The 111,843-nt window shown below is 63.7% G+C and carries 110 protein-coding genes and 1 pseudogene (2 of these 111 only partly in view); 55 read left to right on the top strand and 56 right to left on the bottom strand.

Features of this window, described 5'->3' with window-relative positions:
• Positions 1 to 1,821, top strand: partial view of a helicase-related protein gene (locus LHJ54_RS03850; protein WP_228242616.1) — the 3' portion only. 1,326 nt of this gene lie to the left of the window's left edge; 1,821 of the gene's 3,147 nt are visible here — the last part of the coding sequence; its start codon lies beyond the left edge, outside the window; its stop codon occupies positions 1,819 to 1,821.
• On the opposite strand, the gene LHJ54_RS03845 is transcribed toward LHJ54_RS03850, so the two are convergent.
• The 17 genes from LHJ54_RS03845 to gluQRS form a co-directional block, all read right to left on the bottom strand.
• The gene (locus LHJ54_RS03845) at positions 1,818 to 2,555 is read right to left on the bottom strand and encodes a PIG-L deacetylase family protein (protein WP_228242615.1); all 738 of its coding nucleotides are present in this window, start codon (positions 2,553 to 2,555) and stop codon (positions 1,818 to 1,820) included. The two genes, LHJ54_RS03850 and LHJ54_RS03845, sit on opposite strands and share 4 nt — an antisense overlap.
• The gene (locus LHJ54_RS03840) at positions 2,552 to 3,766 is read right to left on the bottom strand and encodes a glycosyltransferase family 4 protein (RefSeq protein ID WP_228242614.1); all 1,215 of its coding nucleotides are present in this window, start codon (positions 3,764 to 3,766) and stop codon (positions 2,552 to 2,554) included. Before LHJ54_RS03840 ends, LHJ54_RS03845 begins: the two co-directional genes overlap by 4 nt.
• Complete coding sequence (locus LHJ54_RS03835; RefSeq protein WP_228242613.1) at positions 3,763 to 4,596, bottom strand: sugar phosphate isomerase/epimerase; 834 nt, start codon at positions 4,594 to 4,596, stop codon at positions 3,763 to 3,765. The genes LHJ54_RS03840 and LHJ54_RS03835 overlap by 4 nt, the downstream gene beginning before the upstream one ends.
• A complete protein-coding gene (locus LHJ54_RS03830; RefSeq protein ID WP_228242612.1) occupies positions 4,593 to 6,095 on the bottom strand; it encodes a YcaO-like family protein in 1,503 nt (500 codons plus the stop codon). The genes LHJ54_RS03835 and LHJ54_RS03830 overlap by 4 nt, the downstream gene beginning before the upstream one ends.
• Positions 6,092 to 6,907, bottom strand: coding sequence for a hypothetical protein (locus tag LHJ54_RS03825; protein WP_228242611.1), 816 nt, complete (start codon positions 6,905 to 6,907; stop codon positions 6,092 to 6,094). The genes LHJ54_RS03830 and LHJ54_RS03825 overlap by 4 nt, the downstream gene beginning before the upstream one ends.
• Entirely contained in the window at positions 6,898 to 7,890 is a 993-nt protein-coding gene (locus tag LHJ54_RS03820) for a Gfo/Idh/MocA family protein (protein ID WP_228242610.1), read from the bottom strand. The genes LHJ54_RS03825 and LHJ54_RS03820 overlap by 10 nt, the downstream gene beginning before the upstream one ends.
• Positions 7,891 to 7,892: 2 nt before the next feature.
• Positions 7,893 to 8,990: a bifunctional 2-polyprenyl-6-hydroxyphenol methylase/3-demethylubiquinol 3-O-methyltransferase UbiG gene (locus tag LHJ54_RS03815; RefSeq protein ID WP_228242609.1), complete on the bottom strand. Its 1,098-nt coding sequence runs from the start codon at positions 8,988 to 8,990 to the stop codon at positions 7,893 to 7,895.
• A 23-nt stretch (positions 8,991 to 9,013) separates the two neighbouring features.
• Complete coding sequence (locus LHJ54_RS03810) at positions 9,014 to 9,907, bottom strand: HD domain-containing protein (RefSeq protein ID WP_228242608.1); 894 nt, start codon at positions 9,905 to 9,907, stop codon at positions 9,014 to 9,016.
• A complete protein-coding gene (locus LHJ54_RS03805; protein ID WP_228242607.1) occupies positions 9,907 to 11,088 on the bottom strand; it encodes an inositol-3-phosphate synthase in 1,182 nt (393 codons plus the stop codon). Before LHJ54_RS03805 ends, LHJ54_RS03810 begins: the two co-directional genes overlap by 1 nt.
• 171 nt (positions 11,089 to 11,259) lie before the next feature.
• A complete protein-coding gene (locus LHJ54_RS03800) occupies positions 11,260 to 12,042 on the bottom strand; it encodes a Crp/Fnr family transcriptional regulator (protein ID WP_228242606.1) in 783 nt (260 codons plus the stop codon).
• 252 nt (positions 12,043 to 12,294) lie between these two features.
• On the bottom strand, positions 12,295 to 12,948 hold the full coding sequence (locus LHJ54_RS03795; RefSeq protein ID WP_228242605.1) for a hypothetical protein: 654 nt from the start codon (positions 12,946 to 12,948) through the stop codon (positions 12,295 to 12,297).
• A gap of 84 nt (positions 12,949 to 13,032) precedes the next feature.
• Positions 13,033 to 15,315, bottom strand: a complete 2,283-nt coding sequence (locus LHJ54_RS03790; RefSeq protein ID WP_228242604.1) for an NADP-dependent malic enzyme — start codon at positions 15,313 to 15,315, stop codon at positions 13,033 to 13,035.
• Positions 15,316 to 15,466: 151 nt separating this feature from the next.
• Entirely contained in the window at positions 15,467 to 15,859 is a 393-nt protein-coding gene (locus LHJ54_RS03785) for a hypothetical protein (protein WP_228242603.1), read from the bottom strand.
• 58 nt (positions 15,860 to 15,917) lie between these two features.
• Entirely contained in the window at positions 15,918 to 16,787 is an 870-nt protein-coding gene (locus LHJ54_RS03780; protein ID WP_228242602.1) for a 3-hydroxyacyl-CoA dehydrogenase family protein, read from the bottom strand.
• An 81-nt stretch (positions 16,788 to 16,868) separates the two neighbouring features.
• Positions 16,869 to 17,444: a cob(I)yrinic acid a,c-diamide adenosyltransferase gene (locus LHJ54_RS03775; RefSeq protein ID WP_228242601.1), complete on the bottom strand. Its 576-nt coding sequence runs from the start codon at positions 17,442 to 17,444 to the stop codon at positions 16,869 to 16,871.
• 22 nt (positions 17,445 to 17,466) lie between these two features.
• Positions 17,467 to 17,697: an HIG1 domain-containing protein gene (locus LHJ54_RS03770; protein ID WP_228242600.1), complete on the bottom strand. Its 231-nt coding sequence runs from the start codon at positions 17,695 to 17,697 to the stop codon at positions 17,467 to 17,469.
• A 10-nt stretch (positions 17,698 to 17,707) separates the two neighbouring features.
• Positions 17,708 to 18,586 (bottom strand): tRNA glutamyl-Q(34) synthetase GluQRS, encoded by an 879-nt coding sequence (gene gluQRS / locus LHJ54_RS03765; protein WP_228242599.1) that lies wholly within the window; start codon positions 18,584 to 18,586, stop codon positions 17,708 to 17,710.
• 61 nt (positions 18,587 to 18,647) lie between these two features.
• Here gluQRS and LHJ54_RS03760 point away from each other — a divergent pair, with 61 nt between their 5' ends.
• The 6 genes from LHJ54_RS03760 (at position 18,648) to LHJ54_RS03735 (ending at position 25,236) form a co-directional block, all read left to right on the top strand.
• Positions 18,648 to 19,256: an HNH endonuclease gene (locus LHJ54_RS03760; protein WP_228242598.1), complete on the top strand. Its 609-nt coding sequence runs from the start codon at positions 18,648 to 18,650 to the stop codon at positions 19,254 to 19,256.
• A gap of 135 nt (positions 19,257 to 19,391) precedes the next feature.
• Complete coding sequence (locus tag LHJ54_RS03755) at positions 19,392 to 20,672, top strand: hypothetical protein (protein ID WP_228242597.1); 1,281 nt, start codon at positions 19,392 to 19,394, stop codon at positions 20,670 to 20,672.
• 21 nt (positions 20,673 to 20,693) lie between these two features.
• Complete coding sequence (locus LHJ54_RS03750; protein WP_306437040.1) at positions 20,694 to 21,278, top strand: flagellar basal body-associated FliL family protein; 585 nt, start codon at positions 20,694 to 20,696, stop codon at positions 21,276 to 21,278.
• A 502-nt stretch (positions 21,279 to 21,780) separates the two neighbouring features.
• Entirely contained in the window at positions 21,781 to 22,251 is a 471-nt protein-coding gene (locus LHJ54_RS03745; RefSeq protein ID WP_228242595.1) for a PEP-CTERM sorting domain-containing protein, read from the top strand.
• Between the two features lie 16 nt (positions 22,252 to 22,267).
• Entirely contained in the window at positions 22,268 to 24,127 is a 1,860-nt protein-coding gene (locus tag LHJ54_RS03740; protein ID WP_228242594.1) for a toll/interleukin-1 receptor domain-containing protein, read from the top strand.
• Between the two features lie 44 nt (positions 24,128 to 24,171).
• A complete protein-coding gene (locus tag LHJ54_RS03735) occupies positions 24,172 to 25,236 on the top strand; it encodes a PEPxxWA-CTERM sorting domain-containing protein (RefSeq protein ID WP_228242593.1) in 1,065 nt (354 codons plus the stop codon).
• A gap of 126 nt (positions 25,237 to 25,362) precedes the next feature.
• Here LHJ54_RS03735 and LHJ54_RS03730 read toward each other — a convergent pair whose 3' ends face one another.
• Together LHJ54_RS03730 and LHJ54_RS03725 are read right to left on the bottom strand one after the other, a co-directional pair.
• The gene (locus tag LHJ54_RS03730) at positions 25,363 to 27,171 is read right to left on the bottom strand and encodes a hypothetical protein (RefSeq protein WP_228242592.1); all 1,809 of its coding nucleotides are present in this window, start codon (positions 27,169 to 27,171) and stop codon (positions 25,363 to 25,365) included.
• Between the two features lie 172 nt (positions 27,172 to 27,343).
• Positions 27,344 to 27,739, bottom strand: coding sequence for a hypothetical protein (locus LHJ54_RS03725; RefSeq protein ID WP_228242591.1), 396 nt, complete (start codon positions 27,737 to 27,739; stop codon positions 27,344 to 27,346).
• Between the two features lie 291 nt (positions 27,740 to 28,030).
• Here LHJ54_RS03725 and LHJ54_RS03720 point away from each other — a divergent pair, with 291 nt between their 5' ends.
• Positions 28,031 to 29,605 (top strand): hypothetical protein, encoded by a 1,575-nt coding sequence (locus LHJ54_RS03720; RefSeq protein ID WP_228242590.1) that lies wholly within the window; start codon positions 28,031 to 28,033, stop codon positions 29,603 to 29,605.
• A gap of 93 nt (positions 29,606 to 29,698) precedes the next feature.
• Entirely contained in the window at positions 29,699 to 32,446 is a 2,748-nt protein-coding gene (locus tag LHJ54_RS03715) for a TonB-dependent receptor domain-containing protein (protein ID WP_228242589.1), read from the top strand.
• A 134-nt stretch (positions 32,447 to 32,580) separates the two neighbouring features.
• Here the strand turns inward: LHJ54_RS03715 and LHJ54_RS03710 are convergent, their stop codons facing one another.
• Genes LHJ54_RS03710 through LHJ54_RS03700 form a run of 3 tightly spaced genes read right to left on the bottom strand, consistent with a single transcriptional unit; the run spans position 32,581 to position 34,602 of the window.
• Positions 32,581 to 33,441 carry a metallophosphoesterase gene (locus tag LHJ54_RS03710; protein ID WP_228242588.1) on the bottom strand — a complete coding sequence of 287 codons (861 nt, stop codon included), beginning with the start codon at positions 33,439 to 33,441 and terminating at the stop codon, positions 32,581 to 32,583.
• The gene (locus LHJ54_RS03705) at positions 33,431 to 34,288 is read right to left on the bottom strand and encodes an acylglycerol kinase family protein (RefSeq protein WP_228242587.1); all 858 of its coding nucleotides are present in this window, start codon (positions 34,286 to 34,288) and stop codon (positions 33,431 to 33,433) included. Before LHJ54_RS03705 ends, LHJ54_RS03710 begins: the two co-directional genes overlap by 11 nt.
• Before the next feature lie 47 nt (positions 34,289 to 34,335).
• On the bottom strand, positions 34,336 to 34,602 hold the full coding sequence (locus LHJ54_RS03700; protein ID WP_228242586.1) for a hypothetical protein: 267 nt from the start codon (positions 34,600 to 34,602) through the stop codon (positions 34,336 to 34,338).
• A 178-nt stretch (positions 34,603 to 34,780) separates the two neighbouring features.
• Between LHJ54_RS03700 and LHJ54_RS03695 the strand changes: the two genes are divergently transcribed.
• On the top strand, positions 34,781 to 35,089 hold the full coding sequence (locus LHJ54_RS03695; protein ID WP_228242585.1) for a UrcA family protein: 309 nt from the start codon (positions 34,781 to 34,783) through the stop codon (positions 35,087 to 35,089).
• A gap of 72 nt (positions 35,090 to 35,161) precedes the next feature.
• Here LHJ54_RS03695 and LHJ54_RS03690 read toward each other — a convergent pair whose 3' ends face one another.
• Together LHJ54_RS03690 and LHJ54_RS03685 are read right to left on the bottom strand one after the other, a co-directional pair.
• Positions 35,162 to 35,905, bottom strand: a complete 744-nt coding sequence (locus LHJ54_RS03690) for a LytTR family DNA-binding domain-containing protein (protein ID WP_228242584.1) — start codon at positions 35,903 to 35,905, stop codon at positions 35,162 to 35,164.
• Positions 35,902 to 37,116 (bottom strand): sensor histidine kinase, encoded by a 1,215-nt coding sequence (locus tag LHJ54_RS03685; protein WP_228242583.1) that lies wholly within the window; start codon positions 37,114 to 37,116, stop codon positions 35,902 to 35,904. The genes LHJ54_RS03690 and LHJ54_RS03685 overlap by 4 nt, the downstream gene beginning before the upstream one ends.
• A gap of 218 nt (positions 37,117 to 37,334) precedes the next feature.
• On the opposite strand from LHJ54_RS03685, the gene LHJ54_RS03680 reads away from it, so the two are divergent.
• The 5 genes from LHJ54_RS03680 to LHJ54_RS03660 all read left to right on the top strand — a co-directional run bounded on the left by LHJ54_RS03680 (position 37,335) and on the right by LHJ54_RS03660 (position 42,663).
• On the top strand, positions 37,335 to 37,928 hold the full coding sequence (locus tag LHJ54_RS03680; protein WP_241721422.1) for a protein-L-isoaspartate O-methyltransferase: 594 nt from the start codon (positions 37,335 to 37,337) through the stop codon (positions 37,926 to 37,928).
• Positions 37,928 to 39,445, top strand: coding sequence for a TolC family outer membrane protein (locus LHJ54_RS03675; RefSeq protein ID WP_228242581.1), 1,518 nt, complete (start codon positions 37,928 to 37,930; stop codon positions 39,443 to 39,445). The genes LHJ54_RS03680 and LHJ54_RS03675 overlap by 1 nt, the downstream gene beginning before the upstream one ends.
• A gap of 62 nt (positions 39,446 to 39,507) precedes the next feature.
• Positions 39,508 to 40,113 carry a DUF2497 domain-containing protein gene (locus LHJ54_RS03670; protein ID WP_241721421.1) on the top strand — a complete coding sequence of 202 codons (606 nt, stop codon included), beginning with the start codon at positions 39,508 to 39,510 and terminating at the stop codon, positions 40,111 to 40,113.
• Between the two features lie 40 nt (positions 40,114 to 40,153).
• Positions 40,154 to 42,262, top strand: a complete 2,109-nt coding sequence (locus LHJ54_RS03665) for a S9 family peptidase (protein WP_228242579.1) — start codon at positions 40,154 to 40,156, stop codon at positions 42,260 to 42,262.
• Positions 42,262 to 42,663 carry a ferredoxin gene (locus LHJ54_RS03660; RefSeq protein WP_228244287.1) on the top strand — a complete coding sequence of 134 codons (402 nt, stop codon included), beginning with the start codon at positions 42,262 to 42,264 and terminating at the stop codon, positions 42,661 to 42,663. The genes LHJ54_RS03665 and LHJ54_RS03660 overlap by 1 nt, the downstream gene beginning before the upstream one ends.
• Here the strand turns inward: LHJ54_RS03660 and LHJ54_RS03655 are convergent.
• Entirely contained in the window at positions 42,644 to 42,961 is a 318-nt protein-coding gene (locus tag LHJ54_RS03655) for a hypothetical protein (protein WP_228242578.1), read from the bottom strand. The genes LHJ54_RS03660 and LHJ54_RS03655 overlap by 20 nt on opposite strands.
• Positions 42,962 to 43,085: 124 nt before the next feature.
• On the opposite strand from LHJ54_RS03655, the gene LHJ54_RS03650 reads away from it, so the two are divergent.
• From LHJ54_RS03650 to xth, 3 genes are read left to right on the top strand one after another with little or no spacing between them, the layout of a single operon-like run.
• Positions 43,086 to 43,517 carry a CBS domain-containing protein gene (locus LHJ54_RS03650; RefSeq protein WP_228242577.1) on the top strand — a complete coding sequence of 144 codons (432 nt, stop codon included), beginning with the start codon at positions 43,086 to 43,088 and terminating at the stop codon, positions 43,515 to 43,517.
• A gap of 31 nt (positions 43,518 to 43,548) precedes the next feature.
• Positions 43,549 to 43,878 carry an iron-sulfur cluster assembly accessory protein gene (locus LHJ54_RS03645; protein WP_228242576.1) on the top strand — a complete coding sequence of 110 codons (330 nt, stop codon included), beginning with the start codon at positions 43,549 to 43,551 and terminating at the stop codon, positions 43,876 to 43,878.
• A 37-nt stretch (positions 43,879 to 43,915) separates the two neighbouring features.
• On the top strand, positions 43,916 to 44,707 hold the full coding sequence (xth, locus tag LHJ54_RS03640) for an exodeoxyribonuclease III (protein WP_228242575.1): 792 nt from the start codon (positions 43,916 to 43,918) through the stop codon (positions 44,705 to 44,707).
• Between the two features lie 11 nt (positions 44,708 to 44,718).
• Here the strand turns inward: xth and LHJ54_RS03635 are convergent, their stop codons facing one another.
• The 9 genes from LHJ54_RS03635 to LHJ54_RS03595 form a co-directional block, all read right to left on the bottom strand.
• Entirely contained in the window at positions 44,719 to 45,333 is a 615-nt protein-coding gene (locus LHJ54_RS03635; protein WP_228242574.1) for a cell wall hydrolase, read from the bottom strand.
• Between the two features lie 267 nt (positions 45,334 to 45,600).
• Positions 45,601 to 45,936 (bottom strand): DUF1491 family protein, encoded by a 336-nt coding sequence (locus tag LHJ54_RS03630; RefSeq protein WP_228242573.1) that lies wholly within the window; start codon positions 45,934 to 45,936, stop codon positions 45,601 to 45,603.
• A complete protein-coding gene (locus LHJ54_RS03625; RefSeq protein ID WP_373457049.1) occupies positions 45,933 to 46,409 on the bottom strand; it encodes a PaaI family thioesterase in 477 nt (158 codons plus the stop codon). Before LHJ54_RS03625 ends, LHJ54_RS03630 begins: the two co-directional genes overlap by 4 nt.
• 5 nt (positions 46,410 to 46,414) lie before the next feature.
• Entirely contained in the window at positions 46,415 to 46,978 is a 564-nt protein-coding gene (gene hpf, locus LHJ54_RS03620) for a ribosome hibernation-promoting factor, HPF/YfiA family (RefSeq protein WP_228242572.1), read from the bottom strand.
• Positions 46,979 to 47,072: 94 nt separating this feature from the next.
• The gene (gene dnaQ / locus LHJ54_RS03615; protein ID WP_228242571.1) at positions 47,073 to 47,756 is read right to left on the bottom strand and encodes a DNA polymerase III subunit epsilon; all 684 of its coding nucleotides are present in this window, start codon (positions 47,754 to 47,756) and stop codon (positions 47,073 to 47,075) included.
• A 10-nt stretch (positions 47,757 to 47,766) separates the two neighbouring features.
• The gene (gene coaE, locus LHJ54_RS03610; RefSeq protein ID WP_228242570.1) at positions 47,767 to 48,396 is read right to left on the bottom strand and encodes a dephospho-CoA kinase; all 630 of its coding nucleotides are present in this window, start codon (positions 48,394 to 48,396) and stop codon (positions 47,767 to 47,769) included.
• On the bottom strand, positions 48,393 to 49,247 hold the full coding sequence (locus LHJ54_RS03605) for a shikimate dehydrogenase (protein WP_228242569.1): 855 nt from the start codon (positions 49,245 to 49,247) through the stop codon (positions 48,393 to 48,395). The genes coaE and LHJ54_RS03605 overlap by 4 nt, the downstream gene beginning before the upstream one ends.
• Positions 49,244 to 49,825, bottom strand: a complete 582-nt coding sequence (locus tag LHJ54_RS03600; RefSeq protein WP_228242568.1) for a nucleoside triphosphate pyrophosphatase — start codon at positions 49,823 to 49,825, stop codon at positions 49,244 to 49,246. The genes LHJ54_RS03605 and LHJ54_RS03600 overlap by 4 nt, the downstream gene beginning before the upstream one ends.
• Positions 49,822 to 50,667 (bottom strand): pyruvate, water dikinase regulatory protein, encoded by an 846-nt coding sequence (locus LHJ54_RS03595; protein WP_228242567.1) that lies wholly within the window; start codon positions 50,665 to 50,667, stop codon positions 49,822 to 49,824. Before LHJ54_RS03595 ends, LHJ54_RS03600 begins: the two co-directional genes overlap by 4 nt.
• 325 nt (positions 50,668 to 50,992) lie before the next feature.
• Here LHJ54_RS03595 and hemE point away from each other — a divergent pair, with 325 nt between their 5' ends.
• From hemE to LHJ54_RS03575, 4 genes are all read left to right on the top strand, one after another.
• Positions 50,993 to 52,021 (top strand): uroporphyrinogen decarboxylase, encoded by a 1,029-nt coding sequence (hemE, locus tag LHJ54_RS03590; protein ID WP_228242566.1) that lies wholly within the window; start codon positions 50,993 to 50,995, stop codon positions 52,019 to 52,021.
• A gap of 31 nt (positions 52,022 to 52,052) precedes the next feature.
• The gene (locus LHJ54_RS03585; protein WP_228244285.1) at positions 52,053 to 52,496 is read left to right on the top strand and encodes a CopD family protein; all 444 of its coding nucleotides are present in this window, start codon (positions 52,053 to 52,055) and stop codon (positions 52,494 to 52,496) included.
• 151 nt (positions 52,497 to 52,647) lie between these two features.
• Entirely contained in the window at positions 52,648 to 53,913 is a 1,266-nt protein-coding gene (rho, locus tag LHJ54_RS03580) for a transcription termination factor Rho (protein WP_228242565.1), read from the top strand.
• A gap of 59 nt (positions 53,914 to 53,972) precedes the next feature.
• A complete protein-coding gene (locus LHJ54_RS03575; RefSeq protein WP_228242564.1) occupies positions 53,973 to 54,383 on the top strand; it encodes a BLUF domain-containing protein in 411 nt (136 codons plus the stop codon).
• 163 nt (positions 54,384 to 54,546) lie between these two features.
• Here the strand turns inward: LHJ54_RS03575 and LHJ54_RS03570 are convergent, their stop codons facing one another.
• From LHJ54_RS03570 to LHJ54_RS03545, 6 genes are all read right to left on the bottom strand, one after another.
• Complete coding sequence (locus tag LHJ54_RS03570) at positions 54,547 to 57,345, bottom strand: carboxypeptidase-like regulatory domain-containing protein (RefSeq protein ID WP_228242563.1); 2,799 nt, start codon at positions 57,343 to 57,345, stop codon at positions 54,547 to 54,549.
• Positions 57,342 to 58,274 (bottom strand): hypothetical protein, encoded by a 933-nt coding sequence (locus LHJ54_RS03565; RefSeq protein WP_228242562.1) that lies wholly within the window; start codon positions 58,272 to 58,274, stop codon positions 57,342 to 57,344. Before LHJ54_RS03565 ends, LHJ54_RS03570 begins: the two co-directional genes overlap by 4 nt.
• Positions 58,275 to 58,336: 62 nt before the next feature.
• Positions 58,337 to 58,867 carry a DUF4402 domain-containing protein gene (locus tag LHJ54_RS03560; protein WP_228242561.1) on the bottom strand — a complete coding sequence of 177 codons (531 nt, stop codon included), beginning with the start codon at positions 58,865 to 58,867 and terminating at the stop codon, positions 58,337 to 58,339.
• A 64-nt stretch (positions 58,868 to 58,931) separates the two neighbouring features.
• A complete protein-coding gene (locus LHJ54_RS03555; RefSeq protein WP_228242560.1) occupies positions 58,932 to 59,423 on the bottom strand; it encodes a DUF4402 domain-containing protein in 492 nt (163 codons plus the stop codon).
• Between the two features lie 656 nt (positions 59,424 to 60,079).
• Positions 60,080 to 60,742 carry a DUF4402 domain-containing protein gene (locus tag LHJ54_RS03550; protein WP_228242559.1) on the bottom strand — a complete coding sequence of 221 codons (663 nt, stop codon included), beginning with the start codon at positions 60,740 to 60,742 and terminating at the stop codon, positions 60,080 to 60,082.
• A 109-nt stretch (positions 60,743 to 60,851) separates the two neighbouring features.
• A complete protein-coding gene (locus LHJ54_RS03545) occupies positions 60,852 to 61,562 on the bottom strand; it encodes a dienelactone hydrolase family protein (protein WP_228242558.1) in 711 nt (236 codons plus the stop codon).
• Between the two features lie 94 nt (positions 61,563 to 61,656).
• Here LHJ54_RS03545 and LHJ54_RS03540 point away from each other — a divergent pair, with 94 nt between their 5' ends.
• Genes LHJ54_RS03540 through LHJ54_RS03515 form a run of 6 tightly spaced genes read left to right on the top strand, consistent with a single transcriptional unit; the run spans position 61,657 to position 67,458 of the window.
• Complete coding sequence (locus LHJ54_RS03540; RefSeq protein ID WP_228242557.1) at positions 61,657 to 61,923, top strand: DUF6489 family protein; 267 nt, start codon at positions 61,657 to 61,659, stop codon at positions 61,921 to 61,923.
• Positions 61,924 to 61,933: 10 nt separating this feature from the next.
• Complete coding sequence (gene mnmE, locus LHJ54_RS03535) at positions 61,934 to 63,211, top strand: tRNA uridine-5-carboxymethylaminomethyl(34) synthesis GTPase MnmE (RefSeq protein ID WP_228242556.1); 1,278 nt, start codon at positions 61,934 to 61,936, stop codon at positions 63,209 to 63,211.
• 32 nt (positions 63,212 to 63,243) lie between these two features.
• On the top strand, positions 63,244 to 65,082 hold the full coding sequence (gene mnmG / locus LHJ54_RS03530) for a tRNA uridine-5-carboxymethylaminomethyl(34) synthesis enzyme MnmG (protein ID WP_228242555.1): 1,839 nt from the start codon (positions 63,244 to 63,246) through the stop codon (positions 65,080 to 65,082).
• Positions 65,079 to 65,708 (top strand): 16S rRNA (guanine(527)-N(7))-methyltransferase RsmG, encoded by a 630-nt coding sequence (rsmG, locus tag LHJ54_RS03525; protein WP_228242554.1) that lies wholly within the window; start codon positions 65,079 to 65,081, stop codon positions 65,706 to 65,708. Before mnmG ends, rsmG begins: the two co-directional genes overlap by 4 nt.
• A gap of 2 nt (positions 65,709 to 65,710) precedes the next feature.
• The gene (locus tag LHJ54_RS03520; protein ID WP_277754020.1) at positions 65,711 to 66,490 is read left to right on the top strand and encodes a ParA family protein; all 780 of its coding nucleotides are present in this window, start codon (positions 65,711 to 65,713) and stop codon (positions 66,488 to 66,490) included.
• Complete coding sequence (locus LHJ54_RS03515; RefSeq protein ID WP_228242553.1) at positions 66,487 to 67,458, top strand: ParB/RepB/Spo0J family partition protein; 972 nt, start codon at positions 66,487 to 66,489, stop codon at positions 67,456 to 67,458. The genes LHJ54_RS03520 and LHJ54_RS03515 overlap by 4 nt, the downstream gene beginning before the upstream one ends.
• 16 nt (positions 67,459 to 67,474) lie before the next feature.
• Here the strand turns inward: LHJ54_RS03515 and LHJ54_RS03510 are convergent, their stop codons facing one another.
• Positions 67,475 to 67,957, bottom strand: coding sequence for a GAF domain-containing protein (locus LHJ54_RS03510; protein ID WP_228242552.1), 483 nt, complete (start codon positions 67,955 to 67,957; stop codon positions 67,475 to 67,477).
• An 86-nt stretch (positions 67,958 to 68,043) separates the two neighbouring features.
• On the opposite strand from LHJ54_RS03510, the gene LHJ54_RS03505 reads away from it, so the two are divergent.
• Complete coding sequence (locus LHJ54_RS03505; protein WP_228242551.1) at positions 68,044 to 69,522, top strand: sorbosone dehydrogenase family protein; 1,479 nt, start codon at positions 68,044 to 68,046, stop codon at positions 69,520 to 69,522.
• Positions 69,523 to 69,540: 18 nt separating this feature from the next.
• Here the strand turns inward: LHJ54_RS03505 and LHJ54_RS03500 are convergent, their stop codons facing one another.
• On the bottom strand, positions 69,541 to 71,283 hold the full coding sequence (locus LHJ54_RS03500; protein ID WP_228242550.1) for an acyl-CoA dehydrogenase: 1,743 nt from the start codon (positions 71,281 to 71,283) through the stop codon (positions 69,541 to 69,543).
• A 61-nt stretch (positions 71,284 to 71,344) separates the two neighbouring features.
• Here LHJ54_RS03500 and LHJ54_RS03495 point away from each other — a divergent pair, with 61 nt between their 5' ends.
• Positions 71,345 to 72,298: an L-threonylcarbamoyladenylate synthase gene (locus LHJ54_RS03495; protein WP_228242549.1), complete on the top strand. Its 954-nt coding sequence runs from the start codon at positions 71,345 to 71,347 to the stop codon at positions 72,296 to 72,298.
• On the opposite strand, the gene LHJ54_RS03490 is transcribed toward LHJ54_RS03495, so the two are convergent.
• The 5 genes from LHJ54_RS03490 to LHJ54_RS03470 form a co-directional block, all read right to left on the bottom strand.
• Positions 72,295 to 72,618: a hypothetical protein gene (locus LHJ54_RS03490; protein ID WP_228242548.1), complete on the bottom strand. Its 324-nt coding sequence runs from the start codon at positions 72,616 to 72,618 to the stop codon at positions 72,295 to 72,297. The two genes, LHJ54_RS03495 and LHJ54_RS03490, sit on opposite strands and share 4 nt — an antisense overlap.
• 196 nt (positions 72,619 to 72,814) lie before the next feature.
• Positions 72,815 to 73,348: a CarD family transcriptional regulator gene (locus LHJ54_RS03485; RefSeq protein WP_228242547.1), complete on the bottom strand. Its 534-nt coding sequence runs from the start codon at positions 73,346 to 73,348 to the stop codon at positions 72,815 to 72,817.
• A 249-nt stretch (positions 73,349 to 73,597) separates the two neighbouring features.
• Positions 73,598 to 73,936, bottom strand: a complete 339-nt coding sequence (gene fdxA, locus LHJ54_RS03480) for a ferredoxin FdxA (protein WP_228242546.1) — start codon at positions 73,934 to 73,936, stop codon at positions 73,598 to 73,600.
• The gene (locus LHJ54_RS03475) at positions 73,933 to 74,265 is read right to left on the bottom strand and encodes an RNA-binding S4 domain-containing protein (protein WP_228242545.1); all 333 of its coding nucleotides are present in this window, start codon (positions 74,263 to 74,265) and stop codon (positions 73,933 to 73,935) included. The genes fdxA and LHJ54_RS03475 overlap by 4 nt, the downstream gene beginning before the upstream one ends.
• Positions 74,255 to 76,771: a helicase-related protein gene (locus LHJ54_RS03470; RefSeq protein ID WP_228242544.1), complete on the bottom strand. Its 2,517-nt coding sequence runs from the start codon at positions 76,769 to 76,771 to the stop codon at positions 74,255 to 74,257. The genes LHJ54_RS03475 and LHJ54_RS03470 overlap by 11 nt, the downstream gene beginning before the upstream one ends.
• Positions 76,772 to 76,974: 203 nt before the next feature.
• On the opposite strand from LHJ54_RS03470, the gene LHJ54_RS03465 reads away from it, so the two are divergent.
• The 5 genes from LHJ54_RS03465 to LHJ54_RS03445 are packed head-to-tail and all read left to right on the top strand — an operon-like array spanning position 76,975 to position 81,182.
• Positions 76,975 to 78,453, top strand: coding sequence for a M23 family metallopeptidase (locus tag LHJ54_RS03465; RefSeq protein ID WP_228242543.1), 1,479 nt, complete (start codon positions 76,975 to 76,977; stop codon positions 78,451 to 78,453).
• A gap of 55 nt (positions 78,454 to 78,508) precedes the next feature.
• Entirely contained in the window at positions 78,509 to 79,513 is a 1,005-nt protein-coding gene (gene hemB / locus LHJ54_RS03460) for a porphobilinogen synthase (protein WP_228242542.1), read from the top strand.
• Positions 79,506 to 80,066, top strand: coding sequence for a GNAT family N-acetyltransferase (locus tag LHJ54_RS03455; protein ID WP_228242541.1), 561 nt, complete (start codon positions 79,506 to 79,508; stop codon positions 80,064 to 80,066). The genes hemB and LHJ54_RS03455 overlap by 8 nt, the downstream gene beginning before the upstream one ends.
• Complete coding sequence (locus LHJ54_RS03450; protein ID WP_228242540.1) at positions 80,059 to 80,616, top strand: GNAT family N-acetyltransferase; 558 nt, start codon at positions 80,059 to 80,061, stop codon at positions 80,614 to 80,616. The genes LHJ54_RS03455 and LHJ54_RS03450 overlap by 8 nt, the downstream gene beginning before the upstream one ends.
• Positions 80,613 to 81,182 (top strand): gamma carbonic anhydrase family protein, encoded by a 570-nt coding sequence (locus LHJ54_RS03445; RefSeq protein ID WP_228242539.1) that lies wholly within the window; start codon positions 80,613 to 80,615, stop codon positions 81,180 to 81,182. The genes LHJ54_RS03450 and LHJ54_RS03445 overlap by 4 nt, the downstream gene beginning before the upstream one ends.
• 35 nt (positions 81,183 to 81,217) lie before the next feature.
• Here LHJ54_RS03445 and LHJ54_RS03440 read toward each other — a convergent pair whose 3' ends face one another.
• The 4 genes from LHJ54_RS03440 to LHJ54_RS03425 form a co-directional block, all read right to left on the bottom strand.
• Positions 81,218 to 82,825, bottom strand: a complete 1,608-nt coding sequence (locus tag LHJ54_RS03440) for a cisplatin damage response ATP-dependent DNA ligase (protein ID WP_228242538.1) — start codon at positions 82,823 to 82,825, stop codon at positions 81,218 to 81,220.
• A 2-nt stretch (positions 82,826 to 82,827) separates the two neighbouring features.
• Positions 82,828 to 83,835, bottom strand: coding sequence for a ligase-associated DNA damage response exonuclease (locus tag LHJ54_RS03435; RefSeq protein ID WP_228242537.1), 1,008 nt, complete (start codon positions 83,833 to 83,835; stop codon positions 82,828 to 82,830).
• Positions 83,836 to 83,908: 73 nt separating this feature from the next.
• Positions 83,909 to 86,299, bottom strand: a complete 2,391-nt coding sequence (clpA, locus tag LHJ54_RS03430) for an ATP-dependent Clp protease ATP-binding subunit ClpA (RefSeq protein ID WP_228242536.1) — start codon at positions 86,297 to 86,299, stop codon at positions 83,909 to 83,911.
• Between the two features lie 151 nt (positions 86,300 to 86,450).
• Positions 86,451 to 86,651, bottom strand: coding sequence for a DUF1192 domain-containing protein (locus LHJ54_RS03425; protein WP_228242535.1), 201 nt, complete (start codon positions 86,649 to 86,651; stop codon positions 86,451 to 86,453).
• Positions 86,652 to 86,759: 108 nt separating this feature from the next.
• On the opposite strand from LHJ54_RS03425, the gene LHJ54_RS03420 reads away from it, so the two are divergent.
• The 12 genes from LHJ54_RS03420 to wecB (LHJ54_RS03365) all read left to right on the top strand — a co-directional run bounded on the left by LHJ54_RS03420 (position 86,760) and on the right by wecB (LHJ54_RS03365) (position 97,577).
• On the top strand, positions 86,760 to 87,773 hold the full coding sequence (locus LHJ54_RS03420) for an NAD(P)H-quinone oxidoreductase (protein WP_228242534.1): 1,014 nt from the start codon (positions 86,760 to 86,762) through the stop codon (positions 87,771 to 87,773).
• Between the two features lie 105 nt (positions 87,774 to 87,878).
• Entirely contained in the window at positions 87,879 to 88,580 is a 702-nt protein-coding gene (locus LHJ54_RS03415) for a DUF1013 domain-containing protein (protein WP_228242533.1), read from the top strand.
• Between the two features lie 66 nt (positions 88,581 to 88,646).
• A complete protein-coding gene (locus LHJ54_RS03410) occupies positions 88,647 to 90,353 on the top strand; it encodes a long-chain fatty acid--CoA ligase (RefSeq protein ID WP_228242532.1) in 1,707 nt (568 codons plus the stop codon).
• Positions 90,354 to 90,364: 11 nt separating this feature from the next.
• Positions 90,365 to 91,012 carry a nicotinate-nucleotide adenylyltransferase gene (locus tag LHJ54_RS03405; RefSeq protein WP_228242531.1) on the top strand — a complete coding sequence of 216 codons (648 nt, stop codon included), beginning with the start codon at positions 90,365 to 90,367 and terminating at the stop codon, positions 91,010 to 91,012.
• A 69-nt stretch (positions 91,013 to 91,081) separates the two neighbouring features.
• Positions 91,082 to 91,501, top strand: a complete 420-nt coding sequence (rsfS, locus tag LHJ54_RS03400; RefSeq protein ID WP_228242530.1) for a ribosome silencing factor — start codon at positions 91,082 to 91,084, stop codon at positions 91,499 to 91,501.
• A 65-nt stretch (positions 91,502 to 91,566) separates the two neighbouring features.
• Complete coding sequence (locus LHJ54_RS03395) at positions 91,567 to 91,992, top strand: 23S rRNA (pseudouridine(1915)-N(3))-methyltransferase RlmH (protein WP_228242529.1); 426 nt, start codon at positions 91,567 to 91,569, stop codon at positions 91,990 to 91,992.
• Positions 91,993 to 92,040: 48 nt separating this feature from the next.
• Positions 92,041 to 93,273 (top strand): murein hydrolase activator EnvC, encoded by a 1,233-nt coding sequence (locus tag LHJ54_RS03390; RefSeq protein ID WP_228242528.1) that lies wholly within the window; start codon positions 92,041 to 92,043, stop codon positions 93,271 to 93,273.
• 74 nt (positions 93,274 to 93,347) lie between these two features.
• Positions 93,348 to 94,685 (top strand): S41 family peptidase, encoded by a 1,338-nt coding sequence (locus LHJ54_RS03385; protein ID WP_228242527.1) that lies wholly within the window; start codon positions 93,348 to 93,350, stop codon positions 94,683 to 94,685.
• 40 nt (positions 94,686 to 94,725) lie between these two features.
• Positions 94,726 to 95,187: a disulfide bond formation protein B gene (locus LHJ54_RS03380; protein WP_228244283.1), complete on the top strand. Its 462-nt coding sequence runs from the start codon at positions 94,726 to 94,728 to the stop codon at positions 95,185 to 95,187.
• A 25-nt stretch (positions 95,188 to 95,212) separates the two neighbouring features.
• Complete coding sequence (locus tag LHJ54_RS03375; RefSeq protein ID WP_228244282.1) at positions 95,213 to 95,710, top strand: demethoxyubiquinone hydroxylase family protein; 498 nt, start codon at positions 95,213 to 95,215, stop codon at positions 95,708 to 95,710.
• A 67-nt stretch (positions 95,711 to 95,777) separates the two neighbouring features.
• Positions 95,778 to 96,344, top strand: a complete 567-nt coding sequence (locus LHJ54_RS03370; RefSeq protein ID WP_228242526.1) for a hypothetical protein — start codon at positions 95,778 to 95,780, stop codon at positions 96,342 to 96,344.
• 69 nt (positions 96,345 to 96,413) lie between these two features.
• A complete protein-coding gene (wecB, locus tag LHJ54_RS03365; protein WP_228242525.1) occupies positions 96,414 to 97,577 on the top strand; it encodes a non-hydrolyzing UDP-N-acetylglucosamine 2-epimerase in 1,164 nt (387 codons plus the stop codon).
• A 33-nt stretch (positions 97,578 to 97,610) separates the two neighbouring features.
• Here wecB (LHJ54_RS03365) and LHJ54_RS03360 read toward each other — a convergent pair whose 3' ends face one another.
• Positions 97,611 to 98,573 carry a UDP-glucuronic acid decarboxylase family protein gene (locus LHJ54_RS03360; protein WP_373457048.1) on the bottom strand — a complete coding sequence of 321 codons (963 nt, stop codon included), beginning with the start codon at positions 98,571 to 98,573 and terminating at the stop codon, positions 97,611 to 97,613.
• 715 nt (positions 98,574 to 99,288) lie between these two features.
• On the opposite strand from LHJ54_RS03360, the gene LHJ54_RS03355 reads away from it, so the two are divergent.
• Complete coding sequence (locus LHJ54_RS03355) at positions 99,289 to 100,467, top strand: DegT/DnrJ/EryC1/StrS aminotransferase family protein (protein ID WP_228242523.1); 1,179 nt, start codon at positions 99,289 to 99,291, stop codon at positions 100,465 to 100,467.
• A 190-nt stretch (positions 100,468 to 100,657) separates the two neighbouring features.
• On the opposite strand, the gene LHJ54_RS03350 is transcribed toward LHJ54_RS03355, so the two are convergent.
• Entirely contained in the window at positions 100,658 to 100,855 is a 198-nt protein-coding gene (locus tag LHJ54_RS03350; protein ID WP_228242522.1) for a hypothetical protein, read from the bottom strand.
• Positions 100,856 to 101,195: 340 nt separating this feature from the next.
• Between LHJ54_RS03350 and LHJ54_RS03345 the strand changes: the two genes are divergently transcribed.
• Positions 101,196 to 102,338, top strand: a complete 1,143-nt coding sequence (locus tag LHJ54_RS03345; RefSeq protein WP_228242521.1) for a glycosyltransferase family 4 protein — start codon at positions 101,196 to 101,198, stop codon at positions 102,336 to 102,338.
• Positions 102,335 to 103,198 (top strand): glycosyltransferase, encoded by an 864-nt coding sequence (locus LHJ54_RS03340; RefSeq protein ID WP_228242520.1) that lies wholly within the window; start codon positions 102,335 to 102,337, stop codon positions 103,196 to 103,198. Before LHJ54_RS03345 ends, LHJ54_RS03340 begins: the two co-directional genes overlap by 4 nt.
• A gap of 9 nt (positions 103,199 to 103,207) precedes the next feature.
• Here LHJ54_RS03340 and LHJ54_RS03335 read toward each other — a convergent pair whose 3' ends face one another.
• Complete coding sequence (locus tag LHJ54_RS03335) at positions 103,208 to 104,500, bottom strand: EpsG family protein (RefSeq protein WP_228242519.1); 1,293 nt, start codon at positions 104,498 to 104,500, stop codon at positions 103,208 to 103,210.
• A gap of 178 nt (positions 104,501 to 104,678) precedes the next feature.
• Here LHJ54_RS03335 and wecB (LHJ54_RS03330) point away from each other — a divergent pair, with 178 nt between their 5' ends.
• From wecB (LHJ54_RS03330) to LHJ54_RS03315, 4 genes are read left to right on the top strand one after another with little or no spacing between them, the layout of a single operon-like run.
• The gene (gene wecB / locus LHJ54_RS03330) at positions 104,679 to 105,794 is read left to right on the top strand and encodes a non-hydrolyzing UDP-N-acetylglucosamine 2-epimerase (protein WP_228242518.1); all 1,116 of its coding nucleotides are present in this window, start codon (positions 104,679 to 104,681) and stop codon (positions 105,792 to 105,794) included.
• Positions 105,795 to 105,813: 19 nt separating this feature from the next.
• Positions 105,814 to 107,139 (top strand): hypothetical protein, encoded by a 1,326-nt coding sequence (locus tag LHJ54_RS03325; protein ID WP_228242517.1) that lies wholly within the window; start codon positions 105,814 to 105,816, stop codon positions 107,137 to 107,139.
• On the top strand, positions 107,136 to 108,215 hold the full coding sequence (locus LHJ54_RS03320) for a glycosyltransferase (protein ID WP_228242516.1): 1,080 nt from the start codon (positions 107,136 to 107,138) through the stop codon (positions 108,213 to 108,215). Before LHJ54_RS03325 ends, LHJ54_RS03320 begins: the two co-directional genes overlap by 4 nt.
• Entirely contained in the window at positions 108,202 to 108,561 is a 360-nt protein-coding gene (locus LHJ54_RS03315) for a hypothetical protein (RefSeq protein WP_228242515.1), read from the top strand. Before LHJ54_RS03320 ends, LHJ54_RS03315 begins: the two co-directional genes overlap by 14 nt.
• Positions 108,562 to 108,626: 65 nt before the next feature.
• Here the strand turns inward: LHJ54_RS03315 and LHJ54_RS12755 are convergent.
• Positions 108,627 to 109,239, bottom strand: a pseudogene (locus tag LHJ54_RS12755) (integrase core domain-containing protein); the annotation flags it as partial.
• Positions 109,240 to 109,472: 233 nt separating this feature from the next.
• On the opposite strand from LHJ54_RS12755, the gene LHJ54_RS03310 reads away from it, so the two are divergent.
• Positions 109,473 to 111,410 carry a nucleoside-diphosphate sugar epimerase/dehydratase gene (locus tag LHJ54_RS03310; RefSeq protein WP_228242514.1) on the top strand — a complete coding sequence of 646 codons (1,938 nt, stop codon included), beginning with the start codon at positions 109,473 to 109,475 and terminating at the stop codon, positions 111,408 to 111,410.
• A 209-nt stretch (positions 111,411 to 111,619) separates the two neighbouring features.
• Here LHJ54_RS03310 and LHJ54_RS03305 read toward each other — a convergent pair whose 3' ends face one another.
• A protein-coding gene (locus tag LHJ54_RS03305; RefSeq protein WP_228242513.1) for a hypothetical protein crosses the window boundary here: on the bottom strand, positions 111,620 to 111,843 show its 3' portion. Its footprint extends 154 nt past the window's final position; only the last 224 of its 378 coding nucleotides appear in the window; its start codon lies off the right edge, out of view; the stop codon is at positions 111,620 to 111,622.

The following is a 111,843-nucleotide window of genomic DNA, read 5'->3' as shown; positions in this document are numbered from 1 at the left end:
CTTGTGCCGGTCAGCGATGCCGGTCTGCTGTGGCGCTATGGCGGCGATGCCGAAAGCGTGAAGCGCGACAAGCTCGACGGTACCGGATGGGACAACCGCCGCGCGAAGATCGACCAGGCCATCGCGGAAACTGCAACCTCGCTCATCGCGCTGGCGGAAGAACGGGCCAAGCTGTCTGCACCTGCGATGAACCCCGATGCCGCCGCATACGAGCGCTTTGTCTCGGGCTTTCCCCACAACGAAACCTCCGATCAGGCGCGTGCCATTGCGGAGGTGCGCGATGATCTTGCTTCGGGCAAGCCGATGGAACGGCTGGTCATCGGGGATGTCGGCTATGGCAAGACGGAAGTGGCGCTTCGCGCCGCGGCAATCGCGGCTTTGTCGGGGTATCAGGTGATCGTGGCCGCACCGACTACCGTGCTGGCGCGTCAGCATCTCGAAGAATTCACCCGCCGCTTCGCGGACACCGGCATTGCGGTCGCCGGACTTTCCCGGCTGACGAGCGCAGCGGAAAAGAAGGCGGTGATGGCCGGGCTGGCAGACGGATCGGTCGGCATCGTGGTCGGCACTGCGGCGGTTGTCGGCAAATCGGTTCGCTATGCCAGGCTGGGTCTTGTCATCATCGACGAGGAGCAGCGCTTTGGCGCGGCGGACAAGGCCAGGTTGCGCCAGGCGGCCGACGTCCATCTCCTGGTGATGAGCGCGACACCGATCCCGCGCACCCTGCACCGGGCGATGATCGGCCTGCAACAGGTTTCCGTCATCGCCACGCCGCCCGCCCGCCGGCAACCGATCCGCACCATCATCAGCGACATCGACGATCCGGCGATCAGTCTTGCGCTGCGGCGGGAAAAGATGCGCAAGGGGCAAAGCTTCGTCGTTGTGCCGCGGATCGCCGATCTCGCCGAGATGCGCGAACGCCTGGAACGGCTTGCACCCGATCTCTCGCTGGTCGAAGTGCATGGCAAGATGCCGGCTGCCGAACTGGACGAGGCGATGGTCCGCTTCGCCGGCGGAACGGGCGACATTCTGCTCGCCACGAACATCATCGAAACCGGGCTTGATGTGCCGCGGGCAAACACGATGGTCATCTGGCGATCGGATCGGTTTGGCTTGGCGCAGCTTCATCAACTGCGCGGCCGGGTGGGGCGCGGGCGGCGGCGCGGGCAGGTGATTCTGACCACTGCGGACGAGACGGTGTCGCTCGCCACGCAGAAGCGCCTGCGCACGCTGGAGACCTTCGATCAGCTCGGCTCCGGCTTTTCCATCGCTGGCGCCGATCTGGACCAGCGGGGAGGCGGGGACATCCTGAGCGATGCGCAGGCAGGGCACATGAAATTGATCGGTGCCGAGCTCTACCAGCACCTGCTTGCCGGCGCGTTGCGCCGCGCGCGCGGCGAAGCGCAGCAGGAATGGCATCCTGAAATCCGCACCGGTACGACCGGAGCATTCCCGTCCGACTGGATCCCCGAAGATGAGGTGCGACTAAATCTCTACATCCGCCTCGCCCGCCTTCGCGAGCGGGCCGAACTCGAGGCTTTCGAGGCGGAACTGGTCGACCGGTTCGGGCCGCTACCGGACCCTGCACAGTCGCTGATCGACCGGGCTGTGCTGACGATACTCGCCTTGGAGACAGGTATCCGCAGCGTGAATGCCGGGCCCAAGGCTATCGCGCTTACTCCGGCAACAGCGGACGGGGAGGCCTTGCAGGCGGCCGGGCTCGTCGCGAGTGACGACCGGTGGCTGATGAGCCCGGAAGAACCTTTTGCCGAGCCGGCCCGCGCGGCGATAGCGGTTCTCGAGACCTTGGCGGATGGCTAGGCGGGCAGCGGGTCCGGCCTAGCGGGATGGGTGCCGCTGCCTTGAAACGCCGAGGTGAAACCCTCGCAGTTCCACCGGGATAGTTTCTGCGCGGCCTCTTCGGTGGAACCGAACTGAAAATCGAGTTGGCTCTTGTAGCAAAGAACGCCGCGAAGCTTGGCCTGTGCAGCCGCGTCGTCGAGTTGGCGCCGTTCAATGTCGGATGGCGCCGTCTCACGGTTCATCGCGTAGGGAAAATCTTCCCACCAGATCAGATGAGCGGCGAGACGAAGGCTTGTGATCGCCTTTCTCACCACTTCGTGATCGACGTGGTTTCCAACGCCATAAGGCGCGTAGATGATTGTTGGAGCGAGCCGTTCGATCTCGCGCGCGAGAGCCTGGGCGAGAGGGTCGCCAACCTGGTCCTCTACAGGATTGTGTCCGGCGAAAAGTGCGTCTTTATTGTCATAGCCCCGGTGCGGCGCTTCCAGAAACGGAAGATGAACGGGATTGGCTCCGATCGCCTCGCAGGCCGCCTCGTCCTCCTTCCTGCGTACCAGCATGTAGTCGACGTCGGGCGACAATCCCTTGTCCAGCTGACAGGCGAGCGCAAAGCCGGTAGGCCGTGCGACGTTGCCGGTGAAGCAGGTCAGCACGGTGACGCCATCACCCATCCTTGCGTGCTGCGAAAGCGTGCCGCCTGCCGAAAATACCGCATCATCCAGATGCGGAGAGATCGCCAGAACGCGGGTCACAACAGATGCGGCTCGGCGCGGAACCGGCAGCCGCGATCAATGGGCAGGTCGGGATCGAACCGGCGCGGCGGCCCGCTCGCCGCGACATGGCGATAGATGTCGACGATCATTTTGCCGACCACGTCCCAGCTGTACGTGGTCCGGCATTCGGATAGTGCGGCAGCCGCCAGTCGCGCACGTTCCGCGCGGTCGTCGACCAGACGTTGCAGCGCCGCCGCCTGCGCCGAAACATCTGCGGGCTCGACGAGCAGGCCGTTCTCCCGGTCGCGCAAGCAGTCCGTTACGCCCACGGCGCGGCAGGAAACGATCGCCAGACCGCTCGCCATGGCCTCGAGGATGGTGTTCGAAAACCCTTCGCCATAGGTCGGCGAGGCGAAGATGTGATGGTCGCGATAGATCCCGGGCACATCGGCATAGTCGGCATAGCCGGAAAAGCTGATCCGGCCGCCAAGCCCGGCTGCGTCGACGCTGTCCTGCGCCGCCTGGAGATCCGGCCCGATGCCGGAGATCGTTGCCCGCCATCTGCCCGTCAGCAGACTGCACGCCGCCACGAAATCGAGCACGCCTTTGCGGCGATCCACTCTCCCGTGATAGAGGATGCGTGCTGGTTGGTTAAGCGCCTGCGGTTCCCCAGGTCCGAAGCGGTCGGTGTCTACCGCGCCAGGCACAAAGGTGAAGCGTGTCAGCCTGGTGCCAAGCCGCTCGTGGACTTCCCGCGCGAAGCTGTCTCCGCCGATCAGGACGGCATTGGCGTTGTCGAGCACGCGGACCATGGCTAGCCGATGGGTTTCGCAGCATGAGCCCACCCAATGTCCGTCACCGCCCTGAATGGAAACGACCACCGGCAGGCCGAGCCGTTGGCCGGCAATCAGCGCCGCCCAACCGGTAGGATAGCCATATTGCGCATGGAGAATATCGAACGGCTGCTCGGTATGCAGGCGCGCGATGGTGTCAGCCATGGTCGCCACGTCACGCTCGAACGCGCCGCCATCCTGCTCGCCCACCTGTTCGAGGCCGATCACGGTCACGCCGGGTACGTCCGGCGGGGGACCTCCGCCATAGACGCCGCGGCCGAAGGCATCACCGCGATACTGGCTGATCATCGTCACGTCGTGGCCGCGTTCGACCAGCTGGCGAAGCAGATTGATGGCATAGATCGACATGCCGCTGATCGCGGGAAAGAACCGGCGGCTGACGAAGCAGATCCTCATACCGGGGCGTGCTGCTCGAGATAGGCGATGCTGTCCGGGATGGCCCGGTGCGCCTGGGGACTCTCGCGCGACAGCTCGACAGAAACCAGCCTGTCGAACCCCGTTTCGTGCAGCGCCGCCAGCACACTTGGAACGTCCATGTCGCCCTCGCCGAAGGGCAGGTGGACGTGAACACCGATTTTCATGTCCTCAATGGCGACCGTCCCGAGGTGGTCGGCGTATCGGCGCACGGCAAAGGCTGGATCGATATCCTGGCTGACGAGACAATGGCCGGTGTCGAGCGCAAGCTTGAGGCGCGGATGGCGGTCATGCAGCGCTTCCCATTCGCCGCATGTTTCGATGAGCATGCCCGGTTCTGGCTCAAAGGCGGCATCTATCCCGGCAAGTTGGGCATGGTCGAGCACGCGCTCCAGCCCCTCGTGCAGCCAGTGCATCGCCTCTTCGTGGCCGACGCCCGGTTGCGGCACTCCGGCCCAGAAGCTGACCGCGTCGGCCTGCCAGATTGCACCGATGTCGAGCGCGCGGCAGAGGAATTGGATCCTGCGGGCGCGTCCATCCGCTTCGGGCGATATCAGGGTCGGCTCGTGCTTGGCGCGCGGATCGAGCAGGAAGCGCGCACCGGTCTCGACAATTGCGCCAAGACCCAGATCGCCCAGCAAGCGGCCGATCCGCTCCGCCTCCTGGCGCCAATCGGGAGCGAGCGGATCGCAGTGATGGTGGTCGAGCGTAATTGCCGCCCCCTGATATCCGCTGTCCGCGATCAGACGCAGGGCGTCGTCGAGCCGGTGATTGGCCGCGCCGTTGGTGTTGTAGGCGTATCGCAGCGTCATGCCGCGTGTGTCCGCGCAGCGGCGGCGGCATGATGCGCTTCGGGTTCGCGATACAGCGGGTAGAGCGGGCCAACGATGGCATCCGCGCGGGCCGTGTCAAAAAACGGCTGGCCACCCAGCCGCTCGATCGCTTCGGGTGTCAGTCGCACTGGTTCGCGGCCGGGTCCGGGTTCAAAGCCGATCAGGTCGCTGTCCATGGCCAGCAATTTTGCCGCGCCGCGTTCTCCGATCCGGTAATAGCTCATCGTCTCAACCTCCATCCCCGGCACGATCAGCTTGACGGTTGTTACCGGGCAGTTGTCCGGGGTCATATCGACGTACAGCGGGTCAAATCCCGCCTCCGTCACCCGCGCCAGCGCAATCCGTCCCCGATCGCGCGGGTCGGGACATGGCGTGTGCGGCAGATCCGAAAAGCGCTTCAAGCTGTTTTCAGCGAGCATGTTGGGCTCAAGCCAGCTGCGCAGATCAGCCGCGCTCCGGGCCTGCCAGCCTATCATCGCGTCGAGAGCACGCCGGTCCGAGCTTTTGGCCGCCCCGCCGCTTTGCGCCAGGAAGCGGTCCACGTAACCCGCGGGGCTGAGCCTGCGGGTCTGCCGGTCGTCTCCATGAGCATAGGCCTTGCGTGCACGGCTTGCGGCATATTCGGTGAGCGCCTTTTCCACGGCGGCACAGGCGTCGGGATGTGCGGCCTCTCCGCAGCTTGACACCATGATCGGTTCGGCGGGATCGCCTTGCTCGTCCACCCCGACGCAATAGATGTTGGGGATGCCGAACTCGTCGGTCGCGAATTTGAGGATCGGCCGAATGCCCGCTTGGTGGTAGCGATGGAGCAGGGTTTCGATGGCGGGGGACGCGTGTTCCGGCAGGTCGAGCGCGATGCCACGGTCGAGCGCGCGGAATAGCAGGCCATTCCCGTCCCGCTGGAGGATTTCGCACAATCCGTGGCCGACCGCCCAGTCGTGATCCGGTCCTGCTCCCATGCCGTTGGAGATGATGGTGGTGAAGGGCTGGTAGTCGTGTGAAAGCTCGGCCGAATTGTAGGCGGCAAGATCGATCGGGACCAGGACAGAGGAGCCATCGGCGTGGCGGATAGCCTCCACCCACTCAAGCGGCGTTTCGCGATCAACGGGCGATCCCGCCGGCAGGCACAGGGTCAGGGGGTCGGCAACGCTGCGCTCGCCCAGACCAGCGACCAGCTCCGTATAGGAGCCGCGGGTTTTCGTGCGCTGAGAAAGTGAAAGGGCGGGAAAGCACATCTCGGCGATCTCACCCATGGCGCCCAGTATCGCCTGTCCTTCGTCCGCACCGTAGCCGACGCCATAGGGCATGACACCTTCGAGCCGCGGCTCGTCTTGAGGAAACAGCGCCACTATCCACACCGGAATACCCACGCGATCAATCGGGTCGATGGGAAAGGCAACGATGTCGCCCTTCGGAAAAGCATCGAGATAGCGGAGCGCGGCGTCGGGCAGATCAGATGGCAGGCCGGTGCGGTTCACAAGGGATATCTCCTGACCTCTGGAGGATGCGACAGGGCCTGATCCAGAACGGCGAGCGCTCTGTCGCGGCCGATCTCAGGGGCGTATTCGAACGGGGTAAGCACGGCGTCGAAGCCGAGCGGCGCGATCACGTCGCGATACCGGGCAAGTTCACCATGGGTCAGCGGAATGTTCTTGTGGAACGCCTTGTGGCTGGAGACGTGGGTAGATCGCCCGTCCGTGTTCTGATCGATTTTGAACATGTCGCCGCAGAACAGCCGGCCTCCTTGCGCATCGTGCAGCGCGGCTTGTCCGGCATAATGTCCACCGACGTGATGCAAGGTGTAGCCGGGCGCAAGTTCCAGGGTGTCGTCGAACGGCGCCGTGACTCGGAACGCTTTCGTATAGGCGAGATCGTCCTTGTGGATGGCCACGACGGGGGGCGCAAATTCGCGCTGCAGCTGGAACAGCGCGCCATAGCCATGCGGATGGCTTGCGGCCAGCCACGCAATCCCGCCGAGATCGGCGATCTTGTCGAGCATGTCGGGCGAGTAATGAGGCGCAGCCTCGAAAGCGATATTTCCCGCTTGCGTCACGATCAGCCAACCGGTGCCGCCCAGGCCCAGATGAGGGGTGGTGGTAAAAGCCCACAGATTATCGGCCACCTCGCGAAAGCTTCCCCAATGCGTTGCAGCCACGTCGCGCTCGGGCAGGAAGCGCCACCCATCTTCGGGCAAGTCGTTGCGCACGTCGCTGCATACGGGGCAGTCGGGCGGCGAGAAATGCTGCTGCCAGAAGCCGCAATTGGCGCAGGCGAAATGGTTCAAAGGCATGCTTGCGCCTCCCGGTATGCAGCAAAGAAACGCCGCGCGGCGTGAACGTCGCGGTCGATGGAAAAGCTTCCGCTGCCCGCGCGCACCTGCGCCGTGAAGGCCGCCGCCTGTGCGGCGAATGGACTGAGGCTGGTGTCAAAAAGGAGCAATTCGTGCCGGCCGTCCCGCGCATCGATACGGGTGGCGTGGCCACCAGCCTCCTGCCCCATCGTATCGCTCGCGACGATCAACCCTCTGGTCCCGGCGATTTCGAGACGCCGGCGAGGCAATGGCTCCGGCCAGTTGTAGGACGTGTGGCTGGAGAACAGCACCCCCGAAGCGGTCCGCCCGTGGACCATTCCGCCATCTTCGACCGGATAATCGTGCACGCGGCGCTGGAGGGTAATTGCAATGTCCTCTATAGGCTCGCCAAGCAGGAAATGCGCGAGGTCCAGACCGTGCGGGGCGAGGTCGAGCACCGCACCGCCGCCCGCACAGCCGGCATCCGCGCGCCAGTTCGCGCCGGTGCCGCGGTTCCAGTCGGGATCGACCCAGCAGCAATAAACGATGCGCACCGCCGTCACCATGCCAAGGTCTCCCGCCGCAATCCGGTCGCGCACCGCCACATGGGCAGGATGGTGGCGTTGATCGAAGGCGACGCCGAGCGGTGCGCGGTAGCCCGCAACCCGATCTGCAATCCGCTCCACGGCTGCGCCATCCTGCGCCAGAGGCTTCTCGCACAATATCGGCAGGCCGGAAGCGAGCGCACCATCAAGGGCTTCTTCGTGGCGATTGTTGGGCGCGGCGATGTAAAGCGCGTCGAGACCGCCCGCCTCGAGCATGGAGCTGACCTCGCCATAGGCCCGCGCCCCATCGCGCTCGGCGATTTCACGGGCCGCGGCGGACGGATCGCAGACGGCGGCGACGGTTCCGCCGGCCGCACAGATGCCCGGCGCCATGTAATCGCGCGCGACCCAGCCATAGCCAATGATGCCCCAGCGCATCGTCACCATCTTTCCGGCAGATCGACCAGCCGCCGATCACGTTGCGGTGGGGTGGTTGCCGCAGGATTGGTCCACGTCGCCTCTCTCCCGTATTCAAGCTCGTAACGCGGTGACGGCCAGACCGGGCCACTGCGTGTAAGCAGCGGGTTTTCCCGCCACCCGGCGCCGGAACCGGGAACTGCGAGAGGACCATCGACGGCACGCGGTGTCCGCGCCGGTTCGACAATGCCCCACGCCTCGATGGCGGGATTGTCGCTCCATTCGACAGGAACCGGGGCACGTGCGTCCAGCAAGGCGGCGCGAAGGTCACGCTCGTCGTACACGGCCGCTTCGGCAAACAGGGCGGCCCATTCGCGGGCCCCGCGCGCGGGGCCAAGCGGGCCATCCTCGACAGCTGCATTGTGGAGATGGCCGATCGCCAGCAGGCCCCCAGGCTTGCGCGCGCCGCGCAGGCGGTCGGCGACGCGTTGCTGCCCGGGAAGGAAGTAGAAGGCATCCTGACAATGGACGAGGTCGAATCGCCGATCGCCAAGCGGCCAGTCATCCTTGGCATCGAACACTACATATTCCGCATCGGGCGCAACGAAGGTCTTGGCCAGCCAGCACTTGGAGAATACGATATCGCTGCTTGTGCAGGCCACACCCATCCGGCCCAGAGCACGCGCGAAGTGTCCGATGCCGCCCGCCAGTTCAAATGCGGTCGCAGGTTGTGTCCAGTGAGCGGCAAGCAACGCCAGCCCGGCCAGGTAGGTCGGGTCGGACCAGCGATGGGCGAAATAATCCGCGACCGGTCCGAACCTGAGCAGTGCCATTGCCTCTCGCAGGCTCACTTCATCGCGGCGCCTCACCAGTTCGCGCAACTCGTCGAGATCGGTTGCCGGGCCGGTCCACCAGGGATCCTGATCGGTCAGCAGCGCGACCAGCGCCGCCTCTTCATCTCCTGCATCGAGGCAGTCGAGAGCCAGAGCCACCAGCCCTTCGCTTTCGGTGCGAAGATAGGGTATGGCATCGACAACCGGCCAGCGTTCAGTCTGTCCATCGCTGAGCGAATGGGGCGTGTCGAAATCCAGCGCGCGTCCTGTTCGGGGTGATCGCCACATAGACGGCTGCTTCCCGGACCAGGTCATGGCAAACCTATTTCACGCAGCACGATGTCGTGAAACGGCTTGACCGGGCCGTCGTGCACAAGGCCGTATTGGTCGAGCACGACAGTCATCGTGACTGCAGAACGCTTGAGATGCTGCTCGATCTCGATCACGCGGTCGATGACGTCGCCGGCATGGAACGCACGGGCCGCGGCGGTGCTGTCCGCCGCGATCTCCGCCAGATGTTCGCGGCAGATGTCGGCGCGGCCTTCGTCCAGTTGCGCGAGCGCCAAGGCACGCGCGCGTTCGATCACCTGGTCGAGCCTGTCCTGCAGCAGTACCTCGCCGGCATAACCTGCATCGGGCATGGCACTGCTGTGCAGGTGGTGGATCATCCCGTGCCAGAAGGCATGTGCGGGATCGGCGGCATAGAAAGGCGCCAGCAGGCCGGCGTAGAGAGCGACGACGAAACTGTGTTCGGCGTGATTTTCTTCCGGTTGCAGCATGATCCGCGGCCTGCCGGGCCCGGTCACTCCGGCTCGCGGCTGATCGCGCAAGGCGGCGATGGGGTGGGGAAGCGCGCCTGCCGCATCAAGCGGTTCAGCCAACGCATCTTTAAGCGTGAGGACGAGGTCTGCATCCAGCGGTCCGGCGATCGCGTCGATCGCCCGTTGGAGCACAGCGATCCGATCTCCGCCCGCCAGCCCCAACTCGCCCAGCTTTACATAATCGAGATCGCCCAGCCGCGCCGCAGCCAGACCCTGCGCCAGCGCACGCGCGGCGATCGAGTCCAACGACCCTCCTGCCAACCAGGCGCTCCAGCCTGCTTCGAACAGGCGTGTCGCCACTGTTCCGTCACGTCCGGCCGAGCGGATCCGTTTCAGGTCGCCAAGTTCGCGAAGCAAGGGGAGCAGTTCGGGCGCGAGCGTCATTAGCCCGCTCCATTCTCCAGCCAGTGATGCAGCATCGCCTGCTGCTGCGCGAAACCGTGGACCGGCGCTGCCCCGTCAGCGGTCTGCGGGAGCTTGAAAAACAGGCTCAGTTCCTCGCGAACACCGCCTTGGCCGCGTTGCGCCGCCAAGTCGAGGCAGCGGGCAATCTCGATCGCGAGGGGCGCGGCCAGGATCGAGTCCTTGCACAGGAAATTGAGCTTGAGCTGCATCTTCTGCCCTAGAAAGCCGGTCAGGTCGATGTTGTCCCACGCTTCCTTGTCGTCGCCACGAGGCCGGTAGTAATGGATCATGATGATATGATCTTCGACCTTGTAGCCAAGAATATCGTCCAGCACGCTTCCCTTGGTGCCAAGCTTGGAGGCGAGCGATGCGGGATCGTCGAGGGCAAGACCATCCGAGTTGCCCAGTATGTTGGTTGAAAACCAGCCGTCGACATGCAGCGCCCGGTCTTTCAGCGCGGGAGCGATCACTGTCTTGAGGAATGTCTGTCCGGTCTTTCCGTCCTTGCCCGCCACGGGTACACCGCGTTCCTGCGCCAACTGGGCCAGCGGCGCGACATCGGCGGCCATTGACGGCGTGAAATTAGCATAAGGCGTACCCGCGTCTATCGCGGCATAGGCGTACAGCATCGCCGGGCTGATCGCGGGATCGTCAGCGTCAAGCCCGCGCTCGAAAGCGTCGCGCGAGCCAAGGCTTTCGGCCCCCACCTCAGGCATCTTCTCGGTCGAAGCCAGGTTGACAACGACCATCCGGTCGAGCCCGCGATCGCGCTTGAAACTTGCAAGATCGTTCTGGATCTGGCGCACCGCTCCCCGATGGCCGTCGGCTATGCGATTGTCCCCGTCGATATTGGCGCAGTGCGCCCTGCTGCCCACCGCCGGCCATGCGCGCATGTCGCGCAGCGCGCCCGCGCCATTGTCCAGATCGCGTTCCGACAGCACTCCGTGTTTCAAGGCGCAGGCGCCAAGATCACTCTCCGCCAGGTCCCAGCCGGCGAATTCCAGATCGCGATAAGCCGCCATGCCGGCGACATCGCGGTCGGCAAGAGGAAGTCCTGCATAGCTGTTCGAGCCCGACTTGATCATCTCGATCCCGGCCACCGCAGTGGTCGCCACCGCCCCGCCAAGGCCCACCACCGCAACCCCAATCCTGTCCGACATGTACGCCCCCTCCGTTCAGCCGGGCATGAAAGCGCATCGGCATGCACGCATGACGGTCCGATCGGATGATGGTGCCGGAATCTCACCAGATAACGCAAAAAGATTCAGCAAAAAGTAACCTATGTCCCCTCACCTTGAAGAGAGAGTAACCTATGTCACTTTGCAGCAAGGTTATCTGTCGGGAAGCCAGTCGGTTGCAACGTGGGATTCGCGGTCTTTGTACCCCACCTTGGTGGTCAGCGCGGCGACATCGACGATCCGGATCACCTTGCCCTCGCGCTCGATCAGGCCATCCCCTTCCAGCGCGCGCAGCGTACGCCCGACATGAGTTTTGGTGAGCCCGATGGCATCGCCAAGATCCTGCAGTGTCAGGGGCAACTCAAAGCTTGAGCCGGAAGGACCGTCCACAATTGCCAGTTGCGTGCGAATTTGCAGCAGAAGCGTTCCGATGCGCGTGATTGCGTCCGTTCGCCCTACCGATGTCAAGCGATCCGACAGCGCGACCTGCTCTGCCGCGCTGACTGCAAACAACAAGGCGCCGAGACGAGGATGTTCGCGGAACAGCCGGCCCAAGGCTTCGCGGGGTACTTCATACAGGGTGCAATCACTGACTGCGGTCAGTGTCGCAGCGGTGAACCCCCAGGCGATCGAGAACGTGGCGGTGAGATCCCCTACAAAATAGAAGCGCAGGATCTGGCGCCCGTTATCGGGTAAACGCACGGATCCGTGAAGCCATCCCGACGCAACGACATGCAGGCAATCGCTGGCCTGCCCTTCCTCAACCACGACCGATCCGGCACGATAGTGTTTCTCGCGCCGTTCGAGCCAGCGCAGGGCGTCGCGTTCTGCGTAGGTGAGCGGAAGGTGGTACCCCAGCTTGTGTTCGAGCGCACCTCGCGCAGTGGAGTCCCGCGCGAGTAGAGGCCTGCTGGCCGAGGACGTCACAGGTGGCATGTTGGAACCTGCATCTTCTTCACCAAGGGGCAAATGCACGGCTCAGAAGAAAGCTCCTGATCGAGGCTTGGACGAAGTGACCAGCCAGCTCTTGCAATCTGGTATCCAAAGGGGGACGCTCCGCGGATTTGCCAGAGCGCGGCGGCCTCAAGGATACGGTGCCGCTAGGTTGCGAAGCTGGGCGCGACCGCCTCGCTTGACGCCGCCGACCTCAGCGAGCGATCCAGCGACCCAGCCGCGGAGCCGATGCTGTCAATCCCAACCCCACGGAGCGGGCGGCGGCGCCACGGGAGCGGCAAGATCGAACTCCACTCGGAACAGCCGGTTGGCCCGGCTTAGCTGGTAGGCGAATTGCGGGTTCGGGTTTCCTGCAGGGTCGACCTCTACGCGCCACACATTCGTCACCGATGCTGCAAGTCCGTTGGCTTCGAACATGGCGATACTGTAGGCATCGACAGGAAAATCCTGAGCTCGGTCCGTGCCTTGGCTGGCGGTATCGCCGCCATACATGGTCACTGCATCCGGTGAGCCATCCTCGTGCCGGTGGTCGTGCTTGAGACGCAAGCCCGACCCTGACAGGGCAGCGGTGCGCGTGATCAGCCAGGTGCGCGAGCGGTCCCAGCTGCCATCAGCGTTCTGGATGTGGAAGGGAACCGCAATACGCGTGTCACTGCAATCGCGCACGTGCATCACCATCGGCCTTCCCTGCATGTCAGAATCTGCGGGATCGTTCGAAACCAGCTTGCCCGCGTAGGCTTTGCCGCAGTGGCTGGAGAGGGCCGCGAAGAAGTTGTCTTGCGGACCGCTGCGCGGCCCGGTCGGCTGCGGCGCAGTGACACATGCTGCCAACAGAAGGCAGGCTGAGGTCGCGGCGAAGCGCGCGACAGGTTTGAGTGACTTGATCATACCCAAGTTTGCAGGAAATACGCAGCGGGCGCCAGCAAAAGCGCGGGCCGGTGGAAACCCGGTTTCGCTAGAAGCTGCTGGCATTCATCCCACAACCCCCGCGCTGGCCAGGACGGCAAGGGTCAGCACTTCCGGCGCGGTCGCAGTCATCGGCGCAATCTGCACCGGCTTCGCCATCCCGACCAGCATGGGCCCGATGGTCGCGTTGCCCGCCAGCTCGCGCAGCAGCTTGGCTGACAGATTGGCCGATTGCAGCCCCGGCATCACCAGAACATTGGCGGGAGCTGACAGGCGGCTGAAGGGATAAAGCGCCATGACCTTGGGGTTCAGCGCGGCGTCGGGCGCCATTTCGCCTTCGTATTCGAATTCGACCCCTGCCCGGTCGAGCAGCGCGACCGCTTCGCGGATGTTCTCCAGCCACTTGCCCGGAGGGTTGCCAAAGGTGGAGTAAGACAGAAAGGCGACCCGCGGCTCGTGGCCCAGACGCCGTGCGACCGCGGCAGTTTCGACCGCGATGTGCGCCAGTTCCGCGGCGCTGGGCCGCTCGTTGATAGTGGTGTCCGCGAGGAAAGTTGTATGGCTCTTGCCGATCAGGAGGTGGATGCCGAAAGGAACTTCGCCGTCCTTGCGATCGATCACATGGCCGATTTCCCTAGCGGTCTGGGCAAATGGACGGGTCAGGCCGGTGATCAAGGCGTCCCCATGCCCCAGGGCGACCAGCAGCGCGGCAAACACGTTGCGTTCCTGGTTGACCATGCGCCGCACGTCGCGTTCGGTGAAGCCGCGCCGCTGCAGTCGGCGGTAGAGGTAATCCGCCATTTCCGGCACATGCACGCTGTCGGCGGAGTTCTGGATTTCGAAGGCGTGTGGATCGTTCACCGCCAGTTCCCTCAGCTTGTCCAAAACCGCTTGGGTGCGGCCGACCAGCACGGGCGTGCCGTAGCCGTAATCGCGAAACTGGATTGCCGCGCGCAGGACGACATCCTCTTCCGCTTCGGCAAAGACGACCCGCTTGGGACTGGCCTTCGCCTGTTCATACACGCCGGCAAGAATGGCGGTGGTGGGGTTGAGCCGGCTGCGCAGGGACAGACGGTATTCGTCGAAATCGGCAATGCTATCTTGCGCCACGCCGCTGTCCATCGCCGCCCTGGCGACGGCTGCGGAGACACGTTCCATCAGCCGCGGATCGAACGGAGCGGGGATGATGTAGTCGCGGCCGAACTGATGCTGCTGCCCATAGGCGGCGGCGACCTCTTCCGGCACCGGTTCCCGCGCCAGTTCCGCAAGCGCGTGGGCAGCGGCAATCTTCATTTCCTCGTTGATGGCGGTCGCCCGCACGTCCAGCGCGCCGCGGAAGATGAACGGAAACCCGAGGACGTTGTTCACCTGATTGGGGTAATCGGACCGGCCGGTCGCGATGATCGCGTCGGGTCGCACTCTTTTCGCCTCATCCGGCATGATTTCCGGGACGGGATTCGCCATGGCGAAGATGATCGGCTGATCCGCCATGCGCGCCACCCATTCAGGACGCAGCGCGCCTGCTGCCGACAGGCCAAGGAAGATGTCGGCACCCACCAGCGCCTCTTCCAGCGATCTTGCAGTGGTTGGCACCGCATGGGCGCTCTTCCACTGATCCACATCCGGCCTTCCGGGATAAATTGGCCCCTGCCGGTCGCACACGGTGACGTTTTCGTGCGGAACGCCCAATGCCTTGATGAGCGCTGTGCAGGCGAGCGCGCTGGCCCCCGCTCCGTTCACGACCATGCGCACCCTTTTCAGGTCACGTCCGGTAAGGTGGCATGCGTTGATGAGTCCTGCCGCCGCGATGATCGCCGTGCCGTGCTGATCGTCGTGCATGACCGGAATGTTCATCCGTTCGCGCAAGGCCTGTTCGATGATGAAGCATTCGGGCGCGGCGATGTCTTCCAGATTGATGCCGCCAAAGCTCGGCTCCATCAGTGCCACCGCTTCGATGAAGCGGTCCGGGTCTTCGGTGGCAAGTTCGATGTCGATCGAGTCCACGTCGGCGAACCGCTTGAACAGCACCGCCTTGCCTTCCATCACCGGCTTCGACGCGAGAGCCCCCAGATTGCCCAGCCCCAGGATCGCGGTGCCATTGGAAATGACCGCGACAAGGTTCGAGCGGGCGGTGTATCGCGCGGCCAGCGCCGGATCGGCCGCAATCGCTTCCACCGGTGCGGCGACGCCGGGGGAGTAAGCCAGGCTGAGATCGCGCTGCGTGGCGACCGGCTTGGAAGGCACGATCTCGATCTTACCGGGCCGGCCCGCCTCGTGATACAACAGCGCCTCGCGGGCGGTGAAGCTGTCGGGGCGGTCTTCGGAGCTGCTGTGTTCGCTATCTGGCATAGGCAGCCCTTACCCAACAGCAGCCACAAACGGTAGGGGCCGCGCCACGATCAGGCAGCCAAACCAGACGCCCCCCCCGTTAAGACCCGTCATGTTTCAGCTATCGGCCAGCTATCGGTGTCCGGTTCACGCCCCTTAATCCAAGGGTCGCTTAAAGCGGCCGGTAGTCAGACTCCGGCACTTCTTCCCCGTCACCGGTCAGGTCAGGGTCGATCTTGTTCGCGCTCCCGTACTTGTCTTCATCGTCGTCCATGTTCGGCTCGCCGGCGTAGGCACCCATGTCGATCCGGCCGGAACTTTCCATGTCGCGCATATGGTCGACCAGATCCTGCGTCGAATCGTCCATCAAACCGGAACTGTTGCGGCTTTTGGTGCTGTCGAGCGGGCTGTGCGTATCAGGAGTGCGCTGCAGAGCCTCCTGCGCAACGTACTGCGCTTGAGACCGGTGATCGTCCTGCTCGTCATTGTGGGTTTCCGGTGCGAGGTCCGCCAGTCGCTGTTCCTGACTGTCGCCGGTATTGCTCGCCCGCCTGTCGTCCGTCATCGCAAATCTCCTTTGCTGCGAACAACGGGCCGCCTGGCTCGCCCGTTCCCGCGCCCGTTCAGCGCGTGGGCACTTTCCCGCCATCGGCATAATCGTAGAAGCCGCGCCCGGTCTTGCGACCCAGCCAGCCGGCTTCGACATACTTCACCAGCAAGGGCGCCGGCCGGTACTTTGCATCACCCGTCGTGTCCTGCAGCACCCGCACGATGTCGAGCACGGTGTCCAGCCCCACAAAATCGGCAAGTTCGAGCGGACCCATCGGGTGGTTGAGGCCGATCCGGCAGCCGGTGTCGATATCCGCAATGCTGGCGGTACCCTGCCCCAGTACGAAGATAGCTTCATTCAGCATGGGGATGAGGATGCGGTTGACCACGAAACCAGGTTCGTCCTGCACCTCCACCACCTGCTTGCCGAGCGCTTCGGCAAACGCGCGGGTACGGGCAGTTGTCTCGGCGCTGGTGGCCAGCCCCGGGATGACTTCGATCAGTCCCATGACCGGCACCGGATTGAAGAAATGCAGACCGATGAACCGCGCCGGATCGGGCGACCAGTTGGCCATCCGGGTGATCGGAATGGAGCTGGTATTGCTGGCCATGATCGCATCGGTGTGCAGCACTTCGCCGGCGCGTCGGAAAATGGCCCGCTTCACTTCCTCCTTCTCCGTCGCCGCCTCGATGACGAGGCCCGCATCCGCCATCGGCGCGTAATCGCCGATGGGTGTGATGCGGGCGATCGCGGCGTCGGCTGCCTCGGCTTCAAGCTTGCCGCGGTCGACCAGCTTGCCGAAAGCCGCTGCGATGCCGTCACGCGAGCGCTGTGCCGTGGCAAGATCAACATCGGCCAGCAGAACGTTCATGCCGTGCTGGGCAACGGTCTGCGCAATTCCCGACCCCATCTGTCCGGCACCGATGATTGCGACAGTTTCCATGGTTCATCCCCTTCGCATGTGCAGCATGTGGCGGCGGTAGCGAAGAGCGGAGCGTCTGGCCAGTGCGGCAGCCGGAGCGGCCTAGCGATTGCCTCCCGGCACCCAGGTCACGTCATCGGCGCCGTTACCGTTCACTGATCTTGCCGCAGTAAACAGCCAGTCGGACAGCCGGTTGATATAAGCCAGCGCGGCGGGATTTACCTGCTCCTGCCGGGAGAGCGCCACCATTGCCCTTTCTGCGGCCCGTACGCTGGCGCGGGCGACATGCAGGCGGGCAGCGGTCTCCGAACCTCCGGGCAGAACGAAGGAGGTCAGCGGGCGCAAGCGGTCATTGAAGGTGTCGATCCCCTCTTCCAGCCAGTCTGTCTGCGCGGGGACGATGCGGAGCACCATGTCCGAAGGACTAAAGTCGTCTTCCTGCGCCGCGGGCGTGGCAAGGTCCGCGCCCAGGTCGAACATGTCGTTCTGTATGCGGGCGAGTTGTTGCCGGAGTTCCTCCGGCGCAGCCACCGCGGCCATGCCAATGGCGCTGTTCGCCTCGTCAACCCGGCCGATGGCAGAAACCCGGTTGCCGTCCTTGCTGACGCGGGATCCGTCGACCAGCCCTGTTGAACCATCATCGCCCGTGCGCGTGTATATCTTGTTGAGCTTGACCATGTCAGGCGCGCTCCTGCGGGCGCTACTGCGCGACGGCGAGGATGATCGCGACCACCACGATGGCGAGCGCCTGATACTTGATGCGGTTGAACATCATCTTGTTCTGAAGAAGCTGCATATCGGTCGCATTCTCCCCCTTCCCGGTCTGCAGATCAATTTTGGTGCTCTTCATGAACGCCACGATCCCGCGGACGAGAGATATGACCACCAGCACGAGGAGGATGACGAGCACCGGGACAAGGATGTAGTTCATGTCAGGATATCTAGGATGATTGCAGCGATATACCAGCAGGAAACGCGTGCCTGCGCAGCGCCTCAGCGAGGCTGGCACCATCCTCGCCTGCTTCGCGCCGGTCGGCCAGCGCGGGAGAGCCCCGGCGCTTGGCAAGCTTGTCTCCGCACTCGTCCACCAGCAGCGGATGATGGTGCCAGCGCGGCACCGGCAATTCGAGCAGCGCCTGAAGCAGGCGGTGAACATGCATCGCGGCAAACAGATCGCGCCCCCGCGTTACCAGCGTGACTCCGTCGGTGGCATCGTCCAGAGTCACTGCCAGGTGATAGGACGCAGGCGCATCCTTGCGCATCAGCACCACGTCGCCAAGAAGATCCGGCCGCGCCTGCTGAACCCCGGCGATGGCGTCTTCCCACAACAGCGGCCCTGTACGGGCCAGTGCCTCTCCGGTGTCCAGCCGCCATTGCACCCCTGCCCCCGACGCGTAGCCTGGCGGCGACCGGCGGCAGGTGCCGGGGTAAATGGAACCCATCGGCCCCTTGTGCTGTTCGGCGGCGGAAAGCTGGGCGCGGGTGCACGTGCACGGATACAGCAGGCCCATTGCCCGCAACCGGTCCGCCGCCGCGTCGTAACTGGCGAGCCGGGCGGATTGCGGCGCCACCTCTTTCCAGGCCAGGCCCAGCCATCCCAGATCGGCCCTGAACTCATCGACCAGCTCCGGGCGGGATCGCGCCCCGTCGATGTCCTCCACCCGCAGCAGAAAGCGGCCGCCAGACTGAACGGCCAGATCATGCGCGACGATGGCGGAATAGGCATGCCCCAGATGCAGCATCCCGTTGGGACTTGGCGCAAACCGGGTCACGACGCCCGGACGCGCGCCGAACTGGGGTGTGGATGACGGGACTGTCACAGGCTTGACGCTCTTTGCTGCAAATGCTTGGTTCACCTTACTTCGAGGAGAACGGCAGGCAATGTACCAAGCCGAACTGATCGAGCGGGCGGCGCGCTTTCGCAGCGCGGGCGACGATCCCACGCGCAACCTGTCTGCCTGCCCCACGCTTGTGCTGAACGCGGACTACACCCCCCTCTCTTACTACCCGCTCAGCGTATGGCCCTGGCAGACCGCGATCAAGGCGGTGTTCCTCGACCGGGTGGACATCATCGAAAGCTATGACCGGGCGGTGCATTCACCTTCACTGGACATGAAGGTGCCGAGCGTCATCGCCCTGAAGCAATATGTAAGGCCGTCGCAATTTCCCGCGTTCACCCGCTTCAACGTGTTCCTGCGCGACCGCTTCACCTGCCAGTATTGCGGCAGCGGCCATAATCTCACCTTCGACCATGTCGTGCCGCGCCGGCTGGGTGGCCGGACAACCTGGGAAAACATCGTCGCTGCCTGCGCCCCCTGCAACATGAGGAAGGGTGGACGCACACCGCAACAGGCCAAGATGATCCCCGCGCTGCAACCCATCCGTCCCACCAGCTGGCAGCTGCAGCAGCACGGGCGATGCTATCCACCAAACTTCCTGCACGAAACGTGGCGCGACTGGCTTTACTGGGACATCGAGCTGGAAGAGTAGGCGCCGGCATGTAGCGCAGCGGCAAACCGTTGCGGGTGGCGGCAGATTTTTGCCGCCTTCAGTTGCCCGTGACACCGCAGTTTTTCTCCAGTTGCCGCCCGGCGCGTTGGTCGAAGCGCCGGTTCCGCCGACCAGATGGCACAACCGTTGCTGACGGTTTCGCAGATGCATCCGGTCACGCTCTTGAACACGCCTCCGATCACCGATCGCCCCCCTGCGATTGCAGGCGGTCTGTCAGCTCGGGTGCTCGCAGGAGAGATAGCAACCGGCGGGGTTGCCGACTTCGGCGCACTCCTGGAAGGAGAGCAGGCGGACCCGGTCGGTGAGCCACTTGCAGATTTGGCGGTGATGCCGTTCGACCTGGCCCTTCCCGACGGCCCGGTGCAAGCTGAACTACCGGTGGCGAAGCAGGGCATCGCCCCTGCTGCATCGTCGATTACGATCAGCCTGTCATCATCGGCGGGCAGGGCAGCACCGGTAAGCGCGCGGGCAGCCGGATTGGCGACAGGCCAACCCGTGACCCCGCCTGCCCGCTTGCCCGAACCTGCGCCGCCCGTCCGCGAGTTGGCGGCCGCCGCGCGCGCCGACGCGGTCACGCTAGCCCTGCCAGCACAAGCCCCGCCACCCGGTCCGGTCCCATCGCAGACACCGGGCGCTCCTGCCGAAGCCTCTCCACCCCCTGTTGGAACAGGTTTTCACGCGCAGGCCGTCGGCGGGCCAGCGGTCTTCGCCCTGCCCGCGGAGGGTGCCCGGCCGTCTTCAGGTGCTGGCGGGCGATCTGTCACTCTGGCCCTGCCATCTGGTGAGGCGCAGCTGGCGGGCGAGCCTGATGCGGAAAGTGAACCCGTCCTGCAGCAGGGCAGTCCGGCTGCATCGATGGTCAGGGCAGCGAGCGCGGGCGACACCGCAGCCGCCCTTCCGGTGCCCGCCTCCCCGGTCAGGCAGATCGACCTCGCCAGCGCTGTCGCGGTTGCCACTGCCTTGTCACCCACCGCCGCCACGCAGCCGGAACATGTTCGCGTCACCATTACGCACCAGCAATTCGGCGCGGTGAACCTGCGGCTGGAGGCTGCGACGGATGCTGGTGTCGCCGTGACCCTGAGCGCGAGTGATCCCGACTTCCTGCCGGCGGTGCACGCCGCGCTGATCGAACGAGCGGAAGGGGGCCGGACCTCCGCCGACCGGCAGTCGGCTCACGACCAGCAGGCCGGCAAGAACCCGGGCGCCGGGCCGCCGGCGCAAGGCGATGGATTGCTCCAGAAGGACGCCTCCCACAGCGGGGCTGGCGCGCCTCCGTCGCAGCGGCGGACACTGCGGCATCATGACCCGGATGTGCCGGAACGGTGGCACCCGGCTCCCACCGCCGCCGGCCGGGCCCTGGAACCTGGCACCAGACACGGACAGCGCTTCGCCTGACGCAAGCCGAAGGAGATGGCAATGAACCAAGCAAACGACCAGAAGCCCGCGCCCGCCCGCGGCAAGCTGAAGCTGATCCTGGGTGCGCTCCTGCTCCTGGGAGCGGGCGCGGGGGGCGCGTATGCCGCACTCGCCGCTGGCTGGCTTGGCTCGGCCGCCCGCTCCTCTGACCTGCCTGACCATCCCGGTCTGATCCGCAAGGGCGAAACGGATCCGTTCGCGCATCTTCTGCCGGCAGCCAAAGACGCGGGTGCGGCAGAACTGGTGGATGGCGAAGGTGGCAGTCCCTACCGGACCAGCTACTTTCGCTTCGACGACAGCTTCACTTCCAATCTGCGCGGGTCGCCGGCGCTGATACAGGTCAACCTTGCCGCGTCCACGCGGCGCGACGCGCGCGTGCTGCAATGGCTGGCCAAGCACCAGCTGGCGCTGCGTTCTGCCGTGCTGGTCGAGCTGGCCGATACGACCGAGACGCAGGCGACCAGCATGAACGGCAAGGCTGCACTTCAGAAAAGGCTCACTGCCGCGATCAACGCGGTGCTGACCGAGGCGGAGGGTTTCGGCGGGGTCGATCAGGTTTTCTTCGAAGGGTACCTGGTGCAATAACGTGCCACCACCAGGCTGCGAACCTGGTTGGTCGAGAAGGGCTGGCCGCTGAGACGCCCGGGGCGGCCTTATCGGCGCAGATGGGCCTACATACGCCAACCTTCCTCTGAGCAAAGCGCGGCGGTGCGCCGGCAGCCTGTCGGCAACGGCTGTCGCACTCAAACCGGGAAATAACAGCATGATGCGCGCCACCGCTTCCGCCGGATGACGTATGTTCGCATCATGATGGCACATAAGTCTTGCCGATAGCCGAAACACAATTTCACTAATCGACAATGATGCCACAAAGCTGATGATGGTCTGTCATATATCATCATGTGAAAGGCGAGGGTGCGTTGAAAGCAACAAGAATGTCGCTTTTCATTCATCTTGATATAGTGTATGCAATTAACATAATTTTAAGCATTTATTGGTCGCCCTCTATCTAACTCGATATGCTCTGATGAGCAGGGGGATCTCTATGTCTCTGAAAAACCATCTGTTTTCTTTAGCTTTGCTCAGCGTGGCAGCCTTTCCGGTTCCGGCCAGTGCAGCACAGCTCCTGTTCGCTCTCGATGGCGATCAGACCATCCGCTTCACCGTCGATGCGAGCCCTGTGCCCGACAGCGTAGAGGTGGATGGGTTTATCGTTGCGAACCTTGTCGTCAGCATCGACGGGCTGGACGCCCTGCGGGATGTGGGTTTCGTGCGGCAATTGAATGGCGGTGGCCTGATTATCCTCGGCACGACAATCGACCTTACCGGCCCGCAGCTGTTCAGCGGTACTCTGGCCCAGCCGACGCTGCTCGCGGGGAATTACCAGCTGGCCGCGCTGCGCGATCCGAATGTCACTTACCGGCTGAGCGTCACACCCGCTGGCGCCGTTCCCGAACCCGGAACGTGGATACTGCTTCTGACCGGCTTCGGTCTGGCCGCGGCAGGGCTGCGGGCACGGCGGCGCCAAATCGCCTCGCCGATCCCCGCTCCTACCTAGACGCACGGGATTTCCCGTGGCCGAGGGTTACAGCGCCTTTATCAGCTACAGCCACGCCGATACCGATGTCGCGCGGTGGCTGCATCGCGCTATCGAAGGCTACCGCTTTCCATCGGCACTGCTGGGCGCGGACAGCCGTTTCGGGGCGGTGCCCAGACGCCTGCCCCCGGTGTTTCGCGACCGCGAGGAGCTTCCGGCAAGCGGTGATCTTGGCGCGGAATTGCGGGCGGCGCTGTCGGCCTCGCGCTTCCAGATCGTGATCTGCAGCCCCCACGCGGCGCGCTCCCGCTGGGTGAACGAGGAAATTCGTTCGTTTAAGCAGGAACATGGGGAACACCGCACTCTGGCGCTGATCGCCGCGGGCGAGCCGTATTCGGGTGGTGAGACGGAGTGCTTTCCCGACGCGCTGCGCTATCGGCTTCTGCCCGGCGGGGCGTTGTCTGACATTCCGGCAGAGCCGATTGCGGCCGACATCCGGCCCGGCAAGGATGGCCGCCGCCTTGCCCTGCTCAAGCTGCTCGCAGGGCTGTCGGGACTGCCTCTGGATGCGCTGGCCCGGAGGGATCATGCCCGGCGACAACGGCGGATGATGGCCGTCACTGCGGCGTCCAGCACGATCGCGCTCGTCACAATAGGTCTGGCGATTTATGCGGAAGGGCAGCGCCGCGTCGCCGTTGAACAACGCGATCTGGCGGAAAGCAGCCTGGATTTCCTGGTCAGAACCTTTGAAATCGCCAATCCGGCGACCGAAAACCCCCGCACCATCACCGCCCTCACCATTCTCGACCGGGCGAGCAGCACGGCCGGCGCAGAATTTACCGACAGGCCCGCCGTTGCAGCCCGGCTGTTGCGCGCGACCGGCGACATCTATTTCAATCTTGGCCTGCTGGAGGAGGCCGAACGCGATCTAGGCCATGCATTGCGGCTCGAGCCGGGTGAGGGCCAAGGCCGCGCCGAAACCCTGCTGAAGATGGCGTCCGTGGCCATGCAGCACGGCGACGCCGGGCGGATGGCAGCGCTGGTGGCGGCCGCGCAGCGCGCGGGCGGCAGCGATCCCGCGCCTGCAATTCTGGCGGACATCGCTCAGCAGCGGGCTGCCCTCGCCGCGCTGCAGGCCGACTACCAAACGGCCGCAAGCGGCTTTGCCGAGGCTGCGCGCGCATTCCAGCACTTGCCGGGGGACAGGACCGCCGAAGTCGCGACGAACCTGATGCGAACGGCCTTTGCCCTTGTGCAACTGCGGCAATATGGCCGTGCCGACGCCTTGTTCACCGAGGCTGCGGAACTGCTCAAGTCGCGCTATGGTCTCAACCACGTCAAGACCGCGCAGGCACTGCAGAACCAGGCATTCGCCAGCCTCACCGCCGGCTCGCCCGACGCCGCCGCGGCAAAGATCGCTGCGGCGCTGCGCATCTATCAGCGTGTACTGGAACCCGGACATCCCACGATTGCGCAGGCAGAGCTGCTGATGGGGCGCATCCTTGCGGCGCAGAACAATCATGCGGCGGCGCGCCAACGCCTCGCCGCGGCCCGGCAGCTCTATGCCGCGCTGTACGGGCAGGACAATCCTGCCGTCGCCGATGTGGATTTCTACGCTGCCGAGATGGAGGCGGGCGCCGGACGCACCGCAGAGGCACTGCGCCTCGCCGGCAATGTGAAGCGGATCTACGACGCCGCATATGGTGCCGACGATCCCGATCAGGCGGAACTGCTTCTGCTGAGAGCGCGCATTTACCGGCAGGCTGGGGCCGACACGAATGCGGCCGCCACTTGCCGCGACGCTCTGGCGCTGCAGCGCCGGATCGCCCTTGCCGACGACGTGCTGCGCGAAACCGACGTGTTCTGCCAGCAACTGGAACAGCGCCGCCGGGCATGAACTGCGCCGAGCGGGTGTGGTTGAAACAAGAGAAAGGATCGAACATGCGTCCTCTAGATCTTTCCGCAGCTCTTCTGCCGATCGTGCTCGCCACGGCCCTGTCCGCTCCCGCCGCTGCGCAGGTGACGGAGAGCTCGACGATCCAGAACAGCTGGAGCTTCTCGGTTGGCGGTCAGTCCGGATCGGGATCGAACGCGGGCGGCGTGCAGGACATCTTTCGCAGCGTGAATAGCGGCACGGGCGTCTCCGAAATGGGCCTGTCGCTCACCGGGACGCTCAGCAACGGCAACTTTTTCTTTCTGCACAACGGGACGTGCGTGGGCGATTGCACCCTGACGCTGACCACCAACATCACTTTCACGCTGGAAAATCTGGGCACGTCGCCGGTCAATCTGCGGTTCGATTCGCAGATCACCCCCGGCCATCTGGCCAATTCATTTCTGCAGCCCCTGAACAATGCGAGGGCGCTGTTCAATTTCGAGGTGGCGCAGGACCCCGGTCTGCGCCAAGGGATCCTGTACACTGCAGCGGGGACGGCCACCACTGCGCCGCCAATAGTGGCGACCAGCGACGGGCAGGCGTTCAACGGCTTCAACGTCCAGAACAACGCGCCCGACTGGACAGTGGCGGACTGGAGCGCCACCAATCTCAGCGTATTGCTGGCACCGCTGGGCGCGGGCGAACGGACCAACCTTTATTACCGCTCGACCCTGACGATCACTACCACCCAGACCGATTGCGCCGATCCGACCCTGTGCCAGAGCTTCCAGGTGGCGTTCGGCGACCCGCGCAATCAGGGTGCCATCCTGAGCGCCCGGTCCGCTTTCGCGCCTTCCTCGCTGATGGCCTTCGCAGTTGATGATCTGAACCCGGCGGTCGGAGCGATCTACGATCCCTTCCGCGTGTCTTATCGGTTTGTGCCGGTCGGCAGCCCGCCGCAAGCGCCTCCGCAGACTTTCGGGCCGATCAGCTATGACGTCAATTATCGGGGACAGACCGGGGCAGTGCCTGAACCGGCGACCTGGGCGCTGATGCTGCTCGGCTTTGGCGCCGTGGCTGCCTTCATGCGCCGCAGAGGCAGTATCGCCAGCGTGCCGCCAGCTCTCTGAGCGCCTCCGCCATCGGTGGCAGCCTGGCGCCAGGCTGTGCGGGGCAGCCTGTGCAACGAGGCGCGGCATTGACCGGCGAGCGGCGCCTCCCTCAGCGACACGGTCGCGCGGCAATCCGGGCGACGATCAACCGGGCAGGCTGAGCGGCCGGGTTTCGTAATGCAGGCGCCACTGGTCCGACTCCGCCAGCATGATTTCGCTCAGGCGGCGGGAGCGGTCGGTCAGCCGCTCGAATGACAAGGGATCCCGCACGATCGCGAACTTGAGCTGCACGAGCTGCCGGGCAATGATGCTCGACCGCTCGCTGGTGGCGGCAAAGTCGCCCTGCATCCTGATCCCGTACAGGGCGGCGGCCAGGGCGGGGAACAGCGCTGTGACAAAGGTAACGATGGCCGGCAGGTTCCATTCGGCAAGCGCGACCTGATCGGTAGCAAACAGGCTGATGCCCAAAAACAGCAGGCAGGCGATGATCGTGCCGAAAAACAGGTTGTCGCCGACGAGGTGGAGCCGGTGATTGGCCTTGCTCATGGCACGGGCATTCCTCCGGTGATAGGCTGCCTGTTCGTCGATCAGCCGCAGCATCGCGGTTTGCACCTTGGCGAGGTAAGCCTTGTCGAACTCCGCCCGCACCAGACCCAGTTCGCGCGCGGTGGCCCGGACAAGCCAGCTAACCCAGCCGGGCCGCCGCGTCCCGTTCTCCACATCCCGCAAGGACAGCCGGCCCAGCGCCGACGACAGGGCGAGCAGCCGCAGCCGTTCGGCCATGTGCCGGTGATCAAGCCACTGTCGGTGGTAATCGCCACGCTGGGTCCGGCGCGTGTTCACCACGATCATGATGATCACGATCAGCTCCGCCGCGATGAGCCACAGCTTTATTTCCGGGAGCAACAGTCCGGACAGGGCGAGCAGGACCGCCAGTCCGGCCAACATGAAGTTGGCGACGAAGCTCGAGCGGAACCGGACGGCAAAGGAATTGGCCCGGTAATCGGCGCGGCTGTAGCGCGGCAACAGCAGCGTCTCGAGTTTCTGTCCGAACGCGCCGTGGATGCGAAACTCCTCCAGGTGACGCCACTCGTCCTGCGCCGACTGCTCCAGCGTTGGCGTTCTGTTCAGCAGCGAACGCCACGGCCGCGCGCCGCTCGCGGCAAGCAGCACCGGCCATCCCAGAAATCGCCGGGATCTAAGAGTGTCGTGCGCGTAGAAACGGTTCAGCGTGCGCTGCCGATCGGAGGGCGGGGCACACAGGGCGGCCACCACCTGCGGCAGAACCTCAGCCGCGTTCGCGCGCTCCACTCCGTCAAGCGAGGGCCGGTCGGGAACCGCCTCGTGCAGACCGCTCCACAGCAGTTGCGGCGGCTGCTTTCCCGCAGCATCGATGTGGATCACGGGCTGATGCAGGGCGACGGCCTCGCCAATGATGTGGGTGGTGCCGCCGCGCCCCCGCGCCCCTTCCCCATCCCAGATCGCCAGCAGAATATCGGATTGCGACAGCACCATCCGGCCGGCCAGTTCATAGCCGGCTTCGTCTCCGGCCCGGTACTCGGCCAGTGAGGCGATCGATCGCGCCCTGCTCAGCAAGGCGGCTGACCGCGCCCACTGCCCCGGGGCGAAGTCGCGGCGGTACTGTTCGGCTGCGAATGGCAGACACACCGCAAGGTTTGCGCCGCATTCGAGCGCCGATTCAGCGGCCCAGACGTCGGCCCCTTCCGCAAGGGACGACACCAGCTGCATTTCAGGCACGTCGTCGGAAAAAGCGGCGCCACCCGCTTCGCGCACTGCGTGGAGGCTTTCCTGCGCGAGGCGGAAGATTTCGCAGCACTGCTGCTTGACCCGTTCCTGCAGCGCCACATCGAGGCGCGGCGGACGATGGCCGGTGACGCCGAAGCGCAGCACCAGCCGCGGCTGAAATCCCGTTTCGCGTTCCGTGTGTTCCAAACGCCCCCGGCCCACAAACTACCTTGCGCCAGGCTGACACGGATTGGACGCAGCGCAAAGGGAAAACAATAGGACAGACGACCGGCGCGGCTGTCGCACAAGGAGCGGACGGTCAGACTTGGCGGTATCGCTGCCGCCGGGTCAAACGGCAGGCAGGCATCGCTGCGCGGTTCTACCGCAGAGAGGCGAAGGATCCTGCGGCTGTAAATTCGCCCGCCGCCAGCTTGCGCAGCCCCTGTCGCGCGAGTTCGCGCGAATCGACCCATTCGCCGGTAATCGTCTCCAGGCTCGCGCGCTCCTCGCTCCTGAGGGCAGCACGAAAATAGGCTTCGGCTCGCCGGCGATCGCCTTCGCGGGCATGGGCGATGCCGAGATTGATCAGCCGGGCCGGATCACGCAGCGAGAGGCTGTCGGCCGCCATGATCTCCGCAATGGCGCCCGCGTTATTTCCCGCGGCCAGTTCGTCCGACCCGACCGGCAACGCTTCGGTCACAGCAGGCCCGGATGCAGAAGCAGCGGTGGCGACGCAGCCAAACAGCAAGGCCGGGAACACGGAACGCTTGAGCATCTCGACTCTCCGAAAATTGTTTCAACGCAAAGTAACACCGCTGAAACAAAGCTGCAAACGAAACGTCACAATTGTAACAGAAACGTCACACATCAGACGGTGCGTGGCTGCCGAAGCGGCATAAGATTCTTTTGTTTTCAGAGCTTTAACCAATCCTGTTCAATTTGCCGCATAAATCATCCGGCTGACAAAATTCTGTCACGCAGCGGAGCTACACGTCGACACGACGCGGATCGCAGCGTTGCGTGCCGCTCGATTGATCACCGGTCCGGTTTTGAGGGGACAAATCTCGTGACACATTCCATTAGGTTGCTCGCGCTCGGCTGCAGCGCACTTGCTCTGGCTGCGTGCGGCCCCGATGATATCGCTTCGCCCGGAACTGGCGGCAATATTACCATCAACAACCCGCCCGCGCCGGCCCCGACGCCGACGACGCCCCCGACCGCTGGCAACGTCACACCCGCAGCGGACTGCCCAACCATCGCGGGCGGAGCACTGCGCAACGGCGGGACAATTGCGGGCCCAACCGGAACCTACCGGGTGTGCACCCTGCCCAGCCGCTTCACCGCGTCAACCACCCTGCCCTACGTCCGCGGCCTGCTTTACGAAATCGGCGGCCGCGTCGACGTGGGGACCGACAATGGTCCTGCGGCAACTCCCGGGGAAACGAGCGTAACCCTTTCTATCGAACCAGGTGCGATTCTGTATGGCAGCGGGGCCTCGTTCCTGATGGTGAACCGCGGCAACCGCCTCAACGCGGTCGGCACGGTGCAGCGCCCGATCGTGTTCACCAGCCGCGACAACGTGACGGGTCTCAACGCAGGGCGCGAAGCAGCCTCCGGCCAGTGGGGCGGGGTCATCCTCGCCGGGCGTGCGCCGATCACGGACTGCGCTGCCCCCGCCGCGACACCGGGCACGGTCGGCTGCGAACGGCAGGTCGAAGGCGAGGCACAACCGGCCCGCTACGGCGGTGCGACCAGCAACGACAACTCGGGCGCCCTGCGCTATGTGCAGATCCGCTATTCCGGCTTCGTCCTGTCCGGCGACAACGAGCTTCAGTCGCTGACCACCGGCGGCACCGGCACCGGCACTCAGTTCAGCCACATCCAGAGCCACAACAGTTCTGACGACGGGGTGGAATTCTTCGGCGGTTTCGTGAACCTTAAATATCTGGTGGTTGTCGGGGCCGAGGACGACAGCATCGACACCGACACCGGCGTCCAGGCCAACCTGCAGTATGTCATCGCCGTGCAGAGGCAGGGAGCGGGCGACTCGATCATCGAGGCCGACTCGACCAACGCCCTGGCGGACAGTCTGCCGCGGCAGAACACGCAGATTTCGAACGCGACCTTTATCGCCCGCAATGCCGGTGCCGCGCCACTGCTGCGGTTCCGGGGCGGGACCGACTATGCCCTTGTCAATTCTGTCGTGGTGTCGGCTGCGGGCACCGGTTGCCTGCGGATCGACGACGCGGAAACCGTCCGCGCAGCCGACCCGGCGTTGCAGGATCGTGGCCCGCTGGTGTTCCGCTCGGTTGCGCTCGACTGCGCAACACCGTTCGTCAACGGCTCCAACTCGGGAGCTACGGCTGCGCAGGCGCAGGCGCTGTTCACCAGCGGAGCGAACAACCGCACCCCGTTCACCAACACGCTGACCATGACCTTCGTGAACGGAGCGAATGAAGCCGCCGTCCCTGCGTTCAACCCGACGCAGCTGTCGAGCTTCTTCGACAACGTCGATTACATCGGCGCCGTGCGCAACGCGCAGGACACCTGGTACCAGGGCTGGACCTGCAACTCCGCGACCGCAAACTTCGGCACCAGCAACACCGGCAGCTGCGACAGCCTGCCCGTGTACCCGGCCTGAGCCGAAACTACGATGACAGCCACCCCGCGCACATCGCTTGCGCGGGGTGGCCGCTTTCCCGTGAACAGACCAGATAAGGCAGGGGTTAAAAACATGGCGATCAGCGGGCGATTCCTGCGGCTGCTTCTTGCGGGCACCGCCATCACCGCCGCGAGCACGCTGGCAGCGGGCGCATCCGCGCAAGGCACGGTCGGCACCCCTGGCGTGGCGACGCCGCCACCGCCGCCGGCGCAGACCACCGTCGACGATGCCGCTGCCGATGCCGCCCTGCCTGGGGTCGAGGAGGGGCAGGCGGACACCAGCGACGCTGAAGCGCAGGCAAGTCAACCGGACATCTCCATCCCCGGCGCCGGGGGCGAAATCGTGGTCACCGGTCGCCGTGTCCGCGATATCACCCGCTCCTCCACCCAGGTCATCTCGGTCCTGTCCACCGAACAGATCGCGCGCACCGGCGAAGGCGACATCGCCGGCGCGCTTGGCCGGGTGACCGGCCTGTCGGTGCAGGGCAACGGCTTTGTCTTCGTGCGCGGTCTTGGCGATCGGTATTCGCTCGCCCTGCTGAACGGGCTGCCGCTGCCCTCGCCCGAGCCGCTCTCGCGGGTGGTGCCGCTCGACATCTTTCCCACGGACGTGATCGCGTCCAGCCTCGTGCAGAAAACCTATTCTGCCAACTTCCCCGGCGAGTTCGGCGGAGGCGTTATCAACCTGACCACGCGCTCCATCCCTGACGAGCCGTTCCTGCGCGTCGGTGCCGGGATGAGCGGCGACTCGGAAACCACTTTCGGAAACGGACTGGCCTATTACGGGTCCGATTTCGACTGGTTTGGGTATGACGACGGCACACGCGACGCGCCGCCCGCGCTGCAGGCCTTCTTCAACGATGGGCGCCGCCTGTCCGACCTCTCGCAGGCCGAACAGGGCAACATCATCAAGCAGTTCGGCAACCCGAACCTCGTCCTGCTGCAACGCATCGACCGCCTGCCGGTAAACTGGAGCGCTAACATCAGCGGCGGCACGGCTGCGCCTGTGGGCGACGGTGGCGAAATCGGGATCATCGCCACTGCCGGGATCTCGAACAGCTGGCGCAACCGTTTCGTCACCGCGCAGACGCCGATCAACGCCAATCTCGATCTGGACACGGACTTTCGCGACGTCATCACCGACAACCGCGTGCTGGTGAACGGGCTACTCGGCTTCGGGCTGGAATTCGGCGAGAACCAGATCCGCTTTACCAATCTGTATATTCGCGACACCGTGAAACAGTCGCGCCTGTCACAGGGTGAGGATTTCCAGACCGGCTTTTCGCAGCAGATCGCCAACACCGGCTGGTTCGAGCGGCAGCTCTACAATTCGCAGTTTGTGGGGGAGTTCAAGCTGGGCGAAGTCGATATCGACCTGCGCGGCGGATTTGCTCGCACCGACCGGGAATCGCCATTCGAGACGACTTTCCAGTACGTCCGCACCAACAATCCGAACGATCCGACCGGCAATCTGTTCATCAACGTCCTCGACAGGCAGCGCGGCAACGCGGCGTTCGCGTTCTCCGACCTGACGGAGAAGCTGTATTACGGCGGGCTGGACCTCAGCTACCCGGTGACGGACTGGCTGCGGATCACGGGCGGCTATGCCTACACGGACACCGACCGCTTTTCCGAACGGCGGGAGTTTCTGGTCAATGCCGCCACCGATTTCGACGACGCGGTGGGGGCCTTGCGCCCCGACCTGCTGCTGGGCGACGCGCTGATCGATTTTTACGGCTTTGGCCTCATCGAAACCACCCAGTCGGACCCGGCCTTCCGCGCCGGGCTGGAGATACATGCCGGCTATGCCCAGGTGAACTTGCGGCCGCTCGACCGGCTGACGATCGATCTGGGCCTGCGTTACGAGGATGCGCGGCAAACCGTAAACCCCGTCGCCCTGTCCAGCGCGCCAGTAAACCCGAACGCGAGCACCTTCCTCGGCAACGATTATTTCCTGCCGGGCGTGACCGTCACCTGGGAAGCGACCGACCAATTGCAGCTTCGCGCCGCCGCCTCGCGCACCATTGCCCGGCCGCAATTCCGCGAGCTGATCTTCCAGACATACTTCGACCCGGAAACGAACCGCCAGTTCAACGGGAATCCGTTCCTGGTGGACAGCGAATTGACCAATGCGGAAGTTCGCGCCGAATACTACTTCGGCCGCGGAAACCGCGCATCGATCGCGGGCTTCTACAAGGACATCAAACGGCCGATCGAGGCGTTCTCCAGCTTTTCCGACAACGACCAGCTGACCAGCTTCGCCAACGCGCCCAGCGCGGAGCTTTACGGCCTGGAGGCCGACCTGCAATTCGGCTTCGATCTGGGCAGTCTGGGCGGGTGGTTCGCCTCGAAACAGCTGATCGCCATCGCCAATTACACGTTCACCCAGTCGTCCATTTCGGTGCGCGAAGGCGACAGCACCTTCGTATTCCCTCAGGGCGAGCGTCCGGCGAGCGACTTCTTCTTTGACGGGCGGCCGCTCACCGGACAATCGGACCACCTGGTGAACTTCCAGCTCGGCTTCGAGGATCAGGAAAAGCTGCAGCAACTAACCCTGCTGCTTTCCTATGCCAGCCAGCGGGTCACATCACGCGGCACAAGCGGCTTGCCGGACATCGTCGAGGATCCGGGACTGCGGGTCGATCTGGTCGCGCGAGAGGCGGTCCGTTTTCTTGGCGTTCCGCTGGAACTGAAGTTCGAAGCGCGCAACATCTTCGGCCGCGACAATTTCGAGTTCCAGTCGAACGGCGCGAACCGGGTTGAAATCAACAGCTATGACGTCGGGACTACGATTGCGGTATCGGCCGCTTACGACTTCTAGCACCACCCCTCGACGGCGTAGCGGCCGCGTCGTTGTACGTCGCAGCGGGGCCGACAACCTCAAAATCCGCCGCGAGCCCTTTGCGGTGCAGGCATGGCGGGAGAAAGCGGGAGATGTGCGCTCCCGTTCCTTCATCAATGCACGGGCGGATCGGTGCGCGGCACCGCGCCAACGGGCGCGACGGGTTCGCCGGGCCGCCGCGGGGGCAGCGCGTCCTCCGGCACATCGTCGATCTGCATGTCGGGCGTCGCTACGCCGTCGAAATTGCGCACTTGGACGCTGATGCGCTTCCCATTCCACCGCAGTTCATTGAAGCTGGGCGGAGTGGATCGGACGCGTTTGGACAAGGTTCCCGCACCGATCATCCGCACCGGACCGTTGGGCGTCTGTTCAACGAGGTCGAAGGCGTCATGCACATGGCCGCTGAGCACACCCAGAACAGGGCGCGTGGCGAGCTCGGCCAGCGCGTTGGCACCGCCATGCGTCAGCACCTTCCCCATCCGGTTTACCTCGACCAGCGGATGATGCACCGCTACCAGAGCCTGTTTGCCGGGGGGCAGAGCGTCGAGCGCGGCGAGACACTGATGCAGCGCCGGCTCCGTCACCCAGCCATAGGACCACGGCCAGCGCGGCTGCCACCGGCGCACGGTCTTGAGCGGCACGATCGCCAGGCCAGGCAGGTCGATGACGCGCTCTACCTTCTCCTGCATGCCCCGAAACCGCTTGTACGGGTCGGTGAACCGCTCCCACGGGTTGAAATACGGCAGGTCGTGATTGCCGACCTCAACCGTGACCGGCACATCAAGGCTGTTGATCCAGCGCGTCGCGGCGGCGAACTCACGGTGACGCGCGCGCATGGTGAGGTCACCGGTAATGGCCACGGCGGCAGGTTTCTGCCGAGCGATCTCCGCCTTCGTCCACTCCAGCGCGCGGGTATCCTCCAGTCCGAAATGAATGTCCGAGATGTGAAAGATGAGCAGGTCGTCAGTAGCCATGCGCGCTCGCTATCAGATTGAGGTTCCACTCCGCGAGCGTGAACTGCGGCTTTTCCGTTAACGTCCTTGGTTCGCCATCCATCAGGATGTCGACGGCGCTCCCATCCTCCACCCGCACCGTCAGACTGTCGAGGAGCCCCAGCCGGTCATGCGGTCCTTTACGGAAATCGCGTCGGAGCAAGGCCCAACCCTGCGCCAGGAACTCGGTCAGATTGTCGGCATGATAGGCGTCGAGCTGGATGCCGCGATGGCTCGGCGTCAGCTTCAGCAGCGGAAAACTTTGCCCTGCACCAAGGGGGGGATCGACGCAGACGACCCCCGCCCCCCGCGTCGTCCGGCCGATCGCTTCTCCTGCCTGCGCGGCAACCGCAGCCGCATCGCCTTCGCGCAAGGCTTCACGCACCGTGTGCCAACTAGATCCGGGTCCAACAAGCAGGTCGACCAACGCCTTTCCCGCTTCGCAGGCGATGCCATTGATCCGTGTTGGCCGCATCGCGCCGCGCGCCACGCGATCAACGATTTCCTCCGCCTCGGCCTCGCCGTGCATCCGCTTTGCCAGCAGGTTCTGGGTACCGCCGGGCAGCACCAGCACGTCGCCTTCCCAGCCCTCCAGAGCGGTGGCCACGGTGTTGGCTGTTCCATCGCCAGTAAAAATCGAGACCAGCGGATTTCCCGCCGCCTGCATTTGCGCAGGCGTTGGCGCTCTGTCGTCTGGGAAACACATCACGCGGTCGACCGTCCAGCCCCGCTGCTCGAACGCGCTGCGCAGCGCGTCGCCTGTTGCCGGATCGTTGCTACCGCTCGCGCGGTTCGTCACCAGCCAGGTTGTTCGCGCTGTCGCTGTCATGTCGGGAACTATGCGCGAGCGTGCTGTCCCGTTCCCCAACTGCGAAACTACAGCCGGCGCGACAGGATCATCCAGCCGGTAACCAGGTTCAGCGCGCTGTAGAGCGCATAGGCGAACGCCACCTCGGGCCATTCATTCGCGGCCAGCATCATCGCCGCGGTCAGCAGAAGGAATTCGAATGCCAGCATGATCCCGCCGCCCCTTGCGCCGCGGCCGCGGGTAAGCTGGCGAATCAGCGGATGATCGCTGTCCAGCACCGCGCGATGCAGTGCAAAATTGCCCACCCCCAGGATGAAGATCATGATGAGCGCCATTCTCATCCTCATGATTGCGCATCGCTGGTCGAGCGCCAAGCGCATTCTGTCGGCTGCGCCGCCGCAATCATCCAATGCCTCATCCCTTTGTCGACCAGTTGCTGCCCGGCGCGCCGGTTTGCTCCATCACAGGACCGACCGGACCGATGCCGATCCGGTCCTTCATGGGAGACGTGAAATGAATACCCTGCTTGGCCTTGCCGCCGCGACAGCAGCGTTGATGGCAGTTGCGCCCGCCGTCGCTGCTCCGGAAGAGATGCGGCAGATCAACGTCCAGTATGGCGACCTCGATCTCGCCAGCCCGGAAGGACGGAAAGTGCTGGAGCGCCGCCTGACCAACGCCGCGCGTGAGGTGTGCGGCATCGATGATCAGAGGACCGGTTCGCGCATACGCAAACCACAGGAAACGCACTGCTATCGGCAGGCGCGCGCCACTGCAATGCAGCGGTACGCCGTAGTCATCGAGCGCGATCAGCTTGGCGGCTAGACCCGAGCCGTCAACTGGGGCCCCGGTCCTCTAGTCCCGGCCGGGGTCCGCTTTTTCGCCCGTATCGCTAGTTCAACGGCCAGCCATTGCCTTAACTCTGGGTAGGTATGTGCGCCCGATCCGCAACGTACCTCCGCCGATTAGCTCGGCTACCCAAGTTCCCAGTCCGTCGTGGCGCAGGCCGCTGATGCGGTCCCGGCGAACAATGGTCGAGCGGTGAATTCGGATGAAGTCAGCCGGGTCCAGCTTTTCCTCAAGTCCCGCTATGGTTTGCAACATCAGATAGGTGCGATCGGCCAGGTGCAGGCGGACGTAATCGCGTTCCGCATCGATCTGCTGCACATCGGCAACAGCCACGCGGATGAGTTCGGCCCGGTGGGGGATCCAGATTTCCTCCAGCCAGCGTCCGCTCGCACCTGTCCCCGCGCGACTCCCTCGCTCCCAGGCGCGTTCGACCGCGCGGACCAGGCGTTCGGCGCGCACAGGCTTCAGCACGTAATCCACGGCTTCCAAATCGAACGCCTCCACCGCGAATTCCTCGTGCGCGGTGACGAAGATCACGGCCGTGCGCCGACCCATGCGCGCAAGCTCCCGCGCCACCGTTAGCCCGTCTGCTTCGGGCATGGTCATGTCGAGCAGAACCAGATCGGGCTGCAAGGCTTTCACCAGCCGCAGGGCCGCCGCTCCGTCGCTGGCCGTGCCCACCACGCGCAAGCTGTCGATCCCGGCGCAGATTACCTGCATCCGTTCAACCGCCAGCGGCTCGTCATCGACGATCAGGGTGCGCAGGGTGTCAGGCTCGGCAGGGCGGTTCATGCATCCTCCAGCGGGATCCTCAGTTCGGTCTGAAAACCTGTTCCGGCTGAACCGGTTGTGACTTGTGCGTCCGGTCCAAACCTGACCAGCAGACGGTCGCGCACATTGGCAAGGCCGATGCCCAGCCCGCCGGCCTTCACATCCGCTGCTCCCGGTCCGTCATCGCCGACGCTGAGGATGAGCCAGCCATCCTCGGCGCGCGCGGTCAGCACGATCGTGACCGGGCGGCTGCTGGTGGCGACCGCGTATTTGACCGAATTTTCCACCAGCGGTTGCAGGATCATGCCGGGCACCTGCACGCCTGCAAGTTCGGCGGGCAGGTCTATGCGCGTGCGCAAGCGGCGCGGGAACCGGACCTTTTCGATCTCCAGATACAGCTGTTGCAGGGCGAACTCGTCCGCCAGCGGCACATCGCCCGATCGGTCACCTGCAAGGCTCTGGCGATAGAAATGCGATATGTTGTGGATCATTTCCTCGGCATCCGCGGTTCGCTTGGTGATCACCAGGGCGGACAGGGAATTGAGGGTGTTGAACAGGAAATGCGGATTGATCTGGTAACGCAGCGAGCGCAGCTCCGCCGCGTTGGCGGCCCGCGCGAATTCGCCCGCCCGCCGTTCGGCCACCCGCGCCTGTACGCCGGCCTGTAATGCGAGGTAAATGGCCGACCAGGCAAGCAGCAGGAAGTAGGTGCTGAGCGCCACCTCGAACGTCAACCGCCAGCGGTCCAGCTGGGTTGGTGCGGGCGCGATAAGGATGCTGGGCGGCCGATCAGCGGCGGCACCTGTCTGCCCTGCCGGCCCGCGCGGCAGGTCGAGCAGCAGATTGCCCGCTGCGTCGCGGCGATAGGCAAAGCCACGTTCGCGCCCGATCTGCTGCTCGATACGGCTCTCAAGCGGTTTGAACAGCATGACATTGACCTGTGCCGTCAGCAGGGCCGCTGGCATCGCGGCGAGCAGCGCCACCACAATCTTGGTGCCGAGCGAGCGCTGCGCCACCCAGGCCAGACACTGCCACAGCAGCAGGGTGATGGCCGCCCCGGCGAGGCAGACCACGCCCCGGCGCCAGATCAGCTCGCTCTGGAGCACGGGCAGCACGAGCGCACTGCGGAGGGAGAGGAGGAGGAAGTACGCCAGCCATGCGCCGACGATGGATGCGGCAACAGTCCGGAACCGGAGACGCTCGGCAGGCTGGGAGAGCGGGGCGGAAGTCACTTCGACGGCATACAGCCAATCGCGCTCCGATGCTTGCCGATCATCGGGCGATATCGCCGCTTGGTCGAAATCGCGGCGGAACCCTGCTGACCAAGAGCGTCGCCTCCTATAGATCCGGGGCCGCCAGCTCTACGGCGGGTCGGCAAGGCTTGGCACCGGGCCTCCGCCGCCGTAAGGCAGCGCGCGCAGTTGGGAAAATAGCAGAACCGATGCAAATCATGACCGAAACGTCCATCGACTTCGCCTCCGCCAGGGAAGCGATGATCAACAGTCAGTTGCGCACCAGCGGGGTTAATGCCGGCTGGGTGCTGGCGCGGATGCGGGATGTTCCACGTGAAACATTCGTGCCGGCGTCGGCGCGCGTGGCCGCCTATGGCGACCGGGCGGTTCGGCTGGAGGACGAGCGCTTCCTCGCGGCCCCGGTGTTCTACGGCACGCTGTTGCAGGAGGCGCGTCCGGTTGCGTCCGATCGGGTACTGATCGTATCTTGCGCGCCCGACTACCTGGCCGAACTGGTGCGACCGCTGGTGGCAGAACTGAGGACGCTGACCCCGGAAGAAGCCTTGCAGCCACCTGAGTCCTCGCAAGACGCGACCCTGCTGCTCATCGACGGCGCAGCGGAAGAAGTTCCTGCCGCACTGGTTGCGCGACTTGCGCCCGATGGCCGTGCGGCTGGCGGGATCATCCGCAGCGGCGTGCAACGACTGGCGACCGGCCGGGTGGTGGGCGACGAACTGGTATGGCAGGCGGTGATCGAGATGGGCATCCCCCGGCTCACCGCCTTCGATGCGCCCAGGTCCTGGCGGTTCTGATGGCGTGCGGGAGGGGGAAGGCGGCGCTGCTCGCTGGGGCCGTGCTGATGGCGGGGTTGGCGGTGCCTGCGCAAGCCGACACTCTACGCGAGGCGCTGCGCCAGGTTTATGAGAACAATCCGACCATCCTTGCCGCCCGCGCGCAACAGCGCGTGGTGGACGAGAATGTGCCGATCCAGCGCGCCGCCGGACGTCCGGCTGTCGAAGCCAGCAGCCGCTTTACCGAGTTTCTGATCCAGGATCAGGCGAGCTTCCTCGCTCCGGAACGGGCACTCAACGCCGGAGTGAACCTCAGCGTGCCACTCTATCAGGGCGGCGGCGTGCGCAACGCCGTTCGCGCCGCGGAGCAACGGGTTGTAGCTGGTCGCGCCGACCTGCGCGGTGCGGAAAGCGCGCTGTTCACCCAGGCGGTTGCGGTGTACATGAATGTGCTGCGCGACGAAGCGGTCGCAGCGCTGGCGCAGAACCAGGTGGACGTGCTCACCACCAATCTTGAGGCAACGCGGGACCGTTTCGAGATCGGCATCCTGACCCGCACCGATGTAGCGCAATCCGAAGCGCGGCTGGCGGTTGCGATCAGCGACCTGCGATCAGCGCAGGCAAATCTCATCAGTTCGCGCGAAAACTACATCGCGATCGTCGGCGAAACACCCACCGATCTTGAGGCACCCCCGCCGCTTGGCGGCCTGCCCGGCAGTGCGGAGGACGCGGTGACTATCGCTTTGCAGAACAACCCGGACCTCATCGCCGCACGCGAACGGGCGCAGGCGAGCGAAATCGACATCCGCGTCGCGGGCGCCGGGCGACTTCCACAGGTGTCGGTGATCACCGGTTACAGCTACCAGAATTTTCTCGGCACGCTGGGCGGCGCCAACGGCGTGGCCGTGCCGCAGGCGTCCGACGGCTTGCAGGCCGGTGTGCAGCTTTCCGTCCCGCTATTCCAAGGCGGACGTCCGGCGGCGCAGCAGCGCCAGGCGCAAGCCCGCGCATCCGCCGCGCTGGAGCAGGTGGTGGAAATCGAACGCTCGATCATTGCGCAGGCCCGCTCCGCCTGGGCGAGCTATCGCGCCGCGCTGGCCATCATCGATGCCTCGGAAGGCGCGGTGGGAGCGGCCGCGCTCAGCCTGGAAGGGGTGCGGGCGGAAAACACCGTCGGTAACCGGACGGTGCTCGACATCCTCGATGCGGAGCGAGAATTGCTCAACGCGCGCGTCCAGCTCGTGGCGGCCCAGCGCAACGCATATGTTGCGGGTTTCTCCCTCCTGGCGGCGATGGGGCGGGCCGAAGCTCGCGACCTCGGGCTGGAGGACGACGGCCCGCTGTATGACCCTGCGATCAATTATGACCGTGTGCAGGGCCGCTGGTTCGACTGGAGCCGCGATCCCGATCCGGTGACGGAGGCGACCCGGACGCTTGACGTTCCGCCGGCCGATGCTTCGGTCCGGCCGATCGGACCGCTGGACAGCGGACAGGCAGAAGTTGACGAGATTGGCGATCTTGGTCCCGGCAGGTTATAAGCACCCCGCCAAGCAATAATCAGGGGCAAAGCAGAACCATGCATCAGCCGGGCGAACCATCGGTGGAACTCCTTCTCGACCGGATCAAGAAAGTGATTGCCCGCGAAAACGAGCGGACCGGAGAGGTGCGCGGCGTGGCGGCTGATCCGACCCGCTCACCGCGTGACGCGGCCGGCGACGACCACAGAACCGAGCCGGTGGACCCGGAGGAAGCAGCCGAGGTGCTGGACCTTGAGGAGGACGAGATCGTCACCCCTCCCCCCTACAGTGCGGTGCAGGACGATGCTGCGGCAATTCCGCTGGCGGGCGAGTACGACGACGACCTCGTCGAATACGGCTGGGCCGAGGCCGAGGCTGAGGCGCCGCAAGAGGCCGCTCTCCCTGCTCCAGGCGGCGGGCAGGAGCACGAGCCCGACACGCATGGGAGCACGGAACCGCTCGCCAGCACGCAGACCGCTGCGGCCACGCGCGAAACACTGGCCGCGCTGTCGGTGCTCAGCGCCCTGACGCGTTCACAGAACAGTGGCACTGGCGAACGACCGCTGGATGAGATCACCCGCGACCTGCTGCGCCCGATGCTGGCGGAATGGCTGGACACAAACCTCCCTCCGCTGGTCGAACGGCTGGTGCAGGCAGAAATAAGACGCATCATCGGCATCGGACGCTAGGCGCTTCCTATTCCCGCGGCGGCGCGATAGGACAAAGCGCATGAAAACAGCTCTTCTCGCGTTTGCCGCCACGCTGCTCGCTTCCACGCCCCTGCAGGCACAAGATCGCCCCGCCATGACGGCGGAAGATCTCGTCACCATGCCGCGCCTCGGCACCCCTGTCGTGTCACCGGACGGGCGCGCCACGGTATATGGCGTCACCACCACCGACCCGCAGAATCTCAGGCGCAGCACCACCCATTACCTCCTTCCCCTCGCCGGTAACGCCGCGTCCCCCGTGCGCGTTGCGCTGCCCGATGGCGCGAACAGCGCCGCGTTTGGTCAGGACGGAATGCTGTACTTCCTTGCCAGCGGTGCACCGGCGACCGGCGGCGCAGCGGTTGCCCAGGTGTGGCGGGCGTCCGTTGCACCCGATGGGCAGGTCAGCAGGCTTGAACAGGTCACGCAGTTTGCCAGCGCGGTCGACGGCTTTGCCGTGGCGCCGGCCGGCAATCGCCTCGCCGTGTGGCGCGCCCTGCCCCGCGATTGCAGCGACTTCGATTGCGGCGGCCGGCCGACCGCTGCTCCCGAAGTGGGAGAGGCACGGGTCTATGACATAGCCGACGGCTTTTACCGGCACTGGGACACCTGGCTGACGCCGGGCGAAATGTCGCGCGTGTTCGTGTTCCCGCTGGTCGACGGGCGGGTCAACGGCGCCGGCGTGCCTCTTGACGGACCCGCAGGCACCTTGACCGGCAACACGCCCACCCGGCCCTTTGGCGGAAGCGAGGACGTCGCCTGGGCACACGATGGCAATGCGGTGTTCTTCGTCGCCCGGCAGGCAGATGCTGACGAGCCCCGCTCTACCAATCTCGACATCTGGCGGTCGTCGCTGGATGGCGGCGCGCCCCGCAATCTGACCGAGGCGAACGAAGCGGCAGACACCCTGCCCACCCCCTCACCCGACGGACGCTGGCTCGCCTATCTCGCCATGGCCCGGCCGGGGTATGAATCGGATCGCCAGGTGATCCAGCTGCGCGACCTGCGCAGCGGACAAGTGCGCGCGCTGACACAGGGTTTCGATCGCAGCTTCGGCTCTCTCGCTTGGACGCCCGACAGCCGACACCTCATCGCGACGGCGCAGGATGTGCTCGATACGCCCGCTTTCCGTATCGATATACGTACTGGCCGGGCAGAGCGGCTGGACCTGCTGCCCGGCAACGAAGCGCATCTCGGCAACGTCACTCCGCTGAGCGGCGGTCGCCTGCTGTTCACTCGCGATTCCATTGCCGCCCCGGCTGAACTCTACCTCTCCGACGCGCGCCAGGCACGGCAACTGACGCGGGTGGCGAGCGAGCGCATTGCGCAGCTGGCCCCGGTCGCCACGCGGCGCTTCAGCTTCGCGGGCGCCGGCGGTGCCCAAGTGTGGGGCCAGATCACCAAGCCGGAGGGCGTAACCGAGCGTCTGCCGGCCATTCTCTACATCCACGGTGGGCCGCAGGGCTCGTTCAACGACGCCTGGTCAACCCGCTGGAATCCGCGCGTTCTGGCCAGCCAGGGCTATGCGGTCATCTCGGTCGATTTCCACGGTTCAACCGGCTATGGTCAGGACTTCGTCGACGCCATCAACCGGGACTGGGGTGGCAAGCCGCTGGAGGATCTGCAGAAAGGGCTGGCCGCCGCCCTCGCCCTTGATCCCCAGATCGACGGCGAGCGGGCCTGCGCAATGGGCGCGTCCTATGGCGGTTACATGGTCAACTGGATTGCCGGCAGGTGGCCGGACCGGTTCGATTGCCTGGTCAATCACAACGGCCTGTTCGACACCCGGGCGTTCTATTACGCGACGGAAGAGCAATGGTTTCCCCGGTGGGACTTTGGCGGCGGATACCAGGAAAACCGCGAACTGTATGAGCGGTGGAACCCGGTGAACTACGTCACCCAGTGGCGCACGCCGATGCTGGTGGTGATCGGCGAACGCGATTTCCGCGTCCCCTATACGCAGGGTCTTGGCGCCTACACCGCCCTTACCGATCAGAACGTGCCGGGCAGGCTGCTGGTATTTCCCTCAGAAAACCACTGGGTACTGGGCGCGGCCAATTCGCTACGATGGCACAATGAAGTGTTTGCCTGGCTCGACCGGTGGCTGAAGCGGGGCGGCGCGGAGCAGTGATCGGGTCAGGTGCGATCCACAAGGCACAGCGCGCTCTGGCCAAATGCGGCGGCGCAGAGGCCGAGCGGCACATCTTCCTTTGCGCGATCTCGGAAAAGCAGAAGTGCTGCTCGCGCGAGGACGGCAAGGAAGCCTGGAGCTACCTGAAAAAGCGCCTGAAGGAACTCAGGCTGACCGGGCCGCGGGAGCTTGACGAGGACACTGTGAAGCGGCGTGGCGGGATCGCCCGCACCAAAGCCGACTGCCTGCAGATCTGCGAAGCCGGGCCGATCGCGGTCGTCTGGCCCGACAATATATGGTATCACTCGTGCCATCCCGCGGCACTGGAACGCATCATTCAGGAGCATCTGATCGGCGGACGCCCGGTGGCGGAATATCGCCTCAATCCTGCCAGCGGCTAGCTGGCCGGCGCCGTTGCCGCTCGTCCAGCGGATCCTCGATCGCTTCGTCATGGCCGGTGCCGCTGGACAGGAATACCAGGCTCATCAGCGCGCCCGTCAGCATGAAGGTCAGTCCCAGGCCAAGCGCGAGAGCGATGTAGAAGTGGTAGGAGACCGGCTCGCCGCTCCACCATACCAGCGCAAAGGCGACTGCGATGATGCCGGTCGCTGCGGCAGCGAGCCACTTCATCAGCCGCCGGAACCTTCGCCAGGCATGGCTGGCGGTGTGGGCGTCGTCGAGCGGGCTGGGCTTTACCATGGCGCGCGATGTGGGCGATCGGGCGGGCAGTTGCAATCCCGTGAAGGTCGCAGCTTGGGGAATGGTCAACTTCGCCAAGCTGTGTCACACTGCCTGTCCGTCCTCGGCAAAGGGAGCACGACCGATGACCATTGGCCGTATCATATCAGGCCGCGACCCTGCCGCCATCATCACCTGCGACGCCGACGCGCGCCTGTCAGACGCTGTGGAGTGCCTTGCTGCGCGTCGCATCGGCGCACTTCCGGTGATGCAGGGAGGTGATGTTGCCGGCATCCTGTCGGAACGTGACATCATCTACCGGCTGCGCGAAGAGGGTGCGGCGTGCCTCGAGCGGTTGGTGACAGAGGTGATGACGGCCCCCGCGATCACGGTGGAGCGCGCCACCAGCATTGACGACGCACTGGAGCTGATGACCCGCCGCCGCATCCGCCACCTGCCGGTTGTCGAAGGTGGTCAGATGCTGGGCTTTGTATCCATCGGCGATCTGGTCAAAGCCAAGATCGACATGGCCCTGCGCGAGGCGGAACAGATGCGGCAGTATATCCGCACCGCTTGAGTGTCGCGTCTTGCATGCCTAAATTATGCGCATGGCTGATCCATTGACTCTTTCTCCCGCCGCTGCTGCTCGCGTCGCGCATATCGCGCAGCGGCAGGCGAAGGCGCCACTGCTGCGCCTGTCGGTGGAAGGCGGCGGCTGCTCGGGTTTCCAGTACCGCTTTGGCCTTGCCGACACGGTGGAGCCGGATGACATGGTAAGCGAGACGGATGGGGTGCGGCTGGTGGTGGATCCCGTCAGCCTCGACCTCGTTGCGGGAAGCACCGTCGACTTCGTCGAATCGCTTGGCGGAGCGGCCTTCCGCGTCACCAACCCGCTGGCCGCAGCCGGCTGCGGATGCGGGTCGTCCTTCGGCATTTAGATTAGACCCGCTGACGCGCACGGGTTAGACGTGCGCCATGAAAATCGCCACCTTCAACATCAACGGCGTGAAGGCTCGCCTCCCGCGGCTCCTCGAATGGCTGGAAGAGACGCAGCCTGCGGTCGCCTGCCTGCAGGAGATCAAGACGACCGATGACGCCTTTCCGGCGGATGAGTTCGGCAAGCTGGGTTACCACGCCATCTGGCATGGGCAGAAAGGGTTCAACGGCGTCGCGATTCTTGCTCACGGAGTTGAGCCTCAGGAGACACAGCGCGGCTTGCCGGGTGACGATGCCGACGACCAGGCCCGCTATCTGGAGGCGGAGGTCCACGGCATCCGGATCGCGTCGATCTACCTGCCCAACGGCAATCCGCTGCCCGGCCCCAAGTTCGACTACAAACTTGCCTGGTTCGATCGACTCCGGGCGCATGCCGCGCAGCTTTGGCAATCCGAGGTGCCGACCATCCTCGCGGGCGATTACAATGTGATTCCGACCGACAAGGACATCTGGTCCGGCCGCGTGATCGAGGAAGACGCGCTGGTGATGCCCCAGTCGCGCGACGCGTATGCGCGGTTGCTGGCCGATGGATGGGCCGACGCGATCGGCACGCTCAACCCGGAAGGCGGGGTGTGGACCTACTGGGACTATCAGGCGGGCGCCTGGCCGCGGGACCATGGCTTCCGCATCGACCACCTGCTGTTGTCCCCGGAATGCGCGGACCAGCTGGTCGCCGCCGGGGTGAACAAGGAGCATCGCGGCCGCGACAAGGCCAGCGACCACGCGCCGGTCTGGGTGGAACTGGGAGAGCGGCCCAATTCACCCCGCTGAGGCTGCCCGCCCTATTTGTAGAAGATGTGGCGGTTGATGGTGGTGGCCGCGACCCGGCGCTTGGCCCAGCCTGGCTTCACGTAATTGGCGTGAAAATACAGTGCGGCATCCGCCTCGCTGTCCCAGTGATCGTAGTGCGCAATCTGCGCAATCACCTTCGCCTGGGCCCAGGCGGAGGAGTTCTCCGGAATACGGGGCATGGTACCCCGCTTCACGAAGGAAAACTGCGAGCGCTGATACACGACGCCGCAATAGGAATTGGGAAATTGTGGAGAGTGCTTGCGGTTGATGACCACCTTGGCGACCGCCAGCTGTCCTGCCAGGGGCTCGCCCCGGGCCTCGAAGTAGATCGCGCCTGCCAGGCAGCGCATGTCTTCGGACAGACTATCGGGAGTGTCCATCACCGCCACCAGTTCGCGCAGAGAGGTGGCCCGCGGCGTGGTTGTGTCCTGATCCTCGTCGCCTGGTTGAGCCACGGCTTCGGCGACCGGAAGAGGCTGTACCCCTGCATTTGTGACGAACACCGGAACCGGATCGGAAATGGTTGGTTTGTTTGGAACAGACAGGAAGGGAAGGTCTGCTTCCTGGGCCAGCGCGACCCCATGGTCCGCGCCGAAGATAAGCATTGTCGCGACCAAGGCTGCAGAGCCTGAGGTCAAAGTCATTGTCCGTCGACGCACTGCGTCTCACCTTTAGGGCGGTGAATGGTCCTGCGCAGGCGGGTGCAGCAGCGCGTTCAACGCTGCGGAACCTTGAATGCAATGGCAGCCTGCCGGCCATCCCCCGTCTGCGCGCTAACAATCAGGGCAAACAATGCCCCGCTCGCCGCCTGCGCTGTTGGGAAGTGCCTTCGTGGATAGCGTAAGCGGGTGGCCGGTCAACAGCCCAGCGCCTCAATCCTGCCTTAATTCGATGAACCGTTCCGGTTGTGGGACATCCAGTTCGATGATCCACAGGGCGCCATCCTGTTCGCCTCTCTGGGCAAGATAAACCGTCATATCCCTTTGCTTATCAGTTACTTGCTTGGTTATCTGGGTGAACACCCGGGACCCATCCAGTTGCGGCATCCGCTCCCACAAACGCGGATTTCTGCCATTTTCGATGGTTAACAGCAGGACACTGCCAGCATCCCGGTCTCCGCGCTGGATCACCGTGGTGAACCCGCCCGCAGCTTCAACGGCGCGGCGCCAGCCAGCTACCTCCAGGTGGGTCGGCAGTCGCTGCGTCATTCATCCGAGCCGGCAGCATCATACCCTGCAAGGGACGACAGCGGGATCCGCGAGCGCATGAAGGTGCCGGTACCGCGTCCGATCTCCTCGCCGGCGGCATCAATCAGCCGCGCTTCCGCGATGAGCACCCGGCGGCGCCCGCTCACCCACCTGCCCTCGGCGCGCACCTCCCCCTCGGTGACCGGCTTGGTGAACAGCAGGGTAAAGGCTGTTGTCAGCAGAAAGCGATCGGTGACGAGGGTATTGGCCGCATAGAAGGCGGCGTCGTCCAGCATCTTGAAATAAATGGTCCCATGCGCCGCCCCGGCCGCGTGGTAGCTTTCGGGGGTGACGGCAAAGCGGATTTCCGCCTGTCCCTCCCCGGCAATCTGAAGGCGGGATGGGAACAGGCGGTTGATCGGGGCCGAGCGATAGAGTCGCTCCAGCGCACGATAGTGGCTGTCCGCTCCTCCGGCGGATGACGCGCTGGCCAAGACCGTCAGTGCGGCTCGACCCAGCCGATCGAGCCGTCGTCACGGCGATACACCATGTTGTGCCGTCCCGTGCCCGCGTTCTTGAAGAACAGCGCGTTGGTGTTGCGCAGGTCGAGCATCATCACGGCATCGGCGACGCTGCCTTCGGGGATGTCCACCCTGGTTTCAGCGATGATGGGCGGCGCATCCGGCGCCTCCTCCTCTTCGCCGGCGCCACCAGCGAAGACGCGATAGGCGGCCTCTTCCTCCTCGCGCGGGGACAGCACCCGTTCGCTGTGCGGCTTGAGGCGTGTCTTGTAGCGGCGCAGCTGCTTCTCGATCTTGCCCGCCGCGGCTTCGAACGCCTGGTGGATGTCATGGGCAACTGCCCTAGCCTTCAGGAACAGGCCATTCATCACATGCGTGACGATATCGCAGGAGAACGCCCCCCCCGGTTCCTTCCCGAATGTCACGTTGGTCGAGACAGCGCGGCTGAAATACTTGCCCACAATGTCCTGCATCCGGTCGGACACCTGTCCCTGAAGCGCAGCGCCCGTGTCGATCTGATGGCCCGATACACGAATGTCCATGTGGCTGTTCTCCCAATTCCATGTGCCTGGATAACGCTCGAGCGACCGGCGGGGGTCCGCCGAAATCAAGCCGCCTCTACTTAGGCGGAGTTCCTCATGCCAGCCAGAGCGGGCTGCGGATTTTTTCGAGAAAGGCCCGATGGCGCGCCAGCTCCTCGGCCGACGCGGAATGGGGCCGCGGGTCGCGGCGGCTGCGCCGCACTTCGGCAGCGTGGTCGCTTCGCGTATCCCGCGCCAACGTCTCGACAGCCAGTTCCAGCCCGATCTGGCGACCGCCGGTCAGCTCGACATAGACCTGCGCCAGCAGTTCCGCATCCAGCAGCGCGCCGTGCTTCACCCGGTGCGTCCGGTCGATGCCGTAGCGGGTACACAATGCGTCCAGCGACAGCTTGGCCCCCGGGTGCCGCCGCTTGGCGAGCTGCACCGTGTCAACCATGCGTTCCATGGCGATCGCAGCCATTCCGCAGATGCGCAGTTCGGCGTTGAGAAAGCCGAAGTCGAACCCGGCGTTGTGGGCCACCAGCGGCGCTTCGCCCAGAAACTCCAGCAGCTCGTCCGCGCGGTCGCCGAACAGCGGCTTGTCCGCCAGAAACGCGGCAGACAGGCCATGCACCGCTTCCGCACCTGCCGGCATGTCGCGCTGCGGGTTGAAGTACGCGTGAAACACTGCACCTGTCGGCACGCGGTTGACGATCTCGACGCAGCCGATTTCCACCATCCGGTCACCGGTTGCCGGATCAAGGCCCGTGGTTTCCGTGTCAAAGACGATTTCGCGCATGCTCTTTCTATCAATCCCGGCGCGGCGCTTGGCAAGGGACGCCGCCGCGTTCGTCACGCAGCCGGGCGACCAGCGCACGCACCTCCGCCTCGGTCCGGGCCAGTCCCGTTCCGGTGTCGATCAGGTAATCCGCCCTCGCCCGCTTGTCAGCGTCTGGCATTTGCAGAGCCAGGATGTGCGCAAACTTGTCAGGCGTCATGCCCGGCCGGGCCAGAACCCGGGTGCGCTGGACCTCGGCGGGGGCGGAGACGACGACGACCCGGTCCACCTGGGACACGCCACCCTTTTCGAACAGAAGGGGGATGTCGAACACGACTATGCCTTCGCCTGCGTGCTCCAGCAGAAAAGCCTGACGCGATGCCGCGACCGACGGGTGCACGATCGCCTCTAGCCGGGCGAGCGCCGCGGGATCGGCAAAAACTTGGGCACCCAGCTTCCCGCGCAGCACGCCGTCCGGTCCGGTGCTGCCGGGGAACGCGGCCTCTATTGGTGCGACGAGGATGCCGCCCGGGCCCTGCATGTCGTGTACGATGGCATCGGCGTCGAACACCGGCACGCCAGCGGCCCGGAACATCTGCGCGACGGTGGACTTGCCCATGCCGATGGAGCCGGTCAGGCCAAGGATGAGCGGTCTGCTCATCGCGTCAGCAAGGCCCGCAGCTCCGCATCGTGCTGGCGCGGGGCCGGCCGTCCGAAGAACAACTCGAACGCTGCAGCGGCCTGCCCGATCAGCATCGCCAGGCCGTCTATCGTACGATGGCCGGCCGCCTCGGCGCGGCGCAGAAAGGTGGTTTGCACCGGGTCCGTGATGATGTCGTAGGCGATCGCCCCGGGCGGCGCATGACTCCAGTCAAAGGCAAGCGGCGGCTGACCTTGCATTCCCAGTGCAGAGGCGTTGATCACCAAATCAAGGCAGCCTTCCCGGTCGTCGAAGGCAAAGTCCGTTGCGGAAGCAAAGTGCTCCAGTGGCGGCGTGTGGTGCTCGCCCTCTGGCGCCAGTTGCATCAGCAGAGAGCGCGCCTTGGCCCGGTCGCGTCCGGCGAGCACGATGACGAAGCCATGCTCCGCCAGGGCGTGAACGATGGCCCGCGCCGCGCCGCCGGTGCCGATCACACGGGCCATCCGCAGCCAGTGACGCTCGGCCAGCAACGGGGCGAGCGGTTCCACAAATCCGCCCGCGTCGGTGTTGTGTCCGCTCAGCGCGCCGCTGCCCGCCCGCACGACCGTGTTGACCGCGCCAATCGCCGACGCGTCGGTCGCGACGTGATCCAGCAAGGGCAGCACCATCTGTTTGAGGGGCATGGTGACGTTGCACCCGCGCCAATGCGGATCGTCCCGCCGTCGCTCAAGATATTCGGGTAGTCCATCGCCGGGTACTTCGGTCGCGCGATAATCCGCCTCGATCTCCAGCTTTTGCAGCCAGAACCGGTGGATCGCCGGCGATTTGGACTGCGCCACCGGGCTGCCGATGACTTCGGCGTAGGGCGTCACTGCGCCAGCTCGCCCTCGGCGCGCAGCGCAGCCAGCACTGGCAGGAGCGGCATGCCAAGGATGGTGAAGTGATCGCCCGCCACCCAGTCGAACAATTGCACCCCCCTACCCTCGATCCGGAACACGCCCACGCAATGGCCCACGTCTGGCCACTCCGCATGCAGATAGGTGTCGATGAAGGCGGCGCTCAGCTCGCGGACTTTCAGCCTGGCGAAGGAATGTTCCATGTGAACCACCTTACCTGCGCGCACCAATGCCGCTGCGCTGTGCAGTTCCATGATCTTTCCCGAAAAGAATGCCAGGTGCTCTGCCGCCATTGCGCGAGACTCCGGCTTGTCGAACCGGCGGCCTTCCACCACCACGAGCGAATCGCTCCCCAGCACCAGCCCGCCATCCGCCACCCGAGCGGCGCAGGCCTTGGCCGCGGCGAGAGCCTGCACAATCTCGTCCGGCGGCGCCCCAGCCATGTCCTTTTCCATGGCGCGCTCGTTGATGTCCGCTGCCACCTGTTCGAAGGTGACGCCAGCCGCACGCAGCATGGCGGCGCGCGACGCGCTTTTCGAGGCCAGCCAGATCATGCCGCGCCGCCGACCCGGCTGGTCGAAGGCTGGCGATCGCGTTCGCCGATGAGGCGGATGATCGCCGCGGCGGTTTCCTCGATCGACCGGCGGGTGACATCGATCACCGGCCACCCGTGGTCGGCGAACAGGCGGCGGGCGTAATGGAGTTCGGCCTTCACCTTTTCATCGTCGACATAGTCCGTCTGGGTCTGCTCGCCCATGACCGCCAGGCGATGCCGCCTTATCTGGATCAAGCGGTCGGGCGCGGTGGTGAGGCCCACCACCAGCGGTTTTTTCAAGTCGAACAGCTTGGGGGGCGGGGGGCTTTCCACCACCAGCGGAATGTTGGCGACCTTGAAGCCGCGGTTGGCCAGATAGATCGACGTCGGCGTCTTGGACGAACGCGACACGCCTGCCAGCACGATATCCGCCTCCTCCCAATTGTCCCAGCCCACGCCGTCATCATGGGCTATGGTGAACTGGATGGCGTCGACGCGCTCAAAATAGGCGCGATCCATAATATGCTGACGGCCGGGGCGCGAATGCGCCGCTTCCTGCCCCAGTTGTCGCTCCAGCGCCTGCGTCACGCGATCGAGGACGGGCACCGCCGGGATGCCCAGATGCCGGCATCGTTCCTCCAGGGCGGCCCGCATATCAGGACTGATCATGGTGAACAGAACAAGCGCATTGTTTGCCTGAAGCTCGGGCAGAATGCGGTCGAGGTGCTGACGCGAACGGACCATTGGCCAGAAATGCCTTGTTACCTCGGCTTCCTCGAACTGGGCGAGTGCGGCCTTGGCGATCATCTCCAGCGTCTCGCCGGTCGAGTCGGACAGGAGATGAAGGTGAAGGCGCGGCATGGGTGCTGGCGACTGGCCTTTCGCGGGCTGTGGACAGATGCCCGCATAAACCACGGGAAAGGTCTGGCGACAAGTTCGCAGCGGGTTTTCACCCCCGCTGTGCCGGTCCCGCCCCGCCAGCCATGCACAATCCGCAGCAACTGTCCGCAGCCTGTGGGAAAGGGGGAAAGACTTTCGTTGACACCCACCAGGTGGCGAGTCGATGCGCTGGCTACCCTGTTCAACGGGGGAAAATGCGGGCAAAGCCGGACAATCCCCGTTCTCCACAGGGCCAACAGACTCCATCATCTTATCTATAAATTAATTGGTATTGGATTGGACACGCATGATCGAGCCGCGCCTGCTCCGAACTCTTCAAGGCCACCGGGGTCTGGCCGTACCCCTCTGGCTGATGCGGCAGGCGGGCCGCTACCTCCCGGAGTACCGCGATCTGCGGGCGCAGAAGGGCGGTTTCCTGAACCTCGTCTATGACAGCGACGCGGCCGCCGAGATCACGCTGCAACCGATCCGCCGCTTCGGTTTCGATGGCGCGATCCTGTTTTCCGACATCCTCATCGTGCCCCACGCCATGGGGCAGCACCTGGAGTTCCTGGCGGGCGAGGGGCCCCGGCTCTCGCCTCCGCTGGTGGATAGCACGCTGGAGGCGCTGGCGGCTGTGCCAGAGCGTCTCCAGCCGATTTACGACACCGTGGCCAAGGTTCGGGCCGCGCTCGCACCGGAAGTCACCCTGCTGGGCTTTGCCGGCTCTCCCTGGACGGTTGCCACCTACATGATCGCGGGCGAGGGGAGCCGCGACCAGCACGATGCTCGTGTCCTTGCCTACAATGATCCGCAAGCAATGGATGCCATCATCCGCGCCATCGAGGCTGTAACGGTGGACTATCTCGCCGGGCAGATCGCTGCCGGGGCGCAGGCGGTGCAATTATTCGATTCATGGTCAGGCAGCCTCGCCCCCGCCGAGTTCGAACGGTGGGTCATCGCGCCCACCAGCAGGATCGTTGCCGCCCTGGCGCAGCGGTGCTCCGGCACACCCGTCATCGGCTTCCCCAAGGGAGCGGGCGCAAAGCTGCCCGCCTATGTGCGCGAAACCGGCATCCGGGCGGTTGGCATCGACGAGACGCACGACCCGGCCTGGATCGACGCCAACCTGCCTTACGATGTCTGCGTGCAGGGCAATCTCGACCCGCTCCTCCTCCTCGCCGGAGGAGCCGCGCAGGATGCCGCAGTCGCGCACATCCTCAAGGCGTTCGACAACCGGCCGCACATCTTCAACCTGGGGCACGGCATCGACCGGCGCACACCCATCGCACATGTCGAGCGTCTGGTTGCGCAAGTTCGCGGCTGGAGGGGGTGACGGCCATGGCAAGAGCGGATAAATGCGCGTCATGCAGGACGTTCTCGCTGTGACCTACCTGTGGCTGAAGGCGGGACACATCATCTTCGTGATCTTCTGGATGGCGGGTCTGTTCATGTTGCCCCGCTTCTTCGTCTATCACCAGGAGGCGGGCGCCGGATCGGACGAGGCGGCGCGGTGGGTGGACCGGGAAAGCAAGCTGCTCAAGATCATCCTGCTTCCCTCCATAATCGTGGTCTGGGTGCTGGGCATCGCGCTGGCGTTCAGTATCGCCGCCTGGGATCAGGGCTGGCTGCATGCCAAGCTGCTGCTGGTGCTGATTTTGTCGGCGTACCACGGCTATCTGGCTGGCTATGCGAAGAAGCTGGCGCGGGGCGAGCAGGCGCTTGCCGGCAGAACCCTGCGCCTCCTGAACGAAGTTCCGGGCGTGACGGTCGCCGTGATCGTGGTTCTGGTGGTCGTGAAGCCTTTCTGACGGGCACTGCGCGCGGGCGATTGACGCGCGTGTGCAGCCGGCTTATCTGACCTCCCGACGCGCCGCTCTCTTCCCCCTGCGGCAGGTTCGCTTTCCCCATACGCTGTAACCAGCCGTCATATCTTCTACTCTTTTCCAAGCGATCAACCTCATGCACCTCAAAGAACTCAAGGCGAAGACTCCCGCCGAACTCGTCCAGATGGCCGAAGAGCTGGAGGTGGAGGGCGCCTCCACGATGCGTCGGCAGGATCTGATGTTCTGCATCCTGCGCGAACTCGCCGAAGACGAGGATTACCAAGAACAGATCATGGGTGTCGGCACCATCGAGGTGCTGCAGGACGGGTTCGGCTTCCTGCGCTCGCCCGAGGCGAATTACCTCGCGGGACCGGACGACATCTATGTCTCGCCCAACCAGATTCGCCGCTGGGGCTTGCGGACAGGCGACACGGTGGAAGGCGAGATCCGCGCCCCGCGCGAGGGAGAACGTTACTTTGCCCTCACCAGCCTGAAGACGGTCAATTTCGATGATCCCGATGCAGTGCGGCTGCGGACGAACTTCGACAATCTCACCCCGCTCTATCCCGACAGCAAGCTGACGCTGGACGTTGCCGATCCGACGGTGAAGGACAAGTCGGCCCGCGTCATCGATATCATCGCGCCGCAGGGCAAGGGACAGCGCGCGCTGATCGTCGCCCCGCCGCGCACCGGCAAGACGGTGCTGTTGCAGAACATCGCCAAGGCGATCACCGACAATCATCCCGAAGTGTTCCTGCTGGTGCTTCTGGTCGACGAACGGCCCGAGGAAGTCACCGACATGCAGCGCAGCGTGAAGGGTGAAGTCATCTCCTCCACCTTTGACGAACCGGCGACCCGCCATGTGCAGGTGGCCGAAATGGTGATCGAGAAAGCCAAGCGTCTGGTGGAACACAAGCGCGACGTGGTGATCCTGCTCGACTCGATCACTCGCTTGGGGCGGGCCTACAACACGGTTGTGCCGTCATCGGGCAAGGTGCTGACCGGCGGTGTCGATTCAAACGCACTGCAACGGCCCAAGCGGTTCTTCGGCGCCGCTCGCAACATCGAGGAGGGCGGTTCGCTGTCCATCATCGCCACGGCGCTGATCGACACCGGCAGCCGCATGGACGAAGTGATCTTTGAAGAATTCAAGGGAACCGGCAATTCGGAAATCGTGCTCGACCGCAAGGTGGCGGACAAGCGCATTTTCCCCGCCCTTGACGTCGGCAAGTCCGGCACCCGCAAGGAAGAGCTGCTGGTGGAGAAGGACAAGCTGTCCAAGATGTGGGTGCTTCGGCGTATTCTCATGCAGATGGGAACAGTCGACGCGATGGAGTTCCTGCTCGACAAGATGAAGGACTCCAAGACCAACGAAGATTTCTTCGCCACGATGAATCAGTAAACCATCCGTTTACTGCCTGCGTTTACGACGACTCTCCTGCTGCCCGGGAGAGTCGCTTCATGCGTCAGATTGCCTATACGAGCGTCGCCACAGATGAGCTGGGGCAGGACGATCTGTTCCGCATCGTGGAAAAGTCTGTCAGCAATAACATGGACCGGGGCGTGACCGGCTTCCTCGTCTATGCGGGCAATCAATTCTTCCAACTGATCGAGGGGGAGGAAGTGGCGCTGCGCGGTCTGCTCCGGACACTGGAGAAAGACACGCGCCATTGCGACATCCAGATCGTCCTCGATTTGCCGGCGATGGCCGCGCGGTTTCCCCGCTGGCGGATGCAGCGGGTCGGACGCACCGGCGATGCGCTGGCCCAGGTGCGCGCTGAACTCGCCAAGGATCAAAGCGGCCAGCAGGTGCTTCGCCACCTTCACGGCTTCATCGAACGCACCGGATCGCCGGAACTCGTCGGGCAGTAGGGTTCTTGCGGCCTGGACCGGCCATCGCGCTGACCAGCATCGCATTGAACTGAGCGGGCCGCCCTGCTGCGCCTGCAACAGCAAGCAGGACAGGCCTGCCGGTCCCATCGGAACGCGCCGGAACGCGCGCAGGGCCGCACCGCTAGTATGCGTCCGCAGCAATTTACCGCATGGGCAGGGCGGCCGCCATCTGTGGCCGTGCGCTGCAGCGCTTCACCAGCAGGTTCCGGCGCAGATCGTCTCCGGAAAAACCGATCACGACGCGCTCCTCCTGCGCAAGACACAGGTCCAGCGCGCCTGCCTGCGATGGGTCCAGAGTGATCGTGTAAGCACCGGGTCGAACTTCTTCGAAGACATAGTAGCCATCGCTCTCCGAGCGGGATTCTGCAATCATTTGTCCCTTGTTGTCGAGCATGTGGAGCCGGACGCTCGCGACGGGCCGGGCGTCGGCGCCTTCGGCGAAGGCAACGGTGCCTTCCACCGCCCCCAATGCCACAACCGGATAATCGGCTGCCTGCAGGCGGCCGCCGCGCGGAACCACCGTGACCCCGCGATTGAGCGGCGCGAGCGCGATGTCCGGCAAGGAAGCCGGGTCGAGTTGCAAGCTGACCGGCTGACCGGCTGGCAGGTTGACCAGGCGTGCGACGCCGCCCTTGTCGGTTTTCGCGAGTTCGTTTGACGTCATGAAGGTTACTTGGGGAAGGGGGCGATCGTTGTTGCCGAACCGTCCGTCGCCATCCATGTCCTGAAACGCGCGCACGATTGCGCCGCCACCGGACGCCAGCCCCGGTTGCGCGACGAAGAACCGCCCCTGCAGGGGATCGCGCCCCAAGCTCGCCGCCAGGCGCAGACCGACCGCATAGCTGCCGTCGCCGAACCTGTAACCGGCGTCGGCGGAAAGGGCGAACCGATCGAACTGCCGGACAAAGGCGATGGACCCCTGCGGCGCGCGGCGGGCGAAGTCGTACCCCACAGTCGCTCGCAGCGAGCTGTCGGGACCAAGCGCCCAATCCACCTGGGCATCCGCCGTGACCAGGCGGGCGTGCGGCACGACTTCGTAGCTGATCCCGGCGCGTAGCCGGGTGCGGCCCTGGCTCCGCGCGGCAAGGTCAAAATTGCCGAACAGCTGCGCTGTCTTGCCTGCTGTTCCAAGCGCCGTCTGGCGAAACTCCAGCGACCCTGCGGCGAGGACGCCGGGCAGAAACGCCGACGCGCGCACAGCAGCGTTGATCTCGCGGCCGCCTTGCGCATCGACCATGTGGCGTGCGCGCAGGGAAAGTGGAAGCGCAAGCGGCCGGTCAACTGAGCCGATCACCAGATTGGTGCGCAGATCGACTTCGGTAACATGAGCCAAGGGTGTTTGCGCAAAGGAGCGGAGGTCGTCCTGGAAGCCCCCGCCATAGCGGCTGTGCGTCGCGGTGACGCTGGTGACACCCAGAGAGCCAGCGACGCCGGTTGTAGCCGCCCATTCCCCGCCTCCCGCCAGCGCGACATCGGCTTTCGCTGCCCACCGGCCGACTCCGGTTCGGGCGCCTGCCGAAAACATCCAGTTGCTTTTCTTGTTCTTCACGAACGGATTGGTTCGTTCTACCCAGGCACCGCTCACCACAGTGGTAAAGTTTGGTGTGATGCCATAGCCCACCTCTGCGACAATACGACGATCGCCGCGGTCGGCGGGTTGAAAGGTCCGCGGCCCTTCCACACCCAGCAAGGTGCGGTCCTTCTGAAGCGCGGCGACGCGATAGGTCAGGCGACCCGGCGGCAGGCGGCCGTCGCCCACCATGAACCTGCGCACTTCCTCCCGGCGTTGCCCCTGCGGACCATGAAAAACCAGCAGGAATTCGTTGAGCCCGAACTCCACCGGCACCTGCGGGAAAAAGAATGTCCGTTCGGTATCTCCGCGGAGCGATCCGAGCAGGATGCCGTTGCGGAACAGTTCGACCTCGAAACCTTCGGGCAACACTCCCCGCAGGTCGATGGTGTCGAAAACCGAGCGCGCGACCCGTTCGGTGTTGGCGATGGCGACACCCCGCCCCGTGACCGCGGCAAGGCCAAGCGGCAAAGAGAAACTGGACACATCGCCGACGGTATATTCCGTCGCTCTAAGCGGTCCCAGCAGCCTTGCCTGGGGATCGAACCTCCCCAGGGCGAGCAATGCGCCGGTGAGACCATCTGCGCTGTCGCCGGTCACGAACAGGTCTGCGCCCATCCACGCCAGATCGCCGGCGAGCCGCAAGTCTCCGCCGATCCGTGAACCCAAACCGCTGTCAGAGACGACCCGCACGGCGAGATCCGCGCTTGGCACAGTCACGGCGCGGTAGGCGAGCGGCACCATTGGCCATTCGGCGCCCTGCTCGATTGCCCGGCGGAGCAGCTTTTCGCGTGCGGCAGCCCGGGCCAGCCGTTCCTGGAAAGGAAATGGTTCAGTTGTCCTGATCAATACTTGCTGTGCACGCTGGTCCACCTCGATCTCGAGCGGCAGGAGGTGCGCGAACCAGTCGGATCGCAAATAAAGTTCGCCGTCCATGATCCCCGCCGCCTTGGCGTCAAGGATGATGGCCTCGCCGTTGCGGCGCGCGATCCGTTCCCGCAGGTCGAGACCGAGGGTACGGCCCGGTTGCAGCACCCAGCCGTCGGCCCGCGACCCTCCATCCTCGATCCGGATGGCGAGGTCGAGCAGGCGTGCCATCGCTCCGAGCGGCAGGTAAGCGGCCCCATCCTTGGCAAAGCCCGTCATCACATCCGGCGCGTCCGAACCGGACACGCTGACTTCCAGGATAATCTCGTCTTCCGGCTCGAACCCGACGGGCGTGCAGCAGTCGGGTGCCGGTCCGGTTCCTCCGGCTGCGACGGTCTGCGCCAGCCCGCCCTCCGCAGTCGCCGGGCGCCCGTGCGCAGGACTGCCCAGTGCAATCAGCGCAATGATGATCAGCGCCCCGAGGAGGCGCCACAACAGGTTCACGGCACGGCGAATTCATGCGTCGCCAGGAGCGTGCCCGGCGCGTGATCGTCATCGGTAAAGCTGATCTTCAGGCGAGTCCCCTGCCGCAAAGCAGGCTGCCCGCCCGGCAGTGGCACGGTGACCTGTCTTGCCGACACCTCGGGATAGATACCCACCCCGCGCAGGACGGCAAGCGGTTCGCCGAGTCCAGCCGCGGTGATGGTGATATCGCCATAGGCGGAGCGCGTGCCGCGGCGTGTCAGCATGAATTCCACTGCCTGAGAGCCATCCGCAGCGGTCAGAACCCGCGCGTCGGCGACGCCCGCTTCGAGGGTGGTAGCCCCGATCCGCACGATGACAGGAATGGAGAGGCCGATGCGCGGGCGGATCTTCACGCCGATGCCGCCTGTGTCCGCCACCCCCACAGCTTCGGTGATCGAAACACCATCGACTACGTCGCGGGGAACGGACACGACCTGAAAGTGCGTGCGGTATTCCCCAGGAGGCAGATCAGCGGGGGCGCGCAGCATCAAGCGCACTGTCTGCGATTCATCGGGGCGCAGGGTGACACGGCGCGGAGAGTGACGCACCATGTCGCTGGCCGGCCGCACTTCGCCGGCCGCCGGATCGCCCGCCTCCAGAGGAACAAGCTGTCCCTCCGAGGTCATCCGCAGGTCGCGCAGCGTGATCTCGTAATCACCTTCACTGGCGGCTTTGTTGTACAGGCCGATCATGGCGATCTCACGGCTTCCGTCCAGCACAAGGCGCTTGGGAAACAGGTTGATGTCGCCCAGGCCCGCCACCGCCCCCGCTGGAACATGGGTGGTGACAGGCGGCGGGGAGGGCGCGTCGACAGCTTGGTCCTGCGCGCCGAGCGGACATGCGATCAGCGCGAGCAGACCGGCGCTCAGACGCAGGGCATGGCTGCGAACATGGCGTTCAAAGGACATGGGTCGGGTTCTACTACTGTTGAGAGAATCGGCCCTGGCAGGGCGAAGAACTTGATAAAGGTTTAGAGATAAAGAACCGTTAAGTCGAACGTGCCGCGGTAGTCGCCAACAGGCTGGTTGCCCCCGACTATCAGCCTTGCACCAACGTCCAGCTGGTAATTTCCCGCAGCGTCAAAGCCCGCAAAGCCAAAGGACGTGTTGGCGCGGAACTGGTCCGCCAGCATCGTGTTCGTTCCGCTGGCCAAAGTGGCGCTGGTCGGAAGGAAGGTGACGAACAGGCGGTTGGGATCGCCCTTGACCCGGAACCGCGCGGCGCCCCGGTTCCCGGGAAACTGGCTCAAATCAAGTGTGCTGGTTACCGCGCCATTGGGCGCGACGGCCACGGTTCCGCCTGCCGCTGGCCTCACGATTGTGCCAAAGCGCAGGTCCTGCACAGGCTCGATCTGTGATGGGCGCACTATGTCTGCAGTCGCTGTACCAGACGCGCGGGATTGTCCGCCCGTCGTCTGGGCGGCGAGGCAACCGCCGCCCAGAAGAAAGGCCGCCATGCCGATTTGGGCAAGCAGGCGAAGCGGAAGCGCGGCGTTCATCATGGCAAATCAGGCCAGAGGTGAACAGGGTGCTGGCATCAGCCAGCCCCCTGTTCGTCCCTCAGGCTCAATTGTAGGAAACCGTGGCGTTGTAAGTGCCGGTGTAGCTGCCCGGCGCCTGGTTGTTGCCCACGGTCAGCGTGCCGCCCACGCGGAACGACGCTGTACCACTAGCGCTCAGGGCGCCGGTTGCCGCGGCCGTGGTGGTGAAGGCCATGCTGTTGCCGCCATTGGCGACCGTACCGCCTGCGGTTGTAATGGAGAAAGAGCGGTTGGCATCACCCGTCACGGTGAAAGCATCGGCAGCCGGCGCGACGCCGGTGATACCGGACACGTCGCCGCCCACGGTGCGGACACTGCCGACGCTCACGGTCGCCGTGCCGCCGGTGCCGGCTGTCAAAGTACCGAAGCTGAGCGCCGCACCGGACACGTGCGTCAGCGTGATCGGCGCGACGATCTGCGCAGTGGCGGTGCCCTGCGCGGTGCTGCTGTCACCAGGGGCGGCGTATGCTGGCACTGCGATGGAGCTTGCCAGAACTGCAAACAGAAACTTCTTCATTGTCGATGATCCCTTTGTCGATGAGCCACGGCATCCAGCCGCTGGCGTGATGCGGCAGCGCTTCCGCAGAAGCTCTGGCGTCGATTAGGGGTTACTACTTAGTTTTTAAAAATTGATGGAAACGATGTCCATCGCCAATTAACCATTCCTATATCACTGTAAAAGCACCAGGATTACGGGATCAGCTGCTGTATTCAAGGGATTAGTCCCAGTTACGGTCGACCCTGTTCGTAACGAGGGTGATGCAGCTCTGCCTGCTAAATCATGTTCGAAAATAGATACTTGGGTCGCCCGTCGATTCGGCCTGGAGGAGAGTGGACTGCTGATGTGCTTGTTCTGCGAACCTGGTGACTCAATCGTCGTGCTTGTGAGATCAGTGGTGATCAGCACACCGGTTCGTGCAGCGATCGCCCACCCCTCCACAGAGACTGGCTCGATGATCTGTACTCCCGCAACTCCTGATGCCATGGCTTTGTGGTCCTGCGCCTGGGCGGGATTGACCATGCCAGACATGGCTGTGGCCACCAACCACGCGGCGTAGAGGCGTTTGCGTCGCCGTAGGGAAACTGGCCGCCACATCTACCAATCCTAATCCTGTTGCGGCAGATTGTTCCTTTCTGCTGCTTTTGCGGATAGTGACTGGGTTCCTGCGGCACCTATCTTATTGACAGCACTGAGACGGTCATCGGGATAGGAACGTCAATCCGGCCGCCGCCGCTCGTACGTTCCAGATCGAGCCGTCCACCGACGCGGAAAGACACCGTGCAAAGCCGCTGACGACAATCCGGCAGGCTGACCAATACTGGCTGTCCGGCGGCAACTCGAGCAGCACCGGGCAAGTCCGTCTGGTACCCGGTCAGCCGAGCAACAACGCCCTGCTGCGTCACCACGGGGGCGGGTAGCAGGATCAACTGCAGCTGGATGTTCAGCCTGACCTGGCCGTTGTTGCCGCGATCATAGGTGAGCGTGAATTGCGCCGGGCCGGTTGCGCCAGGCATGGCTATGATGCCGCTTCCGCTAACCGCCCCGGCTGGTGTTACTTCACGCCAGCCGCTGGATGGAACGGCAAAAGATCCGAAGCGCAAGTCACGTTCGGCGGTGATCCGCACTTCTGACTGATTTGCCCGGCTGGGTACAGCCGACACCAGAAGACACGGCAGGACGAGGCAAACCATGTTCGCTTGGCGGCCGCGGCGGCGTTGCGCCAGAGCGCAGTCTGACGAAGGAGACATGGCGTACATGGCGCAGAACCTCTCCTTGGTCAGCAAACCGCCCTTGGCAAGGCCGAAGGTCGCGTTGCTGTTCGTGCAGCGAGGCATAGCCAGAAAGCTTCACAAAGTGGTTAACGCAAAGAGCATCCTGTTCGACTATAACATTTCAATGTGCGTCTATTCGACGCATTGTGTGTGACGTTCAAAGAATAATGCATCAACTTGAACTGTCGGTCAGATGGCGCGCGAAGAACTCCATTGTGCGCCGATCCGCCAGCTCCGCAGCCTCATCGATTCGCCGCTTGCCCATTTCCGTCGCAAACCCGTGATCGACACCGGGATAATCGTACAGAGTGACCTTGGGATGGTCGTCCAGCCCCTCATGCATTGCAGCTTGGGTCGCCTTGTCCACAAAGCCGTCATCACCCGCGATGTGGAGCATCAGCGGGTTGGCAATGGCGTGCTTTTCACGCAGCAGGCCGTCGACACCGACGGCGTAGTACCCCACCGAGGCATCGCAGTCCGTCCGCGCCGCGGTCATGAACGCCAGTCGCCCGCCAAGGCAGTAACCGACCGCGCCAACCTTTTCCGCCCCTTCTTCGGCGCGCAAGTAGCGGATCGTCGCCTCGATGTCGCGAATGCCCTCATCCTGGTCGAACCTGGCCATCAGTTCCAGCGCTCGTTGGAACTCAGCTTCCACGTCCGGATCGAGTTGCAGGTTCCGCTCAAGCCGCCAGAACAGGTCAGGCGCGGCAGCGAGGTAACCGGCTTGCGCCAGCTTGTCACATTTGCGCCGAATGCCAGCGTTAACGCCAAAGATTTCCTGGATCACGATGATGGCAGCCTTCGGCTCACCGTCTGGCCGGGCGATATATGCGTCAAAACTTCCGGCGCCAGACAGCTGCGGGATGGAAACAGATCGGCTCACGCGTTTCTCCTTGGATCGGTCCTCTAAAGCTTAGTGCTTGCGCCGACTTTCCCCAAGACCCAAATCGTGCAGTCAATGCGATGGAGTTTGCCCGATGAAGGTTCACCTGGAAATCGACTGCACGCCGGAAGAAGCACGCCGGTTTATGGGACTGCCTGATGTGGCGAAGGCTAATGATGTCTATGTCGACATGATGGCCAGCGCTATGAAAGGGGTGAAAAGCCCGGATCAACTGCGCGACTACGCTCGGGAACTTGCCCCCATGGGGCAGCTTGGCTTCAAGATGTTCCAAAGCTTCATGGAAGCGGCCGCGAGGAAACCGGGAGATGGCGAGGGCGGGGCGACCGGCAAACCGGAATGACCACGGCTTGATGTCGGATACGATCTTCGCCTTGTCGAGCGGGGCGCCGCCGGCAGCTATTGCCATTATCCGTATCAGTGGACCTGACGCACACCGCGTTGTCGGCGATCTTTGCCGTCAGCCGTTGCCAAATCCGCGAACAGCCGCCCTGCGGGCGTTGCGCAGCCCCGATGGCGTCATCATCGACCGGGCTTTGGTGATGCGGTTCGCTGCGCCTGCCACGGCTACGGGTGAGAACATGGTCGAGCTGCACTGTCACGGTGGACGCGCGGTTGTCGCCGCGGTCGAGCGGGCGCTGGAAAGGCTGGGGTGTCGCAGGGCAGAGGCGGGGGAGTTTACCAGGCGGGCATTCCGCAACGGGCGCATGGACCTTGCCGAGGCGGAGGGACTGGCCGACCTGCTGGCGGCAGAAACCGAGCTTCAGCGCGCAGCCGCGATCAGCCTCACCGAGGGGCGTTTTTCCGCGCAGGTGGAAGAGTGGCGGCAACACATCCTGCGCCTGTCGGCTCTGGTCGAAGCGGCGCTGGATTTTGCCGATGACGATGATGCCGCCCATTTGCCACCGAGCTTTCGGAAAGAAGTCGCAGCCCTTGCGGCTGATCTTGCGGAGTGGCTGAGCCGCCCGCGCAGTGACCGGCTCAAGGAAGGCGTCCGGGTGGTCATCGCCGGGCCGCCTAACAGCGGCAAGTCGACCCTGTTCAATGCTCTGGTGGAAGATGAGGCGGCAATAACTTCGCCGGAAGCTGGGACGACCCGAGATGCGCTGGAGCGGAATGTTGCCATAAGAGGCGTTCCTTTCACTTTCATCGACACGGCGGGTTTGCGAGATGAAGGCGCAGGCAGCATCGAGGCCATCGGCATCGGTCGTGCGCGTCGGCACATCGATCGCGCGGATCTGGTATTGTGGCTCGGACCCGAAGGGGAGGGGCCAACGAAGGCGCTGGAGATTGAGACAAGGATCGATGCCCCCGCAGATTTGCGCAAGCGGTCACCCGACCACCGGGTGTCGGGCCGAACGGGTGAGGGCGTTGATCAGCTCAAGCTGGCGATCGCTGAGAAAGCGAGAACCATTCTTCCCAGCGCGGGGCAAGTCGCGCTCAACAACCGGCAAGCCATGCTGCTGGCGGAGGCACAGGCGGCGTTGTCGCAGATCGTGACCGCACAGGATGATCTTGTCATCGCGGAACATCTGCGGCAAACGCGCGTGGCATTTGACGCAGTGCTTGGCCGAACCGCGACCGAGGACATGCTTGACGCCCTGTTCGGCCGGTTTTGTATCGGCAAATAGAGAAGCCCGTTGTTTCACGTGAAACATCTTCAATGAACCGATCGATCATCGTAATTGGCGGCGGCCATGCCGGTGTGGAGGCAGCCTGTGTCGCCGCCCGCATGGGTGTGCCTGCCACACTTGTCACGTTCGATGCGAGCAAGATCGGCGCGATGAGCTGCAATCCTGCCATCGGCGGACTGGGTAAGGGCCATCTCGTTCGCGAGGTCGATGCCTTTGATGGCGTGATCGGCCAGGCCGCAGACGCGGCGGCGATCCACCACCGGATGCTCAATCGCTCGAAAGGAAGCGCCGTTTGGGGGCCGCGGGTGCAAGCGGACCGCACATTGTTCCAGCGAGCAGTCGCGCAGGTTGTGGCGCAGCAGCCGAACTTGTCCATTGTGGAAGGCGAAGCGACCGAACTATTGATGTCAAACAACCGGATTGCAGGTGTGCGGCTGGCCGATGGCTCGGATATACCGGCAGCCGCGGTTGTGCTTTGCACCGGCACATTCCTTGGCGGTACGCTGTTCCGTGGAGAGGAGCGGCTGAGCGGCGGGCGTGTGGGAGAGGCGAGCGCGCATCGTCTGGCGGCACAGCTGCGCGAAGCGTCTCTGCCGCTGGCGCGCCTCAAGACTGGCACACCCCCGCGCCTTGACGGTCGCACGATCGATTGGGCTCAGCTGGCAGAGCAACCCAGCGACGTGGAGCATTGGACCATGTCGCCTGTGACCAGAGCGCGCGCCAATCCCCAGGTGTTCTGCGCGATCACCCGGACAAACGAACGTAGCCATGACATCATCAGGCGCAACCTCTCCCGCTCACCGCTGTTTGCCGGGGACATCACCGGGCAGGGCCCCCGTTACTGCCCGTCCATCGAGGACAAGATACACCGGTTTGGCGACCGGGACGGGCATCAGGTGTTCCTCGAACCCGAAGGTCTCGACACCCCGCTGATTTACCCGAACGGCATCAGCACATCGCTCCCGGTGGACGTGCAGCTTGCCATGTTGCGCAGCATGAGGGGACTGGAGCGGGTGGAGATGACGGTGCCCGGTTACGCGGTTGAATACGACCACGTCGACCCCCGGTCTCTCGACGCTGGCCTGCAAATGAAAGCTCTTCCGGGCCTGTATTGCGCCGGGCAGATAAATGGCACTACCGGCTACGAAGAGGCTGCGGCGCAGGGCCTGATCGCGGGCCTTGCGGCTGCTTGTGCGTTGAAGGGCATGGATCCGCCGCCACTTGACCGGGCCAACAGCTATATGGCGGTCATGGTGGATGACCTGACCCTGCAGGGAGTGACGGAACCTTACCGTATGCTTACCGCGCGCGCCGAGTACCGCCTGCGACTGCGCGCTGGCAATGCAACGACGCGGTTGACGCCGCTCGCGATCGCGGTTGGCTGTGTGAGGCCAGAGAGAACGGAATGGTTCGCCAGGCGGGAGGAGGCGAGGCATGACTGCGCCACCGCCCTGGCGCAGCGGATCCCGGCCGACCAGGTCCCCGTGGCGAAAGACCTTAAAGGGAAGACTGTCGGAGAACTCCTCGCGAACGGCAAGATCACCGCGGACGAGGCGGCGCGGTGGCTCCCGGCGAGTTGGACGTCGGACAATGATCTCGCCGCCGAATTGACCGAGGACGCTGTTTACGCCCCCTATGTGCAACGCCAGGAGGCGGAGTTACGTGACCTGCGTGCGAGCACCCATATCAGTCTCGCTCATGATTTTCCGTATGCCTTGGTGCCGGGACTGTCCGGTGAGATGATCGAACGGCTGAGCCGAGCACAGCCGCCCGATCTGGCAGCTGCGGGGCGAGTGCCAGGCATCACGCCCGCTGCGCTGGCCGCGGTGCTGGTGCATGCCGGCAAGCGCCGGCAGCAGCCCGCTTGATCACCTCAGAATATGATGCGCGCTCCTATATCGAGCGCAATTGGGGTGCGGCCGCACTGGCCGATTGCGCTTTCTATGTGGCGGCGTTGCGGCAGGAGAATACGCTGCAGAACCTGGTATCGCCCGCTTCATTGGACCACGTGTGGGTCCGTCACATTGCAGATTCTGCCCAGCTCCTCGAACATCAGCCGGAAAACTGCAGCAGTTGGGCTGATGTGGGCACGGGCGCTGGCCTGCCCGGACTGGTTATTGCGATCTTGCGCCGCGATCTTAGTGTCACCTTGATCGAACCGCGCAAGTTGCGAACCGCCTGGCTTGAGCGCATGCGAGAGAGCCTCAGTCTCGGCCACATGCGGATCATCACCGGGCGTGCCGAAGACGTGCATGACACCTTCGATGCAGTGTCCGCGCGGGCCGTCGCGCCGTTGGCAGCGCTGTTGCATAAGACAGCGCATCTGGGGCACACAAAAAGCCGGTGGCTGTTTGCGAAAGGCCGCACCGTTGTCGAAGAGCTAAACGACATACCCGCTAGCCAGCGCCGAAGTTGGCTGTTTCACGTGAAACACTCGTTGACGGCCCCCGATGCAAGCATCATTGTGTGTGAACGTTCTAGGGGTTCGAACTGATCATGTTCACCGTTGCTATCGCCAATCAGAAGGGCGGGGTGGGCAAAACCACCACCGCTATCAACACTGCCACGGCGATGGCGGCATCGGGATGGCGTACGCTGTTGATCGACCTGGATCCGCAAGGCAACGCCTCTACGGGGCTGGGTATCGCCAAGGAACTGCGAGGCCAGTCTAGCTATGACCTTCTGCTGGGCGAAGGAACAATCCGCCAGATCGCCTTGGACACCACCATACCGAACCTGCGCGTCGTTCCATCCACCGTCGACCTCAGTGGAGCCGAAGTGGAGCTGGTTTCCCTTGAAAACAGGGCGATGCGGCTTCGTCAGGCTATCGATGCCGCGCAAAGCGATTACGACATCTGTTTCATCGACTGTCCGCCATCGCTCGGCTTGCTGACGCTCAACGCGATGGCGGCGGCCGACACACTCCTGGTACCGCTCCAGTGCGAGTTCTTTGCTCTTGAAGGGTTGAGCCAGCTGCTGCAAACAGTTGAGCGGGTGCGTGAACATCTCAACCCGCAGCTGGGAATTATCGGCGTTGCCCTTACCATGTTCGACCGGCGAAACCGGCTTACCGATCAGGTGGCGGACGACGTGCGCAACTGCCTGGGCGATCTGGTGTTCGAGGCGGTCATACCCCGCAACGTGCGACTGTCGGAGGCGCCAAGTCACGGCATGCCGGCATTGATCTACGACTACGCCTGCTCGGGCAGTCGCGCCTATATCTCTCTCGCACGGGAATTGATCGGCCGCCTGCCGAGTCTTAGGAAAGCTGCATGAGCGATAATTGGGAGCCGGTCCGGGTAGTGGCGCCGCCGCGGGAGGGCGCTGCGGGAGAACGGAAGCGAAAGTTGGGTATGGGCTTGGACGCCCTGCTCAAGGAATCGCGGCGCGAGGAGCCTGTAACCCGCGTCAGCGGACAAACTGAGGAACCCGAGGCAGATGTTAAAGCAGGGACGCTCCGTTCAATCGCCATAGACAGGATCACTGCGCTACCTGGTCAACCGCGCACCCATTTTGATGAGGAGGCGCTGAACCAACTCGCTGCTTCAATTGCCGCGCGCGGAGTGATCCAGCCGGTGATCGTGCGTCCGCAGCCCGATGGCCAGTATCAGCTGGTTGCCGGCGAGCGGCGCTGGCGGGCTGCGCGGATAGCGGGTCTCAGCGAAGTTCCAGCGATCGTGCGCACCCTCGACGCGCATGAGGTGAAGGCGCTCGCGCTTATCGAGAACCTCCAGCGCGAGGATCTCAACCCTCTCGAAGAAGCGCGCGCTTACCAGCGCCTGGCTGACGATGACGGCATGACGCAGTCGGAGATCGCCAGGCTGGTGGACAAATCGCGCAGCCATGTCGCCAATATGCAGCGGCTGCTCTCGCTGCCTCAGAACATCCAGACGATGGTGGAGGAGGGCAGTCTGTCCTCCGGACACGCGCGGGCGCTGGTCGGCGTGGTGAACGCCGAAGCTATGGCGCGCACCGCAGTCGAGCGTGGCCTGTCGGTGCGCGAAGTGGAACAACTCGTACGCCGCGAAGGTGCCAGTCGGTCCTCCCCTCGCCGCTCTGCCCCGCGGCAGGCGCAGCCCAACACTGACCTGGCTACCATCGAAGCACATCTGCAGGATTTTCTCGGCATGCCAATCCGCATCAAGGGCGATCCTGATGGGCGACAGGGTGCGTTGATTGTTCAATACCGCACCCTTGATCAGCTCGATCTCATCTGTCAGCGACTTACGGGGGGCGACATCTGACGAGTTCCTGACGAGTTCAGATACGTTCAGCCAGCATCATGGCCAGCCGTTCGATGCCGGCGGCATCTTCCGTGTCGAAGCGCGCAGGGGTGGGGCTGTCGAGGTCGATCACCGCCACTACATTCCCGTCTCTGACCACCGGCACAACCAGTTCTGAACGGGTATGCGCGTCGCAAGCTATATGGCCTGCAAATGCGTGCACATCCGGCACGATCTGCGTTTGCGCCGAGGCTGCCGCCGTTCCGCACACGCCCTGTCCCCAAGCAATCCGAATGCACGCAGGACGCCCTATGAACGGCCCAAGTACCAGCTCTGATCCAAGAGTACGATAGAAGCCCGCCCAGTTGAGATCCGGCAGGAAGTCGGCGAGCAGGGCGGCGACGTTGGCCATGTTCGCCACGGCATCCGGCTCGTCGCGGGTCAGCGCGTCGGCCGCGCTGCACAGATCGTCGTATAGCTGAGGTTTGGACGCGCCATCGGTCGGCTTGTAATCGAACATGGGGCCAGCCTTAGCGACTCTGTCGCTCCGCGCAATTGCGCGCAAGCGCATTGCCGTTGATGCACAGCACGCCTAGGTTTGGCGTCATGAGTCTAGCCCGCAAGTTCGCCATCGGCGTCGCTGTCATATTCCTCCTGCTTCTGCTGACCTTCGCCTGGCTCACTCGCGGCAACACGGCGCAGCTGGCCGTAGAGGCGGTGACCGGAACCGATCCCGTCCTGGCGGAGCCAAACTCCGAAACCATTCCGACGGTGCAGATCGCCGAGCCTGTGGGCTGGAAGGCTGGGGAACAGCCGATCGCTGCCGAAGGCCTAACCGTTGTGAGGTTCGCAGAGGGACTGGAAAGCCCGAGAGTCATCTACACTCTGCCCAATGGAGATGTTCTGGCGGCACTCGCCCGCTCTCCGGGACGCGATCCCGCGCAGCAGGATCAGGGGCTGTTCGGGCGCATCCGGGGCGCTGTGGAAAGTTACCTGTTCAAGAAGGCGGGATCAGCCGGTCCGTCGCCCAACCAGCTTGTTCTGCTTCGCGACGCCGATGGCGACGGCCGGGCTGAACAGCGGCACGTCCTGACAAACACGCTGGATTCACCTTCCGGAATAGCTTGGCGTGACGGCACCTTGTATGTCGCCAATCATAATGCACTGCTCTCCTTCCCCTATGAACTAGGCGCAACCAGCCTGCCGGCGGCATCTCGCAAGTTGATGGATCTGCCCGCAGGCGGCGGCCACTGGATGCGCAACATCGTCATCTCGCCCGACGGACGGATGATTTACGTGGCGGTTGGTTCGGCTTCCAATATCGGAGAGCAGGGGATGGAGATCGAGCAAGGGCGCGCCGCGATCTGGCGTTACGACCTGCAAACCGGCCGGCAAAGCCTGTTTGCAGCCGGATTGCGCAATCCCAACGGGCTCGCCTTCAGCCCTTGGTCCGGCGAATTGTGGACCACCGTGAACGAGCGGGACATGCTCGGATCCGATCTCGTCCCCGATTACCTGACAAATGTGCCGCTTGGCGCGCAGTATGGCTGGCCTTGGGTGTACTGGCGCGACAATGTGGATCGGCGGGTCGATGCTCCGATGCCGCGATTCCTGACCGAATATGCCCGCGCTCCGGAGTATGCCTTGGGGCCGCATGTCGCGGCGCTGGGCCTGGTTTTCCCCCAGGAAGGTGCCCGGCTGGGCGAGCGTTTTGGATCGGGCGCGATCATAGCGCGGCGGGGATCGTGGAACCGCAAGCCCCCATCCGGCTACGACGTAGTATTCGTGCCATTCGACGCGCGCGGCAATCCGCAAGGCACACCCATACCGATCCTGTCAGGCTGGCTAACGGGGGAGGGTACGACGCGTGGACGGCCGACTTGGGTGGCTTGGGCAGGAGACGGCGCGCTGCTGGTGAGTGACGACACCGCTGGCATTATCTGGCGTGTCATCGCGCCGGACGCCGCACCTGCCGCGCCGATCGCCCGGCTGACAGGGGAACGTCTGCCGGCTCCTCGCGAGCTGCGCGATCCGCAGGCGCAGTTCGAAGAGGATTATGTTCGCCAGCAAGGTCTTGTGCGCTGAAGCCAGCGAGGCCAACACCTAGGCGAGCAGGGCATCCGTAGACAGGGAATACAGATCTTCTGCGCCCGCCAGGACAGACGGCGCCAGCCCCTCGGCTTCAGGGACAAGCCTGTTCAGGAAGAAGCGGACCGTTGCCTGCTTCCGCTCGACCAGAGCTGGCGCGGCACCTCGTTCCACCGCCTGAAGCTGACGCAGCAACTGCCAGCCTGCAACAGCGACCGCGCTCATGGTGGTAAACGGCACACTTCCTGCCAGTCGGTCATCCAGAGACGCTTTGTCGCGCATCCAACGGGCCAGATCACGCACCCGGCTTGCGAGGTTGCGCAAAGCCTCAGCATCTCCCGCCTGGTCCATCACTTCGGCCATCATCCGGTCAAATGCCGCTCCATCCTCCAGCCCGAGCTTGCGAGTGACCAAATCCGCCGCCTGAATGCCGTTGGTTCCTTCATAGATGGGCGCGATTCGCGCGTCGCGAAAATGCTGGGCTGCCCCGGTTTCCTCGGCGTAGCCCATGCCGCCATGCACCTGTATGCCAAGGCTGGCGACCTCGCACCCGACATCCGTGCCCCACGCCTTGATCAGCGGGACGAGAATCTCTGCGCGCAGCTTCGAAGTATCATCGCCAAGCGCGGCGCGATCAACCTGGCCCGCCGTGTAGTAGAGCAAGGCCCGCGATCCTTCGGTCAGCGCACGCATCCTCAGGATCATGCGGCGCACGTCCGGATGTTCGATAATGGGCACCGGCGTCCTGTCGGCTGCACCGGCACGGGCTGATTGCACCCGCTCTCCAGCATAATGCGTTGCCTGCTGCAATGCCCGTTCCGCAATGTGGACGCCCTGGTTGCCGACGTTGATCCGTGCCGAGTTCATCATCGTGAACATGGCTGCCAGGCCGCGGTTCTCGGCGCCGACCAGTTCGCCGACGCATTCGCCATTATCGCCATAGCTCATAACGCAAGTGGGCGAGGCATTGATGCCGAGCTTATGCTCAAGGCTGACGCAGCGAACATCATTACGCGGGCCCAAGGTTCCGTCATGTTTCACGTGAAACTTCGGCACGACAAAGAGCGATATGCCGCGGCTTCCCTCTGGCGCGTCCGGCGTACGTGCAAGAACAAGGTGGATGATGTTCTCTGCCAGCTCGTGCTCTCCCCAGGTGATGTAGATCTTCTGCCCCTGTATCAGCCACTTGCCCGCATGGTCGCCGTGAGCGATCGGGGTGGCGGTTGTGCGCAGCGCGCCCACGTCGCTGCCTGCCTGCGGCTCCGTCAGGTTCATCGTTCCCGACCAAGTGCCGGACACAAGCTTTGGAAGGTACAGCTCCTTCTGCGCGGGGGAGCCGTGATGGTCGAGTGCCTCTATAGCACCGACGGACAATATCGGCAGCAGGGTAAAGGCCATGTTCGCGCTGCCGAGGTTTTCCAGCACGTTACAGGCCAAGGAAAAGGGAAGCCCCTGCCCCCCGAACTCTGCAGGACCCGAAATCGCGTTCCAGCCCTGCTCCACGTAAGCGGCATAAGCTTCCGCAAAGCCGGCCGGCAGACGGACCACGCCGTTCTCCAGCCGCGCACCTTCCGTATCCCCGATCCGGTTCAATGGGGCAAACTCTCCCTGAGCGAAGGCGCCGACACCTTCCACGACCGCGGCCACCAGATCAGGTTCCGCGGCAGAGAAACGTTCGGAGCTGGCCAGCTCACCGATGTTCGCGTTCACTTCCAGGGCAAGCAGCTGATCATGCGTCGCAGGGTTGAAAATGGTCACGGCGGGCGGTCCTGTCCTTATTGGTTCACGCGGGAAGCCTGACCTCCTATAGCGATGGGCGATGAGCGGCAAGGTGACGACAGAGCGCATGGCGGCGGATGACGCCGGCATCAGGCAGGCGGTTCGCCTCCTACAGGCGGGCCGGCTGGTCGGCTTGCCCACAGAGACGGTTTACGGCCTCGCCGCGCGAGCCGACGACGAGCGCGCCGTGCAAGGCATTTACCGGGCGAAGGGCCGGCCGGGCTTCAATCCGCTTATCGTGCACGTCGCGGGCTTGAAGGAGGCGGAGCGACTGGCCGCGTTCAGCGACCGGGCGTCCGAACTGGCGCAGACATTCTGGCCTGGGCCGTTGACCCTGGTTCTGCCCAGAAGAAAGGAGGCCAATATCGCACCTTCCGTGACAGCGGGCCTGCCGACCATCGCTTTACGGATGCCTGCCCATCCGGTGATGCGCTGCGTGCTGGAGCAGAGCGGCCTTCCTCTTGCGGCGCCGTCGGCCAATACGAGCGGTCTCGTCAGCCCGACCTGCGCGGAGCATGTTCTCCGCTTTCTCGACGGCCGGATTGATGCCGTTCTGGATGCGGGGCCGAGCGAACAGGGGCTTGAATCGACCATCATAGCTGTTCGTCCAGACGGCTCCGTCGAGGAGCTGCGTCCCGGACCGATTGACCCCGCAGCTTTCAAAGAGAAGTTGCGCCGCGCAACTGGCGCAGGTTCCGTGAGCACAACTTTCGTGGAGGCACCTGGGCAACTTGCAAGTCACTATGCCCCCGGCAAGCCGCTGCGCCTCAATGCTCATGCTAGGCGGGAGGGGGAGTTCTTCATCACCTTCGGAACGGGCGGCGGCGACTGCGATCTGTCGCCTGCGGGCTCTCTCACCGAAGCAGGTGCAAGGCTGTACGCGTGCCTGCATACCGCAGCCTTGTCGGAGAAGCCGCGCATTGCCGTAGCGCCGCTTCCAGAGGAGGGTATCGGGCGAGCGCTCAACGACCGACTGCGCCGCGCGGCCCGCTAATCCGGTTCAACCGGAATCGTCCGACGCAGTTCATCCATTCGTATTAAGTCTTGCGCAGCGGCGTCACAGTGAGCACGACTGCCCTTCTCGCAGCGCTCGCGGTTTTTCTGCCAGCTGCGTTCCAGCCTGCCATATTCCTCTTCCCGCTTGCGCAGGGCGCGGCCGCGCTTCTCGTCCGCTTCGGACTGGCTGGTTGTGGCAAGGTCCACTGCCTTGCTTGCAGCACGCACCGGCAGCGTCACCACGTCAACGGCGGCCTTGGCAAGGCAGCCTTGCAGCATCAGCGCTGCGCATCCAGCAAGAACGACTCGTACAATCATTGCCAGACCTCCGCCCGGATCATCCAAGCGAGATGCTTAACGCACCATAGCCCGATCGCGGCGAAACCTCGGTTTCCCGCCATAAAGCCGCGATCACAAGCTCGCCCGCGCCCCAAAACAAGCCGAGGCTTAGCGCGAACACAGTCATACACAGACAGGCCGCGCGACTGGCACGGCCCGACCCAGCCGGAATTGGCTACGCAGCGTCGTCGTTCATGTAATATTGCGGAGCATGTTCGCGCAACACGTTGAGGATCTTTTCCAGGGCAGCCGGCTCGTCCGTTTTCTCCATCGCCGCGAGTTCGCGGGCCAGGCGGCTGGCGGCGGCTTCGAAGATCTGCCGTTCGGAGTAGCTCTGCTCCGGCTGATCGTCGGGGCGAAACAGGTCGCGGGTTACTTCGGCAATGGAGACGAGGTCGCCCGAATTGATCTTGGCTTCGTATTCCTGCGCACGGCGGCTCCACATGGTGCGCTTCACCTTTGGTTTGCCCTTCAGGGTTTCCATGGCTTCCTTCAGCGTCTTGTCACTCGACAGCTTGCGCATGCCGATTGATTCGACCTTGTTGAAGGGCACGCGCAGTGTCATCCGCTCTTTCTCGAACCGGAGTACGTAAAGTTCGAGCTGCATTCCGGCGATGGTTTCGTTCTGCAATTCAACCACGCGGCCAACGCCGTGTTTTGGATAGACCACATAGTCACCGACATCGAAAGCGGCTGCACTGCTTGCCATACACATTCCTTCTCAAACGTTGCTGCGGCGGGTACGAAAAGAGCGGCCGCGCGATTCTGCTCTGCCGTGAGGCGGATCGGTCCAGCCAGTACAGGGGAAAAACGTTCAGCCGCGCCGCAATCTAACCACATAACTACAACAAAGCCGACCAGCGGCCGGCTCACTTACACGTGACGGCCTGCTATATAGTCGTAAATCTGTAATTTTACCAGTTGTAAATTCCGGCCCGCCGCACCTGCGAACTAGAGCTCAGTCGCCCTCGCCGGGTTCAGGAGAAAAATACTTTTCGAACTTGCCTTCTTCGCCCTTGTGATCGTCAGCGTCGGCCGGCGGCTCCTTCTGCTGCGTGATGTTGGGCCATTCGGCGGAAAACTTGGCGTTGAGTTCGAGCCATTTTTCCAGCCCGTCCTCTGTGTCAGGCAGAATCGCTTCGGCCGGACACTCCGGTTCGCAAACTCCGCAGTCGATGCATTCGGAAGGATTGATGACCAGCATCGTTTCGCCCTCGTAGAAGCAATCCACCGGGCAGACCTCGACGCAGTCGGTGTACTTGCATTTGATGCAGGCGTCGGTGACGACATAGGTCATGTGTTCTCTTCCTCAGGCTGACCAAGACTTTCCGGATGTGCTATGGCGGTTTGCCCGAAGCGGTCAAGCTTCCGGTAGTGCGCCTGCGCCTCCGCGGCCGGCCCGCGGCGGCCGGGCAATCGCAGGATCTCGATGATCTGCACGCCGCCCGCAGCGGCGAAGGTCAGCACGTCTCCTGGCCGAATGGCATGGCTGGCCCGCAGTATGTGCGCGCCGTTGCAGCGGATATGGCGCGCCTCGACCATGCGCTGCGCCAGTCCGCGCGTCTTGGCGAACCGCAGGCGGCACAAAAGAAGATCGACACGCTGAGTGTTGCGGCTATCGGACAAGCGCGGCCAGTTCGGCAAAGGCGTTGCCGGGTCTTGCCCGTGGCTGCGCCATTCCCGCAGCGGCACTTGCGCTGCGGACCGGCCGCCACCGCCAGCGTTGCGGCGCTGGTGGCCCCAGCATTCCGCGTGTCAGCACCGGCGGTTCCACACAGCGAAACCCGGCCTGGCGCAGCAGATGGCGGGTGCCAGGCTCCTGCAAACCGACCGAGGTAGCCAGTGACAGATCGAGGATCGGCAGATGCGGCAGCGCCTTGCCACGCTGCTCGTGTGCGGCGCGAATGATCTTTTCGGCCATGTCTATGCGGATCGCCTGCCGCCCGGCCATCCTGTAGCCCGCAGGCAAGCCGCCGTCGCCAAAGGAACCGATGACCGTAGGCATGGCGGCAGCCCAGGGACGCGGGTCGACGGCCAGAAGGTGAAGTACCCGTCTGGCTTCAGGCTTGAGAAGGGCTCCAACATAGACATCCAGTGCTCCGAAAGTGACGCCAAGGCGTCGCAGGGCCGCTCGCGCATCCCTGGAGAGGTGCTCAACTCCTGCCTGCTCGCGCGCGACGTAGCCATGGCCCTTGACCAACTGGTGCAGCACGGCGCGCTCTTCCGTCCCTAGTGTCGCATCCTGCGAGGCGGTCAGAAGCGTCTGCAGGGGATGCATTGGTCGCAGCTGCATGACCAGCCACTCCTGCAGCTTCTCCATCAGGCGTTCGCGCGCGCCCCGCGGCAAAAGACTCATGTGGCGTGTCAGTTCGACCACAGGCACAATCGAACGCGGAGCAGGTCTCAGCTTTGCCAGCAAGTGACCTTCATGCCACAGGCCACCATCGGTCAAGGAGAGCCCGGCCAGATCGCTGGCGCAAAGCTCTTGCGCGCGCTGTGCCAACAGCCTTGGCAGCGCCTTTTCCGCCGCAGCCACCAGCATCCGATGATCCTCGTGTCCCGCGCCCGGGTCGACTTTGAAGCGGAACCCTTCCAGCTGGCCGATCACCTCGTCCGCGATAACTATGGCCCCGCCTTCATTCAGCATCACCGGCAACAGGCTTGTGTCCTTGCTCATCGAGCGAAGGAGAATTGATGTGCGCCGGTTGACGAAGCGTTCGGTCAGGCGCGCGTGCAGCGCATCGGAGAGGCGCGCCTCGGCCGCGCGTGCCCGTGCCGCCATCTCCTCGCGGGCAAGCACCCAATCGGGGCGCTGGCAGATGTAAGCCCAACTGCGGATAGCGGCGATGCGGCCCTGCAATGTATCAATATCGCCTTGTACGTTGGAAAGCTGCGCAATGCGCGACGCGACGAAGTCAGCGCCAAGGTATCCTTCGCGCAGATCCTGCCACAAACGCGCGACGAAGCGGGCGTGCGTTTCCACTCCCTGCTGGCGGAAGTCCGGAAGCGAGCAGGCGTTCCAGAAGTTGCGCACCGCTTCCGGTCCGCAGATAGGGGCGGCCCACGGCTCCTCCTTCAATCTCTTCAGGACCGCCAGATCGGTAGCTTCAGGTGCCGGGGCGAGATGATCCGAGCGTGGGAGAGCCTCCAGGGACTGCACCAATGTATCCAGACTGGTAAAATCCAGATCGCTGGATCGCCAAAACAGCTTGGTCAATGGGGCAAAGCGGTGCTCCTCCAGGGCGTAGATCTCTTCTTCGGTGAAATCGCCCGTGCCCCCGCCATACTCGCTTCCTTGCAAGGTCCCGAAGGTGCCGTCGCGCTGATGCCGTCCGGCTCGACCGGCGATCTGGGCCATCTCAGCCGGCGTGAGCCGCCTTTGCCGCTGACCGTCGAATTTCGTCAGCCCGGCGAACGCCACATGGTTCAGGTCGAGGTTCAGACCCATGCCGATCGCATCGGTGGCGACAATATAATCTACTTCGCCGTTCTGAAACAGCGCGACCTGCTTGTTCCGGGTTTCAGGCGAGAGAGCGCCCATTACCACCGCCGCGCCCCCACGGAAGCGTCGCAGCATTTCGGCCACGGCATACACCTGCTCAGCGGAAAAAGCGACGATCGCCGACCGCGGGGGCAGGCGGGAGAGCTTGCGTGCGCCGAGGTGCTTCAACTCGGAAAAGCGTGGTCGTTGAATGAAGTCGGTCCGCGGGTCGAGCGCCTGCAGCACCGGCGCCAGCGTCCCGGAACCAAGGATCATCGTTTCCTCCCGCCCGCGGGCGTGAAGGATGCGGTCTGTAAAGATGTGTCCTCGTTCCGGGTCGGCGCCAAGTTGGGCCTCGTCGATCCCGACGAAAGCGGCGGACGCCGGACCTTGCAGCAGCTTTCGCGGCATCGCTTCGGCAGTGCAGCAGAAATAGCGCGCTTCGGCCGGCTCGATCCGCTGCTCTCCGGTGATCAGCGCCACGCTGCGCTCGCCCTTGAGCACCTTGACCCGCTCATAAACCTCCTGGGCGAGGAGGCGCAGGGGAAAGCCCATGATCCCGCTTGAATGCGCACACATCCGCTCTACCGCGAGATGAGTCTTGCCGGTGTTGGTCGGGCCAAGCACTGCCCGCAGAGTTGATTGGCTCACCCAAAGGAAGGTGGCATCCCTGCCTCAGGGCTGCAAGTAGTCCTGCCCAGTTCCCGTCATTCACCGTAGCAGGGGAGCGTTTCATCCCGTATTAAGACCTTTTTCATTTTGTTTTGCCACCGTTTCCGCCAGTAATCGGTCGCGGATTTGCAGGGCTTGCCAGAGCAGGCGGTCCGTCGGGACAGGACCAGGGAGGGATCGGTTTGCCGAACCGCGTAAACACGCTCGCATCATCGCAGGAAGCCGGTAACGGCATCAATCGCGGCCCGCGCGTTCGGCGGCGCGGGGCGCACAGGCATGTATTCGGCGGCCTCGGTGTGGCGCTGACGCTTGGCGCGGCGCTGTGGTTTGGCTCGTCCGATCTGTCTCCTTTGGAAGCCGCCCCGCTCAACGACGCCTCCGCATCAGTGGCAGACGAATACCGCAGCCAGATGATCATGCCGCTTGCCCTGGGTGGAGATTCGGGCCGTCGCATGGGTGCGACCGAACTGGTGCGGACGCTCAGCTCTACGCCCGAGCGGCCCGTGGAAGAGGTGCTTGCCACACTGCGCCCCGGCGACAGCGTCGCGTCCATGCTTCAGCGGGCGGGTCTTGGCAGCAGGCAGGCTGGCGAAGTCGCAGGGCTTATCAAGCAGGCGCTTGGCGGTGGGGATGTGGCCTCCGGCTCAACTTTCTCCATTACCCTTGGTCAGCGCGACGAAAGCGAAGGTCATCGGCCGCTCGAGTCGCTGGAGTTCCGGGCCCGCTTCGATCTAGCTGTAGATATTACCCAACGCGGCTCGGGATTCGCGCTGCGCAAGGAAGCGATCAGGGTGGATGAAACGCCGCTGCGGGTCCGCGGCAAGGTCGGGGACGGCCTGTACCGCGCCGCTCGCGGGGCAGGCGCGCCGTCCGAAGCGGTGCAGGAATATCTCAAGGCATTAAAGGGCCATGTCGACCTGAACACGCTCGGCCCGGACGACACGTTCGACATCATCATAGCCTACCGCCGGGCTGCCACCGGAGAGCGTCAGGCAGGCCGCCTCATCTACGCGGGCCTTGAACGCGGCGACGCGGTCCGCGCCCAGCTTATGCGTTGGGGAGACAAGGGCGAGTTCTACGATCCTCGCGGGCTGGGCCAGGAGCGCGGCGGGTTCACTCAGCCGGTCGGTGGGCGCATGTCGTCCGGGTTCGGGATGCGGGTACACCCGATCTTGCGTTACCAGCGGATGCATGCAGGCCTCGATTTTGCGGCCAGCTACGGAACGCCTATTCGGGCGGTTACTGACGGCCGGGTCACTGGTTCCGGCCGCATGGGCGGATGCGGCAATGCAGTAACGCTCAGCCATGCGGGCAATCTTGCGACCCGTTACTGCCATATGAGCCGCATGGCGGTGCGCGCGGGCGAGCGGGTCAGCCGAGGACAGGTGATCGGCTACGTAGGCTCTACCGGGCTCTCGACCGGCCCGCACCTCCACTTCGAACTGTATCGCGGCGGCCGACCGGTGGATCCACGATCAGCGAGCTTCGTCACCCGCGATACCCTCAGCAAGGCAGAGCTGGCCCGGTTTCGCAGCCAGTTGGGCCGGTTGACCGCCGTGGAGCCGGGAGCCGCGCTGGAGCCGCTGGAACGTCCGGTGCAACAGACGGCGGAACCGGTGCGGGAGATCGACCGGATCGTGAGCGACCGCAAGATCGTTTGAAGCGGCTTTCCGGAGCCGCTTGCCTTGCCGCAGCGCTTGCGGCACCTCGTGCGGCATGACGACTGCCCAATCTGCCTATCCCGCCACCCGCCTGCGCCGGACCCGCGCCCGTGCATGGAGCCGGGCGTTGCACCGGGAAACCGTGCTTACCCCGGCCGACCTGATCTGGCCGCTGTTCATCACGGAGGGGCGCGGGGTCGAGGAGCCGGTCGGCAGCCTGCCGGGGGTGTCCCGCTGGTCGGTGGACGGCATTGTCGCACGCGCGCAGGAAGCGGCCGCCCTGGGCATTCCGTGCGTTGCGCTGTTTCCCAACACGCCTCCCGCCAGGCGGACGCAGGGCGGGTCAGAGGCGCTGAACCCCGACAATCTCATCTGCCGGGCCATTCGGGCCGTGCGTGATGCGTGCGGCGAGGATGTCGGCATCCTCACCGATGTAGCGCTGGACCCTTACACCAGCCACGGGCAGGACGGCCTGGTGGATGAAGCCGGGTACGTGGCCAACGATGCCACGGTCGAAGTGCTGACGCGGCAGGCGGTGGTGCAAGCCGAGGCTGGCGCCGACATCATCGCCCCTTCGGACATGATGGATGGCCGGGTTGGCGCCATCCGCGAGGCGCTGGAGGCCAAAGGACACCACAACGTCCAGATCATGAGCTATGCCGCGAAATACGCGTCCGCTTTCTACGGCCCGTTTCGCGACGCGGTTGGCTCGGGCGGATTGTTGAAGGGGAACAAGCAGACCTACCAGATGGACCCTGCCAATGGCGACGAGGCGCTGCGTGAAATCGCGCTGGACATCGCCGAAGGCGCCGACAGCGTGATGGTGAAGCCGGGGCTTGCCTATCTCGACATCATCTGGCGCGCGCGGCAGATGTTTGGCGTGCCGGTATTTGCCTATCAGGTGAGCGGAGAATACGCGCTGATCGAAGCCGGGGCGGCGGCCGGTGCCGGCGATCGCGACGCGCTGCTTATGGAAAAGCTCATCTGCATGAAACGTGCGGGCGCGGCCGGTATCCTCACCTATCACGCGCCAGTGGCGGCGCGGTTGCTGAATGGCTGAGTTCCGGCACAGCACCCAGCGGTTGATCCTGCGGGATTGGCGGGAAGACGATTGGTCCGAGTTTTTCCGCGTCACCAACACCCCTGCGGTCATGCGGTGGCTTGGCGGCGTGCTCGACGAAGAGGGCATGGCCAAACAGCGCAGCCGTGTGGAACTCTGCCACGCTGCCCATACCCATTGTTTCTGGGTGGTCGAGCGGTTGGTGGACGGCGCCCTGCTCGGCTTTTGCGGCCTCAAGCGGGCCGACGCACCCAAATCAACCATCGCCAACCTGCCGGAGATCGGCTGGCGTTTGCGCGAAGACGTGTGGGGACAAGGCTATGCGAAGGAGGCCGCGGTCGCCGTCATGAACCTGTCGTTCTCGCGGTTCGGCGCGACTGAGGTGTTTGCGATCACCGTGGCCGAGAACACCGCCAGCTGGGGGCTGATGACACGGCTGGGGATGCGCCGCCGGGCGGAACTCGATTATCCCGATCCGCGCTATGCTCCTCCCTGGCGGGACGCGATCATCTACTCGATGTCGCGGCAGGAGTGGGACGCCCGCGATGCCTGACATCATCGCCGAAACCCCGCGTCTTGTCTTGCGCACCATTGGTGAAGAAGATGCGCCCGAGCAGTACCGCCTGCTCAACACCCCGGCGGTGATGGCTCATCTCGGCGGGCCGAAGGAATTGTTCCAGATCGAGGCAAAGCATGCCGGCGCAATGGCGTTGTATGCACGCGAAGGGTTTTCCTTCCTGATGATGATCGAACGCGTCAGCGGCGAACTTGTGGGGCACTGCGGCGTCAAACGCGTGGACAATCCGCTGGCCAGCAATCAAGGTGACCACGAGATAGGCTGGCTCGTGCGAGAGGACCGATGGCGGCGAGGCTATGCGGAGGAGGCGATGCGCGCGGTCCTTTGCTGGGCTTTCGGGCAGATCGGCGCCCCGCATGTTGTCGCGCTGACCAGCGCGGCGAACCGGCCGAGTTGCGCGCTGATGGAGAAGCTGGGAATGACTCGCCGTCCTGAGCTGGATTTTTTCGATCCGAACTACCCGGCGCACGATAACCCCACCATCCAGTACTGCCTTACGCGTTCCTGCTGGGAAGGCGCAGCATGACCGACCGTCCCGGCGTCCGTCTGATCGCGCTCCACGGCAAATCACCGCGCATCCACGCAAGCGCTTTCATCGCCCCGGGCTGCGTCATCATCGGGGACGTGGAGATCGGCGCCGAAAGCTCGGTCTGGTACAACTGTGTGCTGCGGGCCGACACCGCTCCCATCCGCATTGGCGAGCGGACCAACATCCAGGATGGCAGCGTGCTGCACGGCGACCCACCGCGGCCCGGCGACCCGGATGGTTCACCGCTCACGATCGGGAACGACGCGCTGATCGGCCACATGGTGATGCTGCATGGTTGCACCGTTGCGGATCGCGGGTTCGTGGGGTTGGGTGCGATCGCGATGAACAAGGCGGTCATCGCATCCGACGCGATGCTGGCGGCAGGCGCGATGCTGACCGAGGGCAAGGTGATGGCCCCCCGTGAGCTGTGGGGCGGGCGTCCGGCGAGGAAGATGCGCGATCTGGACGACATGGCTGTGGCCGGCATGCGCATGGGCGTGGCGCACTATGTGGAGAATGCAAAGACCCACGCAGCGGCCATCGGCGGGGCCGGCGAAGGCTGAAGTTGCGCAGCGCAACTTCTGGCCACTCGGGTGCCTCAATCCTTGACCAGAGCCCGGAGCGCCTCCACCCGGTCAGCCTCGTGTGCCGGCTTGTCCCAGCGGATGCGGTGTATGCGTGGGAAGCGCATTGAGAGGCCCGACTTGTGCCGCTTGGAAAGATGCGCTGAATCAAATGCGACTTCCAGCACGAGGCTCTTGTTCGTCTCCCGCACAGGACCGAAGCGGTTCACCGTGTTCTGCCTGATATGGCGGTCGAGCCGCACCAGTTCCTCGTCCGTAAAGCCGGAATAGGCCTTGCCGACCGGCAGAAGTTCTGCGCCATCGTCAGGGTCGCCGTCCCAGCAACCGAAAGTATAGTCGGAATAAAAGGTCGCCCGCCGCCCCGATCCACGCTGCGCGTACATCAGCACGCAGTCGATCAGCAGTGGGTCGCGCTTCCACTTGTACCACAGTCCCGTCCGGCGCCCCGCCACATACGGGCTGTCGCGCCGCTTCAGCATCAGCCCTTCGATGGCGTCGTCGCGCGTTGCTGCGCGGATCGCAGCAAGGTCGTCGAAATGCGCGGCCTCGACAATCGCGGACAGATCGAAGTGGGAAGACGGCAGTTCCGTCACGATCCGCTCGAGCAGGGCGCGTCGCTCGCTCCATGGTCTGTCGCGCTTGTCGTCACCCCGCCAGTGCAGCACATCGTAGAGGCGGACGAAGGCCGGATAGTCGCGCAGCATCGCGCGGCTCACCGTTTTTCGCCCAAGACGCTGCTGCAAGGCGTTGAAACTTGCGGCGCCCCCGTCCTCGCCGCCCTGATGGCTGCCGCGCACCAGCAGTTCGCCGTCGAGGATGCCGGGTATGCGGAACGCCTCGGCCAGTTCGGGAAAGGTGGCGGAAATATCGTCACCCGACCGTGAGAAAACCCTCGTCTCCCCCGCGTCAGAGGGGCCGGCATGAACGAGCTGCACGCGAATGCCGTCCCATTTCCATTCGGCCGCATAGTCCGCCAAATCCACCCGGAGATCGTCCAGCGGATGTGCCAGCATGAAGGGGCGGAACAGCGGCAGACCCCCGGTATCGGGCGGCGGTGCACCCTCGGCCGCCCAGGCGAACAGCTCCGCAAACGGCGGTCGCAGCCCGTGCCAGTATTCCTCCACCTCCTCGATATCGACCCCGAATGCCTGCGCGAAACCTATCTTGGCGAGTCTGGCGGAGATGCCGATCCGCATTTCACCCGTCGCCAGCTTCAGCAAGGCATAGCGCCCCGACGGGTCCAGCCGGTCGAGCAGGCGCGTCAGTTCCGTGAGTGCGGTGGCACGCGTCATAGCGGAGAGCTGATTCACGGCCTCGGTCAAGGTGGGTGGCGGCGCAGAAGGCGCGGGCGGAGCGGGCCACAGAAGGCTGGCGGTTTCGGCTGTGTCGCCGACGAAATCGCGGCACAACGTCCACAGAACCGGGTCTACCCGTTCCTTCAGCAGGTTGCGAATGGTGGAAGACTTGACCGCCGGGAAGTCGAGGCTGTCAGTTAACGCGGCGAGAGCCCAGCCGCGATCGGGGTCAGGAGTCTCGCGCAGATACTCCGCGATCAGCCGCAGCTTGTCGTTGCGTCCGCGGGTATAGACAAGCGCGTCGATGAGGGCGGCAAACTCCTCCACCTTCAGTCATCTTCCTCCTCGTAGCCGACGAGGGCCAGCGCTCTGGCGCGCCGCTGGTGCAACTGATGCCAGCGGAGCAGGGCATCCTCCCGGCCATGCGTGATCCACGTTTCCGCAGGGTTCACCTCCTCGACGGTGCGGGTCAGTTCGCCCCAGTCCGCGTGGTCAGAGATGATCAGAGGCAGTTCCACGTTCTTCAGGCGGGCGCGCTGGCGCACACGCATCCAGCCACTCGCCATCGCGGTGATCGGATCGGGCAGGCGGCGCGCCCAGCGGTCGTTCAGTGCGCTGGGCGGACAGACGATGATGTGGCCACGCAGGGCATCCTTGTTCGCCGCTTCGGCCACCAGCCGCAGTTCGCCCAGATCGATGCCATGCTCCTCGTAAAGCCGGCACATCTTTTCCATCGCGCCGTGCAGGTAGATGGGGTCGCGGTGTCCGGCCCGACGAAGCTCGGCGATGACGCGCTGCGCCTTGCCCAGCGCATAGGCGCCAACGAGAATGCAGCGATCGGGATTGTCGCGCAGCGCCGTGCGCAGCTTGCCGATTTCATCCTCGATGGGCGGATGGCAGAAGATTGGCAGTCCGAAGGTCGCCTCTGTCACCAGAACGTCGCACGGCATGACCTGAAATGGCGGGCACGTCGGATCATCGCGCCTCTTGTAGTCGCCGGTCACGATCACCTTCTCGCCGGCGTGCTCCAGCAGGATCTGGGCGGATCCGAGGACGTGGCCCGCTGGCAGATAGGTGGCATCGACGCCTCCGGGGAGGCGAATGGTTTCTCCGTAATGCACGGGGGTTGCGCCCTCGCGCGTCTGATACCGCAGGTCCATGATCGCCAGCGTTTCAGGCGTGGCGACGGTGGTCCCGTGCCCGCCTCGCGCATGATCAGCATGGCCGTGAGTGACGAGTGCCTGGTCGACAGGGCGGCTCGGATCGATCCAGTGGTCGGCGGGCACGACATGGATGCCCCAGGGTTCGGGGCGTATCCATGCAAAGTTCGCGGGCATGGAGCGCAAACGAGAACGGAGCGCGAACCGTTCCCGGCCCGCGCTCCGCTTGCTTGACGACCGCTATAACTGCTCAGTCTTCCGACCTGTCGTCGCTATCGACGTCCCCTGCGGTCGGTTCCACTGCCGCGTTGGAAGCGTCGTCAAATGCCTCCTCTTCCTCAGCCTTCTGGCGGGCCCTCTTGGCCTTGGGCGGTGCCGGGGTTATCTCGAATGCGGGCTTGTCGTCCTTGATGCCGACCCGCACTTCGCCCCCGTCGGCTAGCTTGCCGAACAGCAGCTCCTCGGCCAGCGGCTGCTTGATCTTTTCCTGGATCAGGCGTGCCATCGGCCGCGCGCCGTAAAGGCGATCATACCCCTTGTCACCCAGCCAGGCACGCGAAGCGGCGTCGAACTGGATGTGCACATTCTGATCGGCCAGCTGCAGTTCCAGCTGGAGGATAAACTTGTCCACCACCCTCGCGACGGTTTCCTTGCCCAAGTAACTGAAGGGAACGATTGCATCGAGGCGGTTGCGAAACTCGGGCGTGAACATCTGCTTCACCGCCTCCTCGCTCGCATCTTCCTTTGAGACATCGCCAAAGCCGATACCTTGCCGCGCCATGTCGGCCGCACCCGCATTGGTGGTCATGATCAGCACCACGTTGCGGAAATCGACGGTCTTGCCGTGGTGATCGGTCAGGCGGCCGTTGTCCATTACCTGCAAAAGGATGTTGAACAGGTCGGGGTGGGCCTTTTCGATCTCGTCCAGCAGCAGCACGCAGTGCGGGTTCTGGTCGATGGCGTCGGTCAGCAGCCCGCCCTGGTCATAGCCGACATAACCCGGAGGCGCCCCGATCAGCCGACTGACCGAATGGCGTTCCATGTACTCAGACATGTCGAAGCGCTTGAGCTCAATCCCCATGATCGAGGCAAGCTGGCGGGCCACTTCCGTTTTCCCGACGCCCGTTGGACCGGAAAACAGGAACGAGCCGATCGGCTTGTCCGGATCGCGCAGGCCGGCGCGGGACAGCTTCATGGCGGTGGACAGCTTGGCCACGGCCGCATCCTGTCCGAACACGACGTGCTTCAGGTCACGCTCCAGATGCTCCAGCTGCTTCTTGTCGTCGCTGGAGACGCTCTTGGGCGGAATGCGGGCCATGGTGGCGATAACCGCCTCGATTTCCTTGGCGGTGATCTTCTTCTTGCGCTTGGAGGGCGGGACCAGCATCTGCATCGCGCCGACCTCGTCGATTACGTCGATTGCCTTGTCCGGCAACTTGCGGTCGTTGATGTAGCGGGCCGACAGTTCCACCGCCGTTTTGATTGCGTCGGGCGTGTAACTGACCTTGTGGTGTTCCTCGAACGCGGATCTGAGGCCTTTGAGTATCTTGACCGTGTCCTCAATCGTCGGCTCGTTCACGTCGATCTTCTGGAACCGGCGCAGCAGGGCGCGATCCTTCTCGAAGTGATTGCGGAACTCCTTGTAGGTGGTCGAGCCGATGCACCGAATGGCGCCGGATGACAGCGCCGGCTTCAGCAGGTTGGACGCATCCATTGCCCCGCCGCTGGTCGCACCCGCCCCGATAACAGTGTGGATCTCGTCAATGAACAGGACCGCCTCGGGCATCTTCTCCAGTTCGGAGACGACCTGCTTCAGCCGTTCTTCGAAATCGCCGCGATACCGCGTCCCGGCGAGCAACGCCCCCATGTCGAGCGAATAGATAACCGCGTCCGCCAGAACTTCGGGCACGTCGCCTTCAACGATCTTGCGGGCAAGACCTTCGGCAATGGCAGTCTTGCCCACGCCAGGATCGCCGACATAGAGCGGGTTGTTCTTGGACCGGCGGCACAGGATCTGGATGGTCCGGTCCACTTCCGGCCCGCGTCCGATCAGCGGGTCGATCTTGCCCGCCTCGGCCCGCGCGTTGAGGTTGACGGTGAACTGGTCGAGCGCGGTTTCCTTGCCGCCCTTCGCGTCACCCTTTTCGTCGGCCGCTTGCGTTTCCTCCGCTCCTTGCGGCGGGCGACTCTGCAGCTGCTTGCCACCCTTGCCGATGCCGTGGCTGATGAAGCTCACCGCATCCAGGCGGTTCATGTCCTGCTGCTGCAGGAAATACACCGCGTAGGAATCGCGTTCCGAAAACAGCGCCACAAGGACATTGGCGCCCGTCACAGTGTCCTTGCCAGAGGACTGCACGTGCAGGATGGCGCGCTGGATTACCCGCTGAAAACCCGCAGTCGGCTGCGGATCGTCGCCCGAGTCACCCTGCAGCGACTGGTATTCCTGCTCAAGATACTGCCGCACAACGTCCGCCAGCTCGTCGAGGTTCACTCCGCACGCGACCATCACCTGCGCCGCGTCATCATCGTCGATGAGGGCAAGCAGCAGGTGCTCCAGCGTGGCGTATTCGTGCCGCCGCTGGCCAGCGTCGTTCAACGCCGCATGCAAGGTCTTTTCAAGGTTCTGGGCGAAACTGGGCATTGGGCAATCTCTTTCGGCGAAGGGCCTCGGCGGGCGAAATTATCCTTTGGCTAACCATGATCGTACGATCCGAATCTTAGCCAAAGGTGTATGCTGCGCCCAATATGGGATGAGGACAAAGAATTTTCATCCCGGCTCGGGTTCGCCACGTTCAGCCAGCTTTGCCGAACAAGGCATCGGCGGCGCTGCGGTGGCTGGCGGCCTTGGCGCGGTGCGTCTCTACCCGATCGATCTCCGCCTTGAGCAGGGCTATCCGCGCATCCAGTTCCGCGAGGGAGTATGGCGCCAGATCCTCGGTCGCAAGGCGGCTGGCGGCATCTCCGCTGGGTCGGGGCCGGTCGTCTTCGTCCATGCCGTCACTCCTGCATCGCTCCCCAACTTCGCCGATCCATCGCCTTGCTGTCAATCCAGCGGCTCGATAGTAGGCCGGTGCGCGACAGTTGCGGCAGGGGGAGCGAAAATGACTAAACTGCCGGACACGATGATGGCCGTGACACAGGAGACCACCGGGTCCGCAGCGGTGCTGCGACCGGCGGATGTGCCGGTGCCCCGGCCCGGCCCCGGCGAAGTGTTGATCAGGGTGGCTGCGGCGGGCGTGAACCGGCCCGATGTCCTCCAGCGGCAGGGGTTGTACCCGCCACCACCCGGTGCCTCGCCGATCCTGGGCCTTGAGGTCGCGGGGGTGGTGGTTGCGGCCGGTGACGAAACCGCGCCGGGCATTGTTGGTCAGCGTGTCTGCGCCCTGCTGAGCGGCGGCGGATATGCGCAATACGCCGTGGCGGACGCGCGGCACTGCCTCCCGGTGGGGCCCGATCGCGACCTGACACAGGCAGCGGCCATTCCGGAGACTCTTTTCACAGTCTGGCACAACGTGTTTCAACGCGGCCTCGCCCGCGATGGAGAGGTGCTGCTAGTCCATGGCGGCACCAGCGGCATCGGGACGATGGCAACCATGCTGGGCAAGGCGTTCGGTCTCACGGTGGTGACGACCTGCGGCAGTGCCGACAAATGCGCCGAAAGCCGTCGCATCGGCGCTGATCTGTCGATCAATTACCGTGAACAGGATTTCGTCGAGGAGATCAGGACGTTCACCAGAGACAGGGGTGCCGATATCGTGCTCGATATGGTGTCAGGCGATTATGTCGCTCGCAACCTGGACTGCCTCGCGACTGATGGTCGGCATGTGACCATTGCGGTGCTTGGCGGGGCAGCGGCGAACATCAACATGGCCCGGGTCATGGTGAAGCGGCACACGCTCACCGGCTCCACTCTCCGGCCGCGATCGAGTGACTTCAAGGCCGAACTGGCTGCGGAGATCACGCGCGAGGTATGGCCCTTGTTCGAAAGCGGTGAACTCGCTCCGGTGCTCGACCGCACGTTCCCGCTCGCACAAGCGGGGGCGGCACACGCCCGCATGGAAGCAGGCGAGCACATCGGCAAAATCGTGCTGGAGGTCGCTGCCGAGGAGAGGTAATCGCTTGCTCCGAGGCGTCGGCTTGCCTACATGAATGGGGCGTACGGCCACTCCGGGAAGGGGTGGCCCTTCTTTTATACCGCACCGACGCGAAAGACTTTGACGATGGCCAATCAATCCACCCCGCTGATGCCGCATGCGACCGCCACCTGGCTGGTCGACAACACCGGCCTCACCTTCGAACAGATCGCCGAATTCTGCGGCATCCACATCCTCGAAGTGCAGGCGATGGCCGATGATCTGGCGGGCAGCAAGTACATGGGCCGCGATCCGGTACATGCCGGCGAACTCACCCAGGAGGAAATCGAACGGGGCCAGGATGACAGCCAATACCGCCTCAAGATGAACCGCGCTCCCATCGCGGTAAGCCGGACCAAGGGCGCGCGGTACACCCCGGTGTCCAAGCGGCAGGACAAACCCGACGGTATTGCCTGGTTGCTGCGCAACCATCCGGAACTGTCCGACGCCCAGATCTCCAAGCTGATCGGCACGACCCGCACCACGATCGCCGCTATTCGCGAGCGTAGCCACTGGAACATCGCCAATATCCAGCCCAAGGACCCCGTAACACTCGGGCTGTGTTCACAGCGCGAACTGGACGCCACCGTGGCCAAGGCGGCGAAGCGGGCCGGCACCGATGGCGAGGTGAGAGAGCCGCTTGACCGCTCGGGCGATCGGGAGAGGCTGATCGAGGAGCTTCGCGCCGAGCGCGTCGCGGCGGGACAGGCTGCGGCGGAAGCGGCTCAGGAGGCCGAAGCCTCGGCTTGGCTCGCGAACCGCCGGATGGACGAGGGGCAGGCGGGCTGACGTTCAGCCCGACCGAAAGGGCCGCTTGCGCTTGCGCGGCATCACAGTTTCCTGCATCCGTTCGGGATGAGCCATCAGAAAGCTTTTCCTGCTGATCCGAAGGCAGCAGACGCGCCTTACCACCATCCCACCCCGTGGGATCAGCCGATTGCCCGCACGACGCTGACCGCCTTGTTTGCACGCGCGGTCGAGCAGGGCGGCGAACGGCCGCTGGCGGAGTTCATGGGGGCCCGGTATTCCTACGCGCAGCTTCATGAAGAGGCGCAGCGGTTCGCCGCCGGCCTGCGGTCGGCGGGTGTCGCCCAGGGGGACCGCGTGGGCCTGTTCCTGCCCAACGTGCCGGTCTACATCGCCGCCTATTACGGGGCGATGATGGCGGGAGCGGTGGTGGTCAACTTCTCTCCGCTGTACACCGTGGAAGAACTCGCCGCGCAGGTTGAGAATTCCGGAACCCGGTTGCTGGTCACGCTGGACGTCGCGGCGCTTCTGCCAACTGCGGTGAAGGTGCTGGACGCCTCTGCGCTGGAAACACTCGTTGTGGCCCGCCTGGCCGAGGCGCTGCCGTCGGTGAAGGGATGGATGCTCCAGACTTTCGGCAGAAAACGGCTGGCGCCAGTACCGCAAAGGGCCGACGTGCAGCATTGGGCCGGCTTCCTGGGACGAGCAGCGGACGCGCCCGATGGAGACGTCAGCCCCGATACCCTTGCCCTTCTGCAATACACCGGTGGCACGACGGGCCGGCCCAAGGGGGCGATGCTGACCCACGCCAATCTTGCGGCGAACGCCCTGCAAGTCGACGCCATCGACCCGTCATCCCGGGCTGAGCGCGACATCATCGTCGGCGGTCTGCCGATGTTTCACGTATTCGCCAACACCTGCGTCCTGAACCGGACGGTGGTGCGTGGCGGCACGATCGTTCTCCTCGCGCGATTCACTGCCGCAGAGGCCCTGAAGGCGATTACGGAACATCGCGCGACGGCCTTTCCCGGGGTGCCCACGATGTACCAGGCGCTGCTCGATCATCCCCGCTGCCGCAAGACGGATTTTTCCTCGCTCAAGATCTGCGTATCGGGTGGGGCTCCCTTGTCGGACAAGCTGGCCGAAAGCTTCGAGGAGTGTTCCGGGGTTCGTCTGGTTGAAGGCTACGGTCTGACCGAGAGTTCGGGCGTAATATCGGCCAATCCGTACCAGGGTATGCGCAAGCCGGGAACCATTGGACAGCTGCTGCCGCAAACCCGCGCCATCCTGCTCGACAAGGAGGATCCGGGCAAGCTGGCGGCGGAGGGAGAGCCGGGCGAACTCGCGCTGGCGGGGCCGCAGATCATGCAGGGCTATTGGAACCGGCCCGACTCTCGCGAACATACTTTCGCTCGGCACTTCGACCAGGACTGGCTGCGTACCGGTGACGTGGCGGTGATCGACGAAGACGGCTTTCTCGCGATTGTGGATCGCATCAAGGACATGATCGCAGTGGGCGGCTTCAAGGTCTTTCCCAGCCAGATCGAGGACGTGCTGCTGCGCCACCCGGCCGTAAAGGAGGCGCTGGTGATCGGAGTGCCCGATCCGTACCATGGTGAAATGCCGCGCGCCTATGTCAGCCTGATGGACGGGCACGCGACCGCGCGCGAAGCGGAGCTGACCGAATGGCTGAACGGCCAGGTGGGCAAGCACGAACGGGTACAAGGCGTCGTGATCCGGGATGAACTGCCCAAGACGCTGATCGGCAAGCTCGATCGCAAGGCGTTGCGCGCAGAGCTGGGGCAGCAGGCCTAGCCGCGCCGGGCATGAAGGTCGGCCTGCTCGGCGGCAGCTTCAATCCCGCCCATGGCGGTCATCGACGCATCAGCCGGTTCGCCGCAGCGGCACTGGGATTGGACGAGGTCTGGTGGCTGGTGTCGCCGGGCAATCCGCTGAAGCCGCAAGCTGGCATGGCTCCGCAGGCGGCGCGAATGGCGAGCGCGATGGCGCAAGCGCGGCGGGCGTCCATTCGCGTGACCGGGATCGAGCGCGAACTTGGCACCCGCTACACGGCGGATACGCTCCATGCCCTTGTCCGCATGTTCCCCAAACATCGGTTCCTGTGGATCATGGGTGCCGACAATCTCGCCCAGTTGCACCGCTGGCGGGACTGGCGGGGAATTGCCCGCACGATGCCGATTGCAGTGGTGGCGCGACCGGGCTACGATACTGCAGCCTTCGTGAGCCCCGCGATGGCTTGGCTGCGGCGGTATCGTGTCCTGCCCGGCCAATTTCGCACGCAGGGGCGATGGAGTGCCCCGGCACTGGTGATGCTGCGCTTCGATCCCGACCCGCGTTCGGCCACTGCCGTCCGGCTGACCAATCCTGATTGGGCAAATGCGCTCGGGCGCGGCGCAGTGCGCGATCAGGTGACACGCAGACTTGTAGCCCCCGCCGAGGGCCGGACGCTTTGATGCTGATGCCGCTGTCGTCTATCCTGCTGCCACGCTTGAAAAAATCAGAAAGGAGCGCATCTTCCGCCAATGACCCAGGCGTCCACCAACGCGGCCGACGCGGCCGCACTTCCCTCCGGCCTTACGATGCCGACTGACGGGGAGCACCCACTGCTGCGGCTGGTACTCGGCCAGCTGGATGACGACCAGGCGCAGGAAGTCATCACCATACCGCTTGCGGGCAAGAGCTCGATCGCCGACCACATGGTCATCGCGTCCGGCCGTTCGACCCGGCAGGTGGCCGCGATGGCGCAGAAGCTGGCAGAGAAGATCAAGGGTTCCGGCCATGGCCCCGTTCGGCTGGAAGGATTGCCTGCGGCCGACTGGGTGCTGCTCGATGCGGGCGACGTCATCGTGCACCTGTTCCGGCCTGAGGTCCGCTCGTTCTACAATCTGGAGCGAATGTGGGCGATCGGCGACGCTCCTCCGCTGGCGGCCGGCACTGCCTGACGCAAAGACCTGCCCTGCCATGACCGGCGTTGCGCAACCCGCATCCCTGGGGCAGGGAAGACGCCATGCTGCTCCACATCGTTGCGCGTGGGAAAATAGGCCGCTCGCCGGAAGGTGAGCTGGTCCAGCGCTATGCCAAGCGAATTGTCTGGCCAACCCTGATAACGGAACTGCCAGACGAGGGCGGCAAGATGCCGCCCCCGCGGCAGAGTCCCGCGCGCCAGGTGCTGCTGGACGAGCGCGGCCGGTCGTTGTCCTCGGATGAGTTTGCGCAGTTGCTGGGGCAGTGGCGCGATGTCGGCGTGCGCGAGGCGCAATTTCATATCGGTGCGGCAGACGGACACCCGACGGAACAGCGCGACCAGGCCGATCTGCTCCTGTCGTTCGGCCCCGCAACCTGGCCGCACCTGATGGTTCGCGCCATGTTGACGGAACAGCTATACCGGGCCGTGAGCATCCTGGCCGGCCACCCTTATCACCGGGCGGGCTGAGTGGCTGCGCCGCCCATTCTCAGACGCTGGCGTGGAGTTGCACCCGTCATGGCGGTGATCACGCTCCTGGTTCTGGCAGTGGGCAGTCTGCTCCTCCTCCGGCCCTCTCCCGAATTTCCTGGCGATGACGAACTGGCGCCTGCCGAGGTTCAGTCCGCGCTTGCTGCCGCGCAGCAGGCGGCACGCGCGGCCGCGGCGCAGAGCGAGCAGCTGGAAGCCCAGGCGGCAAGCGCCGGAGCAGCGCAGGAGCGGGCCGAACTGCGCCTGGCCGTTCTGGCCGCCCAGTTGCAGGAGGCGGAGGCGCAAGCAAGCCTTGGCGAAGCGCGCGTCGCCGCGCTGGAGCGGCAGCGCGAGCGTACCCTCCGCCGGCTCGCGGCAGAACGTGAGCCGTTGGCGCGCCTGAGCGCTGGCCTTCAACACATGGCGCTCCGCCCACCAGTGCTGGCGGCCCTGCAGCCGGGGTCCGTCCGGCAAACCGTGTATCTGCGGGCTGTCCTGACGCAGGCCGCGCCAGCCATCGCCAGGCGGACCGACGGAGTGCAGCAGGCATTGCGGCGCAATGATGAACTCGCCACGCGGCAACGGCAGCAAATGGCGATCCTTAAGCGGGACTTGGCAGAGATTGCCGCCAAGCGTGAGGAGGTGCGGGTCGCGGTAGCCCGGTACACCGCCCAGCATTCGCGCGTTTCTGTTCTTGCCAAGCAGCAGGCGCAGCGGGCGGCCGATCTGATGCTGCGCACCCGCGACCTGGGAGAGGTGGCCCGCGAACTGGATCGAGAGGCAACCCTGCGGGCGCAGCTCGCCGCGCTGCCGGGTCCGGTGATGCGGCCTGCTTCAGCCGCAGGAACGCCTTCAGCGGCTCAGCGGGAATCCGCCTCGGCCGCCAGCCGCCAGCCAGCGTCGCAGCCTTTCAACCTGCGCCTGCCGGTCGTTGGACAAGTCACCGGCGGCTTTGGCGAACAGGATGCAAGCGGTCTGCCGCGCACGGGACTGACCATGAGAGTTCGTCCCGGCGCGCTGGTGATTGCGCCGCTCACCGGACGAGTCGTTTTTGCCGGACCCTTCGACGGCTATGGGCGGGTGGTGATCTTCGAGCATGCCGACGGCTCCACAGTTCTTCTCACAGGTCTCGCAGCACTCGATGTCGCGGCGGGGCAGTCCGTGGTAGTCGGAACCCCCGTCGGAACAGCAGGGCAGCAGAGGCCGGAGATCGCCATGGAACTGCGCCGGCAGGGGCGGCCCACCAATCCCCTGCCCCTGATTCTGAATGCGCGCGATTAATTGCCGCGGCTAAGCTGGCATTAAGGGCGGTCCGGCTTTATATTCGGCGTCAAGCTACGGGACTTTCTCTGAACATGCAGTTTTTCGCCCTCGTCCGCTCAGCTGCCCTTGTGACGGCGATGGCCATGATCCCTGCAACCACTGCGGGCCTTGCCACGGTGGACGGCAGGGCCGGGCCGGAATTCGCTAAGCTGTTCGCCGCCTATGAACGGATCAAGGCAAGCTATGTCGAACAGGTCGATGACGAGAAGCTGATCCGCGGTGCGATCGACGGGATGCTCGCCAGCCTGGACCCCCATTCCGCCTATCTGGACGGCTCCGACCTGCAGCGGTTGGAGACGATGATCGACGGCAATTACTCAGGGCTTGGCTTATCGGTCGTGCAGGAAGACGGCGCCGTCAAAGTCATCTCACCCTTCCGCGGCAGCCCGGCGGAAACCGCCGGGATCAAGGCAGGCGATTTCATCACGCATCTTGATGGCAGGCTGATCTATGGCGGCGAACTGGACGATGCGGTCGGTCAGATGAGGGGACCGGCCGGCACGTCGATCAGGCTGACGATTTTTCGACCCGGGCGGTCGGAGCCGTTCGACGTAACGGTGACTCGCGGCGTAATCGATCTTGAGCCCGTGACCGGCGAACTGATGGACGGTAACATCGCGGTGATTACCGTGAACGAGTTTTCGCGCGACGTGGGTGCCGATGTGCTGCAGACGTGGCGCACTCTGCAGACCGAAGCGGCGGGGCGCGTACGGGGCATCGTGCTTGATCTGCGTTCCAACCCCGGCGGCTCGCTTGACGAGGCGGTCGCGTTGAGCGACCTGTTCCTCGACAAGGGTCAGATTGTCTCCCAGCGCGGGCGTGCCAGAGGAGAGAGCATCTCGTACAACGCGGAAACCGTCTTCCGCGGTCAGATCGCCGCCGGGGTGCCGATGATCGTGTTGATTGACGCGGGCTCGGCCTCCGCCTCCGAAATCGTCGCGGGCGCGTTGCAGGACCACCGGCGGGCAATCGTCATGGGGCAACGCAGCTTCGGGAAGGGCAGTGTGCAGACGCTCCTGCCCCTGGGCCGCGACGCGGCGCTTAAGCTGACAACGGCCCGCTATTACACGCCCGCGGGGAAGTCGGTTCAGGAGGGCGGGATCAAGCCCGACATTGCCGTTCCCCAGCTCAGCGACCCAGACCTTGCTGCACGAACGAAATACGCCGTGCGCGAGGCCGACCTGCGCGGACATCTCATCAACGAACTCGGCATCAAGGATGACCTGCTCGAAGAGGACGGCACCGCCGATCCGCGTTTTCAGCAGACCGCCGAAGAACTGAAAGCGAAGGGCATCGAGGATTTCCAGCTAAGCTATGCGCTGGACACCTTGCGCCGGACAGCGACAGCCAAAGTTGCGCAGCGCAACTGACCCGGCGTTGCCTGCCGGCCACGCGCCGGTTAGCACCGGGGTGGCGCGCGGGCGCTGGGCGCAGGTGATTGCCCTGTGCGTGCCAGCCGGACTGCTCGCCGGGGCATACATCAGCGAGTTGGGCTTTGGCCTCTATCCGTGCCAGATGTGCTGGTGGCAGCGCTGGCCCCACTTCGCCGCGGTTGGGCTGGCTGCCCTGGCCTTTGTGTTGCCGGCTGCGCGCCTCTGGACCCTGCTGGCAGCGCTGAGCATTTTGGTATCAGGGGTGATCGGCGGCTTCCACGCCGGTGTCGAGTATGGATGGTGGCAGGGCATCACCGGCTGCGCAGGTGTAGCGACGGGCGGAGCTGACCCGCTTGAAGCTGTTATCAACACGCCTCTGATACGCTGCGACCGGGCACCTTGGGCATTTTTGGGCGTATCATTGGCAGGATGGAACTTCTTGATCTCGACGGGGGCCGCGGCGACAATTGTGTGGCTGCTGACGCGGAAGGGCAGATGACGTGAGGCAAGCGGAGATCGAACGCATGATCCGGGTCGATCAGGCGGGGGAGTTCGGAGCGACCCGGATCTATGCTGGTCAGTTGGCGGTGATGGGTGACCGCGCCCCCGATTCTGCTGAAATCAGGCATATGGCGGCGCAGGAAGCGGAGCACCGGGCGCAGTTTGACGCGTTGATGACGCGGCGCGGGGTTCGACCGACAGCGTTGCAGCCGCTCTGGTCTGTCGCCGGCTACGCGCTTGGCGCCGCAACTGCGCTGATCGGACCGGAAGCGGCGATGGCGTGCACCGCAGCTGTCGAAGAGGAGATCGACCGCCATTATTCCGAGCAGCTGGACCGGTTGCAGGATAGCGGCGCGGATCCTGAACTCGCGGAACTGATCGAAAAGTTTCGCGAGGAAGAGCGGGAACACCGCGACACGGCGTTGGCGTCGGGCGCTGAACGTGCTCCCGCTTACCAGCTCCTGTCTGGCGCAATCCGGCTTGGCTGCCGCGCCGCCATAAAACTGTCGGAGAGGATCTGATGCAACTGCTTCACACGGCATTCACCAGCATTGGGGCGACAATGGGCGCCATAGCAACGAGGTCATCATGATACCCCGACTCACACCTCTGGCTCTGGTAATCGCCGCCGTCGCTTCACCGGCGCTGGCCCAGGACGCCGATACTGCGGTGAACATCGTCTATATCACCGAAGACGAGCAATGTCCGGCATCGACCGAAGACGTGATAACCGTGTGCGGCATCCTGGAGGAGCAGTACCGCATTCCCCGCAGCCTGCGGCAAACCACCGGGCCCGGCACAGCGTCCTGGGCCGGCCGCGTGCGCGAGTTCCAGACGGTGGGAGAATCCGGTATCATGTCGTGCTCTCCAGCCGGCGCTGGCGGGTTCACCGGTTGCACGCAGGATCTGATTGCCAGAGCCTATGCGGACCGCGCCAATGCCCCCAGCCAGCGGTTTGGCCAGATCATTGAGGCGGCCAGAGCGGAACGGCTCGGGACGATCGATGCTGCGGCGGCTGCAGAGCAGGAGCGGGTCGAGCAGATCGAGCGCGAATATGCAGCGCGGCTCGAGCGGGAGCGGCTGGGCGGCGATACCGCAGCGCCCTCGAACAGCACCGCCTACCCACCGCCGCGGATTATCCTTCCTGAAGAGTGATCAGCCAAGGCGCTGATTGCGCGCGCTATTTGGGTTGCAGTCAAGCGGTGCCGGCTTTAGCGGGCCGCGATGCACAACCGTCCTGTCGTACTGATCGTGCTGGGTACCCGGCCCGAGGCGATCAAGCTGTTCCCCCTGATAAGACGGTTGAATGGCGACGGGCGCTTTGAGGTCAGGGTTTGCCACTCTGGCCAGCATTCGACCCTGGCCGATCCCATCCTGCAGCTCACCGGCGTGACGGTCGACCACGCTTGCGCGGCGATGGCGCCGGGACAATCGCTTGACCAGCTGACCGTGGCGGCGATGATGGCAATAGGCGCGGTCTGCGACCGGGAGCGGCCTGACTGGGTGATCGTCCAAGGCGACACCACCACCGCCTTGGTCGGTGCGCTGGCGGCACACTACCGCAAGATACCGGTGCTGCATGTTGAGGCAGGGTTGCGGAGCGGCGACAGTCATCACCCGTGGCCGGAGGAAGCCAACCGGCGCATGATCAGCGTGATTGCTGCACGGCACTGCGCCCCGACCCCGTCGGCGGCCGAAGCGCTGACGCGGGAAGGTGTTGCACCCGCCGCGGTGTCCGTGACCGGTAATACTGGCATCGACGCATTGCGCTGGATGGCCGCCGAACTCGAGCGTCAGCCCCACCTGGCGCAGCGCATGGCGGCGCTGGAGCAGCGCTTTGCAGGCAAACGGGTCATCGCGCTGACCCTGCACCGACGTGAAAACATCGGTTCCGGCATCGCCAGCGTCGCGGCCGCCGTGAAGCAGTTGGCGCGGAGGGAGGGCGTGGCCTTCATCTGCCCCTGCCACCCCAACCCGCTCGTCCAAGATGTTCTACGCGAGCACCTGGAAGGCTTGCCCAATGTCGCGCTGGTCGAACCGTTGGGTTATCCCGACTTCATCCGGCTGCTGGCGGCGGCGCACATTGTCCTGACCGACAGCGGCGGCGTGCAGGAGGAAGCCCCGACTTTCGGAACGCCCGTTCTGGTCCTGCGCAACACGACGGAGCGAGCAGAGGGTGTGGCGGCGGGCACGGCCCGGCTGATCGGCACTGATCCGCAACGCATTGTGCACGAAGTTTCCCTGCTCCTCGCAGATCAGGATGCGCATGCCGCGATGGCGCGGGCGGGCAACCCTTATGGCGACGGGTGTGCAAGCGAGCGCATCGCTAACCTCCTGGCAGACGAGGTTCTGAAGGCGAAATCTGGAAGCCTCAGCTTGCCTCAGTAAAACCGGACGGCGTCGACTGACCAAGCGACCCGGTCAGGCGGCGATTGCCTGCCGGAAGTACGCGATTGTCCGGTCCAGTCCTTCGTCGAGCTCCACTTTCGGCTGCCAGCCAAGTTGCTGCCTCGCCACGGTGATGTCGGGCTGACGCTGCATCGGGTCGTCCTGCGGTAGGGGCTGTTCGATCAGGCGCGAACTCCCGCCAACCTTGGAGAGAACCTTTTCGGCAAGCTCGCGAATCGTGAATTCGTTGGGATTGCCGATGTTGATCGGTCCGTGAATATCGGGACCCGCGTCCATGAAAGAGAGAAACCCGGCGACAAGATCGTCGACATAGCAGAACGAGCGGGTCTGTTGCCCGTCACCATAAATCGTGATGTCCTCTCCGCGCAGCGCCTGCACGATGAAATTGGATACCACGCGCCCGTCGCCCGCATTCATGCGGGGCCCGTAGGTGTTGAATATCCGCGCCACCTTGATGTCGAGGCCATGCTGCCGGTGGTAGTCGAAAAACAGGGTTTCCGCACAGCGTTTGCCCTCATCGTAGCATGAGCGGATGCCGATCGGGTTCACGTTCCCCCAATATTCCTCGACCTGCGGGTGCACCGCCGGGTCGCCATAAACCTCGCTGGTTGATGCCTGGAAGATCGGTGCCTTCAGCCGCTTGGCAAGGCCGAGCATGTTGATGGCGCCCAGGACACTGGTCTTGGTCGTTTGTACCGGGTCATGTTGATAATGCACGGGCGATGCCGGGCAAGCGAGGTTGTAGATTACATCCGCCTCCACATACAGCGGAAAGCAGACATCATGGCGCAGGAACTCGAACCTCGCCTCATGCCGGAGATGCTCGACATTGCGCTTGTCCCCGGTGAACAGATTGTCGACGCAGATCACTTCGTGACCCCGTTCGATAAGCCGGTCGATCAGATGCGAGCCGAGAAACCCGGCCCCTCCGGTGACGAGCGCGCGAGTATGGCGGGTCCGAGAGTTGGTCAACAAGTGCTCCATGGTTGGCGGTTGGCCGGCTCCTTAGGTCAGAACGATGCCGGAGCGAAGAGGCAATCTGTAGCTTCGACTTCGAGATCCGGGTAGTGAAAGCCGTTTTGAAAGGAATTGAGCGGCTGAGGTGCTCTGATGCTAGCTTTGCCGGCAGCCCCCATCTGAAGCACTTCGTGGCCAAATAGTTTCGCCGCAACTCGCATCGTAGGAAGGTCAGCAATCCTCTATTCAGCGCCGCACAACCCCATCTTCCGGCATCTGCTTTTGAGGCAAAATAGTCATTCCAAAACACTGGAGAAGCGGGTCCACTCCCCTGCGCGCGGGAAAGGAACAGTAGTTAGGCGGATCGTGCCGGGCAGCGCGTCCCCGCCCGCCAAGTGGGCAGCAACGTCAGACCCCCGCTGCGCGTATAGCTCGCGAGTACAATCTGGCACGGCAGCAAGCGCGCAAGTCCTCGCGAGCGCGGTAACAACCCAATGCGTGCTGTGTTTGCTGCAAGCACCACCTGGCGGTAATCCACTGGGTGCTGGCGGTCCCTACCGCGAATAGCAACGAGCACTGGCCGCACGAGTCAAGGACGCAGCTATTTCGGTACCGTGAACAAAACGCTGGATTTTGATCTGTGCAGCGCGCAGGGCAATCCGTGCTTCCGGGCTGCTCGCCTCTGCCTGTACCGGACATATCAGCCCCACGCACGCACAAAGAAGAGTACGATATGAACGTGATCGAGAAGAGCGTCTGGCCGCAATTCACGGAAGAGGAAGCCCAGGCCGTGGCAGATATCGTCCGGTCAAACCAAGTAAACTACTGGACTGGTCAAGTCAGCCGCGCATTCGAGCGGGAGTTTGCGAACTGGGTGGGCAGCGCCTACGCCGTGGCGCTTGCCAATGGCACACTGGCTCTTGATGTTGCACTAAAGGCGCTGGGCATCGCGGCAGGTGACGAGGTCATCGTAACGCCGCGTACCTTCATCGCGTCTGTTTCGTGCGTGGTGAATGCAGGTGCGGTGCCAGTGTTCGCGGACGTTGAACGCGACAGCGGCAACATCAGCCCGGCCACCATTGCCCCTCTCATCACCGAGCGAACTCGCGCGATCATCCCGGTTCATCTGGCCGGCTGGCCATGCGACATGGATGGGATCATGGCGCTGGCGGCCCAGCACGATCTGGCTGTAATCGAGGATTGCGCTCAAGCACACGGCGCAATGGTGGGTGCGCGGAGGGTCGGCAGCATCGGCCACGTTGGGGCTTGGTCATTCTGCCAGGACAAAATCATGACTACTGGCGGCGAAGGCGGCATGGTAACGACCAACGACGGCGCGCTGTGGTCGAGTATGTGGTCTTTCAAGGACCACGGCAAGAGCTGGGAGGCAATGTACGAATGCGAACATGCTCCCGGCTTTCGTTGGGTACACGAAAGCTTCGGCACAAATTGGCGGATGCTAGAGATGCAGGCGGCTATCGGCCGCATCCAGCTTGGCCGCATGGCGGAATGGACTGATCGCCGCACCGCGATTGCAGCTCGCCTTACCGAGGCACTGGCGCATCATCCAGAAGTCGTCCGGGTACCTACTCCAGCGGCAGGCCTCCGCCATGCATATTATCGTCTCTATGCTTACGTTCGACCAGAAGGGCTGGCGGAAGGTTGGTCGCGCGACCGGATCGTAAGTTCATTACGCGAAGCGGAGGTGCAGGTTCTGCACGGCACCTGCCCTGAAGTATATTTGGAGAAGGCTTTTGAGGGCACTCCTTGGCGTCCGAAAGAGCGGCTACCTAACGCGCGCGAGTTGGGCGAAACGAGCCTCATGTTCCTGACTCACCCTACCATGGGAGATGCTGAACTCGACCGTGCAGTAGGTGCAATCGACCGGGTCCTCTCTTCCGCTTTGGGATGAGTGACATCTATGGAAGGGAAACTCTCTCTCAGTTCATGGACATCCGGCGCCCGGACGGATGAGCGGGCGTCTAGTCGCCTCGGCTCTGTTGCAAAGCTGAACTCGTGGCGTGCGAAGCCTATAGCCGCCATCCTGCTGTCTGGCGTCAGGCGGCCGGCGGCCTCCTGAAGCCGCGCACTTGCCGGATCAGTTACCTTAGCTTGCCGAGGTCAGCGCTCACGATGTTGTTGAGGCACTTGGCTTGGTGGTGGCCAGTATCGGCCGTTATCTTGCCTTCCTTCTTCAGTTCGGCGACTGCCACGCCATAGCTCGGCGCTTGTCCCTTTTGATGAAATGAGGCTGCTGCCGGGATTTGAACACCGCATCCGCCATCGCTCACTTCCTTCACCAATCGCCAGTCGCCAATCCTGCAGTCGCGCGGAACTTAGCCACAGAGCTGTCACGCCGAAAGGGAGCAACCCAACGTATGCGACGATGCGTGCAGGAATGGACAAAGTGGTCGCCGTGGGACTAGTTGACGTACCAGGGTTGCTTTGTCGCCAAACCATTTCTGTCTTGCCTGGAATACCGCGAAAGAAGACCGCAATTTGACGACAACAGGCCATCCTTTTACCCGGCAATCCCGTTGACGACTTGAAGGCAGTTTTAATCAACATGTTCGTTTCGCGGATCATTGGCAAGCCGCAGCCCGGCAGAACGGATTTCGTACTCATGACAGTCGGTCCGACATGAAGATCGCCGTCATATCAAATTTTGCGGAGTCGCTGATCCGGTTTCGCGGCCCCCTGTTGCGGCTCCTCGTCGAGCGCGGACATGTGGTTCACGCGCTGGCACCGAGTTATTCGACAGAGCAGCGGGAGGAACTCGCCGCGTTGGGGGTTGTGCCCGCGACTTATAGGATCGAACGGACCGGACTAAATCCGCTGTCCGACTTGCAGGCGCTGCGGGATCTCACCGTGTGGCTGCGCCGCGAGCGCCCGGACGCAAGCCTGACCTATTTCATCAAACCGAACATATACGGCGGCCTCGCCGCGGCGATCGCGCGTGTCCCGCGCCGCGTGGCTATGGTGGAAGGGCTGGGTTACCTGTTCACCGACGTCGGTCACGAAGGTATCAAGAAGCGATTGGCGCGTCGCTTGGCCATCATCTTGCTGAGAATTGCACTAGGTCGTGCGCATCGGGTGCTGTTCCTTAACCCCGACGATCGTACCGAGTTTGTCGAACGAGGAATTGTGTCGCCTGTCAACGCCCGGCTTCTGGGCGGTATCGGAGTTGATCTGTCCTACTACGATGTCGCGCCTTTGCCAGATGGTCCTCCATCATTTCTCATGATTGGCCGCCTGTTGCGCGAGAAGGGTGTTCGCGAATTTGTGACTGCGGCGCGGATGGTGCGCAAGGACTTCCCGATGACCCGCTTTCAACTTGTCGGCGGGACCGATTCTAATCCCAGCGGAATTCCAGCTGACGAAGTCCGTGCCTTCACCGCCGACGGCACCGTCGAATGGCTGGGCGAGATGCTCGATGTTCGTCCGGCAATCGCCGACTGTTCCGTATATGTGCTGCCCTCCTATCGTGAAGGCGTGCCGCGAAGCACGCAGGAGGCGATGGCAATGGGGCGTCCGGTAGTCACCACCGACGTCGCGGGGTGTCGTGAGACGGTGATTTGCGGCGTGAATGGCTTTTTCGCTCAGCCGCGCGATGCTGCTAGTCTGGCGGATGCCATGCGCAAGTTCTGCGTCGATCCCGCGATCATCCCGGCGATGGGTCGCGAAAGTCGCCGGATGGCGGAGGAACTCTTTGACCAAGTCAAGGTGAACGAACGGATCTACCAGACCATGATCGCCCCACTGACGCCGGAGATACTGCAGTGACCTTAGCCGATCACTGGGTTACCCACGGCAATCGAATGGTGTTCTGCCGCGTGCGCGATCAGCGCCCAAAGAATGCATCACGTCCCAAGATCCTCGTGGTTTTGCCATGCTACAACGCGCAACGCTGGATCGAGCCGTGTCTAGCGGCACTGGCTCGCAATGCCGAGCCGCACGACATCCTGCTAGTCGAGGACGGGGGCGCGCCGTTGGAACGGCTGCCTGCCCTCGACAATCTCATCCATTGCCGGATGGAAAGCAACATCGGACTGATCGGCATTTTGAACTTTGCCGCGCGCTTCGCGCTGAACGAAGGGTATGCGTTCTACGCTCGCCAAGATGCAGATGATTTCAGCACTGCCGACCGGCTGGCGTTGCAACTCGCCAAGGCTGATGCCAGCGAAGCCGACCTGACGGTCAGCGGCGTCCGTGTGGTTGACGGCGACGGCAAGTGGCTTTGGGACGTATCAGGTGATCTTCCCGCAGATCTCATTGCGGCCCTGGCCGTGCGCAACATCTTCGTCCATTCGACGTGGTTCTTGCGAACGTCCGTGTTCACTAAAATCGGTTGCTATGACGAACGATATGTCGGCGCCGAAGACTATGAGTTCCTGCAACGCATCGCCCGCAACGGGACGGTGGCCAGCGTGACGCAGCCGCTCGTGGAATATCGCGTGCACGGTGGGTCGGTCCTGGCGTCGTCAAACCGGCCGGCGCGGACTACCGCAAGGGTTGTGTTGCGGTACTTTTCCTTCCGCCGGCCCGCGTCGTACAAAGGGTTGGTACGCAGCATGGCGGCGGCAATCGTGCCGCGCAATGTCAAGGCGGCCGTTCGCAAACGCTTCTCGCAAAGCGGAGCCTAGTTCCAGGCATCAGAATCTTCCGATGAGTCCTCCCGACCAGAACAGGGGCGTGTATCCATACCATCCAAACACAAACTGCGAGATGGCGACGGCTGCTAAGGCTGCGACAATCATCGCCCGAAATTGCTTCATCGCAGGGGATGCCGCTATGATCAGCAGAAACAACGGGATTGTCAGGTAAGCGTAATAGGCTAGGCGGTCGGCATAAACCAGATAGCTCATTGCGTAGAACGGGATGGTTAACGTCGTATAGAACAGGGCAAACGTGCTGAGATCATCCTGCGGCACCTTCGAACGACTTCGCAGTATGCGGAAGCCGTAATACAACAACATCGGAAGCAGCAGGAACAATGCCCAGTCCGGGCGGTTGCCCGAACCGACACCAGTGTTCATGATGTTGATGAGATCGGCAGCGGACGCTTCTTCAATATCATACCGCTGAAACAACGAAATGCGGGAGGTGAACGGGCGCAGCGGATCAAGGCCGAGGAAATTGGCCGCGAACAGTGTCAAGTTGAAAATCCATATCGTCGCGAGCAGCCGGTCGCGACGACGCACCAGCGTGAGGAACTGAAAAAGGAAAACGATCGCCGCCGAGGAGTGGATAGACATGGCGACCACGCCAATCAGCGCGCAGATCAGATGCGCCCGGCCAAGTGAACGGGGCTGGGCAAGCAGCAGGCTGATGCCGATCAGCACCAATCCACCGGCCAGAAACTGCCGGGTGATGTTGAGGACCCCGCTCCAGAAGGCGAAATAGCCCAGTCCGCAGCACAGCAGGATTGGAAAATATGCCTCGCGCTTCAGTGCCGAGAGGACGCGAAGAAATCCCAGCAGCGTGATCGTGACGCACAAGACCAGAAACGTCGGGAAATCAACGAACGATCGGCATAGCGCGATCAGGGTCAAGAAGCCTACTTCGTAATCGGTGTAGGAAAACAGCCCCGGCGTATAGTACAGCAAATAATAGTTGAGCCGATCGGTGACCGGCAGCCCCTCTATTTCCGCGTTGGGCAGGGGGGCAATGATGCACCAGCACAGGATTACGCAGCAGATGACGATCGGGATCGTTGCGTAGCCGATAAAGTAGCGCTGGCTTTGCGATGCCGCCCAAGCCAACACGAAGGCAATTACAAATGGGACGATCAACCCGAAATAGGCACCCGAAAACGCGATAGCGGCCGATTGCAGGATCAGTGCCGCCGCCATGGCGATGAAGATACAGATTTGCTGAGCGGCCTCGTCGCCCTTCGACTGTGTTGTCGGGGCGAGAATGGCGGGTCTGACAAGTTCCGGAGACATGATGCCACCTATCGTAAACCCGATGCTTGCGGCAAGGGGCGCCTAGCGCTTGCTCCGTGTCGGTTGTGCCGGCTTTCTCCCGTTCGACAGGGCCGCTTCGCATGATGATTATATTGCCGCTGCCGCCTCTTGTATGCGGGCCGTCACTCGCTAACGCGGCTCACGAAGGGAGTGTTCGATGAAAGTGATGAGCATCTTTGGGACGCGGCCAGAAGCAATAAAGCTGGCACCCGTCATCCGTGCATTCGAATTGGAGCCCGGCGTTGAACATATAACCTGTGTCACTGGCCAACATCGCGAGATGCTCGATCAGGTGCTGGATTTGTTCAGGATCCGGCCGGCGTTCGATCTCGACGTCATGCGCCCCCGGCAGCAACTTTCCGCACTTTCCGCGAACGTCTTGCAGACCGTGGACGAGGTGCTGGCCGAGACCAACCCGGACTGGGTTATTGTGCAGGGCGACACCACATCCGCGTTCGCCGCAGGGTTGGCCGCCTTTCATCGCAAGATCAAAGTGGCGCATGTTGAGGCAGGGTTGCGGACCGGGAACATCATGTCGCCTTGGCCCGAGGAGATGAATCGGCGGCTGTTGACCCCGATCACGACCCTTCACTTTCCACCAACCCTGCGCTCGCAGGCCAACCTGTTGGCTGAGAACGTCAGTCCGGATAAGATCGTCGTCACCGGAAATACGGTGATCGACGCGTTGTACAGCATCGTCGACCGACTTCATCGGGAACCGGCGCTTCGCGAACGCGCGGGGCAGGGCATGCCATTCCTGAACGACGAACGCCGCCTGGTGCTCGTCACCGGCCACCGCCGCGAGAATTTCGGACAAGGGCTGCGCCAGATCTGTATTGCAATCAAGGGGCTGGCGGAACGCAGCGACGTCGACATCATCTATCCAGTACATCTCAACCCCTCCGTTCAGGAAGTCGTCCGCGAGATGCTTGGTGATGCTCCGAACGTTCATCTCACTCCGCCGCTTGAATATCTCTCCTTGGTCTATCTCCTGAAGCACGCCTATATCGTCATCACAGATTCAGGGGGCATCCAAGAAGAGGCGCCTGCGCTCGACAAACCGGTGCTGGTGACGCGCGACTCCACCGAGCGGCCCGAGGCCGTGGACGCGGGCAGCGCGCGCCTGGTCGGACCGTCGGCGGATCGCCTGCTCACTGAGGCCAACCGCCTGCTGGACGATCCGACAGCTTATTCCGACATGATAAAGGGCAGCAGTCCCTATGGCGATGGGCAAGCTGCCCGCCGGATCGTAGAACGGATAATGGCCGAATGATGCGGCGGATCGGGCGGTAGTGACGCTCGTCTCGTTCGTTGAGCAGTGGATGCAGGGATTGCCGCGCCGCCTGCTCGCCAAGCTGACGGCTCCCGGTTCGTTGATCCAGGGCACTATGCTGTCCGTCGTCGGTGCTGGCGGCAACCGGATCCTGCAAATTGGCGCGCTGCTTGTGGTGGCGCACCGGTTCGGGCCGAGCGGTCTTGCGACGGTTTCGGCGGTGCTCCTGTGGAGCAGCATCCTTGGACTGGCGATTGCGCCCGGCTTCTCGCTGCCGCTGACCGGGGTCATTGCGGGCGCGCGGGCGCGTGGCGAACGCGGCACCTTTCCGACCCTGTTTCTGCTGGTGGCAGCTATCGCGGCGGTGATCGTTGTAACAGCCGTTGTATGGCTCTCCGCCGGGATCACTGCGCCCGGGCTAGACCCGGCACAATTCGCCACATTGCTGGCGGTGATGGCATCAGGCTTTTGCATTCAAGCGGTGACCTTGGCAGGGCTAATCGCAGAGCGCGCCTATTGGCAGGCCATGCTGAGCAGCCTTCTGCTAGGCGCGGGGCAGATGGTTGCGGTCCTGGTCGCCGCCGATCCGCAGACAGCAACGATCTGCGCGGCCGGAAGCGCGATACTGGTCGGTGCCTTGTCGGCGGTCATGCTGCTCCGGCAAACCTTTGCCAAGGATCGGCGCACAACCGCGCGTTTTACGCAATGGCGCGTCATGCTCGGACGTATCCCACCATCGCTCATCGGCTCATCGGTGGTAGAGCCGACCAATCTGATCGTGCTGACCTATATCTTCGCTGCGGCACCCACGCCAATCAATACGTCGGTCATTACCGTCGCGCAGCAATGGCTCAGCCTGCTGCTCTTCATTCCCGCCATCCTGAACCAAATCATCCTGCCCCATCTGATGCACCAGGTCGAAAGCGGGAACCTTGTCGCCTTTCGTCAGCAGGCGTGGCGTATCGTCGCCTTAAATTTCGCGCTGACCCTGGTGCCCGCCATCGGGCTGATGGTCATGACACCGCTTCTTCTCTCAGCCTATCAACTGATCGGGACCGAATACCCGTTTGTCTTGCTGCTGTGCGCGGGGTGGTTCAGCGCGCTGGCATTTCCTTTCGGAACCGTGCTGATCGCGCTTGGCCATTTCAAGTTCAACGCGTTCGGCAACATCTTCTGGTGCGCGGTGTTTCTGACTGCATCACTGCTGCTCATGGATCGATCAACCGACGGGTTTGCCGAGGCGCGATTATTCGCCTACTCCGCCTTCCTCCTTTTCGTTTCGGTTGCGACCTTTGTCAGGCTCAGGCGATTGACTCCAATTGCCAGCGGCGCGGGAACGTCATGAAGATAAGCATCTGGTCCTATGCCAACCTTGAACGTGTCTATGGCGTGGCGTTCTCGCTGGCACGTTTCCTGCGCGGGCAGGGGCACGACGTGCAGGTCCTATACGTGGGCGAAGCGGACAAGCGGTTCGTCGACAGCAACGGCATCGCGATCCAGTCGATCTGTTCGCCGGTCAGGAGCGGGTTAAAGCGCGCGCTGACGTTCTGGCGCGGTGTCTGGCGCGCGCGCGACCGGTCAGATGCGATCGTGATGATAGGAACGCGCTCTGCAATTCTTTCCTGGCCCTTCTGGTTCTTGCGGCGGGGCAGGACAATCGTCTTCGCATATGAACTGGACGGCGACGGCCGACTTGAAGCTGCTGCCAATCGGCTGTTGCGCACGGTGGACAACGTCGTCGAGGTCAACCACCATCGAGCCCGCCTGCGCGCGGTGCTCGCGCGCCGGCCTGCCGCCGTTATCCGCAACGTACCTGATCGCGAGACGACGGACCAGATACTGGCGTTGCGCGCCGTGCCGCGCCCGCCGAACCCGCACAAGATCATGTATGGCGGCCTGATTGCGCACTATCAGGGGATCGACCTTCTGGTGCGCGCTTTCGCGCGGTCGGATGCGCGCGAGCTCGAACTGATCGGCAACCACGAGGATCCAGCCTATCTCGACATGCTGCGCGCGATATCGCTGCCGGCAGACAAGCGGCTGATAATCAATGGCCCTTTACCGCGCCCGGTTCTGTTGCAGCGGCTCTGGAGCGAGGCAGCGGCGCTCGTATGTCTGTACCCGTACCAGCTTATCAAGGGTCGGATGAACCGGTTGAATACCAAGTATGCCGAGCCGACGAAATATTATGAATATGTTCTGCTAGGTTTGCCTTTCGTGACCTTCCGCCATCCCAGTCTGCCGCAAAGTGAGGACGGCATCTTCGTCGTCGCACAGGGTCAGGACGCGATTGCCCAAGGGCTCAATTGCGCGCTGGCCTGTTCCCGGGCGCGAGACGGGCGACCCTTCACGAGAACTGGCGGCTGTTCGACCTATGAAGAGGAGCTGGCCACAATCCTGCCGCTGCTTGATCGTAGGTAGACCCAGCCCTGACGATCGCGTCGACCTGCCAGATGCGATAACGATCCGTGGGCGCGTCGATCCACAGATTGTCGCTGCACTGGCCGACCATGGCATAACATCGCAACGAAACCGGTTCGGTGATTGTCGCGCATGCGCCGCCGAGAGCGCCACGATCAGCGGAATAAACGGTGATGCCATGGCGTTAATCCTGCTTATCAATTGCCTCAATTCCGTCGAACGCTACGGTAGTGTCTCTCAAAGGGCGGCCGGTCTCGGCATCGACCGAATAGAAGAGAAGCGATGCGTCGCCGGTGGTCTGCCCTTCTGGATCGGAAGGAAAGCATTGCTCGGCCTGATGGTTTAGCGGCAGGTGACCTGCCCCGCTGATCTTGTGGTCGTAACGAGACTCTTCCTGTTTGATATTCCTGCCGGTGTTCGGTTCTCGAGGGATGAGTGCGGTCGGATGGCGTTGTCGGCGTAGGGCCAGACCGCCAGCTTTCGCCGGGCATGGGCCAGGGTGCCGAACGGCTATCTATTGCGCAGCTTGTCCCTCAGCTATCCGTTGAACGTGTCAATGAACGCGTTCTGCTGCGGCTTACCCCGATCGTTGTAGTGTCACTCAACCCGGTTCTCGCTTGCCGACTTCAGGATTCCCAGGCTCGTAAATTCCGTCCCACTATAGCTGACGGCGCAGGGAGGTTTGCCATTGAGCCGCACCAGCGTGTCAGGCTACCGGGAAATCCGAGCGCCAGAAATGCTGTTGTTGCCGAGTAAGCACAAGCTCTCCCGGCAGGCATCGTCATTAATCGTCAGTATACGGAGCCTGCGGGAAGCGCCGAAGGCTTCGGCCACAAAGTTCATGCATTCGCGGTTGTTCGGACGCAGCGGGCAGGCATGAGTGTCCGGCTGCCGCGTCCGGCTTGCGACCGCACCGCCGCCGCACCGAAAAACCCTCTTTACGATAACGCCTGTAGAGCTTCTTGTGGTTCATCCCGTGTCCCTTGCGTTCATGCATCACGCCGACGCGCCGGAAGTCGAACCGGCCGGATCTGCGCTCTTCCATGAAGTGGGTCAGGATGCTACTGGCCTTTCCGCGGCAGTCCGTCTTGGGAGTGTGTGGATCTAGATAGTGGAAGCGGAAGTTCTGCGATGGAAAGTCGGCACGGCGCTGCCTGCAATGCCGCATCTGAGAACCTTCCGAAGTTCGCCTGCTGATTTGCTTCATCAAATGACCTCGGGTCCAGCAGTCGAAGCATTACTAACCGTGAGCTCTGCATGACTTACTTAAAACACGATTTTGTGAGAAGAATTCTTTTGTCGCTGCAGAAACTTCTTCATCTTGATCGTAGAACAAAAACCGCGCTCCTGATGCTGAACGATGCTTTTCTGTGCGTCGCATCTGTTTGGGTGGCATTCTCTATTCGGCTCGGGGTGTGGGACCTCTGGAATCTGCCCACGGGGAAGGTAATATTAGCCAGTCTCGGTACTTGGGCGCTAATCTTTACTAGAGCAGGAATATACCGATCGGTCGTAAGGTTCGTGGGCGGTCGAACCATGCTCAACATCCTGAGCTCATGCGCTTTGATGGCTCTTGTGCTCGCCATTCTGTTTGCAGTGGCCGAGATGCCGGGGGTTCCGCGTACTTTGGCGGTGCTGCAGCCGATGATTTTTGCCGCTTTGCTGATCACCAGCAGACTTACAGCTAGATATGTCCTGCTCGATCTTCTCAGCCAGCGAGGTTTTTCCGGCAATACCAGCAATGTTCTGATCTACGGCGCCGGGTCGGCTGGACGCCAGCTGGCACTTTCGCTCCGTCATGAACCAGGCATGATCTTGAGGGGTTATATCGACGACGATGTGCGGCTGGCTGGCCAGCACCTGGACCACGTCAAAGTCTACCGAATTGACGATGTTGCAGCTTTAGCCAACCAGTACAGCGTTGACACAATCCTCTTGGCGATGCCGCGCATCACCAGAACGCGACGCGAGGAGATCGTACGAAACCTGAGCGACTTGAGTTTGCGAGTTCTAACTCTGCCTACTGTTGCTAATCTCGTAAGCGGGTCAGTGTCTATCAGTGATCTTCGCGAAATCCAGGTTTCTGATTTGCTGGGACGCGATCCCGTGGCGCCCAATCACCTGCTTCTCCATCGGACAATTACAGGCCGTGTGGTACTCGTAACTGGGGCGGGGGGCTCCATCGGAAGCGAACTGTGCCGGCAGATCTACGCTTTGAGGCCAGCAATGCTGATCCTAGTGGAGATGACGGAGTTTTCCCTTTACTCAATTGAGCACGAGTTGCAGGAGGCGCGCCGCGCCAATCCAGACCTTTGCGCGCCCGCCATACATGCCGAGTTGACCAACATCGCCGACAGATCGGCTGTACAGCGACTGTTCGCTCGCTGGCGTCCTCAAACCGTGTTCCATGCTGCAGCGTACAAACATGTGCCACTTGTGGAAGAAAACCCTGTTTCGGGGGTGCGGAACAACGTGTTCGGCACTTTGTGGTGCGCCCTGGAGGCTCAGACTACGGGCGCAAAACATTTTATACTTGTGAGTACTGACAAGGCCGTGCGCCCAACCAACATCATGGGGGCTAGCAAGCGCATCTGCGAACTGGTTCTCCAGGGTTTGGCGGCGGAAGGCGGTCCCACTCGCTTTGCAAGCGTTCGCTTCGGAAACGTACTTGGCTCAAGTGGCTCGGTGGTGCCCCGTTTTCAGCAGCAAATTCGGCAAGGGGGGCCGGTCACGCTCACACATCGCGATGTCACGCGCTACTTCATGACCATCCCTGAAGCTTCCCAGCTGGTAATCCAGGCAGGCGCGATGGGCGAGGGGGGTGAAGTATTCGTGCTCGATATGGGCAGCCCAATCCGAATATACGATTTGGCCCGCACGATGATTCATCTCTCCGGTTTGACTGTCAAGGACGAGAGTAATAGGCAGGGCGACATTGAAATACTCGAGGTGGGTCTCCGCAAAGGGGAAAAGCTCTACGAGGAGCTACTCATCGGAAATTCTCCACAGCGAACTGCTCACCCGCGCATCGTACGCGCCAGGGAAGCGCACCTTGCATGGAGTGACTTGTTGCCTAGACTTGAGCAACTAGACGCTGCTACTACTTCAGGCGATCGCGAAATCGTAGTGCAAATTGTTAGCGCACTTGTACCTGAATATTCTGTACCGAAGGTGTCAGATCAGCGAAGCGCCTAAACTGAACTAGCTCACATCAAAGATTGATAAACATCCGCTCTTCGGAAGTTGCTTAAGTTCCAGCCAGGCTACATTCAAGGCAATCTGAAGAGAAGTTCGCTTCTTGACCCTTATGAATGGCGACGATTAAATCGCTCCGGCAGGCTAACGTGAGCTTCAGACGAGCCACGACCTTTTTGCATGAATGGTAGCCACCCGTCCGGCCAGTTCTATTGTTGCGGCGGGCGACCGCTGACGCGCTGGGCTTCGCGCTCTCTTTGCCGGAAGGGTGCCGCAGCATCCGCTGCCGGATCGTAGTTCTCGTCGATCCGGCTCCGCAGCCGGTTCTCAAGCCGTCCGGGGACCCGGTTCTGAAGGCGGGCAGTTGGCGACCTTCCGGTGCGTCTCTGAGCAGCCGCTTGCCGTTCGCCGATGCGGACACCGCCGACTTCCG

Origin of the sequence: Porphyrobacter sp. GA68 (genome assembly GCF_022605525.1) — a bacterium.
Taxonomy (GTDB): domain Bacteria; phylum Pseudomonadota; class Alphaproteobacteria; order Sphingomonadales; family Sphingomonadaceae; genus Qipengyuania_B.
The sequence above is the reverse complement of the archived record's forward strand: the minus strand, read 5'-3'. Positions and strand labels throughout refer to the sequence as shown.

What these genes read in the sequence shown, in the direction of transcription:
- fdxA (WP_228242546.1), bottom strand. Translation starts at nt 73,936, where the DNA reads ATGACCTATGTCGTCACCGACGCCTGCATCAAATGCAAGTACACCGAC.
- LHJ54_RS03550 (WP_228242559.1), bottom strand. Translation starts at nt 60,742, where the DNA reads ATGCCTCGCTGCACGAACAGCAACGCGACCTTCGGCCTTGCCAAGGGC.
- LHJ54_RS03390 (WP_228242528.1), top strand. Translation starts at nt 92,041, where the DNA reads ATGGCGGTGATCACGCTCCTGGTTCTGGCAGTGGGCAGTCTGCTCCTC.
- LHJ54_RS03690 (WP_228242584.1), bottom strand. Translation starts at nt 35,905, where the DNA reads ATGAACCGCCCTGCCGAGCCTGACACCCTGCGCACCCTGATCGTCGAT.
- LHJ54_RS03635 (WP_228242574.1), bottom strand. Translation starts at nt 45,333, where the DNA reads ATGCTTATCTTCGGCGCGGACCATGGGGTCGCGCTGGCCCAGGAAGCA.
- LHJ54_RS03435 (WP_228242537.1), bottom strand. Translation starts at nt 83,835, where the DNA reads ATGCCCGCGAACTTTGCATGGATACGCCCCGAACCCTGGGGCATCCAT.
- LHJ54_RS03805 (WP_228242607.1), bottom strand. Translation starts at nt 11,088, where the DNA reads ATGTCGGACAGGATTGGGGTTGCGGTGGTGGGCCTTGGCGGGGCGGTG.
- LHJ54_RS03510 (WP_228242552.1), bottom strand. Translation starts at nt 67,957, where the DNA reads ATGTTCGATTACAAGCCGACCGATGGCGCGTCCAAACCTCAGCTATAC.
- LHJ54_RS03520 (WP_277754020.1), top strand. Translation starts at nt 65,711, where the DNA reads ATGTTCACCGTTGCTATCGCCAATCAGAAGGGCGGGGTGGGCAAAACC.
- LHJ54_RS03825 (WP_228242611.1), bottom strand. Translation starts at nt 6,907, where the DNA reads ATGCCTTTGAACCATTTCGCCTGCGCCAATTGCGGCTTCTGGCAGCAG.
- LHJ54_RS03750 (WP_306437040.1), top strand. Translation starts at nt 20,694, where the DNA reads ATGAACCAAGCAAACGACCAGAAGCCCGCGCCCGCCCGCGGCAAGCTG.
- LHJ54_RS03485 (WP_228242547.1), bottom strand. Translation starts at nt 73,348, where the DNA reads ATGGCAAGCAGTGCAGCCGCTTTCGATGTCGGTGACTATGTGGTCTAT.
- LHJ54_RS03710 (WP_228242588.1), bottom strand. Translation starts at nt 33,441, where the DNA reads ATGGCTACTGACGACCTGCTCATCTTTCACATCTCGGACATTCATTTC.
- clpA (WP_228242536.1), bottom strand. Translation starts at nt 86,299, where the DNA reads ATGCCCAGTTTCGCCCAGAACCTTGAAAAGACCTTGCATGCGGCGTTG.
- LHJ54_RS03790 (WP_228242604.1), bottom strand. Translation starts at nt 15,315, where the DNA reads ATGCCAGATAGCGAACACAGCAGCTCCGAAGACCGCCCCGACAGCTTC.
- LHJ54_RS03505 (WP_228242551.1), top strand. Translation starts at nt 68,044, where the DNA reads ATGAGTCTAGCCCGCAAGTTCGCCATCGGCGTCGCTGTCATATTCCTC.
- LHJ54_RS03410 (WP_228242532.1), top strand. Translation starts at nt 88,647, where the DNA reads ATGAGCCATCAGAAAGCTTTTCCTGCTGATCCGAAGGCAGCAGACGCG.
- hpf (WP_228242572.1), bottom strand. Translation starts at nt 46,978, where the DNA reads ATGGACATTCGTGTATCGGGCCATCAGATCGACACGGGCGCTGCGCTT.
- LHJ54_RS03680 (WP_241721422.1), top strand. Translation starts at nt 37,335, where the DNA reads ATGACCGAAACGTCCATCGACTTCGCCTCCGCCAGGGAAGCGATGATC.
- LHJ54_RS03655 (WP_228242578.1), bottom strand. Translation starts at nt 42,961, where the DNA reads ATGGTAAAGCCCAGCCCGCTCGACGACGCCCACACCGCCAGCCATGCC.
- dnaQ (WP_228242571.1), bottom strand. Translation starts at nt 47,756, where the DNA reads ATGCGCGAAATCGTCTTTGACACGGAAACCACGGGCCTTGATCCGGCA.
- LHJ54_RS03715 (WP_228242589.1), top strand. Translation starts at nt 29,699, where the DNA reads ATGGCGATCAGCGGGCGATTCCTGCGGCTGCTTCTTGCGGGCACCGCC.
- LHJ54_RS03450 (WP_228242540.1), top strand. Translation starts at nt 80,059, where the DNA reads ATGCCTGACATCATCGCCGAAACCCCGCGTCTTGTCTTGCGCACCATT.
- mnmE (WP_228242556.1), top strand. Translation starts at nt 61,934, where the DNA reads ATGTCGGATACGATCTTCGCCTTGTCGAGCGGGGCGCCGCCGGCAGCT.
- LHJ54_RS03780 (WP_228242602.1), bottom strand. Translation starts at nt 16,787, where the DNA reads ATGGAAACTGTCGCAATCATCGGTGCCGGACAGATGGGGTCGGGAATT.
- LHJ54_RS03630 (WP_228242573.1), bottom strand. Translation starts at nt 45,936, where the DNA reads ATGACGCAGCGACTGCCGACCCACCTGGAGGTAGCTGGCTGGCGCCGC.
- LHJ54_RS03705 (WP_228242587.1), bottom strand. Translation starts at nt 34,288, where the DNA reads ATGACAGCGACAGCGCGAACAACCTGGCTGGTGACGAACCGCGCGAGC.
- LHJ54_RS03455 (WP_228242541.1), top strand. Translation starts at nt 79,506, where the DNA reads ATGGCTGAGTTCCGGCACAGCACCCAGCGGTTGATCCTGCGGGATTGG.
- LHJ54_RS03735 (WP_228242593.1), top strand. Translation starts at nt 24,172, where the DNA reads ATGCGTCCTCTAGATCTTTCCGCAGCTCTTCTGCCGATCGTGCTCGCC.
- LHJ54_RS03370 (WP_228242526.1), top strand. Translation starts at nt 95,778, where the DNA reads ATGATACCCCGACTCACACCTCTGGCTCTGGTAATCGCCGCCGTCGCT.
- LHJ54_RS03695 (WP_228242585.1), top strand. Translation starts at nt 34,781, where the DNA reads ATGAATACCCTGCTTGGCCTTGCCGCCGCGACAGCAGCGTTGATGGCA.
- rsfS (WP_228242530.1), top strand. Translation starts at nt 91,082, where the DNA reads ATGACCCAGGCGTCCACCAACGCGGCCGACGCGGCCGCACTTCCCTCC.
- LHJ54_RS03385 (WP_228242527.1), top strand. Translation starts at nt 93,348, where the DNA reads ATGCAGTTTTTCGCCCTCGTCCGCTCAGCTGCCCTTGTGACGGCGATG.
- LHJ54_RS03600 (WP_228242568.1), bottom strand. Translation starts at nt 49,825, where the DNA reads ATGATCTGGCTGGCCTCGAAAAGCGCGTCGCGCGCCGCCATGCTGCGT.
- LHJ54_RS03490 (WP_228242548.1), bottom strand. Translation starts at nt 72,618, where the DNA reads ATGATTGTACGAGTCGTTCTTGCTGGATGCGCAGCGCTGATGCTGCAA.
- LHJ54_RS03645 (WP_228242576.1), top strand. Translation starts at nt 43,549, where the DNA reads ATGGCTGATCCATTGACTCTTTCTCCCGCCGCTGCTGCTCGCGTCGCG.
- LHJ54_RS03700 (WP_228242586.1), bottom strand. Translation starts at nt 34,602, where the DNA reads ATGGCGCTCATCATGATCTTCATCCTGGGGGTGGGCAATTTTGCACTG.
- LHJ54_RS03585 (WP_228244285.1), top strand. Translation starts at nt 52,053, where the DNA reads ATGCAGGACGTTCTCGCTGTGACCTACCTGTGGCTGAAGGCGGGACAC.
- wecB (WP_228242525.1), top strand. Translation starts at nt 96,414, where the DNA reads ATGCACAACCGTCCTGTCGTACTGATCGTGCTGGGTACCCGGCCCGAG.
- LHJ54_RS03355 (WP_228242523.1), top strand. Translation starts at nt 99,289, where the DNA reads ATGAACGTGATCGAGAAGAGCGTCTGGCCGCAATTCACGGAAGAGGAA.
- LHJ54_RS03820 (WP_228242610.1), bottom strand. Translation starts at nt 7,890, where the DNA reads ATGCGCTGGGGCATCATTGGCTATGGCTGGGTCGCGCGCGATTACATG.
- LHJ54_RS03555 (WP_228242560.1), bottom strand. Translation starts at nt 59,423, where the DNA reads ATGAAGAAGTTTCTGTTTGCAGTTCTGGCAAGCTCCATCGCAGTGCCA.
- LHJ54_RS03775 (WP_228242601.1), bottom strand. Translation starts at nt 17,444, where the DNA reads ATGGTCAAGCTCAACAAGATATACACGCGCACGGGCGATGATGGTTCA.
- LHJ54_RS03375 (WP_228244282.1), top strand. Translation starts at nt 95,213, where the DNA reads ATGATCCGGGTCGATCAGGCGGGGGAGTTCGGAGCGACCCGGATCTAT.
- LHJ54_RS03425 (WP_228242535.1), bottom strand. Translation starts at nt 86,651, where the DNA reads ATGGACGAAGACGACCGGCCCCGACCCAGCGGAGATGCCGCCAGCCGC.
- mnmG (WP_228242555.1), top strand. Translation starts at nt 63,244, where the DNA reads ATGAACCGATCGATCATCGTAATTGGCGGCGGCCATGCCGGTGTGGAG.
- LHJ54_RS03575 (WP_228242564.1), top strand. Translation starts at nt 53,973, where the DNA reads ATGCGTCAGATTGCCTATACGAGCGTCGCCACAGATGAGCTGGGGCAG.
- LHJ54_RS03595 (WP_228242567.1), bottom strand. Translation starts at nt 50,667, where the DNA reads ATGCCGCGCCTTCACCTTCATCTCCTGTCCGACTCGACCGGCGAGACG.
- LHJ54_RS03800 (WP_228242606.1), bottom strand. Translation starts at nt 12,042, where the DNA reads ATGCCACCTGTGACGTCCTCGGCCAGCAGGCCTCTACTCGCGCGGGAC.
- LHJ54_RS03810 (WP_228242608.1), bottom strand. Translation starts at nt 9,907, where the DNA reads ATGACGCTCGCGCCCGAACTGCTCCCCTTGCTTCGCGAACTTGGCGAC.
- LHJ54_RS03420 (WP_228242534.1), top strand. Translation starts at nt 86,760, where the DNA reads ATGACTAAACTGCCGGACACGATGATGGCCGTGACACAGGAGACCACC.
- coaE (WP_228242570.1), bottom strand. Translation starts at nt 48,396, where the DNA reads ATGAGCAGACCGCTCATCCTTGGCCTGACCGGCTCCATCGGCATGGGC.
- LHJ54_RS03445 (WP_228242539.1), top strand. Translation starts at nt 80,613, where the DNA reads ATGACCGACCGTCCCGGCGTCCGTCTGATCGCGCTCCACGGCAAATCA.
- LHJ54_RS03760 (WP_228242598.1), top strand. Translation starts at nt 18,648, where the DNA reads ATGTACCAAGCCGAACTGATCGAGCGGGCGGCGCGCTTTCGCAGCGCG.
- LHJ54_RS03785 (WP_228242603.1), bottom strand. Translation starts at nt 15,859, where the DNA reads ATGACGGACGACAGGCGGGCGAGCAATACCGGCGACAGTCAGGAACAG.
- LHJ54_RS03835 (WP_228242613.1), bottom strand. Translation starts at nt 4,596, where the DNA reads ATGACGCTGCGATACGCCTACAACACCAACGGCGCGGCCAATCACCGG.
- LHJ54_RS03405 (WP_228242531.1), top strand. Translation starts at nt 90,365, where the DNA reads ATGAAGGTCGGCCTGCTCGGCGGCAGCTTCAATCCCGCCCATGGCGGT.
- LHJ54_RS03395 (WP_228242529.1), top strand. Translation starts at nt 91,567, where the DNA reads ATGCTGCTCCACATCGTTGCGCGTGGGAAAATAGGCCGCTCGCCGGAA.
- LHJ54_RS03665 (WP_228242579.1), top strand. Translation starts at nt 40,154, where the DNA reads ATGAAAACAGCTCTTCTCGCGTTTGCCGCCACGCTGCTCGCTTCCACG.
- wecB (WP_228242518.1), top strand. Translation starts at nt 104,679, where the DNA reads ATGAAAGTGATGAGCATCTTTGGGACGCGGCCAGAAGCAATAAAGCTG.
- rho (WP_228242565.1), top strand. Translation starts at nt 52,648, where the DNA reads ATGCACCTCAAAGAACTCAAGGCGAAGACTCCCGCCGAACTCGTCCAG.
- LHJ54_RS03515 (WP_228242553.1), top strand. Translation starts at nt 66,487, where the DNA reads ATGAGCGATAATTGGGAGCCGGTCCGGGTAGTGGCGCCGCCGCGGGAG.
- hemB (WP_228242542.1), top strand. Translation starts at nt 78,509, where the DNA reads ATGACGACTGCCCAATCTGCCTATCCCGCCACCCGCCTGCGCCGGACC.
- LHJ54_RS03415 (WP_228242533.1), top strand. Translation starts at nt 87,879, where the DNA reads ATGGCCAATCAATCCACCCCGCTGATGCCGCATGCGACCGCCACCTGG.
- LHJ54_RS03560 (WP_228242561.1), bottom strand. Translation starts at nt 58,867, where the DNA reads ATGATGAACGCCGCGCTTCCGCTTCGCCTGCTTGCCCAAATCGGCATG.
- LHJ54_RS03310 (WP_228242514.1), top strand. Translation starts at nt 109,473, where the DNA reads ATGACTTACTTAAAACACGATTTTGTGAGAAGAATTCTTTTGTCGCTG.
- LHJ54_RS03815 (WP_228242609.1), bottom strand. Translation starts at nt 8,990, where the DNA reads ATGTGGCGATCACCCCGAACAGGACGCGCGCTGGATTTCGACACGCCC.
- LHJ54_RS03565 (WP_228242562.1), bottom strand. Translation starts at nt 58,274, where the DNA reads ATGTCCTTTGAACGCCATGTTCGCAGCCATGCCCTGCGTCTGAGCGCC.
- LHJ54_RS03540 (WP_228242557.1), top strand. Translation starts at nt 61,657, where the DNA reads ATGAAGGTTCACCTGGAAATCGACTGCACGCCGGAAGAAGCACGCCGG.
- LHJ54_RS03675 (WP_228242581.1), top strand. Translation starts at nt 37,928, where the DNA reads ATGGCGTGCGGGAGGGGGAAGGCGGCGCTGCTCGCTGGGGCCGTGCTG.
- xth (WP_228242575.1), top strand. Translation starts at nt 43,916, where the DNA reads ATGAAAATCGCCACCTTCAACATCAACGGCGTGAAGGCTCGCCTCCCG.
- LHJ54_RS03755 (WP_228242597.1), top strand. Translation starts at nt 19,392, where the DNA reads ATGGCACAACCGTTGCTGACGGTTTCGCAGATGCATCCGGTCACGCTC.
- LHJ54_RS03725 (WP_228242591.1), bottom strand. Translation starts at nt 27,739, where the DNA reads ATGCTCAAGCGTTCCGTGTTCCCGGCCTTGCTGTTTGGCTGCGTCGCC.
- LHJ54_RS03320 (WP_228242516.1), top strand. Translation starts at nt 107,136, where the DNA reads ATGAAGATAAGCATCTGGTCCTATGCCAACCTTGAACGTGTCTATGGC.
- LHJ54_RS03345 (WP_228242521.1), top strand. Translation starts at nt 101,196, where the DNA reads ATGAAGATCGCCGTCATATCAAATTTTGCGGAGTCGCTGATCCGGTTT.
- LHJ54_RS03840 (WP_228242614.1), bottom strand. Translation starts at nt 3,766, where the DNA reads ATGAGGATCTGCTTCGTCAGCCGCCGGTTCTTTCCCGCGATCAGCGGC.
- LHJ54_RS03650 (WP_228242577.1), top strand. Translation starts at nt 43,086, where the DNA reads ATGACCATTGGCCGTATCATATCAGGCCGCGACCCTGCCGCCATCATC.
- hemE (WP_228242566.1), top strand. Translation starts at nt 50,993, where the DNA reads ATGATCGAGCCGCGCCTGCTCCGAACTCTTCAAGGCCACCGGGGTCTG.
- LHJ54_RS03770 (WP_228242600.1), bottom strand. Translation starts at nt 17,697, where the DNA reads ATGAACTACATCCTTGTCCCGGTGCTCGTCATCCTCCTCGTGCTGGTG.
- LHJ54_RS03495 (WP_228242549.1), top strand. Translation starts at nt 71,345, where the DNA reads ATGAGCGGCAAGGTGACGACAGAGCGCATGGCGGCGGATGACGCCGGC.
- LHJ54_RS03335 (WP_228242519.1), bottom strand. Translation starts at nt 104,500, where the DNA reads ATGTCTCCGGAACTTGTCAGACCCGCCATTCTCGCCCCGACAACACAG.
- LHJ54_RS03795 (WP_228242605.1), bottom strand. Translation starts at nt 12,948, where the DNA reads ATGATCAAGTCACTCAAACCTGTCGCGCGCTTCGCCGCGACCTCAGCC.